This is a genomic window from Gilvimarinus gilvus, assembly GCF_030518155.1.
Lineage (GTDB): Bacteria > Pseudomonadota > Gammaproteobacteria > Pseudomonadales > Cellvibrionaceae > Gilvimarinus > Gilvimarinus gilvus.
Genome location: NZ_JAULRU010000569.1, coordinates 1 through 115343 on the forward strand (window position 1 = coordinate 1; position 115343 = coordinate 115343).

Genomic DNA, 115343 nt, shown 5'->3' on the forward strand with positions numbered 1-115343 from the left:
TGTCAGAGCTTAGAGCCGGAGTCGGCAGCCTGTTTTTAGAAAGGCGTTCGAGACCAACAACGCCTCGAACGGTTAAGATATCAAAGACTCGCTATCCGGTGGATCGCAATGCTGCTCCTCTTAAGTGAACAGCATTGCGCCGATTGGCGGGCTTGGTCATTAAGGCATCTGGTCGACTTCTTCGCCTTCTTTTTCCGGGGGCATCAGATCCTCTTTGTCCACGCTGAGCCACATCAGAGTATTCGCTGAAACATACACAGATGAATAGGTACCAACAATAACACCGACTATCAGCGCCAAGGCGAACCCGCTGATCAATTCGCCGCCAAAAACATACAGCATAACCAGTACCAGCAGTGTGGTTAACGATGTAATAAAGGTACGCTCCAGGGTTTGAGTTAGGGATGCATTGATAATGTCAGCCGGAGCACCTTTGCGCATTTTGCGAAAGTTCTCCCGAATCCGGTCAAATACAACAATTGTGTCGTTGAGTGAGTAACCAATCACGGCAAGTACCGCAGCAAGAACGGTCAAGTCGAAATCCAGTTGAAACAGAGCAAAAAATCCCAGCACTATTATGACATCGTGCACCAATGCCAGCACCGCGCCGACTGAGAACTTATACTGAAAGCGAACCGCCACATACAGCATGACCACGATCAGAGCCACCAGCATCCCGATACCGCCCTCGTCACGCAGCTCGGCGCCGATTTGCGGCCCGACATACTCGCTTCTACGCAACTCAACTTCGCTGGAAGTATCCTGCGCCAACACCTCTAGCAATTCTTGGGTGTAGGCCGCGTCCAGATTGTTTTCGATTAAAACGCGCAACCCCTGCTCGGAATCGCTCACCTGAACCTGGCCGAAAAGATGTTCTGGTAACAACTGAGCCCGATCAAAATCACTTTCCTGCAAGCCGGCAATAACCAACTCTTGGGAAAATCCACCGACATCGCGAGGCGCTCGGTTTACGGCCACCAATTCAGTGCCAGTCGCGGTCTCAGCCAACCGCTTGCGTAAAGCGCTTTCACCGCCGTCGGCCATTGCCCCCTGGGTGCGAATCAGCACTTCGGTATCGGAGCCAAACAGCACGGCTACAGGGTTCTGTAGCCCCTGCTCATTTAGAATACTCCGAATCCTGGGAATATCCGCAGGCTTCGAGAAACTCACCTCAACCTGAGCGCCGCCGGTAAAATCCAGCCCCAACTTAAGCCCATTTACAGCCAAAGCGCCAATGGCCACCACAAGTAAAATGACCGAGAGGGCTGTCGCCGGAATCCGGGCGCCCATAAAATTTAGAACTTTCTGTGAAGACATGGCCTCGCCCCTTAAATCCAGATTTTGTTCAGGTTTTTACGACGACCGTAGACCAAATTGGTCAACGCACGAGTGCCCATAATCGCGGTAAACATGGAGGTTAAAATACCGATCGACAGGGTGACAGCAAAACCTTTTACCGGCCCAGAGCCAATGGCGTACAAGATAACGGCAACAATCAAGGTGGTAACGTTGGCATCCAGAATAGTGACGTAAGCGCGATCGTAACCCGCTGATATCGCCGCCTGCGGGCTTGCCCCCCCCTTCAGCTCCTCGCGTATTCGCGCGAAGATCAACACATTGGCGTCTACCGCCATACCAACGGTCAGTACGATACCCGCAATACCTGGCAGTGTCAGTGTCGCTCCCATAAGTGACATCACAGACACAAGCATTAAAACATTCACAAACAGCGCGACATTGGCAAAAATTCCAAACACTTTGTAGTACACGAGCATAAACAGCAGCACCAGTGCCATGCCCCACTGCAAGGACTTCACGCCGAGCTGAATATTTTCAGCCCCAAGCGACGGCCCAATCGTACGCTCTTCGACAAAGTACATGGGAGCCGCCAGTGCACCGGAGCGCAACATCAAAGCTAATTCTGAGGCAACCGTAGGGGACGCGAGCCCGGTAATGCGAAATTGCACACCCAACGCGCCCTGAACGGTGGCTAGGTTGATGAGATTCTTTTCTACGTACTGCTCGGCAACCTGTACCTCTTCGCCCTGCTCATTAACTTCGGTGTGCATACGGGATTTGTACTCAATAAAGAGCACGCCCATACTGCGCCCCACGTTGGAGCGCGTGGCGTGGTTCATTTTGGTACCACCCAAACTGTCCAAAGTAATATTTACTTGCGGCAGACTGGTTTCCGGATCAAGCGAAGCGTTGGCATTAGCTACATGATCACCGGTCAGAATAACCTTTGATTCAAGGTTCACGGGGCGGCCGCGATATTCAAATTGCTCCGTAGTGGAAACCAGCGCGTCGCGCTCAGCCTCCAGGCGAAACTCCAAATTGGCCGTTTTACCAATAACCCGCTTTGCCTCAGCGGTGTCTTGCACGCCGGGCAATTGAACAATTATACGATTGCGCCCCTGGCTTTGAACAATCGGCTCAGACACACCCAGCTCATTAACCCGCTTGCGCAAAGTGGTTAAGTTTTGACTGAGCGCGTACTGCTCAATCTCACGCTGCGCCGTTTCATTAAGCGACGCTTCAAACAAGAATCGTCCGTTAGCTTCGGGCAGGTCGGTATTGAACAGCATTTGCCGGAAATCGCGGCGCAGCTCTCTTATTGCCTGATCACGCAACTCTTCATCGCGGAACTCCCCACGAATAACCAGGCCATCTAACTCAAAGCGGGAGTAGCGGATACGCGCATCGCGCAGTTTGTCTTTCATTTCATCCGCACTGGTTTCCTGACGCTTGGCGATCGCCGAATCGATATCGACTTCAAGCAAGAAATGCACACCACCACGCAAGTCGAGGCCGAGCTTCATCGGCTCACCACCAAGCCCAGCCAACCACTCAGGCGTCGTCGGAGCTTGATTCAGGGCCACAATGTAATCGCCACCTAAAGCCTGCTGGACAACTTTTTTCCCATGCAGCTGATCTTCACCCGTAGCAAAACGTAATTGTGCACTGCGTTCACTGTGAACGGGTTGAAAATATTCAACCCCGGCCGCATCGAGCGCAGCCTCGGCCTTGCTCAGCACGGGCTGGCCAATAGACATATCACCCGAGCTGCCGGAAATCTGGATAGCATCATCCGGTGGATAAAGGTTGGGCGCTGCGTAAACAAAGCCAAGTATTGCAACAGCAACAATCAGCAGATACTTCCAGGCTGGATAGCGGTTTGACATACGAAAGTCCATCGTGGGCACTGAAACGAGCAAAAGACAAGCATCAGGCAAATTATTTTCATCTATTCGAGCCTATATGGGACTGATTGCCGTATTCTCAAGTCCCAAGGCTCACTTGGAGGCGGATTATACCGAAACTGCCAGTAACAACAATGAATGCGCTTAAGGCGCTGGCGGCACCGCCAGCCCTTGCTTGCCATAAAAGTCGCTCAAAAACTGATCCATTGCTCCCTGCTCTATGGCGCTGCGTAGGCGACTCATTAAATTCTGGTAGTAGCGCAGGTTATGAATTGTATTCAACTGAGCCCCGAGAATTTCCCCACATTTGTCGAGATGGTGCAGATAGCTTCGACTGAAGTGGGTGCAGGTGTGACAATCACACTCGGCATCCAACGGACCGGTGTCATGTCGATGTTTGGCGTTGCGAATTTTAATAACTCCCTCTGCCGTAAACAGGTGACCATTTCGCGCATTGCGGGTAGGCATAACACAATCAAACATATCTACGCCGCGCCTAACCGCCTCCACAATATCAGCCGGCTTACCAACCCCCATTAGGTATCGGGGTCGCTCTGCGGGCATCTCCGGCGTCATATGCTCTAACACTCGCAGCATATCTTCTTTTGGCTCTCCCACCGACAAACCACCAATGGCGTAACCGTCGAAACCAATTTCGGCCAACCCTTGCAGAGACTCGGTGCGCAGATGCTCATACATCCCACCTTGCACAATGCCAAACAGTGCTGCGGGATTATCACCGTGAGCGTCTTTTGATCGCTTGGCCCAGCGCAGCGACAGTTCCATGGATTGACGCGCCTCATCCGGGGTTGCCGGGTACGGTGTGCACTCGTCGAATATCATCACAATATCGGAACCCAAGTCTGCCTGAACCTGCATAGAAAGCTCAGGATCCATAAACACCTTACTGCCGTCTATGGGCGAGCGAAACGAAACCCCCGCTTCGGTAATCTTGCGCAACTTACCTAAGCTAAACACCTGGAAACCGCCGGAATCGGTCAAAATCGGGCCATCCCACTGCATAAAATCATGCAAGTCACCGTGGGCCTTAACCACCTCCGTGCCGGGGCGCAGCATTAGGTGAAATGTATTGCCGAGAATAATCTCAGCGCCGATTTCGCGAATCTCACGCGGCGCCATCCCCTTCACCGTCCCGTAGGTTCCCACCGGCATAAAAGCGGGGGTTTGCACCTTGCCGCGTGGAAACGTTAACTCACCGCGGCGGGCACGCCCTTCGGTGGCATTTAAGGAAAAGCTCATATGGCATTGACGGGTCATAATCGGCTCGCTCTTACTCTGATCCTGGGGTTAAGTGCTCGGGCACCGGCTATTCTTGTGGCGGCGGCAAATCAGGTGTGTCACTGCGCTGTATAAACATTGCATCGCCGTAGCTGAAAAAACGGTATTGTTGCTCAACCGCGTGCCGATAAGCCCGCATTGTATTGCGGTAACCTGCAAATGCTGACACCAGCATAAGCAGCGTCGACTCTGGCAAATGGAAATTGGTGATCAAACAGTCAATGACCTTAAAACGGTAACCCGGATAGATAAAAATGTCAGTCTCCCCCTGATACGGCGCCAATTGCCCACCATGGGCACGAGCCGCAGATTCGAGACTGCGTACAGAGGTCGTCCCCACAGCTATGACACGACCGCCCCGGGCTCTGGCCGCCGCAACCTTTTGGCAAACCTCATCGCCTACCTCTACCACCTCGGTGTGCATTGCGTGGTCTTGTATATCGTCGACTTTGACGGGCTGGAACGTTCCCGCACCTACGTGCAGGGTAACAAACGCTTGATCCACGCCAGCGGCCTCTAGATCTTTGAGCATAGCCTCGTCAAAGTGTAAGCCGGCCGTAGGGGCCGCAACAGCACCCGCTCTATTGCCGTAAACCGTTTGGTAGCGCTCCTTATCTTGCTCTTCATCGGCGCGCTCAATATACGGTGGCAGAGGCATGTGGCCTACACGATCAAGCAATGGCAAAACAGGCTCGGCGAACTCCAACACAAACAGCGCCCCTTCCCGGCCGGTCACCGCAACGAGACTGCCATCATCCAGTACTAAATTGCTGCCGGGCCTGGGCGAGCGACTGGATCGGGTATGGGCCAAAACACGGTGCTCCGTTAGCACCCGTTCTACTAATATTTCGACCTGCCCGCCGGTTTCCTTTTTGCCAAATAAACGCGCCGGAATGACACGTGTATCGTTAAATATCATCAAATCACCAGGCTTTACCAAGCGCAGTAAATCGGCAAAAGTCTCATCTTTGAGCTCCCCGTCATTGCCGTTGAGACACAGCATCCGACTGCCTCTGCGCTGTGCTGTTGGGTGATTGGCGATCAATTGATCGGGTAAAGAGTAGTGAAACTGCTGGCGCTGCATAATAAATGTGCGGTTGGTTTGATTGAGGCGCGCAAGATTAGCTCAAAAGCCGCTTAGTTGCCAGTATTGTGCAAATTGCTGGTTGACGGCGCAAAACTCGCTGATATAATCACGCCCACTTTGCCAGAGTGGTGAAATTGGTAGACACAGGGGATTCAAAATCCCCCGCCCTTAAAAGCGTGCCGGTTCGAGTCCGGCCTCTGGTACCATCAACACCTAAAAAAAGCCCTTAAGGGGCTTTTTTTATGCCTGCCGTATAAGTTTCCCTGTCATTCCGCCTTAACTTTCAATCGGCACGATTGTAGCCTATGCTGACTTTTCACGCCTACTGGGGGAGCCGGGATGTTACGTGACAGCACAGCGACCGATAATGGTCAGCTGTTAAGGAATTATCAGGCGGTGCGCGCCCGCACGTTAGCCTTAACCAAGGGGCTGAGCGCGGAGGATTTGATGCTACAGTCCATGCCGGATGCGAGCCCCGGTAAATGGCACCTGGCACATACGACCTGGTTCTTCGAAGAATTCATACTCAAACCCTGGGCGCCTGAATACCCCGTATTTAACCGTCAGTTTAGCTATCTATTTAACTCTTACTACAACGCTGTTGGTAATCGCCACCCTAGGCCCCGGCGCGGCATACTTTCGCGGCCCGACCTCAGTCAAATCCTTGAGTACCGCGCACATGTCGATCAACACGTTGGCCGTTTACTGGCAAACGACACAATAGCTGAGTACGCAACACTGGTAGTGACCGGGCTGCACCATGAAATGCAACACCAAGAGCTGTTCTTAACCGACATCAAGCACGCACTGTTCCAAAATACGTTCGCTTTTGCGCAACACCTGCATACCACACCCATAAAACACCAACCGCTCGACAGTAAATTTGCGGAGTTTAGCGAGACACTCACAACGATTGGCGCATCCAATGAGTCTTTTCGATACGACTGTGAAGCACCTGAGCATAAAGCGTACATCAACGCTTTCTCCTTGCGAACTCAACCTATAACTAACGCTGAGTGGCTAGCCTTTATCGAGGATCGCGGCTATCGAACACCGGGCCCTTGGTTAAGTGACGGCTGGGATCATGCGCAAACAGAACAATGGCAGGCCCCTCTGTATTGGCGTAAGCACGACGATCAATGGCAGGAGTTCACATTAAGCGGCTGGCAAACCCTAGACCCCAATGCACCGGTATGTCATATCAGTTTCTACGAGGCTGACGCGTTTTGTCGTTGGGCAAGCTATCGCTTGCCAACCGAAGTTGAATGGGAACACGCAGCCCGCACCATGAGCCCAAATATTGAGGGGCAGTTGGCCGACAGCGGTCACTGGCAGCCGACAAGTGTCCCGGTAGCGACAGGTCTACAGGCGATGCACGGCAGCGTGTGGGAGTGGACTGCTAGCGCCTTCGCCCCCTACCCGGGATTTCGCGCTGAGCAAGGTGCTCTGGGCGAGTACAACGGCAAATTTATGGCTAATCAGTTTGTTCTTAAAGGGGGCTCGTGTGCAACCCCCAGGGCGCAACTGCGCCATAGCTACCGCAACTTCTTCTACCCACATCAGCGCTGGCAGTTCAGTGGCGTTCGACCCGCCACTAACACTTGACCATTCATACAGAACCTTTAGGGAAATCGTTATGCACAAAGCTGCTGTACAAAACCTTGACCGCCCCCAGGACGATGAGTTTTTGGCCGATGTTCTCTATGGCCTCAGTCAAACGCAAAAGCAGTTGCCACCAAAGTATTTCTATGACCAAAAAGGCTCGGAGTACTTTGATGAAATTTGCGAGCTCAGCGAATATTACCCCTACCGCACCGAGCTAACCATGCTGCGCGATGTAGCGCGAGACTTAGGCAACCACTTCGCCGGTCTAGCCCCACAGGGACTGGAAATTGTAGAGTTTGGAGCGGGCTCGTTGCGTAAAGTTGGTGCACTGTTAACTTCACTGGGAAATGTTCGCAGTTTCACGGCCATTGACATAAGCGAGGAGCATTTAATAAATTCATGCCGATTGCTAGAATCTCAATATCGCGAGCTCAGCATTCACCCCTGTGTCCATGACTTCACCAAGCCACTAACTATTCACACCAGCGATCGCACACGCCTAGGATTTTTCCCCGGATCCACTATAGGAAACTTTAATCCAGGCGAAGCAAGTGAATTCCTCCACAATGCCGGGGCCACATTGGGCACTAACAGCTATTTGTTAATTGGCGTGGATACGAAAAAACCCGAACCCATATTACGGCAAGCCTACAACGACAACAAAGGCATTACTGCCAAGTTCAACAAAAATGTACTGGAAAGAATCAATCGCGAGCTGGATGGAAATTTTAACCCTATACACTTCGCACACCACGCGTTTTACAACGAGCCCGAAGGGCGAATAGAAATGCACCTACGAAGCCTTAAAGAGCAAACCATTAAAATTGCCGGGCATAATTTCGAATTTCATCGTGGCGAAAGCATTCACACGGAAAATTCTTATAAATACTCACCGGATGAATTCACCAGCTTGGCACAAGAGTCAGGCTGGAGCAAGCAGCATTTATGGTTGGACAGCGACGAGTTGTTCGCCGTTTACTTACTACAATATGTTCACTGACAGTATTGAACTGCAGGTATTCGGTAGCGAGCTAAACCTAGGCGGCAATCGTCATCGGGTTGCTTTTAGTCAAAACGCCTTACCGCGAAACTGGGACAAGCCAGGAAAATGGGTACTTGCCCGTCAAGAAGCAAGCCAATTGCAGGTTCGGCATTTTGATAACGGTCAGCTTGTCAGGCGCTGCGGCTCTGGCAGCTTGGCACTGGCCGCGGCATTGTATCTTGCCAGCGCACATTATTATGAGCGCAGAGTACTCAGTGACAGCGGCAGCATCCTGATCGGCTTTGACCGACAAGGCCCTTACTACAAAGAGCGCCCGTTGCATCAGCGGCCCACTAAGCAGCATTTACTGTGGAGCCATCTTTGTTCTGAGCCGCTGCAAGCCTGCACTTTCATCGGCAGCCAACGAGAGTATTGTCTAGCTCACCTAGAGACTTACTCTGACATCAACGCCGTGCGATTGCGCGCGCGCGCATTAACCTTACTGAGCCAGCGCGCCCTTATTCTTCTTGCGGGCAGCCCTCCCTCTCTACAAATGCGATACTTTGCGCCGCAATACGGCATCACCGAAGACTCGGCTACGGGCTCGGCGGCGGTACAAGTCGCTCGTTATTTTTGGCAACATTTGGGCAGCCGAAGACTTTCGATTCTACAGGGAACCCGCGACAGCTCGATCATCTACACGGAAATTAATCCTAACCGCCTGATCACCATTCGCGGACACTGGCACTTAAATCCCTAAATTCGGCCACCATTTTCTGATGTTATACTGAACAGCTAAGGTAACAGGCAATTCAACAGGGACACCATCGATGACCGCAAAACGTACCACACAAACTGTGATGTTTGCCGACGTATCCGGTAGTAGTCGCCTGTACAAAGAACAAGGCAACACCCAAGCAAAAAATCAGATCGACTCTACATTGGACGCCACCCGGGCCGTCATCGAAACCCATCAAGGTGTGGTCATTAAAACGCTGGGCGACGAAATAATGGCACGCTTTACAACCCCAGAAACAGCTTGCCAGGCTGCTATCGAGCTGCAACGAAAAGCTCACATCAGCAGTAACCTTTCTCTCAGAATCGGCATAGCCTTTGGTGACACACTTATGGACAGTAGCGGCGATGTTTTTGGCCAAGTGGTTAACGATGCTGCAGATGTTTCCCATATTGCCCGAGGCAGCCAGGTGGTTATCACCGAAGCCCTTAAACAACAACTACCTGACTTTTTGGCCCATCAATGTGAGGCCTTTGATCGGGTTCGGCTTAAAGGTGCCGAACAAACAAGCACTGTTTTTCGTTTGCACTGGGAAACGACTACGCAACCACACAACGCCACAGCCGTTATGGATGTGTTAAGTTACGCCGATGTAAAAACGGGGCTTGCCATTGAGCTATCCCACGCAGAAGACTCTAAGACCTTTAATATTGCCGAGCTACCCATTACCTTCGGGCGGGATGAAAGCCGGGTAAAGTGGCACGCCGACAACACCAAAGTGTCGCGTGAACACTGCGAACTACTTTATCGTCGAGGCAAATTCGTCCTCATAGACCACAGCACCAACGGCACATACATCAGTACACCGGAAAATGACCCAGTCTATATTCGCCGGGAAGAGACACCTCTCACCGGTTCTGGCATAATCACCCTCGGCCAACGACCTGACCGCCCAGGCGGTTATCAAATTAACTTTGCTATAGAAAACTAACGATCGATAAGCCCTTTGCGTTGCTACCCTATGCCCGACAATCACACTCTGCCAAATTCAACCCCAGTTAGCGCTGGCGTGCTTAAACGCTTCTCCGCTATGGTTTACGATAGCTTGCTTTTACTTGCCATCAGTATCGCCTATGGCGCACTTGCGTTGACGATAAAAGTAATTGTACTGGGAGAAGTGCTGCAAGAGGGTGAAAAAGCCAGCCTTGGCCCTGCAGGCTTTGTTGGGTGGGTACTGGTGCTGATGGCCTTCTACGGCTTGTTTTGGAGTAAGTTCGGCCAGACACTGGGAATGAGAGCCTGGCGTCTGCAGGTTACCGATACCGAAGGCAAATTTCCAAGTTTTAGTCGCGGGTTACTCCGATGCCTATGTGCTTGCTTATCCCTAGCCACATGCGGGCTAGGCTACTTCTGGCTATGGTTCGACAAAGATCGTTTAACCTTACACGATAGATTGAGTGGCACACGAGTATGGCAGCGACCGAAAGAAAAGTAACGCCATTGTATGCCGCTTTTAGCGCGTATTAACCTGAGCGTTTCAATAGATAGACACCCAACCCAGCGCACACAGCAATCGGAACTATCACCGCAATCAACGGTGCAAAGCCAAATACAATACTGGATGGTCCCAGCAAACTCTGTAGCAGCCTAAAGCCGATGCCAAACACCACCCCAGTGAATATTCGCTGCCCCATACTGACCTCTCGCAAAGGCCCAAACACAAAGGAAATCGCGATAAGAACCAAACTGGCGGTTGCTACAGGCTGAAAAACTTTTTGCCAAAAGGCTAATTTGTACTCACTGGCATACAAGTTTTGCTCCGTTAAATATTCCACGTACTGATGCAAACTGGCGATGGACAAAGTTTCCGGAGCGACGGCAACAATATTGAGCAACGCAGGGGTCAACTCTGTTTCCCAGCGCCTTTCTGGCAGTTTCTCTGCAGTGGTACCCGTTGCAGTGAATTCGGTAACGGAAACCCCCTCCTCCAGCCAATACTCGCCATTAAAGCTTGCTTTACGCGTGAAACTCGCCTGAGTGAGCTCACCCTTGTCATTGAATGTATAGCGGCGAAAGCCAAACAATTGTCCGTCTGGCTGCACGACGTTGAAGTAAAAATACTGATTGCCTTCGCGGTGCCATACTCCGCGCTTCGACTGATCCTCAACGGTATACCCCAAAGCCAGCGAGCGACGGCTTTCGGCAACCTGATCGGCGTACGGAATAACATACTCGCCCAAAGCAATAGCACAGACAATAAACAACAGCACCGGCTGCAATACAATCCAAACAATGCGGGCGACCGATACCCCTGCGGCACGCACTATCACCAATTCACTGGAGCTGGCTAACGCCCCCAACCCAATGAGACAGCCAACCAGAACGGCATAGGGCAAATACTGATAGACGCTGGTGGGGAGACGCCAGAGTATGTACACCAACATTTCATAGAAAGTGTAGTTGGCTCGCAAGCTGTTGAGCTGATCCATTACCTGGCCGATAAAATCGAGACACAACACTAAAACCAGCACGGCTAATATGGAAAAAAAGACGTGTTTGGCAATGTAGAACCTGAGTTTAGTCATTGCCCGCTCCGATTTAATTTTCTCAGCAGTCGCTCTGGGCCCCAAAAGACAACCGCTGCGATCAGCAAGAACAAACTGTGGACCAGCCACAATCCGGGCATTAGCGGAAATTCACCGCCCTCAATGGAGCTGCGCACGGAGCTCAATGCCGCCACATACACTAAATATAAAATAATGGCCGGCAACATTTTTAAATACCGCCCCTGGCGTGGGTTTGTCCGACTCAGCGGCACTGCAATTAACGCGACCACCAGCACCATGATTGGCATCGATATACGCCACTGCAGTGCGGCTCTACTCTCCAGGCCGGCTGCTGCAAATAGCGACAAAGTCGTCTTGGCATCGGCCGCATTGGGCTGCGCCGCCGACACTTCAGGTTCAGGGAGGTGCTGGCCCAGTCGCGCAAACTCCGTGATTTGGAATTCAGCCGAGCCAGGACGGCCTTGATAGCGAACACCATTGTGCAATTCAAGATAACGTTGGTTGTATTGAGGGTGATTAATCTGTTTACCACTTTCTGCCACCGCAACTGTCGAGCCGCCGGGGCCCAACTGGGCTAAAAATAGCTTATTCAGTTGCCGTCGATCGGCACTAACATTTTGCACATAGGCGAAACTGGTATCTCCAATACGCTGAAAATGACCTGGCCGCAGCATAGTAAATTCATTGCGAGAACGTTGCTCGGCGAACAGCTGCTCGGTCTTGGCAGCCCCCCACGGGCTCACCCACAGGCTCATACTGCCGACCAAGACCGCTACCACCGCTGCGGGTACCATCGTCATAGCAATTAAGCGTGTGGGACTCATGCCACAGGCCGAAAGCACCACCATCTCACTGTCCATGTACATACGCCCGTAGGCAAGCAAAATAGCAATAAGGAAACCCAGCGGAATCACCAACTCCAAAAAGCCAGGCAGGCGATAAAACATAATCGCGAAGAGCACATCGACGGCGAGTTTGCCAGTCGCGGCTTCGGCCAGATATTTTACAAACCGGCCGCTCATGATAATCAGCAGCAAAGTACCGCTGACCGCCACCATTGTCAGGAGGATTTCCCGTGCGAGATAACGGTATATGATCAAACTATGAACACCTCAAATATCGTGTCTCAGGCTGTGACACCAGAAGCGGTTTGGCCTGCGTAGCGAGCGTGGTAAACTCTACTGAGACTGTAACTGTGCGCGGTATTATCCCGCAATGCGGTGATTTTGTCTCGCCGCTTACATAATCGACCATACCGCTACCGTAACATTAATTGAACGCTGAGGATTATTATGCAAATTCAAGCCAAATCCAGTGAGGCCGTCAAACTCAAAGCCGACGCAATCGTTGTTGGCGTATTTGAGGGTAGGCAGTTGTCTTCTGCCGCCAAAGCTATTAATACCGCTGGTAAGGGCGCCCTCGCAACAATCCTCAGTCAGGAAAATTTCACCGGCAGCGCAGGTGCCACCCTCACCTTAGTCCAAAGTGTCGGACAAGCGGCCACCCGATTGGTTCTGCTGGGTATGGGCAAATCAGACAAAGGTGAGATCAGCTGCGACAGCTTTAAGTCTGCCATTCGACAACTACCTGCGCTCGGCAAGTCGTATCGTCACATCGGAATCGACCTGACAGGCGTCACTGTACACAATACGGGCACTAAATCTGTCAGTAAGCAGATTGCAAAATCTGTACAGACCAGCCTCTGGCAATTTTCCCAGTTTAAAAGTGAGAAACCGCACAAGCCAGCGCTGCAAAAAATTACCCTGCTGAGCGATAAAAAACTCACCACGGCGCTCAACTCGGGCGCCAAGGAAGGCCTTGCTCTGGCGCTCGGCATTAACTACGCCCGCGAACTCAGCAACCTTCCAGGCAACGTATGCACGCCAAGCTATCTCGCCAAGCAAGCACGCGCAATGGTACGAGGGCGCCAGGATTCATCCGTCAAAGTGCTATCAGAGAAACAGATGAAGGAGCTGGGAATGGGTGCGTTCCTCTCGGTATCTGCAGGTAGCGAAGAACCCGGCCACATGATCATACTGGAGTACCGGGGGGCCGCCAAAAGCCAGGCTCCTGCGGCGTTAGTGGGAAAAGGTATTACATTTGATACCGGCGGTATTAGTATTAAGCCCGGCGCAGGCATGGACGAAATGAAGTTTGATATGTGTGGCGCCGCCAGTGTGCTGGGTACATTTAAAGCTCTGCTCGAAATTAAACCGAAAATCAACGTGGTGGCCGTTATTGCCGCGGCAGAGAACATGCCCTCGGGTAAAGCCACCAAACCTGGCGATATCGTCACCACCATGTCTGGCCAAACCGTTGAAATCCTCAATACAGACGCCGAAGGCCGACTGGTATTGTGCGATGCCCTCACCTACGTACAACGCTATAAGCCAAGTTCAATTGTCGATGTCGCCACCTTAACCGGGGCATGCGTAATCGCTTTAGGCAGTCATGCCCACGGTTTATACAGCAACGATGAAGAGCTCGCTGAAGCTCTTTTGGATGCGGGTAAAGCGGCTGACGATAGAGCTTGGCATATGCCTTTGTGGGACGAGTATCAAAAACAGCTAGACAGCAACTTTGCAGATATGGCGAATATTGGTGGTCGCGAAGCCGGAAGCGTAACCGCCGCATGTTACCTGTCCCGCTTTGTTAAAGGTTGTAAGTGGGCTCACCTGGATATAGCAGGTACCGCATGGAAATCTGGCGGAGCTAAAGGAGCGACAGGTCGCCCGGTTAGCCTGTTACTGGAATACCTGACACGTTAGCGCTTTCATACAGATGACCCGCATCGATTTTTACGTACTACAAGCAAGCGAGCCTCAGGCTCGCTACCCCCTCGCTTGCCGCTTGCTCGACAAAGCAATCAAAGGCGGCCATCAGGTGGTGGTTGCCCTTAACTCCGACGAGCAGCAATCTGCGCTAGAGCACGCTTTGCTCAATCATCGTCCAGAGTCCTTTTTGCCTTTCCGGTCAAGCGACCAAGAGGACTGCGCTGAGCCCATTATTCTGGATTGTAAAAATTTAAGCCAGCAACACGACCTTTTGCTATGTCTTGGGCATGAGCTACCGGAGAACTTCAGTCAATATCAACGGCTGATCGAAATCGTAACCCAGGATGAAGCCACGTTAGGCAGTACGCGTCATCATTGGGCGTTTTTCAAAGAGCGAGGTTATCCGGTTCACCATCACACTCTGTAAATTTTCAGCAGCACTTGTCATAGGTAAACGCTACAGGTATTCGCAATGACCAAAGATCGGGAAAAAACCAAAACTGAGTTACTGCAGGAGCTGGAATCTATTCAGGGTTTACTCGATGACGATGATATTCCAATGCTGAGCGAGGTAATAGAAAAGTTAGAGCCTGCAAGCAGTGACATACATAATAGTATGAATGACCGCCCCCTAAGTGTTGACGAGTACCAAAGTTTACGCAGTGCCTACGACGACCTAAAACAAGAATTTGCGCAAAGGGAAAACACACTTGCCGACCTGCAATCAAATTCTGACAACAGCACGACTCAACCTGAAGGCACAGCAAATTTTTTGCAAACGTCATTTGACAGACCGAGCGAGGAAGAAAACCTCGAGCTTGATTTAGGAGGTCCTACCACACCAAACGAACAAAGCGAAAGTTTCACTGTTCAAGTCAGTGAGCTTGCCAATGAACAAACAGCAGCCTCCTCTACGCTGCCGTTACCAGGTCAGCAGGCGCTGTTTAATCCGCTATCGGACGCCAGCACCAGTGAGGCATCCCAACAGGCCCCAGAAAATTCCGATACTGATCTGAACAACGGCCGTAACACCGCACCGACCGATGATAGCCCCCCCGCTATTGACGAGAATGAAATTAAAACTGCAACGCCCGCGGTCGCGCCGAGTACGGATGACACTGACAGCGCCTCCGATGCAGATAATATTAGTGAAACAAGCAAGCATAACGAGGAGGCGGCAGAAGCGGTTAAATCAAGCGCTAAAGCCACCGGCGAGAATCCCTTTCTTCCACAGCATATCCGCGCGCGTTTGCGCGGCAATCGGGCAGGCGACTTTGCGTTACAGGATACCATCCAACCTCGCGAATACACGCGCGGTCAACTGGTAAACGAGTTGATAGACAGTGTAATGCCCGACATAGAGGATACTTTACGCTTAAAGCTCGCCGCTATGAGTGATGAGCAAATTAAAAAATTACTCGATACTTAACGCTCAGTAGTCACCGCAGCAAACAGCAACAAAGCCAATACGACCAAAAATATATTCGCCACAAACACACTTTGATATCCAAAAAGCTCCGCCACCCCACCAACCAACGCACTACTCAACAAGGTGCCCACATGGGTGGTATTGGTATAAAGTGCCGACGCACTACCCGCCCGCCCCGGCAGCATTGTCTGCACTACAGACACCCCAATGCCCGCTAAAACTCCGATAAAAATGGCGTTTGCAAACTGCAGCGCAAATAGTTGCCACAAAGAAGTGGCGAAATAAACCCCAACATACAAAATTAAAGCAGCAATACCACTGGCGCGAACCAAAACCAGCGGATTGATTCGACTTGCCAGCACTCCTGCTAGCAACATAACAGGCACTTCGAGCCCGGCCGCCGCCCCCATTATCCAACCAATCCAACCAGTCTCTATACCCAAATTACGTGTTAAATGCAGAGGCAGACTTATCAGGTAAGCATTGTTTACACACCAAAAAACCGAGAAGGCTAAACTGCAATACAGCAGCGACACTCGCGCCTTGCGATCAAGCCCTGTGAGCAAGCGAACTTTGGTTTTCGGTTGTTCTGTCTGCAATGGATCTAACTTCAAGGCAGGCAGCAACTTCGGACTAATAACAGCGACTGCGGCAAATAAACCCGCCGCGACCAGATATAAGCGAGTGAAACCAAAGTGGCTGACAATCAAAAACCCAGCCGGTGGGCCCGCAACCCAGGCAAAGGCAATTTGCGCTCGTACAGCGGCATTGAAAAGCGCAATACGTTCAAGCGGCAGATGACTTTCAGCGTACTCAAGACTGTAGGCCAAAATTTGTGAAAACGACACCATCGCCAGACTCAACAAAAAAATGGCCGACAATGAGGTTAACCAGTAGTGGCGAGAGTACGCAAACACCAGTGCTCCAACAATGCCAACAGCACATAACCCAACCACTAAGGCGCGCCGATCACGCAAAGAGTCGGACCACTCTCCAATTAGGTGATTATAAATAATGCTGCCAACAGCAATGCCAGCATAGGGAACGCCTACCCAAAACGGACTAACACCAACCTCTTCAGCAAAAAAAATACTTAAGGTTGGCAGCAGCAATGCACCCACAACACCCGTGGCAAACGTTAGAAAGTAAATACCCAGAGCTACCGGCTGTAACAATGCCTTGACCACAATCACCTCGATGTAGTGATACAAATTTAAATGGAAAACTCCCGAGCAAACAGTCGCTATTCACTAGTCGGCTGAAGTAATCGAACAGCTCAGGCGAAAATCTTCAGTAAGGAGCGAGAGCCCAATTGCGACGGTTAACCTTTGGAGCCTGTCAATAGCAAGCCAAATTAAAGATCCCCGCAGACCGAAAGTCCTTTAATTTGTACAAACGACTGCGAAAATAATCGAAAACAAAAACAGGCAGAACCAAAACTTGATCTCTCATCATATACCCGACAACAATCAAGTCGCACGCAACAAAAAAGCCCAGCGGGACAAGTCCACGCTGGGCTTCTCTTTTTTGACGCTCTGGCTATTACAGCAGTAGACGACGCACGTCAGCGATAACGGCCGTCAGATAAGTAAAGAAGCGACCGGCGTCAGCACCGTTAATGGCACGGTGATCATAAGACAGAGCCAGCGGCAACATATTGCGCGGCTCAAATTCTTTACCGTTCCATACAGGTTTCATTTGCGCTTTAGAAACCCCCAGAATAGCCACTTCAGGAGCATTAACAATAGGCGTAAAGCCGTTGCCACCCATAGCGCCCAAGCTAGAGATAGTAAAGCAACCGCCCTGCATATCGGCAGCGGTTAATTTTCCATCACGCGCCTTTTTCACCAAAGCGGTGAAATCATCGGCCAACTCCCACAAACCTTTCTTATCGACATCGCGAATCACTGGCACCATCAAGCCATTTGGCGTATCCACTGCAACACCAATGTGCACATACTTCTTCTGGACAATATGCTCACCATCGTGGTGTATGGACACATTAAAGCTTGGCTCAGCAACTAATGCCGCAGCAGCAGCCTTCAACAGAAATGGCAATGGTGTTAACTTGCTTCCGCGCTTCTCAGCTTCAGCCTTCAGACCTTTGCGGAAAGCTTCCAGCTCGGTAATGTCTGCATCATCCCATTGTGTAACGTGTGGAATGTTCAGCCAATTACGAACCATGTTGTCCGCGGTAAGCTTTTTGATTTTGCTCATTTTCACGGTGTCAATTTCACCAAATTTGGCAAAATCGACCGCCGGGATTGCAGGTATACCACTACCGCCTGTTGCAACACCGCCACCAGATTGCGTTGTCGTAACAATATTTTTCACATAATTACGCAAATCATCTTTGGTAATTCGCGAACGCGGCCCTGTGCCTTTAACCTTGCTCAAATCAGCACCCAACTGACGCGCCAACTTGCGAACCGAAGGTCCGGCATATACATCGGCACTATTGTTGGCAACGGCTTCGTTATCTGCCGTCACAGGTGAGCCCGCGGATGTGGTTTTAGCAGGAGCCGCCGGAGCAGATACTGCCGGAGCGGCTTCGGATTTTGGTGCCGATGCCGCCGGGGCCGGAGCTGAACCTTCCAGCTGACAAATCAAGTCACCCTGAGAAACTTTATCGCCTTCTTTAATGGCTAGTTTCACAACTTTGCCGGCCGCGGGAGCTGGAATTTCCATTGAAGCCTTGTCAGTCTCAAGAACAATCAAGGTATCACCTTCACCAACCTCATCGCCTTCTGCAACGGACAGCTCAATAACATCTACGCCTTCAGCACCGCCAATATCAGGAACCGGTACGTCCTGTATCGCAACGCCACCGTCGGCTGGAGCTGGTGCCGGCGCAGAAGCGGACTCGGCCACTGCGGCTGGTGCTGCTGACTCGCTGGTCATTACGCCCAGCGTGTCGCCCTGCGATACTTTATCGCCTTCCTTCAAAGCGATGCTGACAATAGTGCCGGCAGCCGGGGCTGGAATTTCCATTGAGGCTTTATCAGTTTCTAGCACAACAAGTGAGTCGCCTTCGGCCACTGTGTCGCCTGCTGCAACGCACACTTCAATGACGTCGACATTATCCGAGCCGCCTAAGTCTGGCACAATAATTGGCTGCTCTGTGGCGGCCGCCGGTTCAGCAGCCGGGGCTGATTCAGCGGGTGCTGGCGCCTGCGGCGCATCTGCGGCAGATGTTTCCACCTCAACAATCAGATCACCTTCGGAAACCTTATCGCCCTCTTTTACTTTAATCGCCTTGACGACACCGGCAACGGTGCTTGGCACTTCCATCGATGCTTTATCGGTTTCCAGTACCACCAAAGAATCGTCCAACTCGACGGTATCGCCTACAGCAACCGAAATTTCGATAACGTCTACGTTCTCAGAGCCACCAATATCCGGGACCTTTACTGATTCAATTGCCACTTTAAATCCTCGCTACTTTATTCAGTCCGCCCAAGCTTTTGGCCCGGGCGCAAATTATCCAGTGATCTTGCAGCCGCACCATGGCGGCTACTGGGTCGCGGTAGCGACTATACGGTCAATGGATCGGCTTTTTCTGGATCGATACCAAACTGCTTAATGGCTTTGGCGACTACATCCATTTTGATATTGCCTTGATCGGCCAGCGACTTAAGCGCTGCGATCACAACAAACTCACGGCTCACCTCGAAGAAGTGACGTAGTTTTTGTCGTGAATCACTGCGACCAAAACCATCGGTACCCAGTACGCGATACTCACCCGGTACAAACGCACGCAATTGCTCTGCGTAGTTCTTCATGTAATCCGTGGCGATAATAAATGGACCTTCACTGCCTTCGAGCTGCTCGGTAATGTACGGCTTGCGGGGCTCAGCTGTTGGGTTCAGCAGGTTCCAGCGCTCGGCGGCCTGACCGTCACGGGTCAGCTCGTTGACACTGGTCACGCTCCATACATCGGCCTCAACACTGAAATCGTTGCGCAGAATTTCTGCCGCAGCGCGCACTTCGTTAAGAATAGTCCCCGAGCCCAAGAGCTGCACTCGATTTTTCTTCTTACTGGTACCCTTCTCAAGCTTGTAGATACCCTTAATGATGCCTTCCTCGGCACCTTCCGGCATATCCGGATGCACGTAATTCTCGTTCATCAAGGTGATGTAGTAGTAACAATTCTCTTTGTCCTGATACATGCGCTTCAGGCCGTCCTGAACCAATACCGCCACTTCGTAAGAGTAAGTCGGATCGTAGCTGCGACAGTTAGGGATGGTGTTCGCCATAATGTGGCTGTGGCCATCCTGATGCTGCAAACCTTCGCCGTTCAACGTTGTGCGACCGGCGGTACCACCAAGCATAAAGCCGCGAGCTTGCGCATCGCCGGCCAACCAGGCCAAATCACCAATACGCTGGAAGCCAAACATTGAATAGTAAATGTAGAAAGGCAGCAGCGGCTTATCGTGGTTGCTGTATGAAGTAGCCGCAGCAACCCAAGCAGCCATAGCGCCGGCTTCGTTAATACCCTCTTCAAGAATCTGGCCTTTTTCATCTTCTTTATAGAACATGATTTGACCGGCATCTTGCGGAGTGTATTTCTGACCGAACGCCGAATAGATACCCACCTGACGGAACATACCTTCCATACCGAAAGTACGCGCTTCGTCTGGCACGATGGGCACGACCTGCTCACCAATCTTCTTGTCTTTCAGTAGCGTATTCAAAACGCGTACGAACGCCATCGTGGTCGAAATTTCGCGCTCTCCGGTCCCTTTGAGCTGCGCCTTAAACGCTTCCAGAGACGGAATTTCCAGCGCTTCGAAGTCGGCCTTACGCGCAGGCAAGTAACCGTTGAGTTCTTTGCGACGCTGCTGCAGATACTGCATCTCTGCACTGTCTTCTGGCGGACGGTAGTATGGAATGCTTTCCAGATCTTTATCTTCGATTGGAATATTGAAACGGTCGCGGAAAGTTTTCAGCGCGTCCATGTCTAATTTTTTCACCTGGTGAGCGTTGTTTACCGCTTCACCGGTGGGGCCCATGCCGTAACCTTTCACGGTTTGCGCCAGAATAACGGTTGGTTGACCCTTGGTGTTTACCGCCTGATGATATGCGTTGTACACCTTGTGAGAATCGTGGCCACCGCGAGCCAGACGTAGAATCTCGTCATCCGACATATCTTTAACGAGTTCAAGCAGTTCAGGGTACTTGCCAAAGAAGTTCTCACGCGTGTAAGCACCACCATTGGCTTTGTAGTTTTGCATTTCGCCGTCACAGACTTCGTCCATGCGCTTTTGCAACAGGCCGGTTTTATCTTTCTCCAGCAATGCGTCCCAGCCGCCGCCCCAAAGAACTTTAATCACGTTCCAGCCGGCACCGCGGAATACGCCCTCTAGTTCCTGCACGATCTTGGCGTTACCACGTACCGGGCCATCGAGGCGCTGCAAGTTACAGTTGATAACGAAAATTAGGTTTTCGAGTTTTTCACGGCCAGCCAGCGAAATGGCACCTAAACTTTCTGGTTCATCACACTCACCGTCACCGAGGAAGGCCCAAATCTTGCGATCGCCTTTCTCAATTAATTCGCGGGCGTCCATATAGCGCATAACGTGCGCCTGGTAAATAGCGCCGATCGGACCAAGCCCCATCGATACAGTTGGGAACTGCCAGTAGTCTGGCATCAGCCAGGGGTGCGGGTAAGACGACAGACCTTTGCCGTCAACTTCGCGGCGGAAGTTATCAAGTTGATCTTCGCTCAGGCGGCCTTCAACGAAGGAGCGCGCGTACATACCGGGCGAGCTGTGGCCCTGAAAATACACCAAATCACCGGGGCCGTTTTCATTACCGCGGAAAAAGTGGTTAAAACCCACTTCATACAAGGTGGCAGCCGATGAGAAAGAGGCGATATGGCCACCCAGCTCATCATCGTTTTTGTTGGCACGAACCACCATGGCAATAGCGTTCCAGCGAATGATTGAGCGTATTTTCTGCTCAATGTAAGAGTCGCCCGGGCTTTGAATTTCTTTCGATGTGGGGATGGTATTGCGGTAGGGGGTAGTAATGGCTGAGGGCTGGTCAATACCGTGATCGGCAGCGGCCTCTGACAGACTTTTCAGAAGAAATGCAGCTCGCTCCATACCTCCGTGACGAACAACAGATTCCAAGGCATCACGCCACTCTCGGGTTTCCAGAGCATCAATATCTTCTATCATATAATCTCCTCAGTCATGCGCCTTTTGAGCACATTTAGACAAAGCGTTAGCACTAACGCGGACCTAGCCTGGCAGGATAAACCAGTGGCCTCGCCCCCATTAAGCACTCACAATCGCTGGGTTTTACCCCCAATGCAGGGGCCGAAAAATGCGCGAATTTTTACATATTTAGCGGGTATTTACCAGTCCTGCGGACTTTTAACCAAGTTAAAGCAACGACTTAGCCTATCCTCGGTATGATATTTGCTCAGCAGGTCTATTTTTTACTCAATCACCAATGGCGGGAACTCAAGGGGCAGCCGCACCCCGACCTTCGCCGTCGTGAAGGATCGACTGTAGTGCTCTCGAGCACCATCACCATCGCTCATCAGATAAATATTGGCCGCAAACAGGCGCTCGACATAGCGCTCTACCGACGCACTGTTAAGGGCTGCCACGCTAGCCCGGTCATTATCGGGAACCGGGTTGACCAGAGTGCGCCATAAATGCCGCTGATGCCAGTGTGCTTCCACCTTGTCGGGCGCCTCAGCGCGCCACTGGCGTTTTAACTCAGCCAATCTCGGCCCAATATCCGGCTCTGCAAGTCGGCGCTGTAGCGCTTCGAGCAAGGGGCCCGTTAGAACATCACCAGAAGTCGCCAAGGACAAGGCCGCCACTCCAGCCATGTTATTGCGTTGCGCGCGGATGGCCACCGCCACGCCTTCTGCTTCACCGGGCTCATCTGACACATTTATTAACTCGCCATTAAGCAAAGCGGCAACGGCCCGAATAAAGACAAAATCCTTAGCGTCACTAGAGCCACTTTGCAGGTAGAGCTCCAGCTCTCCTGCCCTGCGCTCTAAGCCGTGTGGCTGCCCCTGATCCGCAACCACCAGGCGTGCAGGCGCTGGCGGCGCACTGTCATTGTCGAGTAAAGCCAACTCTGCCAGAGCAGCCAGCCTCTGCGCCTCCTGCCGATAGAGGCTGCCGGCCGCCAACATCTGCAAAGACTTGACCTGCATATTATAACGCCAGGTTTCGGGCTCTAGCGAGTTGAGCGCCTCTAGCAACTCCCAGCGCGACCAATAAGGCTCATACTGCCAAAGAATAAAGGGGTCGGTGAATGTTCGCCCCAATGGCCCATTATCGTTTAGTTCTGCTTTTAGCCACGCTATGGCGCGTGTCAAGTTGTCACCAACCTTCATAGGCTCGTCGTACACGCGACCAAACTGGGTCAGAAAAAGCCCTAACTGAGAGTTATAGCCGGATATTTCAACATCTACACCGAGCACAGTAGGCCGCAATAGGTATTCCATTCCAGCCCGCTGTGCATGGTCTAATGCGGGCGCTAATTTTTCGGCCAACAAATAAACGCTGAGCAACGTATCAACCGCCTGACGCGCCGATGCATCGGCGCCCTGAGTGACCAGCCGCAAAAACAGACTCGCATCAGGGGATGCCTGTAACCCAGTGGTTTGATACCACGCTGTCAATTGAGGACGATCAATCAGCTCAACCGGCTTTGCGCCGGCTGCGATTTGATGACTTGGCAACAGTTGTGACGACTTGGCCGTCAGTTTTTGCGGTATAAATTTGTTTGCATCCGGCAAAAATAAGCGGCGTTTAATCTCGGGCTTAATATCCGGGTGCTCATCATTAGCCTCGACTACCCGATACGGTGTATGGCTGTGGCCTGCAAATCGATCGGTTTCGGCAGATTCATCGACCAATAGAGTGATGACATTGTCGGGGCGCAATGCAGCCATCGCCCGCTGAACACTCAGAGGTTCAAACTTGCCGTAATCAAACGATTGAGAGAGCGCCTTGCCGGGAGCGGCTGACTGCAAACGGTTCGCCAGGGCAATCAGAGAGTGCTCGGCAAATGCATCGCGATATAAGAATTCATATCGCTCTGCTCGCGCCAACTCCTGAAAACGCCAGGCATCTAAACCCTGTCGCTTAATGTTGTCAATGACATAGTACAGTAGCGCTTCGACTTGGTTACTAGCCCTTACCCCTAATCGTGTGAGTTCAATATTCACAACAGCAAAACCGTCACTGCCGGGCTTATGTTTAAAATCCAGCGTGATTTGCTTCGCCCAACCTAACGACCTCAAAAGTGCGACCAGACTGCCCGGCCCACGACGGGTCAACAAATACTCAAATATTGAAAATGACTTATTTCGCTCTATGTCGGTCAAATTGGCGACGGGAAAATAGAAGTAAAGCGCGGGAGACTCGGCCTCACTGGCGACTTGCGCCTTGATAGGCAGCTGGTCTTGCTCGAAGTTAAAATTGTCATAACCGCTTACAGCCTGCTCGATGGGCAACTCCACTTGCAATAGCGATTTGACCCGCGCCTCCATATCATCCAGCGATGCCGCCGAGCGCACCGCCAGTGCAGCGCGGTCGGCGCGGTAATAGGTCCGATAGTAGTCTTTCAGCGCAGGGCTTAAACTGGCCATAGGCGCGATACTGACGGATTGACCGTGCAGCTGTTTAGAGGCCAGCGCCGCCACCACTTCCAATCGCTGCTCCTGCGCCGTAACCGTGCTCGCAGCCCGAATGGTGTCGGCCAACCCCTGTTGTGCCCGGGCAACGCTCACCTCACTTGCAACCACGGGGCTCAGCAAAGGCACCACGTGTTCCAAAGAGCGTTCCCGGGCATAGCTTGGAAGACTAAACACGACGTAGCGTGGCGACAGACTAATGTCGATAGAGGCCTGCGATTGCTCCTGCAAGACAATAGCGGCCAGCCTGTGTATATCAGGAAATGCCAGCGGGTCGGTTGCTCTGCCCGCCTGAATGCTAAGCGCCCAATCTAAACCATCTGCGTCAAGATCCTGTATTAACAAAACCTTTAAACCGTTAGCCAGAGTCAAATTGCGATAGCCGCGAGCGTCTAGTGGGCTATGCTCGACTTCGACACCCTGAGCCGCCCCCACCGAGGAGCAGCACACGAGCACCAGCAGAACAATACCCCTGACGCCAGCAAAGAGGGGCAACCTCATGGCTCCTCGCCTGTTACCTGCGCAGAATCGGTATGCGCATTATTAACACCTATCGGCCACGCGTGCAGGATCGCCTTGACTAATGTAGCGAGAGGTATAGCAAAGAACACTCCCCAAAAACCCCACAGCCCGCCAAATACCAAGACGGCCATTATGATGGCAACTGGGTGCAGATTGACGGCCTCAGAAAACAGTAGCGGAACCAGTACATTTCCGTCCAGCCCCTGAATAATGCCGTAGACCAACAGCAAATAGAAAAACTCGGAACTCCAGCCCCACTGGAAGAAACCGATCATGGCAACCGGTAAAGTCACAACGGCCGCCCCAATATACGGAATCAAGACCGACAGCCCGACAGCGATCGCGAGCAGGGCCGCATAATTTACACCTAAAAGAGCAAAGGAAATAAAAGTCACGGCCCCAACAATCAGAATCTCAATAGCCTTACCGCGCACATAATTGGCTATTTGCTGGTTCATCTCGTGCCAAATCTTACTCATTACCGGGCGTTTACGTGGCAAAAAGCTCGCCACCCAATCCACGATCAGCGCACTGTCTTTTAGGAAGAAGAAAACCAGAATCGGCACCAATACAAAATAAACCAACACGGCCATTAACATGGGTAAACTGCTCACCGAGAAACTCACAATACCCTGACCAATGCGCCCCAGTTCAGCGGTCGTTACCGCCATCAGCTCCTCGACTTGCGCTTGACTGACCAAATTAGGGTAGTTTTCAGGCAGCAACAGCAATACATCTTGCCACTCACCGATCATACGCGGCATTTCCGCAATAAAGCGCGCCGACTGCTGCCAGATAACAGGCAACAATATAAACAACACCGACACCAGCATGGCCACCAGCAATACAAATGCCACCGAGACCGCAAGCCAGTGTGGAGCCCCCCAGGTACGCAGTCGCACCACCACGCCCTGCATTAAAAAAGCGATGATGATACTGGCGATCATAGGCGCCAAAACCATACCCATAGTCACGAGTACCGCTAAGCTGGCAATGATAAGGACCACCAGCAACACAGCCTCCTCGTCAGAGAAGTATCGGTCTATCCAGCTGCGAAAAATCCTAAACATCTATTTTTGCTCCTGCCCGGCGGCTTTGGCTTCCGCACCTTTACGAATAATATGAATGTACACACCCTCCTCTTCTCTTTGTTCGAGCAATGTGTGTACCGACAATTCACAATAAGCCGCCAAATCGCGGACCGAACCGGCATCGGTAGCGATCACCTCCAGCACATCACCCGCAACCATTTTATTCAGGGCCTGTTTTGCCCGCAGCAACGGCATAGGACAGCGCAAATCTCGCGCATCTAACAACTCAGGATTATATTCAGTGGAACTACCGTTTTTACACTCGGTCATAGGGTTTACTACTCATGGTCAATACCTCCGAGCATTGAGGCGAGCGAACATGCTATTGAAGTCTGCGTTTTTAAACAAGTCTTTCCCGTCGCTGTTGAACAGCGCGAATGCGGGTGAGTTCTGATCCCAATCAGCCAAAATAAAGTGAACAACCGGCTGCCACGGGCGAAAACAAAGCCACGAGCCTGCGCCCAGACATGCCAGCGATACCAGCCCAGAGCGACGAGAGCCATAAAACCTGTGAACATTTTGCCTGCTTATGAGCATCGCACAGGTGTTAAGATAGCACCCGCAATACGTAGCCGCGCCAGTAACAAGATGATCGGAGTCGTTGTTTAACGTGAGAAAAGTACTACTAGCCACCCTGCTGTTTAGCTTTAGCCTGACGTCACACGCAGCGGACGGGCTCAATTTGCCCGACTTTGGCGACACCACATCAGGCATTGTCTCCTTCCAGGAGGAACGCCGCCTCGGGCAAATGTTTTTGCGTAGCTATCGCAGCCAGGTACCTACTTCCAGTGACCCCTTGCTCATCTCTTATCTGGAACACCTGATTGCCAAACTTGCCCTGTACAGCCCATTAAACAATCGCAATTTTGACCTGATTGTCGCCGAAAATTCCACCATGAACGCCTTTGCCGCCCCCGGCAACATTATTGGTGTGCATACCGGGCTACTGGTTCACTCGCAAAGTGAAGCGCAGCTAGCATCCGTACTGACCCACGAACTGGCTCACTTGAGTCAAAGGCACTACGCGCGGCGACTGGAACAGCAGAGCAATATGGCGCTGCCTTTTTACACCGCATTGCTGGCCAGTCTCGTGCTGGCAGCCAGTGGTGACGCCGACGGTGGTATCGCTGCGATTAGCGCTACCCAGGCAGCGGCCGCCGATGCCCAATTAAAATTTAGCCGCCAAAACGAACAAGAAGCCGACCGCTTAGGCATACAAACGTTAATCGACGCCGGCTACGATCCCTACGCGGCATCCGACATGTTTGAGCAAATGCTGCGGGCATCGCGCTACTCTCGCCGCCCCCCGGACTTTTTACTGACTCACCCGGTAACAGAAAGTCGGATTTCCGACGCCCGGGCCCGAGCCATGCGCTACCCACGGCGCCTTCAGGCCGACAATCTGGAGTTCCACCTAATGCGCTCGCGTGTGCGCGCCGGCCAGGCTGAAACACCGCAGCGGGCTATCGACATGTTTCGCGGTGAACTCGAGGGCAACTCTCTATCGATGGATTCCAGTCAATATGGCCTTGCCCTGGCTTATGCCGAAGCGGGCAACCCCACCAAAGCGCGCGAAACGCTCACGCCACTGCTGGAGAAAGAGCCCGACCGACTCACCTATCAAGTGATGGATATCGATATCGACATAGCGGCCGAACGCTACAGCGAAGCCTTGGACAAACTCAAAACCGGCCTGCATGATTTGCCCAACTACTACCCTTTTAACGTGCGCTACGCCGAAGTGCTGATGAATTCAGGTCGCTATCAGTCGGGAGCGCATTTTTTGTCCCAGTACGTACGCAACCGCAAAGACGATCCCTACTTGTGGTATCTGCTGGCAGAGGTCAATGGCTTGGCGGGCGATGTACTGGGCGTACACGAGGCCCGCGCAGAATACTTCATTTTAATTGGCATTTACGACAAGGCCATCTTACAACTTCGCAACGCCTTAAAGCTCACCAAAACGGATTACAAAACCGCGCTGCTCAATGAACGCCTGCGTTATGTGGAAAAACTACGAGCGGACCTAGACAGACGGTAGAGGGTACGGATTACGGGGTACGGGGTACGGGGTATGCTCTGTGACCTTGGGCGCCCCTCTAGTCTGGCGACTCTTCTTTGCTATGGCGCAAGTGCTCACACCAAGAAGACTCATTGATCCAGTCCGCCAATGCCTCTGCATTCATAGGCCGGCCAATAAAATAGCCCTGCGCATCATCACAGCCCATGGCCATTAAGCGATCCAACAAAACCTGATCCTCTACACCTTCGGCCACCACGTTAATTTCAAGGTTGTGTGCAAGCTGAATCGTGGACTTAACGATAATGTCATCACGGTGCGACTCCAGCATTTGCCGCACAAACGAATTATCAATTTTCAACGTGTGAATGGGCAGGCGTTTCAAATACGCCAGAGAGGAATAGCCAGTACCAAAATCGTCGACCGATAAACCCACACCCAACTCATGCAGCTCGTCCAAATTGCGCAATGCCCGAGCCGGATCGGTCATAATTGCACTTTCAGTAATTTCCAAATCCAGTGCGTTGCCGGGCAAATTGTGCTGGTACAACATACGTCGCACCAAAGATGGCAAGTTATCGTCCAGCAAGTTTCGCGCCGAGAGGTTAACGGCAACCGAAAAATCCAAACCCTCATTTTTCCAAACACGGGCCTGGGTAATTGCCTCATCCAACACCCAGCTGGTAAGAGGGTGCACCAAGCTCGTCAGCTCAACGATCGGTATAAATTCGGCGGGTGATACAAACCCCATCGTCGGGTGAAACCAGCGTATTAACGCTTCAACCCCGTAGCACTGGCCCGTTTTCAAATTGACCTTAGGCTGATAAAACAAGGTCAACTGTTGTTCACGGATGGCCTTGCCCAAATCGCTCATCATAGCCAAACGTTTTGGCGAGTGCGGGTCATACTCGGCGTTGTACAACGAGAGCCCGCACATATCTTTTTTCGCACGGTACATAGCAACATCAGCGTAACGCATCAAGGTACTAACGTCTTCAGCCTGACTGGGTGCCAGAGAAACACCAATACTGGCACTGATCTCGGTAGAGAACCCATCCAGAACAAATTCTTGTCGCAGGGCATCGAGGGTACGATGAGCAATAATAATGGCCTGTTGCGGATTGCGAATGTGCTGTAAAAAAATGGCGAACTCATCACCACCTAAACGCGCAACAATGCCCGGCACTTCGGCCAGTTCCGCCTCAATCCTTGGTCCCACCAATTGCAACAACTGATCGCCCACTTGATGCCCCAAGGTGTCATTAATTTCTTTGAATCGATCAAGATCAATCAGTAGCAATGCCCCCTGCTGATTTGGTTTTCGCTCAGCAAGCCAGCGCTCCATTTGTTTATACAAACTGACCCGATTGGGTAACTCAGTAAGAGAATCATGATTGGCTTGATAAGCTAACCGTTCTTCATAGCGCTTGCGGGCGGTAATATCTTTTGTGGTACCCCAAACTCTCACCAGGTGGCCACTTTCAATAACGCCCACACAAGAAATTTGGCGGTAAACTTTATCTCCGCGCCGATTATTCTGGGCAATTTCATGGTCGCCCAACTGATAGTGGTTACGGATGAACGTATGAATATCAAAAAAGTAATTGTGTGATCCGATTTGGGCCAGTCCACTGCCGAGAATTTCGCGCTTGTCAGACAGCCCCATCATGCTCAATAGCAAATCGTTGCACTGAGACAGTCGGGCATTGTCGGCAATCGCTTTAGCCTGACTGTCCACCGATAGTTGCAGCGACACAGCAGGCTCTATGTCATAGCACCAAATGGCATCGGTACTGTTGGCTCTGTACGCCTTATAACGTGCCTCGATGTCGCGCAGGCTTTGTGCCTGTTGTACCTGCTCGGTCACCTCACTCATGGTGAGCAACACGCCGGTAATCGAACCTCGCTCATCGCGCGTTGGCACCTTATCGACACTGTACCAACGGGTCCGACCGTGCGTTGTTACCGATTCAAGAGAGTCGGTTTGTGCAATGCCGGTACGAATAACATGCATAATTTCGCGCTGACGTTCAGCAGGGTCATCCCAGCCGCTGGCATACTCTGCGAAATATTTATTGCTGAAAGATTGCGAGCCAAACGCTTGACGCGCCGCTTGGTTCACCTCGCGAACAATACCCCACCTATCCAAATAGCAAATCGCCGCGCGCACGGCATTGAGCAGCCGTTGCACATCGTGCCCTTTGGGCGACGTAAAAGAATGCAACGGAATGGGGCTGAGAAACTGAACATACAAACCTGACTTTTGCTCGCCTAAACGAAGCGGCAAATCCAGTACAGTAAAACGCCGTTCAGGGTCCTTTTCATTGAGTGACAATGGCAGAATTTCGGCCAGTGCCGACTGCCCTAATAGAGATTCTTTACCTAAGCGGCGCAACGCCATGGCGGTATGAGCGGAGTAACGGTCCAAATCTGTCAGCCCGCTTGTCGCCGCAATAGACTCTTCGACCAGAGTAAGCTCACCCAGCGAATGCAAATCTGAGAGGTAAAAACCCTTTTGGTTTTTAATCGCTACCAACGCCTCTCCGCTTAACGCTAAACTGTCGACGTTGGCTAACGGGTCGTGCTGACCCGCCTTTTGCTGGTGCATAAAAAACGCGCCCTGGGCGCTGTCAGTCTCTACCGGTATAAAGCGAATACGAAACTGTCCAAAGCTTAGTTGGGCGCCGACTTGCCGAATAGGATAACGCACCACATAAGTACTGCCCTGCCCCTCGCGCCCGGCGCGCTCAACCACTCGCGCCATCGACACCTGGTCAGTTAAGTGGCCATCCAAGCTCAAGTTATAACGCCCTATTGCCCTCTCCTGCTGGCGTAAACTCAACCCCAACAATTCGCGGCTGGCGCTGTTTTGCCAGCGCAAAGTGCCTTTGGAATCAAACAGAGCCATACCATCGCAGGACAGCTCCAGCACGGAGAGAACGTGCAGGCTGACACCCAGACGGTTTACTTGACGCCCCAGCGGTATGGCAATGCCTTCAATAAGCTTTTGGGGCTTGCCCGCGGGCGAGGAGAATGTCAGCAATAGCTTGAGCGGGTCGCCATTGTGTTCGAGGGTTATAGAGCAAAAGCAGTCGTCGGGACTAGCGCGCTCTAAGTGAGCGAGCGCACTGACAAAAGAAGAGTAATCGTCTTGTGAAAGCTCATTAGACAGGTTCTCATAACACAGGGTCTGAGACACACCGGTATTAGTGAGCAGTAGGCGCGCGTTGTCAGCATCATAGCACCAGTGCCAGCAACCGTGGCCCGGGCCTAATCTCTCTGCATTGTGAGGACCTGGCAAACGGACCTCGTTCCTGTCGTCTATTCCCTGCATAGTCCTTGCGGGTTACCTAAAGGCTTTAACAGTACAAGTGTAGACACTTAAAGCCACTTTTTACAATTATATGTGAGCAATCATTGGCGTCAAAATCCCACCAATAATCAATCACTTATAAGACGAATCTAGTAATGCGGTGGCTTTTCGTCAACAACACCCTGAGACTGCTCGCGCTCAAACATTAAATCATCGTATTTTTGGGCCACCGACTTTAGCGCAGCAACCAGCTCCTGAATCTGTCGGTCCTGCCGCGCCACCATGGTATTTAACTGCGCCAAGGTATCTTCCTGATAAGCCAGACGGCTTTGCAGTTCTTGTATTTCTGAATTACTCATACGCACTCCGAAAGGGCTTGCACAAGGCGTTGAGCCCTGGCATCAATCAGTAAACTTTGACCCAAACGGGCCGTAACATAGGCAAAACCAATACCGGTTGCCGGGTCGGCAAAGCCCACGCTGCCGCCAGCGCCCGGGTGGCCAAAGCCTTGTAAACTGCCATAGCGGCAATCATCCACATCCTGCGACAGCATAAATCCCAAACCAAAGCGCAAATGTACACCCAACACTCTGTCCTGTGCGGCTGAGGATTCGCGTGTAAATTCACTCAGGCAACTGACACGGGGCTGCGAAGCGGACACCAGGTCACCGTAAAATTGGGCCAGGGAAAGCGCATTGGTATGCAGGTTCGCCGCCGGAATACAGGCTCCCCGCCAAGCCTCACTATTGGTACTATTCATCAGTGACATTGGGTTAGCAAAAGCGCGATTGGTCACCCCGCGCGGGTCGGCTTTCATTAATTGCCCCAACGCGGCGCTGTTCGCCCCTTTACTCGCGCTCCCCGTGGAGCCCAGTGGCTTTTTCAAAGGGGCAACATCCGCCAAATTACCTTGTGCAGAAGTTGGAACACCCAAATAAGCCTGCATTCCCAGCGGCTGCGTTAACGTCCTGGAAAATAAGGTTGGATAATCCACCTCACCACTGACCCGACGCGCGATTTCAGCCAAAATCCAACCATAGATAAAAGGCGAATAGCCCTGTGCTGTTCCCGGCTCCCACCAGGGTGTTTCGTACTCAAGCAAGCCGTTTACAGAGGCGATGTCAAAAATGACAGGCTCCTTCACTCGCGGGTGGAAAGCGCTCAAACCGCTGGTGTGGTTGAGCACCTGACGGGTAGTTACCGCTTCTTTGCCACGACTGCCAAATTCCGGCCAGTAACGGGCAACCGGCACATCCAAATCCAGCCGGCCAGTGTCCACCAAATGCATAACCACCGCGGCACACAGAGGCTTACCGGCAGAAAACACATTGACGCAGGTGTCCTCCAACCATGGCAAATTACCCGCCCGATCGCGCGTGCCCGCCCACAGACTGGCGAGAACCTTACCGTCTTTAACAACCGCAAGCGCCGCACCTTCTTCGCTAAAATCCCGAAAATTAGACGCGAAGGCCTCCTTCAACGGTTGCAGCGACTGACCGGCAGAGCCCTTGATGTCAATCACTCGCTCACCCCCGGCATACTCTGCGCGGCGAAATACGCCGCCAAGTGTGTAATGTCTTCCTCATTGAGGTTGATGGCGATTGAACTCATCATCGGATTTTCTCGAGTACCGTGTTTAAATGCGTGCAATTGCTCGGCAAGGTAGGCCTCACCTTTGCCGGCAAGCGATGGATAGGACGCGATCCGGGATACACCCTTAGGGCCGTGACAGCCCATGCACACACGCGCCTTTTTCGCACCCAATGCGACCGGGTCCACAGGCGCGAACGCCGCTTGGGTGGCGCCCTCCTGGCCACAGGCCGCCAACAACAAAAGCATTACAAAACCATAAATGAACCGCACTTACACTCCTTATCGAACTTAGCAAACGCTTAATTGGGCGCATTATACAGGTTATACTCTCGCACCTAGTTGCCGATTGAGCAGGAGGTAAAGTGAGTAAGAATTCGCGCTTGGTGTACTCCACCGACCAGGGACGCATTAAAGAATCAGATAACGCCCCCGAACCCACCGCCCCCAGCGATGGTGTTGTTCGGATTTGGAAAGAGAGCAAAGGCCGTGGCGGCAAAGTCGTCAGTGTCGTTAAAGGCTTGCCACTGTCAGGTAGCGAACTCAAAACTCTAGCCAAAAAACTGAAACAAGCCTGCGGTACCGGCGGGGCAGTAAAAGACGGCAACGTTGAAATCCAGGGTGACCATCGCGAGACATTAAAGGCTACGCTGGAAAAGGCGGGCTATACAACGAAGCTGGCCGGAGGCTAAACAGACTCGGGCTTTTACCTTTGACCTGCATGTACGGCTACAGCCAACCGATGTGAAGGTAAATTTGCCGATCAGACGCCAAATAATGGCGTAATTTTTGCTCTAGTGGGGTATGAATAAGCAAAACGACGTTTTTATGACGTTACTGCGTGAAGCACTACTGTGTGAGGAACCCCATGGACACCAGCCTAACCTTCGCCATTATTGACAGCACTTTTAAAGTAGCCGCCGGAGCCGGTATCGCCTTCGCCAGCGCCTGGTGGTGGAGCCGACAAAATCACGTCATCGGCCCGCGCTCACTGCGCGAGCAAAAGCGCCTCGACATATTTGAGGAAATTTCCGGTTTCGTCGGCGATGTGACGCATATATTCAGTAAATACGCTTCTCTCGCTGCCGAGTCTGTTGAATTTGGCGAGCGCTGGCCCGCCACCCGCAAAGCAGAGCTGGAAAAAGTGAATGAGGAGCTGGTCGCTACCTTTCAGAAAATGGCCGCTGCCGAAGCCAAACTTTTGATACTGGGCGAAAAGAATTTGGAGAAAAGCCTAAAAATATACGCCGGGCAAATCGTCGGCTATCGCCGCCAGGTATACGCCGGGCGCAAAGACATCACCCCAGAGCAAGCAGCCGCCCTGCGTCAGGGCGTGCTGCAAGCGCGGGAAAGCTTCTACGATATGTTGAGCCGGAAGTACGATAAGGTTTTATCGGGGGCGATTTAGAGGTACCCCACAGGAAAACGGCATAAGATCAATAATCAACCAAAACTTGTTATGCCCAGTGTATGCCCGGCGGTAAAAGGTAACTGCAAAACTCTAAATGCAGCACCCGACGCCGGTCTGGGCTCTTAGCTTTACTTGACGCATGCAACAAATGTGGCCGCATTATTAGCGTAGAACCTTTCGGAGCCTCAATAAATTTAGCCTCACTGGCCCGAGCTATCTCATCAATTTTTCGCTGTGGCAACAAGCCCTCACAATGACTGTTCGGTATTACCTTTAAACAGCCATTTGCTACGGTAGCGTCATCCAAATGTATTCGTAGCGACACCATTTGCTCAAGAACAGCAATGGGTGGCTGTACATGGTGGACGCCGTCTTTAACGCTCCACGGGCCCCAGCCTTCGCACTCGAACCTTTGCGTCACGGCCACGGTTTTATCCTGATGCCAGGCAACTAACCAATTTTTCTCCGGTGTTTTATCAAACACGATTGCCCGAACAAATTTCGGCTTACCCGCTAAGTATTGCGAGACACATTGCAACAAGGGCGCGCTTGCCACCAGCGCGCGTACAGATTCAAGCTTACGCTCGGCAGTGCGAATACCGCCGCCCTTGTTGTTTTTAAGCGCGACATCCGTCTCCCCTCTTAGAGCCTGAATATCCTCGGCGCTCACCAGGTTAGTAATCAATTCGAAACCAGTGTTATTGAACGCTCTAAGCATTAATCATCCAAATGACGCCGATACGGGTTGCGCGGTAACACCTTAACTCCAGCCACATAAGTACCGTGCTTGCCAAATATTTTTCGGGCTGCCTTCTTCTCACCGTGTGTAGGGACTGCCCATAGCTGGCGAGGCCTTATAAGCTTTATCACCCGAACAAAAACAACCATGCCGCACACTCCAAACAGCAATGGCGCAACCAGTGCCGGAAACGTAGCTTTAGACAAAAAGTCGATTTGATAGAAGGTAAGCCAACCCAACGCAGCGAACAATAAAAGAGCTTTCATTCACACTCCATGTCATTGACTCTATCAAAAAGTATCGCGTCTCTCGGCTACGGAAGAGCTGTATCTAACGCACGATCAAAACACTCGCCATCAAAGGGAACCACCAACACTTTACTGCCGTGATTATCACCGCCTTTATCATCCCACTTATTAACGTCTAATGCGCTAAAGGTAAAATGCGTTACATGACCATTCTCAACCAATACGCCCGGACGCTCCAACAGGCTCCACTCGTTGCGTGAGCCGTCTTCGTACTCAAAACCTAACCGCGGGTCGTAGGCAATGCCGGTATCGACCCAATTATTGATCCCGTCACGGGACACCAAATGTCGCGCTTTTTTAATATCCCACCAATTGAGTGTGATGTGATACAAACCGCCACTGTACCAAACAATAGGGTCTTCGGCTTTGAGGTTGTCATAGCCCTCAATATTTGGCCATACACTCGGCCCCTGCGCCACGTAAGGCCCCATAATATCGTCACTGATCATCACAATACCCGGGCGCGATACCAGCATAAATTTGCCGTCCGGCCGCACAATAATACTGACATTGGCGCGGGCCCGATCTAAGTTTTGACCATTCGCCTGCATGGTCACCTGCCCTTGCAGCGCGAATTCGCCGTCAATTGTATCGGAGATAAACACGTCACCTGCGCGTCCGGCATCGCTCGCTACCACATAGTAGCGGCCATCTGGCATCACGCCACCGGTAATGTTATGGCCTAGGCCATCCTGATCACTAAAGAATAACTCAGGGTTACGATAAGGCCCCACCGGCGAATCACTCACGGCCCGCACGGCCACCGACTTTGACCAATCGTAATGGGTTAACTCCCCCGACCAGCGGCTGGCAAACAAATGATACCGCCCTACAGGCCCTTTAATAATCTTGCCATCCCAATAATTCCAATCAGGCTGCACGCCAACGCTTTCCAGACCATTGGCAACATCCCTCGGTATAACGCCCTCAGCGCCCCACACAGCGTCACTCATCTGCCCCACCGGCATTGGCAAGAAGTAATCCACCATCCGTAGCGAATCCCTACCCAAACAAGCATCAACAGCACCAGGGCCCGCAGAATCCCCCACAGGCGCCGCAGAACAAGCCACCATACCGCTAAAGGCCAGCACACCACCCACAAACTTAACCAACTTCATCACGACACCACCGCCTATTTTATATATGAAATATATTTTATATAATATACTGGCGGATTGTAGCCAAAATATCAGCAGTCGTGTACATACAGAGGTTGAAAGCCGATACGCCTGCCCATTACGTGCGCCTCGGTTAACCAAGTTAAAAAGATGCGCCTTCTGTGCTTCACTAATCCGTCAATTCGAGTCATTCCAGTTTGACCCCATTGATCGAACCCCATAGATCGCACATTGGTTTCAATGGCATCGATTCGATGCATCTTAGCGAAAGCGCCTAATGAGCGGCTGAGGCATTCAACTTCTCTCGCGCAACATCAATACTTTGTAAGCAAGCACGGCGCATGGAGGGGTAGTTCTTATCGATCACCTGCATCTGAGGAGCATTTAAGAGTTGTTCAAACTCAGCTTCCCTTTCCAGCCCTTGAGCCATAACATCGGCCGCCTCGTCGGCTGAGAAAAACGCTTCTAAACGCTGCAGTAACTGCTCTCCGGTTTCGCGGTCGGGATCGGGAACGGAGGGTAAATCGCCCCTAGCGCGTATGGCCTCTTCGGCCTCGCTCGCAAGGAGGTCGCGTGCCTCGGCGAGGGTTTTAAACAATTCGCTGGCGAGCTCACAGGTTACGAACTCGGCGGCGTAACGGTAGTGATCGGCGCTTTCCAGTAATGCCACATGCAAATCGTTAAGTGCGACTTGTACATCATTGCGCAATACACTCATGGGCGGGCTTCCTTCTTTGAACAAGTAACATTTAGTCGGGTATTTCATTATCGGCAAGCGCTGGCGCCAGAACCTCTATCGCTTGCCGGATTACGCTAAAGTGCGCGGGCGTTTGAGTTACCGGCTCGCCATCGGCATGGATCTTCATTGTTTTGCGCCCGGTGGTAATGTCTATACGTTCGGCCTGTGCGTTAAAAACACGCTTGTTGTCATGTTGTCTACCATCGCGCAACAAGGGCGCCAGGGTTAGTAATTCCCACACAGTTTGTGGGCGTAAACTGTAAAGTGACAACTTACCATCATCAATACGGGTCTTTTCATCCACGACATTTCCGCCGCCATAGTATCGGCCGTTACCAATTGCCATCTGAATGGATCGCAGGCGATAGTGCACACCATCAACTGACATATTAGCCTTTAACTGTTTAACACGGGTCAGCGCGGCAAAAAAAGCCTTTAAATAGCTCAATACGCCCCAATACTTTTTAACCTCGTCTGTGAGTTCCTCCGAAACTTTCACACCAAGACCGAGGTGGGCAACATTAAAAAAGTAATGCTCATTCACCACACCTAAATCAATACACTGACGCTCGCCTGCAATAATCACCTCAAAAGCCTCATTAAGATCCCCACTCAAGCCAAGTGATCGAGCCAGGTCATTGGCCGTGCCTAGCGGTAAAACGGCCAGCGGCAGGTCGCATTCATACAACACTCCAGCCATTGAGCTGATAGTACCGTCACCACCACCGACAATCACCAGATCCAATTCGTCCTTGCGATCACGTACCGCTTGACGACTCTCATCGGGGCCTTTTGACGCTAACCGTTCGACCGTAATACCAGCTTCCGATAACCGCGCCAAGCCATCATCCAATTGTGCCTCGGCCCCCTGACGCGACTTCGGATTAATCACAAGCAGGGCTTTACATTTTTTTGTATTTCGCATACGGCTGTTACTCATCATTATTAATGCGACGGAATATTGCCTCAAACAAACTATAACAGCCAAACGCTATTAAACCGGCGGCCGCGACGCCTAATAACCAAGCGCCGAACGGGCCATCGCGCAGTGTATTTAAAGCGTCGGCAATCCCTTTAACGTCAGAGCTACGGGCAACAACCGCCGAGCGCGCAAGAATTACACCGATCAAGATTAACACCGCACCGCGAGCCAGCAGACCAAAGCGGCATAGCGGCCGCATCCAAAATCGCTGTGAGCTCGGTAGGCGCATAAACTTCTCGTAGCCAACCTTCCAGCCTTTTACCATATGCGCCACACCCGCTCCTACCATGCCCACGCCAATAACGGCCAGCAACCAAAGGCCAGCATCGGAGGAAAGCCAAGTGGGCTGACCACCGCCGCCCCCGGATCCAAACCACGCCAATTTTGCCGCGAATATTGCCAACGTGGTGTGTGTGGCGGCACTGATAAGCAGACCTACACGCACACCCAAGCCATGCACTGAAGTGCCATGATCGTCAGTATCAAGCAGTGCTTGTGTGCTGCGCCAGATCACATAGCCCGCCAGCCCCACCACTAGTAGCAGTAACAACACTTGACCAAAGGGCTGCTCCGCTATCGCGCGCACAGCCCCTTTACTGTTAGTGGTTTCGCCACCGACACCGGTAGCCGTCATAATGGCTAACATGCCGACAATCAAATAAACCAAACCGCGTGCGGCATACCCCATTCGCGCCAAAACACCAATGGCGGTGACGTTTGTGCGACTCACTAAAGATTCGCTCATTTAAAATCCTATGCGTTATATCAATGGTAGGTTCATCGTTCGGCTAGGGCGCTATTTGCCTTGTCGGTTAGGCGATGAAAGCGTATTAGGGCCTCTCGACACACTATGGTATGGCACGTGGTCAACGGATTCTGGCTCGACTTGACCGCGTCGCTGCAACCAGCCCGCCAACAGCCAACACGCCAGCGCCCAACCCGCACCGCCTGTCCAGCCGGCAAGCACATCGGTGGGCCAATGTACCCCAAGGTACAGTCGGCTCATGCCAACTAACAGCGTAATAGTTAAGGCCGAGATCAAATAATAGGCCCTCAAACGTCGACGCTTTTCGGCTCTGGCCAGCAACACAGCTAAGGTTAAATAGGTGGCAGCCGCTACCATCGAATGACCACTGGGAAAACTCGCGGTATACACTTCTGTGCCGTGGGGCACTAAATCCGGCCGGTCACGCTCATAAGCATCTTTAAGCAAACTGTTCGCACAAAGTGACCCCAAAGAGGATACCAACACAACCACCGCGAGCCGACGGCGTTGGCACAACACTAAGTACCCCATAACGATCAGCGTTAACAACGTCAATATCACATTGCTACCCAAGGCGGTAACATCGCGCCCCACCTCCTCCGCCCAGTCTGGGCCAATAGGGTCTGACACATCGCCTGCGCTACGCATCATCAGCAATACACGGCGATCAAACTCGTGAGTGTCACCCTCGGTGACAGCATCGGCGATCTCAGCAAATGCCCAAACAGAGCCTGCCAAGGCAAGCACCACACACATAACGGTTAACTCGCGACCGCCTAACCAAATAAAAAATCGACTGAATCCCATTATCCCCACAAACCTGTTTATGCCTTTAATGCAAAAGTTAACGTGTCAGAGTAGAGATGAATGCAAAAGCAACGCCATCGACGCGAGCGCACAAGTTCAGGCTCTGAACTGATGGTGACCGCAACCACTGTGTAAATTACGGCACGCTAGAGTAGAATTTGCAAAACTGACAAGCATAAAGTGACGGAGCCAATAATATTGGGGCGTGCCAACTAAGGATGTTCCGTTGTGCCTTAACGATTTTTGTACGAGTGTGTGAAGGGAGGTTAAGACAAATGCAATTGCGCCTTTAAAGTCGCCTCTGACCTTAAAATGAACAGCGTCTTTTTAAATCAGCCATTCTTCCTATCTATTGCATAAAACAGCTTTGACCCAATTAAATATTCACGGTTTAGAACCGTTATTTTTAGTAATGGACGTTGCACTCAACAGCCTGCTAACTTCCATGAAGACTCTGTGCGGCTAACCCGCCACGTTGCAAATGACGGCATTAGTTTCCAGCACTAAACACATACCTTCCATTTTTCGCATTAACATCCGGGGGAACCTTATGTTTGGCAAAAAGGTCGTACCCTTCCTTTAAATTCTGCCAGAAAGAGTACCACCTATTAGATTTGTACTTTTCCAATACGCCCCTTTCCAGGCGAAAAGGAAATGCATGCACTCTAAAAAATGGCTGCCCTGACTCGAACGCACCCTGCGCCATTGCGTATATTTCGTTTATAAATCGGTCGGTCATCGCATAGCAGCCAATAGACAGACATCTTCCGTGAACCATCAGCGCGCTTCCCGTATAGCCATGCTGGCGTTCATAGTGATTTGGGTAACCCAGGTTGAATGACAAATGATATGAACTCCATGGATTTAGGTTTCCAGGTTTAACAAAATAGAAGCCTTCAGGTGCTTGATTATCCCCTTCCTTTGTCTTTGGCCCCAAACTCCCAGAATAAGCACAAATCTCATAAGTTTTAAACAGTTCGTACGCTTCCCTACGCTTCACCCACAACTCAAGTTCCGAAGATTTTTTAAATATGCGTATGTAGATGGGGCTACCATATTCAAGACCAACCCGCTTAAGCTGAGCAACTAATTCAGCCTTAACAGTGCGAATTGCCTTTTCCGATCTTGCACTCGTCGGTATTTCCGCCGAAATACAGATATTTGCGAGCAGTAGTAGAAGCACAATTTTAATATGTTTATCCATGCCTACTCTTTGTATGCTAATGCCCAGTACATGCGAAACTGGGTTGGCGTGAGTTTGGTTTTTAAAGCAGCGCCAGCGAACTGAAAACAGAAAGTGCGACGGCCACAGTTTTGACCGTGGCGCTGCTTTTTAGGCACTTGCGCACTGATACTTTTTTTGCATATCTTTTACCGATGCTTTAACTAACTTGCGCAGTACCGTTAAGTCTATATCTGCCAGCTTATTGATGTATAAACAGGATTTGCCGACTTTGTGTTTACCTAGATTTTCCAGCATCGTCTCATAACTCGAAAATCCAGGCATTATATAGACTGCCAGATGTTGCTTTCTGGGGGAAAATCCCGTAACAAAGAAGTCCCCTTCTCGCCCACTCTCGTACTTGTAATGGTACCTACCATAACCAATCATGCTGCCATGTATATATGGCTCATATCCAGACTCTTCCTCGATGAGATCGACTAAAGCCTCGGAATCACTCCTCCTGCGCTCATTCTCAAGATTAGATATGAATTCAAGAACCTGCTTTTTCATCGCCACCCTCCTCATTGTTGGTGTTCCCCCCAAGAAGTAGACGCTCTACCCTTCGCCGTACACACGGACACGAGTTTACGAGCGCACCACTACCCTTTTGTCGCGGTGAATAATGTGCTTTTTAGTGTATGGCCAAGCTTACTTCTCAGTCAGAGTCTCCCAGTAAGGCAGCCCATTTTTAGAGCTGCACCGTTGCACAATTTCAGGATCAGAACCAGGAACGACATTGAGCGTCCCATAGGCGAACTCCTCGTCAGCGAACAGACAAACAATATCGTTAGTGTCCTCAGGCTGATTCATCTTTCGCCTCCAGAATAGACCTCACCTACATTGCTACCGTTATCCACCACTTCAAATCGACCAAACCCGTCAATTATGTACCTTCGGGACATATAGTTCTGAAAATGATAAGCCCCGTCCCAGTTTAGAAGAGTTCCCTTTACTAGAACGGTTTCTCTTCCGTCTGAACCCGTAACCGTTACATCCTCGGTAAGCCTCACCACTTTATTCTCTTTCTTAGTAGGAAAATCAACCTTTCCCCAGACTGTGTTTTGTTCTGCTACGTAAAACCCTAGCGAGAACGAAGTTGCTGCTATTCCGAGACCAATTAGCTTTATTGCGTTTTTCTTCATGGGATGCCTAACGCAGAGTGGAGCGGCAGTTTGTGGATTGGCGTTTTGTGCCAGTGTCGCAACCAGCACAAAAAAGCCGCGAAACAAACTGATTGACACGTATTGTTAGGCTTAGAACATTTCATCATGATTGTATTTTGCCGCCTGTGAAACATATGAAACATGGTCACCAAAAAGCTCTTTAAGATCCTGACGAAGATCACTAATACATTCATCCCCCACTATGTCGCACACTTGCTCACGTATTCGAGGGTTACTGTTGTGCATATTCGATTTTAGTAGCCGGATTCTTTCTTGATTCGATAATTGATAGGCGTTATACGCAAACACCCAGCCAGATACTTTTTCATCGCTAAATTTTGATTCGATACCAGCCAGCTGATCTTTGCTTAAAAAGAAATCCTTTTTATTAATTGCAAAGGAAAATGCTTCGATTACTTTGCTTTCCTCTTCACTAAATATATTTTCGTGATAATCAGCCATTTGGGAGCCTAACGCAGAGGGCAACGACGCGAGCTTGCAAGCATCCGGCACACGAAGTGTGCGAATTGACACGCTTTAATACACATGCTTTTTGGCGCCGATTCTATTAACAACATACAACTTTGCCGAGTATCTTTGCGACACGAGGCTAAGTGTGCTTACCAAAGCCAAAAGTTGGGCATAGCCATTCAGCGGCGCGATAATGAAGCCTGAGACTGCAATTAGCGAAACTGCAAGCAGTACACCTGTTAGTAGGCTTGCTCTCTGACTATGTCCAAGACGAACCCGGCACTCACGGCATTGATGAAGCGAAACTTGATTGAAAAGCAATTTTTGCCATATGCCGATAGATACTTTGCAATTAGGCCAGCGGATCATGTTCATTCTCGCGTAGCGCCTTGCTAACGGAACGGAGCTCCGCTTAAGCAACTTATTAAATGATTTACCCTGCACTAATACTGTCCTTTTTTCCAGCGCTTAGCTGTGACTTTCTCCAACTTTCGTCTATACAGACTTGTAGAAAACTCTGAAGTTTCTCCGCGGTATATTTTGAATATTTCTTCACTTAAAATCGCTCCGATAGCGTGGATTGCTTCATGGCGATCTAGCCCCTGACGCTTTAACTTTGATAGAGTTTCCGGCAAATGTTCGACTTTTAAGGCTAGTTGATTTTCGACAACGACATGTATGGCACAGTGAATAGATAACGCCTGATCATCTTCAAAATCAGAGCCATCGGAATGCTCATGGAAGGATCGTACCGAATCAATTCGATCACCCTCTGAGAGCCCAAGCCATTCCTCAGAATCTGGCGCCACAAGAGGATTATACTGATACATGTTTCTCCTAAGCTCCCTGATGGTTGACCACTTAACGTCGCAAGCGCCCCCAGCCCGAAGGGCGATTTTGCCTTGTTATAAGTTTTTCTCGTTTTCTTTGTTGTGCCAAACTCGCAAAATATAAACGGTGCCGTCGGTAATTAAATACCGCACGGTGTAATCGCCAATATATAAATCTCGGATCCTTTCTGGATCAGGCGCTTTAATTACTGGCAAACCAATTTCGGGAAATTGCTTTAGTCTGGAAGCTCCCTCTTGAAGGTCAATTGCGACTCTTCGAGCAGCGTAAGAATTTTTGACTTCAACAAACTCGACAACTCGCTGAAGATCTTCAAGCGATTCTGGGGAATATTTAACCTCGATCACTTTGGTGGCTCTTTGCGCTCACCAGTGCCCCAGCTGTTTAGCCAGGCATTCACATCCGCTTCAGCAATGGATTTGCCTGACTTAATAGACTCCAGAGCCTCAAGTGTGTCTGACCACCTAGAATCCTCGAGAGACTGCCTTGCCAAAAACTCTTTAATTGCTTGATTTATAAGATAGTTTTTACTTCTATCTAGCTTGCTCGCTAACGATTCAAGTGGCTTATCTATGTCATCGGCTAGCCTGATACTTGTAACACTCATCGAAATACACCTCTGTATTCATATGTATTACATCTTAGTACATGTTTACGCTCAGTACTAGATTGATTTATAGCGCCTTTGTCAGTTGCGTTTTGGTTGTAGTGGAGTTTTGGGGTAAAGTGGAATAGCCACCCCAAAACGAAGCGTAGACCAAAACGTCAACTGGACAAACTTGTTATGTGATTGGCACATTTTCATTCGTAGATTTTTCCACAATACAGAAATACAGCCATCTTTTTCCACATATTCGCTTCTGCGAGATCTTGAGATGCGCCAAAATCCGAATCTATAGCCCATGCGTGCGCAGCTTCTAAGAATGACTCGATTGCTCCATTCTCCCAACCATTTGCTCCGCTACTGTACGGACTGCTAGGATTAATTTTTCCTTTTTGTACCGAATCTTCACGATCATTTTTGAGTGCCTCTACGAAAGCCAAAAATGAATTTTGATCATCTACTATTTCAACCAACTCGTGTAATTCCATAATAATATTTCTATTTTCGTCGCGGCACTGTGAGCACATAACGCTCAAATCAAGCGACCGAATTGATGCGTGGATTTTAGTGATATCTTAGCGCGAAGCGCCAGCACTAAAAGCCGCGCAGCGATTTGGGTCGCTTGGATTTTTTTGTTAGGAGGCATCCTTGATTGTATTCGAGCTTAGTATTTTGATCCTTTCCAACGATTTCGAAAAGAACTTTTCACATAGTTGGTAGGGTATCGTATAGTAAAAATCTTGAGAGGTAACGATGCTATCAAACACTGAATTACTTGAATTTGGCTTCATTTCATATTTGTAATCCATTACAACCTCTTTATTAGTAACTAATGCGCTTTCAAGATCGGCATAAGTTATGTTCAGGTCGGATTTACCTTTTGCATCCTTCAATGTCGACTCAACTTCATTTTTCAGTGTTATGTATTGGTTCTCCAAAAATGCTCTGGACCAATCAGACAACTCTGGATAGAGCTTATCTAGTAAATGAGTGTGGCGACATTCTCTACCGTTATCTATTTCCCAGAATATTTTGACAATGAGTTCAAACACTACCGCATTTAAAAAATAGCATGTAGCATTAATTTGGAAAAAATCATCTCGAATAAACTTTTCATGATGAGATTGATCTGCCGGCTTAATTGAAAGTTGAATTTTTGTGCTTTTAATAAAGCTTTCTGCTGCTCTGATTTTCTCTTCCGTGCAAATCAACATGGACACCTCCTAACGCCTTTGTAACGAAAAGCCTTGTGGCGAAGCCACGCTTAAGGCTGTCCAGCCCGAAGGGCGATCATTGACAAACTTGTTAGGCCTAGCCGCTGAACTTGACAATATACATCCTTGCATTTGTTGTAATCTCAGAAAATGCCTGCTCCATAATTCTCTGTGACCATGCTTCACCACGATTGCCAGAACCTGCCCCAATCAAAGGAAAGGCAACGCTTTCGAAGCCGAGTTCGTTCACCAAAGCCATTGCATTTTTAACGCTCTCACGGACTGAATATTCTGTGGCGAACCAGAACATATTTATACCTGCGACATGTATTATGCCCTTAAACTTAAGATTGCCTGAGCCTGTAACCCTCGCCTGGCCTAACGGTATTGGACCAAACTTGGCAACTTCTTTAAAAGGCTTAGTTCCTCCACGTTTTTTAATTGCACCGGACACTCCTTGAGGCAGAAGTAACCACCACGGGATAATATTCCGGTTCCAGCTATTAACGATCACCTCGACATCTTGCTCGAGCAAATCTCCGTCTATGATAGTAACTTTCATTTTATCTGACCTAACGCCGTTGTAACCGGACCGAATTGCGGAGCGGTTTTTGTGTTAGAAGCGCAGCGAATACAAAACTGCGCAGCAATTTGGTTCCGGTTTACAACCTTGTTATACGCTTACTTCTTCTTTTTGTCGGAGCTATTGTTAACTTGGCTTTTCTTGACGTACTCAGTAGTTGGAGGCTTTTGCTCGGTATTGTTTTGCGGCTTTTTCTGGTCTTTGTCACTCATATTACTAGCTCCTTAATAGCTATTAAAATTACAAGAAGCCCAGAAATCCACGCAGCTATAGCCATTTCATTGTATGCATACTCAAGATTCTGTGCTTTCCTATCTATTACAACACTAAGTTTTTCGGTAGTATCCACATAGCAGTCAATCATATGTGCTAGTGATTTTTCATCGGATGTGCCAAGTATGTAATCAGCATTTGCTCGGCTTTTGGGAGCGACTGGACATTCCCCCAACTTCAATGCAAGTAGGGCATGCCCCCAAGAGCACGCTAAAACTAAAGATATTGCTCCACAAGCCACCAGAATTAGCCATTCTATCTCGCTGACTGGCGAGAATATTACCTTAGATTTGAATCCCACAAGGGCGGTAAAGATACCGATCACTATTGTCATGAGAGTTACGAGTTTCCCGCACTTCTCTTCAAAATGTTTGAAGCGCGACTGCTCCTCTATGTAGCGGTCTTTTATATAATTGAGAGCTTCCGTTTTAATATCCATACTTGCTCTTACGTATAACAGTTAATTAAAAAGCATGGGCATATCTAGACACCATGTCTACATCTAGGAACAAGTGTCCACATCTAACCACCTGAGTCTAAATCTGCACACCGTCAACCTGTGTCGCTCGAACATTAAAATTGAAGTAACCAAAGAAAGGAAAGTGCGCCGCATCACTCCCGACGTGCTTAGATACCTTCCAGTTGGTTGAATCTACAGGCATCGCCAAATTTAAGACAAGTCAGATCAACCTGTAAAACACTTGAGGAAAAGAGTGCCATGGTTTCGACAACTTGGCAAGTTGTCGAAGTCGGACGTCCGACGCCTGATGGGAATAGAAAGTCTGATGTCCGACGTCTGAGGTCGGATGCAAAAAACTAATCTAGCTACGAAGTGCCCTGCCCCTCCCGTCGTATCCAGCCGAAGACGAGCTAATTTTGTGGGTCAATTGCACATAGGAAGTGTGAATGCCTGAAGTCCGACGTCTGACGCTTAAGAGCATTGAGCTACGGAGTACCCCTCCCCCATGCCACTGAGCCGAGTGGAGATTGAATTTGGTGGGTAAGCTCGCATGGACGCGAGTGCAAGTATCGTCAGGCCAGGGAAGGCCTGTCGATACGACCCTCCAAATTCAATCGTAGCGAGGGAACCCGAAGGGCCAGTTGCGGGGCGCGTCTTTTGGTTACTTTTCGTCGCGTCACGAAAAGTTACTCGCCCGCCCGGGCGAAATCCGGGCAAATGACTAGAAAAGAAAAGTCTGATGTCTGACAGGAATAGAAAGTCTGAGGTCTGATGTCTGAAGTCGGACGTAAAACAAGGCCATGCTACGAAGTATCCCTACTCCTCCCATCGTATCCAGCTGAACGTAGGCCAATTTGGGTGGTTAATCGCGCATGGAGAAGGTGAATATTGCGGAGCAATAGAGAAGCCAGCCTGGGCTGCGTGCAAGAGCGACGGGTTACTTTTCGTCGCGTCACGAAAAGTTACTCGCCCGCCCGGGCGAAATCCGGGCAAAAAAACCCCCTTGAATCCCCACCCCAAAACACTATACTGTACATACATACAGCATAGATGCCATGCAACCATGACCAATATCGAACAACTACTGCAACAGCGCCGTATTTACCGTGGGGGGCAACTGGCCCCTCCGGCGGCCGTGCACCCCAGTGGTTTTACCGAGTTGGATAACGCTTTGGGCGGTGGCCTGCCCGGTAGCGGCGTGTGCCGCATACAATCGGACACCGGTATTGGCGAGCTGCGCCTGCTGGCACCTTATTTACGTTCGGCCGATGGCGAATTACTGGTACTAATTAACCCACCGGGCGCGCTGTGCCCGGACTTTTGGGCCGAGGCGGGTTTTAGCTGTGAGCAGCTCTACGCTGTGTACGGCGACAACAAGCAAGCCCTCTGGAGCGCTAAGCAGTGTCTGCAAAGTGGTTGTTGTGTGTCGGTGCTTTTGTGGCAAAGGGACATCAGTGTGGCGGATATAAAACGCCTACAGCTGGCAAGTACTGAGGGGCGGTGCGCACTGTGGTTACTGCAAAGCGCCGGGCGGGCCAATCAATCCCTACCGCTGACACTCAGCCTCGCCCTGGCCCCCACTCACAACGGGCTTGAGGTGCGTGTCACCAAGCGCAAAGGCGGTTGGCCCACCGGCCCCATTCAGTTGGATTGGCGTGCCGACTGGCCAGCGCTGGTACTGCAACCGCTGCCGGCCAATGTGCACCCGCTGTCGCAACCGGGGCGGCGCCAACGCGCCTGAACTCAACACCATGCTCTGGCTCTATATCCACTTTCCGGCCTTGCAGCTGGACAGCCTACCCACCGCCCCCAATGAGACACCCTGCCCACGGGCGATTGTCTGCGAACGCCACTTTACGGTGCTGCAGCTCAACACCGAGGCCGAAGCCTCAGGCTTACATCTGGGCATGGGCATGGCGCTGGCTTGCTCGCTGAACCGCGAACTGCAGGTGTTGCCCTTTCAATCGAATTTTGGCCCCGAGCGCCTGCGTGAAATTGCTCACCTACTCTACCCGCTCAGCGCTGACATCAGTATTTTTGAGCCCGACGGATTACTGCTTAAGGCCAGTTCCATGCTGCGTTACCACGGCGGCTTAACCCCCTACTGGCAAGCCATTACAGCACACCTTAATAATGAAGGGCTGCGCCACTCGGCCGCCACCGGTTTGCGCCCACTGAGTGCCCGGGTGGTGGCCAGACACGGCGACACCTGCATTGAAGACGACAACCACTGGCTGCAACACCACTGGCAAATTTTGCCGTTACACGCCGCGGACTTTGCATCCCGCCCGCTGAATGATTTGCAGCGCCTCGGCTTAAAAAGTTTAGCCAAGCTGTGTGCTCTGCCACGCTCGGAGCTGGCCGACCGGCTCGACAACACGAGCTTAACGTACCTGCAAAAACTCACCGGAGAAAAACCACACCCAGTGCGTTTTTTTACCCCCCCTGAACGCTTTGGCCACTACCGCGAGCTGCCCTGTGAAATTGAAACCACCGATGCCTTGCTGCCACCTTTAACCGTCACTGTGCAAAGCCTGCAGCGGTTTTTACAAAGCCGCGCTCAGGTCACGGACGCACTGCAGCTGACGTTACACCTGCGTGCGCAAGAGTCCATTGTGCTGAACATTCACGCCGGTGGCGGCGAAGACTCGGCCAAGCTGTGGCAAGGTTTGATTGAGCTTAAATTGGAAAGCCTCGCCCTGAATGCGGCCATTTACGCCTACACACTGAGCGCTAACCGCAGCTTTAACCGGGAGCAGAAAAACCAAGATTTATTCTGTAACCAAAACGCTGAACTCACCCCAGCGCAGCTACTTGCGCGCCTACAGGCAAAGCTTGGCAGCGAGGCCATTAAGCAAACCTTGCTCTGCAATGATTTTCGCCCGGGCGTTCACCCCGGCCACATAAAACCCACGCAAAAATTAACAGCACTTACGCCACATTCACTGCGGCCCAGCGTGTTACTGCGCCACCCTAAGGCCACCGCCGAGCCCTTGGTGCTGGTGCACGGGCCCGAGCGCATAGTGACCGGCTGGTGGGATCAGCAAACCCTATCGCGCGATTATTTTGTTGCCCGCAACCGCGCCGGGCGCTGGCTGTGGGTATACAAACCACTGAGCCCGCCCGATAAAAACTGGTACATACACGGGTATTTTTGTTAATGCACCATAACCACGGAGCCACCATGTCCCCTTCTACCATTTGTGAGTTTTTACTCGCCCACTACTCAGGCTTAGTGCAACTGAACAAGTGGGGAGAAACCTCTTTTTTTTACAATCCCGGCAAGGTGTTACCCCACGGTATTTATTTTGCGACGATCAAAGAAAAAGACGGCGCCAACGACAAAGGCTCCAACCTTGACCGTACCGAGATATTTCGTTTTAACTTCGCGGTAGCACCCGCCACCTTCGGGCAACACCTGGGCCCCAAACCCAAGCGCCCCGCCGCCGGCGAAGTCATAAACACCCGTTATGATTTACAACAACTGAACACCCTAATGCCCCACCCGGTATACGGCTGGATGAACTGGGTGTGTGTTTTAAACCCAGACGACGCATGCTTTGCCGCACTCAAACCCTTACTGGATGAGTCGTATCAGCTGGCCCAGAAAAAATTTGCCAAACGCTGTAAAAACTAGCGCTGCGAATCATGCATTACGCCGAGCTGTTTTGTCAGAGCAACTACTCATTTTTAACCGGCGCCTCACACCCCGAGGAGCTGATCGTGCGCGCTTGCGAATTGGGCTACCGTGCCATTGCCATTACCGATGAATGCTCGGTGGCCGGTGTGGTAAAAGCTTACAGCGCCATTAAAGAGTACAAGCTGCCCATCAAATTAATTGTCGGCAGTTTGTTGCGTATGCCGGGCGACATGCGGCTGGTTGCCCTGTGCCCGAACCGCCAAGGCTACGCCGAGCTGTGCCGCATTATTACCAATGCCCGGCGCCGGGCCCCTAAAAACCACTATGAGTTGTCCCGCTGGGATATCGCCTCACTCAGACACTGCCTGCTTATTTGGTTACCGGAAGGCAACACCGAGCAAACCGACAGCGCGCAATGGCTAAAAAAATACCACAGCGGCCGGTTATGGATTGGAGTGCAGCGTCACCTAACCAACAATGAAGAAGCCCACAACCGGCAGCTCGAACAACTGGCCATGACCGAGCAAATACCACTGGTGGCCTGCGGCGGTGTATTAATGCATCACAGCCAGCGCTTAACCCTGCAACATGTACTCAGCGCCCGCAAACTTGGTTTAACCGTCAGCGAGGCCGGTCGTGAACTGCTCAGCAACGCCGAGTACAGCCTGCGCAGCATAAGCAAGTTGCAACGTTTATTTAACACCCGCTGGCTGCAGCAAAGCCTGCACATTGCCGAGCAGTGCCAGTTTGATATGGGAGAGCTTAAATACGAATACCCCGCCGAGGTTATACCCAGTGGCTTCACCGCTATGGCGTATTTGCGCCAGCGCGTCGCCGAGGGTTGCCGAAAACGCTTCCCACAGGGCGTACCTACGTCCATTGCTGCCACCATTGACAAAGAGCTCACGCTGATTGAAGAAATGGAGTACGCCCATTTCTTTTTAACCATTGACGACATTGTGCGCTTTGCCCGCGAGCAACATATTTTGTATCAGGGCCGCGGCTCATCAGCCAACTCGGTGGTGTGTTATTGCCTGGAAATTACCGCCGTAGACCCGCGCCATATTAATGTGTTGTTCGAGCGCTTTATTTCTAAAGAGCGCAACGAGCCACCCGATATTGACGTGGACTTTGAGCACGAAAGGCGTGAAGAAATTATTCAGTACATCTATCAAAAGTACGGCCGCGAGCGCGCCGCCCTGGCGGCCACCGTCATTGGCTACCGCTTTAAAAGCGCCCTGCGCGATGTCGGTAAAGCCCTTGGCTTTAACGACACGCAACTGGATTTTTATATTAAAAACATTAACCGGCGCGATGCCAGCCAGCCCTGGCAGCAACAACTAGGCGAGCTCGGTATTGATGCCCAAACCCACACCGGCGCACAGCTGATCCAGCTGACCGAAACCCTACTCGGCTTTCCCCGCCATTTATCCCAGCATGTGGGTGGCTTTGTTATTTCGAGCGGCCCCCTGTACGAACTGGTGCCGGTAGAAAACGCCGCGATGCCCGACCGAACCGTTATTCAGTGGGACAAGGACGACTTAGAAAGCCTCGGCTTGTTAAAAGTGGATGTGCTGGCGCTCGGCATGTTGACCGCCATTCGCAAGGCGCTGGATTTAATTGAACGGCACGAACACAAGCGCTATGAACTGTACCAAATTACTCGCAGTATGGATGATCAGGCCGTATACGCCGACTTGCAAAAAGCCGACTCCGTGGGCGTATTTCAGGTGGAGTCCCGCGCACAAATGTCGATACTACCGCGCTTAAAACCGGCCAGTTACTATGACTTAGTTATTCAAATTGCTATTGTGCGGCCCGGCCCGATTCAGGGCGGTATGGTGCACCCGTATTTAAAACGCCGCAACGGCACTGAGTCGGTCAGCTACCCTTCTGAAGATGTGCGCTCGGTGCTAGAACGCACCCTAGGCGTACCTATTTTCCAGGAGCAAGTGATTCAACTGGCGATGGTCGCGGCGGGCTTTTCCGGCGGCGAAGCCGACCAACTGCGCCGCGCCATGGCGAGCTGGAAAAAAACCGGCAAGCTCATGCAGTTTAAAAGTAAGTTGATCAACGGCATGCAGGAGCGCGGCTACCCAAAGACGTTTGCCGAACAATTGTTTGAACAAATACGGGGCTTTGGTGAATACGGCTTTCCCGAGTCGCACTCGGCAAGCTTTGCGCTACTTGCCTACGCCTCGGCCTGGTTAAAACACTACTACCCACAAATCTTTTACTGCGCCTTGCTCAACAGTTTGCCCATGGGGTTTTACTCCGCCTCCCAGCTGGTGCAGGATGCAATACGCCACGGCCACACCGTACTGCCAGTCTGTGTTAACCACTCGCGTTATGATCACACCCTGGAACAACACTCAGGCGAGTGGGCACTCAGGCTTGGGTTTAGGCAAGTCAAGGGCCTGCCCCAGCAAGCGGCAAACACCCTGATTGCAAACCGCGGCCAGGGCTTTAACAGCCTGGAGCAAGTAAAAGCCAGCGGCATTGGCGCCCCCGCATTGCAGGCGCTGGCCAGTGCCGATGCGCTGGCCACGCTAGCCGGCAACCGTTACCAGAGCCGCTGGCAACTGATGGGGCATTCATCCAAGTTAAGCACCCACGCATTATCTCCCACGAGCCACGAGCCAACTCTGGCCATTGCCGAACCATCGGCGGTTACACTGCCGGCGCCCAGCGCTGAAGAAAATATGATTGAGGATTACGTTAATTTAGGGTTAAGTTTAGAGCACCACCCGGTGTCACTGCTATTGGCCGACAACCGCTTACCGCCCTTTACGTTTGCCTGCGACTTAAACCAAAAACAACATCAATCACTGGTGACCGTTGTGGGTGTGGTCACCGGTAGGCAAAGTCCCGGTACGGCTTCCGGGGTTACCTTTGTCACACTGGAAGATCACACCGGCAACGTCAATGTAGTGGTCTGGTCCGCCACCGCACGCGCGCAAAAGGCACCCTTTCTTGCCGCTAAAATGTTGCGAATTAAAGGCATTTTAGAACGGGAGGGAGAAGTCATTCATGTGATTGCCGGCAAGCTGGAAAGCCTTGACGCTTTATTGGATGGATTGGCGCTGTCTTCGCGGGATTTTCACTAATAGGGCAGCACTAGCAAACCAGATTGATGAAGTTAGGGCGAAACCAATACTAACAATGAACACTAAACCGGCTCCACCAGCATTTCTTTTAGGTAACTGACCATGACTTGTGTTTTCGCAGGTTGATAGCGGCGCGAGGGGTAAAGCAACCAGGCAGCAGACTGAAAATCGGTGGCGGAAACCCGGTACTGCGGGCACAACCGAATCAGGCGCCCCGCGCGAACGTCTTCCCTTACCATCCAACTGGCCAGCAGTGAACAACCCAAACCGCGCAAGGTTAACTCTCGCAGCGCCATGGCGTTCGACACGAGCATGCGAGGTGAAAACGCAACCCTATGCTCTTCGCCGTACTCCCCCTGAAACATCCACGCCTCTCGATAACCCGGCAGATTGATGGCCAACAGCTCAAGCTCCCGCAATTGCCTGGGGCTCTCTGGTGTGCCTTTTTGCTGTAAATAACCGGGGGAAGCACAGGCCCAAAACTCGGTATCAAATAGCTTTTGCGCTACCAGATTGGGATCGGGTGAGGAGGCAAAGCGACAAGCGAGATCAACCTGTTCAGACAATATATCGACCACCGCATCGGTAAAGCGCAAATCGAGTATAAGCTTGGGGTAACGCTGGCAAAACTCAGGCACTAGGGGCAACAAACATCGCTGACCAAAAGCGGTTGATGCCGTTATCACAAGTTTACCCTCGGGCTCGCTGTGTTGCTTTAGCGCGCATTCACGGGCTTGCTCAAGCTCTTCAATCAATGGCGTCGTCTGCTGCAAGTAAACCGCACCGGCGGAGGTGAGCGAAACCTTGCGGGTACTGCGGTGAAACAACTTAAACCCCAACTGTTGTTCAAGCGTGGCTATTTGCCGCGAGACCAGCGACGGATCAATACCATCCTCCCGCGCCACAGCCGCAAAGCCCTTGCGCATCGCTACCCGGTGAAACAACTTTAAATGCTCGGTATCCATTATTGCATTATATGCACCAATGAAATGTTTACAAGGCTATTTATTGGCACTCAAAACATCAATAGTCTGGCACCTCTACCTCAACACACTCAGGAGCAACATATGAATCTCAACAACAAAACCGTATTGGTAACAGGAGCCAACCGAGGCTTAGGTCAGGCATTGGTACAGGAGCTACTGACGTGCGGCGTGAGTAAAGTGTATGCAGCAGCCCGAACCCCTGCCAGCATCACCACTCATGACGCACGCGTCACCGCAGTGGCGCTGGATGTCACTGACTCCGCAAGCATCCGTCAATTGGCCAATGAGCTGACTGACCTCGACTTGGTTATTAATAACGCAGGCGTGATCCGCTTTGGCGATTTGCTTAATGCCAGCGATGACGACTTTGACCACTGCTTCGAGGTGAACCTCAAAGGCTTATGGCACGTTAGCCAGGCCTTTACGGCGGCGCTGAGCCGCGGCAACGGCGGCGCTATCTGTAATATTTTATCGTTGCTATCACTGGCAAGCATGCCGGGGCTCGCGGCTTACAATGCCTCAAAGGCTGCCGCATGGTCAGTGACGCAGTCGCTGCGCGGCACTCTAAAAGCGCACAAGATTGAAGTGCATGCGGCCTACCCTGGCGCCATAGACACCGACATGGTTGCCGGTATTGAAATGGACAAAGGCAACCCGGCCGATATTGCCAAGGACATTGTGAGCGGTATAAGCCAAAACCAAGAGGATATTTACCCAGGCTATGCTCAGCAGGTGTATGACGTATGGAAAACGGATCACAAAGCGGTAGAGCGTGAGTTCGCCGCCACCTGAAACAAAAAGCCGGCGAACAGCCGGCTTTTCTAATTAACGCTCCTGTTTATTTCCTGCGTTTTTTTGTTCTCTGGGCAATGACCCCATCGGGTGTATGGGGGGCGCGTTACCTTCTGCCAGGTCCTTCATTGAATAACCGAGGTAATCGGCGTGCAGCGCTCGCATCAGCGATACACCCATAAATACCAGCAGCACACAAAAGGGAAAACCAAGTGCGGTAATCACGTTCTGCAGCGCCGTAAGCCCACCACCGAGCAATAAGGTAGCGGAGGTTGAGCCTAACAACAGCGTCCAGAAAATACGCTGAATAGTTTTTGATGGCTGCTTATCCTTGCGTGACAACAAGTCGATAACCAGAGCCGCCGAATCCGCGCTGGTGGTGATAAACACCACAATCACAATCAACGCCAGAGCCGAGATAACTTGTGGCAGAGGAAAGTTTTCAAGAAAAGAAAACAAGGCTACAGAGACATCCGCCTGCACCTCTTTAGCAATCGACACCCCTTGATTCAACTCAAGATCAATCGCCGCCAAACCAAACACAGAAAACCACACCAGGGTAAACAGTAAGGGCGCGCCCAAAGCACCGATAATAAACTGACGAATGGTGCGCCCCTTAGAGATCCGCGCAATAAAAATACCCACGTACGGCGCCCAGGAAATCGTCCAGGCGAAATAGAAAACCGTCCAGCTGCGCTGCCAGTCAGAATCACCATAAGCTTCTGTCCAGAACGAGAACCAGAGGATTTTATCCAGATACATACCGACGTTCTGCACCAACCCTTCGGTCATAAAGAGCGTGGGACCACAAATCCAAATAAACAGCAAAATCGCAATAGCGATTAAAATATTAAATTCCGACAGACGTTTAATACCCCGGTCCAGCCCCAAGGCGACTGAGACTGTTGCAACGCAGGTTATCACCGCAACAATAGTCATTTTTGCCCAGGTGGTATCGGGCAAACCCACTAAATAGTTAAGGCCGCTATTGATTTGCAATGTACCCAAGCCCACGGATACCGCTACGCCGAATAACGTGCCTAACACAGCGATAATGTCGATGGCCCAACCGATAGGGCCGTAAATTCGATCACCCAGCCCCGAGTAGAAAACACTACTGATACGCATCGGCAAGCCCTGGCGGTAGGCGAAATAACCAATAGCCAGTGCCGGCAAGGTAAAAATCGTCCAGGTATGCAAACCGTAGTGGAACATCGAGATTTGCATGGCAAGTTTGGCCGAGGCTATCGACTCTGGCTCAACGCCTGCGAACGGCGGACTGGCGTAGTGGTACATAGGTTCGGCCACGCCCCAAAACATCAAGATAGTGCCGATACCGGCAGCGAATAGCATACAGAACCAGGTAACTGTGTTGTACTCCGGGCCTTCATCTTCCGGGCCCAAGCGAATGCTGCCGTAGCGACTGGCACTCAACCAAATCAAAAACACCAGCAAACCACTGACACTGGCAATATAAAACCAACCAAATTTGGTAAACGTAAACTGACCGACTATGTCGAAAAACTGGGCAAACTCATCGTGAAATGGCACCGCAAAGCCAACAAACAATACAACCACCGCTACCGAGAAAAAAAAGATTTGCGGTATCGCACTTAACCCCATGCGTTTTGCCAGGTCATCCAACATAATCACTCCTTATCATTTTTGTATTGCTTTGGGTATTCATCCCTGGGCCGAACTCGCGACCTGCGCTTAGCTCGTACTGGTCAGCTCCTTAAACTCGTCTAGCTCCATCAGTGGCTTCAAGGCGGGATCTTCCGTCATAAACTCGCGATAGCTACTGGAGCGCTCCAGTGCCTCTTTGAGGTAACTCAGCGCTTGCTCGTAATTACCAAGATTGGTTTTTGCGCAAGCCAACTGATAGAACGCGTGAGCATTGTCGGGGTCCATGGCCAGCGCCTGCTGACACAAGTTAATGGCCCACTGCACCTCGCCCTGTTCCAGTACTTCGTCAGCTTTATAGGTTAAAGCCTCGCAGTTATCCGGATCTAATTCAAGGATTTGGTCGTAAACAGCTAACTTATTGGCCGGTTGCGTCTCCTGCCCCGCTCTGAGCCAAAGGGCATGCAGTTCTTGTGTGCGTTCAATTTCTTCGCGGTTGGCGTCGATATGACGGGTTTTTTGCGTCAATTGCTTCTCAATAGCTTCAAGGCGCTGCTCGTAGGTTTCGATCAACTTGCCCACTTCTTCATCGGCAATTTTATTCATCCGCTCCTTCATGTCACGAATAGAAGACCAACCGACCAACACCAACAGCGAAGTCACACCGGCAATAAGATAGAAAAAATTGTTAATGGTGCTAGTGGCGTAGCTTACCCCGCGATCGATGGACTCGGCCTGACGATCTACAATTCGCTCGGTTAGCTCAACGCGCTGGTTCGCCATATCGGCACGCAACTGCTTTAACTCGTCGAGCACGTAACGCTCCACAAAGGGGTTATAAAGCGGTTGTTCGAGGTTGTTAACCCGGCTCCGCGCATCAGCATCAGTAACTGCCGGTTTTGTCTCGTCAGATGCAGCATCGGCGCTGGCTTGCGCCAACGCCGATTGCGATACCAACAATGCCAGAATCCATGGCAGGGCGAACGTCAAGCTGCGCATATAGCGTCACCGTGATTATGTACTTCAATCAGGCAACGGTGCAGACTTTGTACCGCCGTATCGTAATCATCTTCGTCGATAACAAACTGCATATCGACCTGGCGAATAGATTGATGCATGGCAAGAATACTGATATTCACCTCCGACAGAGCCGATACCGTTTTTGCCAACATACCTGGCACTTTCATATCACTGCCAATGGCCGATACAACCGCCACTTTACGAGTGTTGATTTCGGCATCAGGGTAAGCCTGCTCCAACACGCGACGAATACGATTGACCGTTTTTAAATTCGCGCCAACGTAATGGGTAATGGTGTTCGCATTTAAATCTTTGCTCACTACATGCGCTTTAAAGCGAGTGATCGCATTCAAAATCGCACTGTCGTAAGCCTCGATGTTGCCCATCATGTCCTGATCGAACAATTCAATCGCGTACACGCGCTTGCGACCTGCAATAATTTCTACGCGCGGTGTCTCACTGACGTAGTCACCGGTAATTAAGGTACCGGCATGATCGGGCTCAAAGGTATTCATAACGCGCAGCGGGATATCCGCCTGACGCAAACCTTTCGCGGCGCGCGGGTGAATCGCTTCCATACCCAAATTGGCCAGCTGATCAGCCACGTCGTAGTTAGTGCGGCCAATAGGCACCACTTTGTCAGCCCCAACCAAACGTGGGTCGGCACTACTCAGGTGATACTCTTTGTGGATAATCGCTTCGCGCGCTTCGGTTAGTACCGCAATACGGCTAAAGGTCATTTCGCTGTAGCCACGGTCGAAACTTGCCATTAGGCCCTTATCACAGTGCGTGTAACCGGTGGCAATTAACAACTCGTTTTCGTAATCGGCATCGGCAAAGGATTGCTTAATCATATTATCCAGAGACTCGGCACCATCGGCCTGCCAACCGGACAAATCAATAAAGCGAGCATTGATACCGTCTCGCTGCAACAAGTGAGTCATATTCCAGGCGCTGTGCGCCTCACCCAGACTCGCCAGCATTTCTCGCACTGTAAACAAGTGCGCCTCGAGCTCAAAGTGACCGTGTTGACAAAGACGCTCCAGATCAACCAGTACTCGCTCGGCATCGTCCAGGCGCTTGGTCAAAAAGGCGTCGGCCTTTTCACCCAAATCGGTGGTACCAAACAACGTTTTGTTCATGGCAAACATTTCAACACGCAGTTTTTCGAAGGCTTTTTGCCACTCGTCATCGCTGTCAGTGTTGGCAAACATTCCGTAAACCCCGGGGTTGCCGTTCTTTTTATTTTCCAATAAAAGATCGGTCATACCGCCGTAAGCAGATACCACGAACACGCGATTGTAAATGTCCGTGCTGTTGTTGCCTTTCAAAATAACGTTGTCGCGAACCGCCTCATATTCACTCATGGACGTGCCGCCGATTTTCTCTACTGTATGATTCATAGCTATGCCTTTAACGTTGAGGTTGGGTTGGGTGCGGTGAGTGTTGCTCTACCGTCCAAGTCCTCAGTCGGTAACCTCCTCTGCGTCCAACTCATAAGCGCCTTCGGCGTTATGAACTTCTTTTCCGTGTAGCGGTGGATTAAACACACACGCCATTTTCATTTCTTCATCCGCTCGTAAAATGTGCTTATCGTTCTTATCGAGAATATAAATGGTGCCTGGTTCAATAGGGTAAACCTTACCCTCTGCCAAGTCTTCTACCGAACCGTAACCGCTCATGCAGTACACCGACTCCAGATGGTTTTGATAGTGAAGGTGCAATTCAGCGCCACGATAAATAGTGGTGACGTGGAATGAAAAGCCCATATTGTCGTTTTTCAACAAAAGACGGGTGCTGTCCCATCCTTCGGAGACAATTTTTCTGTCGGACTTTTCGGCATCTTTCAAGTTGCGAACGATCATGAAGTTTCCTCTACATCTCAATTCATTAAAAATGGCGGCAAATGCCGCCATATTACCAAGCCTGGCGGGTGGATTAAGAAGCTTTTTTCAGCGCTTCTTCTGCAAATACTTCGGCAAAGCTCTGCTCAAGCAGGTCTAAACCTTTAGTTAGAGCGTCAACCTCAATCGTCAGCGGACAAAAGCACTTCACTATTTGACTGTGGTTGCCTGAAGTTTCAATAATGACACCTTTTTCGAACGCGCGTTGGCAGATTTTACTCGCCAACTCACCGGTTTTACAGTCTATGCCCTGCATCAGTCCGCGACCTTTCAAACGCAAGGTCATTGCACCGTGGGTGTCAATAACTTTCTTGAAACAACGGGTGACGATTGCCGCCTTTTCAACGACAGCTTTTTCCAGCGAGTTGTCACTCCAGTAGTGCTCAATGGCGGCTGTTGCGGTCACGAATGCGTGGTTGTTGCCACGGAATGTGCCATTGTGCTCACCGGGCAGCCACTTATCCAGCTCAGGCTTGATCATCACGACCGCAAACGGCAAGCCGTAGGCACTCAGTGATTTAGACAGGGTTACGATGTCCGGTGAAATATCAGCCTTCTCAAAACTGAAGAAAGTACCGGTACGACCACAACCGGCCTGAATATCATCCAATATCAGCAATATACCGTGCTTCTTGCATACTTTTTCCAGCGCCTTTAACCAGGCATTAGAGGCAACGTTCAAGCCGCCCTCGCCCTGCACCGCCTCTACAATCGCAGCGGCAGGCTTGTCGATACCACTGGACGGGTCAGACAATAATTTGTCGATCATTTTGACAGTGTCAACATCGTGACCGTAGTAGCCGCAAAACGGCATGCGGTCTACGTCATTGAGCGCCACTTGCGCACCACCGCGATGGTGCTGGTTGCCCGTCACCGCAGCCGCGCCCAGTGAGCAGCCGTGAAAACCGTTGGTAAAAGAAATAACGTTGGTACGACCTGTCACCTTGCGCGCGATTTTTAGCGCAGCTTCAACCGCATTGGTACCCGTTGGCCCGCAAAACTGCAGGACATATTCCATATCGCGAGGTTGCAGGATATTGTCGCGAAACACTTCAAGGAACTTAGCCTTGGCCGCACTGTGCATATCCAGGCCGTGGGTAATACCGTCGGCACTGATGTACTCGATCAATGCTTTTTTCAAATGCTCGTTGTTGTGGCCGTAGTTCAAAGAGCCGGCGCCGGCCAAAAAGTCAATGTACTGCTTGCCATCTTCACCGTACAGGTAGCAGTCTTTCGCCTTGTTAAAGACAACAGGGAAAGAGCGGGCGTACGACTGAACTTCCGATTCCATTTCATTAAAAATATTCATTACTGACCTCGTTGTAAACAGTATCTAGTTGCATTCGCACGGCGCTATGACCGCTTGATGGGACCAATTTCTAAAAGATGCTCCGAGTCGTGCTCACCACCAAAGTGAGTCTCTTTATCGAAGTAGACGCCACTGCTAAGCGGGGCGTCCCACTCTTTCGCCAAAGACTTAAACACGCCCCAGGAGGCGTCGTTATCTGGCGTGATCGTGGTGTGAATATGGGTTACGACCTTGCAGGCCTCGCCGCCAAGCTGCGCTTTCACCAGGCGCTTGGCTAACCCCTTGCCGCGACCGGCCTTATCGACCAGCAGCTGCCATACAAACAGTACGTGCGGTTGCTCGGGCGGAATATAGCCGGAGACAAAGCCCACCATTTGCTCGCCGTCTTCCGTCACCTTAAAAGCGGCCATGGCCGTTTTGGCAAAATGGGAACACTGCAATAGATTGCAGTAGAGCGAATTGGGGTCCAGGGGAGGATTCGCCGCGACCAGTGCGTGCACAAATCGACCGTCTTCGGCTGTGGGGTGTCGAAAGGTAATCTCGTCAGTGTCTGACATACCTAATATTTCTTTCTCTATATAGTTAAGTTAAGAACATAAACCAGTTTTGTGACAAGAAAACGACCTTGTCGCTTAAATAGCCCCTTAAAACCGGCATACCTGCTCAGAAAACACTCAAATCACATCAAAACAATACTTAGTGATCTAAGCTTTAATCTATAGTACACTATGGATATTACGATGTCCAGAAGCACCAATACCACCCACCAATCGCCCATATTTGGTGCATTTATGATAAACAGGGCGATATGAGACTGTTGAAAACAACATGGCACAAGCAATAGATATGCAACTCGACCAAGAAACATTAGGCCTCGAAGTAAAAGCTGAATATAATCTCGATCTTTCTCACCAGAGAACCGCCATGGACAAGATTGAAGAAGTGCTGGTAGCGCTCAGGCGCGTCATTCGCGCCACCGATTTACACTCGAAGAAGCTGGTGAAAACCGCGAGTGTCACGGGCCCACAGCTGCTGTTAATGCAGATTCTAAACAACAAGGGCGACATGACGATTAGTGAGCTGGCACGCGATATGAGTCTGTCGCAAGCGACGGTCACAACGGTTCTGGATCGCCTGGAAAAGCGAGAGCTGATTACCCGGGTGCGTTCGCAGCAAGACAAACGCAAGGTTTACCCCCAACTGACACATAAAGGCGCCAAAATTCTGGAAAACGCCCCCACTGCCCTACAGGACGATTTTGTGCGCAGGTTTAAGCACCTGGAAGATTGGGAGCAAGGCATGATTATCGCCTCGTTGCAGCGCGTGGCGAAAATGATGGACGCTCATACTCTGGACGCTTCACCCTTCTTGGACGTGGGCGCGCTGGACCGCGGCGAGCTGATCGACCGAGCTAATTAACTCGGGTTGGGGCACTGGCCTGCGCAACTGTGCGACAGGCCTGATGATTACTGTCTCACGCGCGCGCGCTTAGCATCATTGCCAGCAGAGCCACACCAACACCCAGAACCACCCCCACCACGACAATAAACACCGATCTAGGGCTCTGCCCCGGCGCGGCAGACTCTGGCGCTCGCATTTGATCCCACTGGCGCAAGATCGCTTGCGCTTTGGCGGCATCATCTGGCACAACCAATATTCGGATAATACCGAGCGCCTGCAACTCCCCGATACCGCCCTGCAAATATTCGCCGTCCATACGTGCGTCAATGCCCACCCCCTTTAGCAGGGCCAGCGCCAGCTGTCCCTCCAATGTATTCGCCGCGTTATAGACACACTCCATAGCTGTACCTCGCTCGATGATTGCACCGGCATTAAAACCAAGGCGAATTAAAGCTCACCACATCCGCCAGTAAGCTGTCTCGTAACTTATGCGCCTGCTCTACGGGCACACAGGGGATACTAATGCGCCCATCAGCGCTCCATACATGCACGGTCGCCAGACGCAATTTACGCGCTACGGGAGACTGGCTGAGGGTAATTTTCTGCAGCTTACCCGTGGGCAGCCAATGCTCGCTAAAACCAATAAAGCCTGATCTCAGCGCCAACCACTGTGGATCGCGGTAAAACCCAAACCAACGCCAACGCCGTCTTGTGACCCAGAGCGAAACAGGTAACAGCAACAAGATAAGCAGCGACAGCAACCCCGCCACCGCATAGACAATGGCGGTAACGCTCAAACAAAAAGGCACCCAAAGAATAAGCGGTTTCACCCAGTAGAAACCGTGCACCGAATGCCATGTAGGCACCGGTAAAGCTAACTCTCGCTTTAACCCACTCAACGTGGCCGCGGTTAATACAGGTATTAGAAACTTCTGTTGGTTGACCGCTCCCGTTTGCGCTATACCACCAGCCTTACTGATTTGTACTGTAAATCGACTGAGCAGGCGGGCAATAATGCCCTGATAAACGGTGACCTTTTGCAGTTTTTGAATTTTGAAGCCGCGGGTACGAATAGTGGTTAGGCCAGCCCGGTACTGATAGCGCTCACCAACCCGCGTTAGGTGGTAATTCCAATAACGCACCAAAGCGAGAATAACCGACAAACCAAACAATAAACTGGTACCCGCCAGCACGGCAAATACAGCCAGAATTAAACCCACCGACACCGCTAAGTTACCACTCGCCCACTCAAACCAGTGAAACAGCTGAGAGTGCTCTATTGAAGCCAGCGCCGATTCCATTAAGGGGCCAGCCTGCTGGCCCAAAGGCGCCGCTAATGGTGCCAAATACAGCAATGAATTTTGCATTAAACCATAGCGGGCGACATCGGCGGGCGTCAGCTTCAGCTCGAAGTCCGCGGCAGCCTCATCCGACGCTATGAATTGCTCCGACGGAGCACTCTCTGATTGCTGAAACTCCAACACTTGCTGACGCAACGTCTCGGCAAGGGATGTGGGAATTCCCGGAATATCCACCTCTTGCTGAGCGGAGCCCGCACTCTCCAGGCCCAGGGTCGCCAGCTGAAAAGGCCGGAAATAGAACGGATGAGCAATATCGGCTTGCTGAACCCGTTCGAAATCCAGGGTTAGACGTTTGCGATTAAGTATGCCCGAGCGCAAATTAATGCGGCCCTGCTCCAAGCGAAAAGTAAAAAACCAATACTGCAGCACCACCCCCAACAACATCAACACAGCCATTAGTGGCAGACCGTATTGCCAAAAGAGTTGCTGCACGAATTCACCGCCGGCGAAGGCGGGAATTAAAATAGGCCAGAGATTAACCAGATGCGGGATACTTTTAAACGCAAAATACACAGTCGCAACCGGAGAGACCCGTTGCCACTCAGTATTCAGCGGCATCGATAGACTCCTCGGCGGTAATTCTTTCGGTGAGGTAATTCTTCAGTCGGTGCGCCGTCTCCGAGGGGAGACCGGGAATTTTAATATCCGACTGGCCTCCGCCGGCCGTGTAGAGCACCAGCTTGCTCAGACCATACAGACGTTCCAGTGGCCCCTGAGTGACTTCTATGTGCTGGATTCGATTGTTACCTGCCGAGGAGGTTGCATGCCACCAGTAGCCTGTGCGCTTATGCACATCCAGCTCGCGCAGCAAGTACTCGGTGCGCTTAACCCGGCGCGGAATCCAAATACCGCAAAGCACCAACACCAAACTGACGCACAAGGCGAGCACTATTTTGACGATAAGCAGCAAGGGCTCAATATTGAGCAGCAAGACAACAATGCAACCGACAATGGGTATCAGCAGGTTGAGTGTCACTGTTATACGCAATACCGATTTATAGCTTGGATCTATAGGAAGCCACGGCTCGCTCTGCAGCGGTGGCAACTGTTCCGTAGTAATGGGGGCATCGTCCATTATCCGCACCTATTGTTGTTATAAAGTGGGCTCGACGATGAGTCACCAGGGGGCATATACCCCACCGCAGACTTTGTGTTGTGTGGCGCTTAGAAATCGTCGAACATCTGGATATGATAACCGCCATCAAGCGCTTCGGCCATGGCTTTATCTGCGGCAATAACACGCTCATCGGCCAGTAGTGATGGCGCCACTCCTTTGCGCTTGTGGATGTTAATCTCGGTAAAACCCGCGCGCATCAGGTATATCTTGCACAACTGCTCGGCCCCGAACAAATCGACAAAATCGATATACACAATGAACGGAACCTGTTGCCCCGCTTTTACATCTTCGTCAATGTCCTTACGCGCCGTCGCATCGGCAGAAAATATATACATAAAAGCCTCATAAAATAAAGTCTGACGCCGGAAGTCTGATGACTAACGGGTCGAGTAATCCAATCTCCAGATCAGACGTCCGACCTCAAGCGTCTGACCAACAATCACACCGCCACAATCACTCGCGCCGCATCTAGTTTAAGACTGGCGTTGTCCAGGTACTCTAAGCTTTGTGCCAGGCGATCACTTAAATAATCAATCTCTTCGCTGCGGATATTCGGGTTAACTTTTGCCAGATCCTGCAATCGTTCAATTTCACGACCAATGTCTTCGCTGACCTTGTGCTTAGCCTCTGCTACCTGCCCCGCACGCAAAGGCGCTACCGCCAACTCGGTGTTATCCAGTACAGCGCCAATTTGCTCCCGGCTGTGTCGAACCAGCTCCTGCGCCGTGGGCCGCGCAACCTTTTGCAGTATTTGGTTCAGCTTGTCCGCTCCCAGCACCTGCGCAAAGTCTTTGCCGTTGGTGTCCATCAATACGCGCATAACCGGCTGACTGATATAGCGGCTTAACTGTAAACTCGCAGGCGCCGGCGTGTACAAGCAGTACACCGCCTCTACTAACATAGTGCCCGGCTTGAGCGGCGGCAGCTTTAAAGTGGCCACGGCTGTGTTGCCAAATTCAGTATCGGCAATCAACTCTAAGGTGCCGCGCACCAGCGGGTGCTCCCAGCTGAGAAAACTCATATCGTCACGCGATAGCGCGACATCGCGATCAAAAGTCACCGTAAGCCCTGACTCTGGTAACCCGGGGTAAGGGTCTACCCGCATATGTTCACCCGGGTGCAGCACCCAACTGATATCACTGTGACGCTCATAGTCGACATTGAAACTATCCAGTGCCCGCATCAGATATTCCGGCAGGGTATCGTCCTCATCTAACGCTTCTAACGCATCAACCATGGCCTGCGCGGGGCCGGGCCGACAAGAGTTTAACTCCAACAATTTATCGCGGCCGGCTTGCAGTTCATCGTTAAGGGTTTGGGCGTAATCAGCGGTTTCCTTCAGGAGCGGGTTAATATCCGCCCCGCAATCTGCCAACAAAGGCACCAGCTTGTCGGCAAACGCCGTAAAGGCCGACTGACCAATAGCGCAGGTATGCTCAAAGGCGTTGATGCCATGGTGGTACCAATCCGCCAGCTTGGCCTGAGCCTGAGGCGCCGCAGCGTTGTGGTAAACCGGTAAATGAATATTGACCGAGCCCGCCTGACCAATACGATCGAGACGGCCGATACGCTGTTCCAATAGATCCGGGTTAAGGGGCAAGTCAAACAACACCAAGTCCTGGGAGAACTGAAAGTTACGCCCCTCGCTGCCGATTTCCGAGGCAATCAGTACTTGCGCCCCCTCTTCCATATCGGCGAAGTAAGCCGCAGCGCGATCGCGGTTTATAAGGTTCATGCCTTCGTGGAAAACCGTAGAGGCAATACCGTGACGCAGGCGCAGGTACAACTCGAGCGACTGGGCGGTATCGCCGTCGGCGCAGATCACCAGTATTTTGTGGCCACGCTTGGCTTTTATCAGGCTTTTAAGCCACTCCACCCGCGGGTCAAACAACCACCAATCGCCCTGCTCTGCCCAGTAGCCCTCTGGCTTTAGCTGAACCTCGAGCGGGTATTGCCCCAAAGCCTTGGCATCATCATCCGCCAGTTCGATAGGGTTTAGGTGCAGTATGCGCTCGGGAAACCCACTGATGCCGTGGCGAGTATTGCGCAACAGTACCCGACCGGTGCCATGGCGATCCAGCAGCACCTCAACCAATTGGTCGATAGCCAACTGTAGAGACTGGGTTTTCGCTTGCGCCAAGGCGCGGTCGATGCTGGCTTGATCCAGGTACTCAGCGAGCTCATTAATTTGCGCATCAAACAAATCACCGGTTACCTCGGCATCTTCCGGGCGAACGCTATTGAGATGTTCAACCAACTCACTCAATGGCTGATAACTTTTTTGTTCGGCGATAAAGGCTTCAAGATCGTAATAGCGATCCGGATCGAGTAGGCGCAGACGGGCAAAGTGGCTCTCCACACCCAGCTGCTCTGGTGTTGCAGTTAACAAAAGCAGCCCACGGGCAACCCGCGCCAGCTGTTCAATGGCTTGATACTCAAGGCTCGCTTGCTCGCGGTTCCACTCTAAGTGGTGCGCCTCATCCACCAACAGTAGATCCCAATCGGCGGCAGACGCCTGCTCCAGGCGCTCGGGGTTATCGGTAATAAAGCTTAATGAACACAGCACCAGTTGCGCCGATTCAAATGGATTAATGATATCTTCGGGATTGAAATCTTCCGGCTCATCGAATTCGTCAACGAAGTCGTCACAGTCTTTCCCCTCCAAAGACTGGCAGCGCGCCTCATCGAGAAGGGTAAATGACAGGTTGAAGCGACGCAGCATCTCCACCAGCCATTGATGCATCAAGGTGTCTGGCACAATAACCAGAGCCCGGTGGGCGCGCCCGGTTAATAGTTGGCGATGCAATATTAGGCCCGCCTCAATGGTTTTACCCAAACCGACTTCATCGGCCAACAGCACGCGCGGCGCGTAGCGACTAGCCACCTGACTCGCAATATAAAGTTGGTGCGGCAACAGCGATACCCGGGCGCCCCCTAAGCCAAACCCTGAGCGCTGCTCACTGTGATGGCGCAGCACGCGGCTGCGATAGCGCAGAGAAAAGTGGTTACTCTTATCAATTTGCCCAGAGAACAAGCGCTCGCGCGGCTTGCTGAACTGTACGAAACTGTCGAGTTCAAACTCGGGAACGGCGCGGGTCTGGTCGTCGGCGTCTACCGCTTCGTACAAAAGGCAGCCACTTTGTTCCATCACATGGGTGATCGTCAGCGCCTGACCATCCTGGTGTTTGATCTTTTCCCCAATGTTGTAGCGCACCCGGCTCAAAGGGGCCTGTTTTATCGAGTAGGTTCGTCGCTCGCCAGCCGCGGGAAAGCCAATTTCCGCCGTTGTCGTACTGACCTGTAAAACCACACCCAAACCCAGTTCGGGTTCGGTATCACTGACGTAACGCTGCCCTAAGGTGAAATCTTGTTGCGACACACTAACCTCATGCTATTCGATCCGGGCGCGCATGATACTTTGCCTAAGCATTAAACGAAAGCGGCCCTAGATAGGCGACAACCCTTACCCGTAAACAATTTTTTGCTAAAATATGCGCCTTTTGCCCGGAATTATTATGAGCCAGAGCCTTGATGAACTGCAGCGCTTGGTAAGCGAACAGCCATTTCTTACCCTAACCGACAGCCAAACCCTGTACCCAAACCACCCGGGAACAGGCATTGACATGCTATCGGTTAAAACCGAGCTGTGTGAGGCCAGCATCGCTTTAAACGGCGCCCAACTGATGAGCTTTACGCCCGCAGGTGGTGAAGAGCTGCTTTGGGTAAGCCCTAATTGTCAGTTTAGTCCGGGGGCGAGCTTGCGTGGCGGCATTCCACTTTGCCTGCCCTGGTTTGGACCTCACCCCTCCGACAGCAACCGACCCAATCACGGCATTGCGCGCACCGCCACCTGGCAGCTGAGCAGCGCCAGCCAAAATGACGCGGGCGTCTGCACCCTGGTTCTGCGCTTTGAGCACCAGGCCGACGAGCACTTTGAGCACAACTTCAGTGCTCAGCTCTCTCTTATACTAGGTCATGTGCCGCATCTGACACTGGCCCTGTCTAACCACAGCGCCGACAGCTTTGCCGCCAGCTGGGTAATGCACAGCTATTTCGCCACTGGCGACATCGCCACTACCCGCGTGGAGGGCCTGGACGGCCGGGCATACTCAGACAAGGTGGCCGGCGGTAAATACTTTACCCAAAGTGGCCCAGTGACCTTTGCCGGCGAAGTTGATCGCGTTTATGAAGATATCCAGCTACCAATCACCATTGAAGGCACACGCCGTACTCGCGTGGAAGGCGATAACTGCCCTAGCGTGGTGGTTTGGAACACGGGCAGCGCGCTGGCGGCTGACATTGAAGATATCGGCCCCAATAATCACGCCGGCTATGTGTGCGTTGAGCGCGGCGCCTGCCTAGGCGACACCTGGCGCCTGACTGCGGGCGAAACCCGCCAGGCCACCATGACCCTAATCCCCGAATAGCCCGGTTATCAGGCGTACCATAAGCCGCCGCACAAACCCGCGCGTTTGCTGTTAAAATGCGCGGGCCGCAAATCCCCAATATTCGCAAGACAATAGGTTTTCTTGATGAGCGCTTCAGATCGCGACCAACGCATTGCCCAACTTAAACAAATCATTCACGAGCGCATTCTCGTGCTCGATGGCGGTATGGGCACCCAAATTCAGAGCTTAAAACTCTCTGAAGCGGACTATCGCGGCAAGCGCTTTGCCGACTACCCCAGCGATGTAAAAGGCAACAACGACCTGCTCAACCTCACTCAGCCCGAGATGATGAAGCAGATCCACCGGGAGTACCTAGAAGCTGGCGCCGATATTATCGAGACCAACACCTTTAACTCGACTCAGGTTTCCATGGCCGACTACGGCATGGAAGACCTCGCCTACGAGTTAAACCTGGTGGGCGCGCGCATCGCCCGCGAAGTGGCCGACGAGCTTACCGAGGCCGAGCCGCACAAACCACGCTACGTGACCGGAGTGCTTGGGCCCACCTCGCGCACCTGTTCGATCTCGCCCGATGTAAACGACCCCGGTGCGCGCAACGTCACCTTTGATCAGTTAGTCGAGAACTACATCGAGGCCACCAAAGCCCTAATTGAAGGCGGCTCGGATTTAATCTTAATCGAAACCATCTTTGACACCTTGAATGCCAAGGCCGCTATTTTTGCGGTGCAAGAAGTCTTTGCCGAGCTTGGCTTTGAACTGCCCATTATGATTTCCGGCACCATTACCGACGCCTCGGGTCGCACGTTATCGGGCCAGACGACCGAAGCGTTTTATAACTCGCTGGCTCACGCCAAACCAATTTCCATTGGGTTGAACTGCGCACTGGGCGCGCAAGAGCTGCGTCAGTATGTGGCTGAGCTTTCCCGTATTGCCAACTGCTATGTATCGGCGCACCCCAACGCGGGCCTGCCCAACGAATTTGGCGAGTACGACCAAGAACCAGACGAAATGGCGGTGATTGTCGAAGAGTTTGCCAGTGCGGGCTTTTTAAACATTATCGGCGGTTGCTGCGGTACCCGCCCCGATCATATCCAGGCCATTGCCGAGGCCGTCGCCAAGCACCCGCCGCGCCAGATTCCGGATATCGAACCGGCCTGTCGTTTATCGGGGCTTGAGCCTTTTAACATCACCCAGGATTCTCTGTTTGTAAACGTTGGTGAGCGCTGTAACGTCACCGGCTCCGCGCGTTTTAAGCGGTTGATTGTCGAGGAGGACTACGACACCGCACTGGAAGTGGCGCTGGAGCAAGTCGAAGGCGGCGCGCAGGTGATCGACATCAACATGGACGAAGGCATGCTCGATGCCGAAGCGGCCATGGTGCGCTTTTTAAACCTAATCGCTGGCGAGCCGGATATATCCCGCGTGCCCATCATGGTGGACTCCTCTAAGTGGGAGGTCATCGAGGCCGGCCTTAAGTGTATTCAGGGCAAAGGCATTGTTAACTCCATCAGCATGAAAGAAGGCGAACAGGAGTTTTTAGACAAGGCCCGCCTGTGCATGCGCTATGGCGCCGCCGTGGTTGTTATGGCCTTTGACGAAGACGGCCAGGCCGACACCGCCGCGCGCAAAAAAGAAATCTGCGAGCGCTCCTACCGTTTGCTGGTGGATAAAATTGGCTTCCCACCACAAGACATTATTTTTGACCCGAATATTTTCGCGGTCGCCACTGGTATTGAAGAGCACAACAACTACGCGGTGGATTTTATCGAAGCCACAAAGTGGATTCGCGAAAACCTACCCCACGCCGGTGTGTCGGGCGGCGTGTCGAACGTGTCTTTCTCGTTCCGTGGCAACAACCCGGTGCGCGAGGCCATCCACTCGGTGTTTTTGTACCACGCCATTAAAGTCGGTATGAACATGGGCATCGTTAACGCCAGCCAGCTGGCCGTATACGACGACCTACCCGACGAGCTGCGCAACAAAGTCGAGGATGTCATTTTAAATCGCACCGACGAGGGCACCGAGGCGCTGCTGGACATTGCCGAAAAATACCGCGAAGGCGGCAGCGGCGTGGCCAAAAAAGAAGATTTAGAGTGGCGCAGCTGGGACGTTAAAAAGCGCATGGAGCACTCGCTGGTTAAAGGCATCTCCACCTACATTATTGAAGACACCGAAGAGGCCCGCCAGCAAGCCGAGCGCCCGCTGGATGTAATCGAAGGCCCGCTGATGGACGGCATGAACGTGGTGGGTGATTTATTCGGCGCCGGTAAAATGTTTTTGCCGCAAGTGGTGAAGTCAGCTCGGGTGATGAAACAATCTGTCGCCTATTTGCAACCCTACATTGAAGCCGAAAAAGTCGAAGGTGCCCGCCCCAACGGTAAAATCTTAATGGCCACCGTAAAAGGTGACGTACACGATATCGGTAAAAACATTGTCGGCGTGGTGTTGCAGTGCAACAACTTCGAAGTGGTCGACATGGGCGTTATGGTGCCCGGCGAAAAAATCATCCAAACCGCGATTGAAGAGAACTGCGACATTATTGGATTGTCTGGGCTTATTACCCCGTCGCTGGATGAAATGGTCAGCGTCGGCCGCGAGATGCAGCGCCAGGGCGTGGATAAACCATTGCTAATCGGCGGCGCCACCACCTCCAAAGCCCACACCGCGGTTAAAATTGACCCGGCGTTTGATTTAAACCAGGTGGTGTACGTGGCCGATGCTTCGCGCGCCGTCGGCGTGTGCAGCACCTTGTTATCGGATACCGCACGCGACCCGTTTGTCGCCAAACTCAAAGACGAATACGAGGCGGTACGCGTGCGCAACGCCAACCGCAAACCACGCGGCACGCTGCGCACCTACCCCGGCGCCATCGAACACGGCTTTAAAGCCGACTGGGACAACTACACGCCACCCAAACCCGCCTTTACCGGCCTTAAAGTGTTTGACGACTACCCGCTGACCGACCTGCTCGATACCATCGACTGGACGCCGTTTTTTATTAGCTGGGATTTGGCCGGCAAGTACCCCAAAATTCTAACCGACGAAGTCGTCGGCGAAGCCGCCACCAACTTGTTTGCTGACGCCCAGGCCATGCTGACAAAACTCATCGACGAAAAATTATTAAAAGCGCGCGCTGTTATCGGCTTTTGGCCCGCCAATACCGTCGACCACGACGACATAGCCGTGCACGACGATGCAGGCAACGAACTGGCACGCCTGCACCATATTCGCCAGCAACAACAAAAGCCCGGCAACAAAAAGCCCAACTTCTCACTGGCCGACTTTATCGCCCCTAAAGAATCCGGCAAGCAAGACTACATCGGCGGCTTTGCCGTCACCGCCGGCATCGGCGCCGAAGAGCTGGCCCAACAGTACAAAGACGCCGGCGACGACTACAACAGCATTATGGTGAAAGCCCTGGCCGACCGCCTAGCTGAAGCGCTGGCCGAGCACATGCACAAACGCGTGCGTACCGAGTTTTGGGGCTACGTACAAGACGAGCAGCTCGACAACGACGACTTAATTCGCGAACGCTATCAGGGCATACGCCCCGCCCCCGGCTACCCCGCCTGCCCCGACCACACCGAAAAAGGCACGCTGTTTAAACTGCTCGACGCCGAAAAGAACACCGGCCTGGAGCTAACCGAACACTACGCCATGTTCCCGACGGCAGCGGTGTCGGGATGGTACTTCTCACACCCAGAATCCGAGTACTTTGCCATCGGTAAAATCGAGAAAGATCAGGTGGAGTCGCTAGCGGAACGTAAAGGGATGAGCATCGTGGATATGGAGCGGTGGTTGAGTCCGGTGTTGGGGTATGAGCCAGGGAAATAGTGGTTCCGCGCTAGCGCGGGACTTTGTTTATATGCCCGTGTCGCCGGGCGTGGCGAGTTACTTTTCTTTGTTTGGGCAAAGCAAACTAACGAAAAGAAAGCCCACCCCGGCATCTCAGCCCTAGCGGGTGCCCTCGCTCCGGCCGATTTTAGAGGGCCGCATCGACACACCGTCCTTGGCGTGGCGATGCTTGCGCAAACTTCCTGTTTGCTTACCCCCTAAAATAGGCCTCCGCTCGGCTGGCTGCAGGGGGGGGGGAGTTAAAGCGGTGCTTCGTAGTCATTAACAAATGAAATTCACGATTCAAGACTTGACCCCAGCCACGATGAAGGTGCCACTCCACCTCTATTTCTTCGCAGACTCAAATTGATGAGAGGTTTGGGCGCTGTTCATACTGATCTATTAGATCGCCCAACTCTTCGTTTAACCCTTCTAGCGCGTCGACCTCTTTCTCATTTATTAAATATTGAGTTAAATTTTTGAGAGAATATAACTGTGATGAAAAAATTTTTCCATCACGAAATTGCACCAAATATTCATCTAGCCTCGAAATAGCCTCTGCATCAAAATCTTTAAAACCCACCGCAAACGACCAAAGTTCAAACTCCCAATCATCTATGCCCTTTGTTTTGGATTGAGAGATGACAACCTTAATGAACGCCTTAATAATGTTTCGAACGCTCTCGTCCGAAATTTTAAAGATGCTGTAAAGCAGAGATTTCGAAAACTTACGTTGCTCTTCTGACTTGTAAGATTCCAGCTCAAAGACCAGCCGGCGAGCTCGGACCTTATCAGTGTATTCGCCCTTAACCACCCCAATATAACCGTATAAATTGCCAATAGATCCATTCAGTATCGCATGCTGATCCCAACCGTGAGCTGTTTTTGAGATAATTTTATCAATAACGGTGTTTAATATATTTATCAAAATGTCAGTTTCAATATCCCGATCAAACAATTCGTATTGATGTGCTAAAAACTCGTTTATTGCCTCATAAGTACCGACAGCGGTTGAATCACTAGCAATTAACCGGGAAAACTCTCTCATAACATTTGAAACCTGAGCGTCACTCAAGTTAAGTACAGCCAGTAATCGCACGCAGTTTTCAAACTTAGATTCATAACCATCAAATAAACTTAGGCTTCCCACCAACTGACCTGTCAATTTTGGCAAAACAGTAAAAACAACCCACTCCAAACACCCGCCACTAGCACTTAGGCGAAGCTGATTGGAATCTTCGCTTTTAAAAAACACCCTAAGCTCTGACTGCAACTCTTTTGACGGATAGAACTGGATCGCCGAGTAAATCTCATATTGATTCAACTTTACTATTTTTTTGACTGATTGACGAAGTATGGAAATATTAACGAAGTCTCTCATAACCGCCTTATATGGGGCATACTGATCAATCATTATGTGATTTTTCAACGAAAACATTAACAGGTTAATGTGTGTACAAGTTGGTTCATCTGCATAGTTGTTAAAACTTATCCCTCCAGCCTTTATGCTTTCAACAGCTCTTGTGAGATCAAGTATCTTTTTTGTACAATCATTCGCTTTTTGATGAACAGAGTGCAAAGCCAAGAAATCATACAAGGCTTGATTCCTTTTTATCTCTGATCTTGGAAATTTAAAAAACTCATCTTGAAGCTTTACTTCCACTTCCTTTTCAAAATCGCTTCTATTTTTATTAGAAAAGGAGTATTTTAGCCTCCATAAAATGGAATTTTTATTAAATAGCGCTATCAAAAGAATCGAGTATATTTTGTGCCTTTTGCAAGCAAGAATGAGCTCAGAATTTTTCTTGAATGCAACCTCATACTCTCCAAGCTTATAGCTCTCATAAGACCCTGAAGACAGATATTTTATATAATCATTACTTTTGCATTCACTTTCTGAAAAAGATATGTATTTCCGGTCGCTCTCCTCTAGATTTTTAGCTGAATCTATTTTCTCATTAAGAAAGTACACAATCCTCCCATTGTCATTAGCTTCGGGCAAAACGACACCTTTGATATGAGCTAGGGCCAAGATAGAAAGGATCTCCGTAAGTTTTGAGTTTCTTCGATAGAAACTGTCTTTTTCATCTTCACCAAATGAGTCTATGCGAGCTAGAATCTCCAGGAATTTTTCGTGAATCGACCTAGTGGAATCACTACAATCCGTAGTCAGGACGCCTTTAGGCTTGAACAATTCCAATACATTTAGACCATCGGAATCGTAACGAAAGCCACAGTTTGTTATCGCCCCCCGTATTTGATTATGAGTTATTGAGTTTAGCTTTTTTAGATGCTTTATACGCTCATATATGAAACCGATAACATCTTGCTCATCGTTCACATCTACCTCACCATCATCTTTGATGATAGATGTTAGGAAAGACTGAGTTAGCGCCGATCTTTTATCTAGATTCTTAACATCATCAATTGAATAGTTTTCGCCATCCAGCACTAATGTGGTGATCCCATGATTACTCAAGTAGCTCTCTTGAGGCTTGTCTGATTTGAAATTTACCAAATACATGGGAGGAGCCGAATTGGAATGACTTTGCATCCATTTCATTATGTGCTTAAGGTTAATATCGTTATAGGAATACCCTAAAAAAAGAACTGTATGTGTTGAGAATATAGACTTTATGTAGTTTTCTATTAGCGGGAAATTTCTTGAATAGTTGAGATAATCATCCTCTTTGAAAACCACATTATGATTTTTGAAATCACCATGAATTTTTATAATTTTATTCGGACTAGCCGAGCTTACCAAATCCTTATCCGTGCAAATCTTATCGTACAGATAACCTTCCTGTTCTATTGCATTTTCAATGATACAGTCCCAGTTCGTAGTTAATATTACGCGAGGGTTTACCTCCAAAATTGTGCGATGCAAGCTCGACGGGGTGATATCTTCAGGGAAATATTTCCTCAACACTTGATTGTATGTCTGCTCCCCAAACTCAAGATAATATAGTTGAGCTAGTTTTAAATAATCTAGATCTTCTGTTATAGCTAAATCTGATTTGAGCTCACTCATTAGATCACTCCACAAAGGAAGGCTTCTATAATCAGAATCTGAGCTTTTTGATACACCCGCACCGACAAATATAGCTAACCTATCATTTTCATTAGCTTGCTTGATGTTTTTAATATAAACACTGTGCAGGTGCATTCTAAAACTCCTTAGCTTCTTGATGATTGATGAAAACCACAGAGGTCAGGCCTTACAATTTACACGTGCGAAAAACTCAATATTTTAAACGGTAAGGCCTGCCACCAATAACCGCGGCAAACTATCCTCGGTGAAAATTGGTTTAAGGAGTTGCGAAATGTATTTGATCGAAAAGGGAAGAACGGCATTTCTGACAGCTCCTTGTCCGAGATTAATTGACCACTGAAATGTACGCTAGGCGCTTATGTTTACCGTAGAATATTACGCCATAGCGAAAAAGGCAACCAACAACCCAAGGCTGCTACGAAGCACCTTTTTGGGCCCCTGCGACTGAGCCGAACGGAGGTTCATTTTAGGGGGTAAGCAAATAGGACATTTGCGCAAGTATCGTCAGGGCATCGACGCCCTGTCGATACGGCCCCCTAAAATGGGCTGGAGTGAGGAAACCCGCAGGGCCAGACGCCGGGGTGGCCTCTTTTGGTTACTTTTCTGGCCAATCAGAAAAGTGACTCACCCGCCCGGCGACTGAGGGCACACAAGCCTGTATATAACCAATGTAATCGTATGGCACCTGTGGCACACAGCAAATAACAATTCTACGCTCGGCGATACCGGCAAGTGATCAGCCTGCGTCCATCAAAGACTCTGTAATAACTTCCGGGTGCCTAAAAGCAATTTGAATTAGCGCTTGGGCAGCGCCCGAGGGTTTGCGGCGGCCTTGCTCCCACTCCTGCAGGGTGCGAGGAGATATCTGCAGAGCCTTCGCAAACTGTGACTGAGAAAGCCCGGTTTTAATGCGAGCCGCCGCTACTTCGTTGGGTGAAACCTCGGTCGTTCGTGCCGCCTTGCCCGCCTTCATTTCATTCACAGATTGCAGAAGCTTCTTGCCTAACGCCTCGCCGGACATTGTATTTCGCTTAGCCATGTTCAATTACCTCTCGGATGGATTTCAGCAAATGAGCCGGGATATTGCCGCGAACACTCTTTGCGTAAATCACCAACAACCACAACTCACCATTTTTAAGGCGAGTAAAATAAATAACCCGTACACCGCCACTTTTTCCTGAGCCTTGTCTACGCCAACAAACCTTTCGACAACCGCCACTGCCGGGAATGACATCCCCTGCTTCAGGATTTGCCGCCAACCAAGCACAGAATGCGCCTCGGTCTTGCTCAGACCACAGCTCTTTTGCATCTTCCGTAAAGGTGGGTGTTTCTATAACGGTGTACATCGGTCAAATATACGTCAATGACGTACACACATCAAGACAAGGCCAACAGCCAACTTAGGCAAGCTACGAAGTACCGCTCTGGGGGCCCCTGCAGCCAGCCGAGTGGATGCTTATTTTAGTGGGTAAGCACGCATGGACAAGGTGAATGGCGCGGAGCGACAGAGAGGCCAGCCTGGGCTGCGCGCAGGTGTACGTGCCGATTCATAGGTTACACATTTGTCTACATACATAGGTAACAGTTTTTAAACTGATAGGCACTGCCATTTGGAGGTGCCTATGCCTTGGAAAGAGACAACACCTATGAACCAGAAGCTTTCATTTATTGCAGATTATCTGCACCGCCGGTACAACTTCACGCAACTCTGCCGGCAGTATGGCATTAGCCGTAAAACGGGTTATAAATGGGTTGATCGCTATAATGAACAAGGTATCAGTGGCTTATGGAACCAGAGCCGACGACCTTATTCTCATCCTTGTGTTATTCCCCGTGCTATAAGGCAAGCTATCATCGACTTAAGGCAAGACACTCGGCTTACACTGGGGGCGAAGAAGATTCAGGCTCGCCTAAGAACGGAATTCCCAGATATTGCACCACCAGCCATATCTACCATCAACAAGGTCTTGGCCTCTGAAGGCCTCACCAAGAAGCGCCATGTCCCACACCGAGTTCCTCGAGACTGCTCTCCCTTGGATGAGGCAACCGAGCCCAACCAGCTGTGGACAACGGATTTTAAGGGGCAGTTTCGGCTCGCTAGTGGACAGTGGTGTTACCCCTTAACACTGATGGATCAATTTAGTCGATTCCTTCTGGGGTGTGAGTCGCAAGAGGATGTTACAACCGCCAATACAATAGAAAGCTTTAAGCGTTTATTTCGAGAACATGGCTTACCCGAGCGTATTCGCAGCGACAACGGCACTCCTTTTGCCAGTAAAGCTACCGCGGGCCTTTCTAAGCTGTCGGTCTGGTGGATCAAGTTAGGTATTATCCCTGAGCGCATACAACCAGGTCGACCGCAACAAAATGGTAAGCATGAACGCATGCATCGCACTCTGAAACAGGATGCTACTCAACCGCCTTCCGGCGACTTCACTGACCAACAAGAACGATTCAATGGCTTTAAGCACTTATACAACGAACAGCGGCCTCATGAGTCCCTAGAAATGAAAACACCTGCGGAGGTATACACCCCGGCTCAGAGAGAGTACCCAGAAGTCATAGATACTGTTGAGTATCCCAGCTACTTTGACGTGCGAGAGGTTCGAGGACCGGGAATTGTGTACTGGAATGGTGGGCAGCTCTATATTTCGCACTTGCTCAATGGGGAGCCCATTGGCATTAACGAAGTTGACGACGGCATCTTCGATGTCTATTTTAGTTTTTATCGACTCGGGCAGTTTGACATAAGAGACGTTACCAACGGCAGCGTCTCTTACTGGAGCCTAAAAGTGTAACCTATGTATTTAGACATAAGTGTTACCCATGTATGCGGACTATACAAGGAACGGCCTTTTGGTTACTTTGCTTTGCCCAAGCAAAGAAAAGTAACTCGCCACGCCCGGCGAGACGGGCATATAAAAGGCTTCTACCTCTGGCGGCGCTATTGCCTGAAGACCAGTTTAAGACCTGCAAACCAACAAACACTCCCGAGCTACCGCTCACAATACTTGAGAAACCCAGATTTTGGCCGATAATTGTGTAAACACCCATAAAAGGTTAAATCGCCATGTTTGGAAGGACGCGCGAGCTGGAAGCTGAGATCGAGACGCTTGAGTCAGAAAAGAGCGAACTTTTGTCTTATCTTGACGCGATTAGAGCTCATACAGGCTACATAGAGTTCACCCCTCAGGGGGACATATTGGATGCCAACAACCTATTTTTAAAGGTCGTTGGTTACTCCATGGATGAGATCAAAGGCAAACACCATCGAATATTCTGCGAACCTGAGTATATCCATTCCAGTGAATACCAAGAATTCTGGCGGGATTTAGCCTCAGGTAACAGCAAAAGCGGTACCTTCAAGCGACGCAGCGCCAGTGGCGAAACCCTTTGGCTGGAGGCAAATTACTTTCCTGTAAGTGAACACGGAGCGGTCACCAAAATAATCAAAATTGCTTCGGATGTCACACAGCATCATGAAGATTTGCTCGACCGTAACGCAATGTTTGAGGCCATTAATCGCTCGCTTGCGGTCATCGAGTTCACACCGGACGGTACAATTCTAAACGCCAATGACAATTTTCTAGCGGCGACTGGCTATCCGCTCAAAGACGTTGTAGGCAAGCACCATCGCATGTTTTGCTACGATAATTTTTATCGAAACAACCCTGATTTCTGGGCGAACTTAGCGCGCGGCCAATTCGATTCCGGAAAATTCGAGCGCAAAAACGCTGCAGGAGAGAGCATTTGGCTTGAGGCGACCTATAACCCTATCACTAACGCCAAGGGCGAAGTCTACAAGGTGATTAAATTTGCCACCGACATTACGGCCCGCATTCAAACAGCAATGGCTGCGGTCGAAGCCGCTTCCAGTACATCGGAAGAAACCTCGCAAATTACCACCCACGCTAAAGAGTTACTGAGCGATGCGGTGGCCACAGCAAGCCAGGTAGCGGTGCAAATTCACGACGCAGCAAAGCTTACCGATAAGCTCAGCAGTCAATCTGAAAGTATTACGGAAATTGTTACAACCATTCGTGCCATTGCCGAACAAACCAACTTGTTAGCGCTAAATGCTGCTATTGAAGCAGCCCGTGCAGGCGATCAAGGCCGGGGGTTTGCCGTGGTGGCCGACGAGGTAAGACAGCTCGCTGCCCGCACCAGTGAGGCGACCGAAGAAATATCCAATGTGGTGGGCGATAACCATGAGCTAACCCAGGGAATAAAACAGCAAATGGAGGATGTAAGCGGAATTTCAACTCAGGGGCAGGATAAAATTAAACAGGCCTCAGAAGGCGTTGACCAAATCTCCGAAGGCGTGACCAACTTTGCTGAAGTCGTCGGTCGCTTAGGGCAACAATAACCGGCTACAGCTAAAAGGTTCTGACCGAAACGGCCAGAACCTATCGTGTTACTGAGTTATCAATTCGATAAGATCTGGGTACACTTGCTCCGCGGTGGTACGGTTAAACAGTCCGAAACCAGTATCACCGGTAAAACCATTGTCCCAGTACATTGGTACCATTTGATTGGCCAGCGCCGCCTGAGTGATATAGTCGTTCCAGGCATTGCGAAATATTTCGTGGCCGTCAACACCCTCTCGATGAAAGGCACCGTACTCACCCAAAATAACGCCGATCCCATTATCGACGAATTTGCTTTTCATGCGTCCAAACTGGGTGTCCACATAGCTTTCATTGGCCCAGGTTTCGGTGGCACCGGCATCCGTGGCGCCTGCCCCCCACTGGGTAATTTGGCTATCGCCATTCAGCGTGAAATTAAACGGATCGTAATAATGCACTTCTACCAATAACTTATCCGTAGCACTGTCATCAGGCAGCTCAAAAAAGTTTATGGTGTGATCAATGTTGGTGTTAAAACCCTGTACAGCCAAAAAGCGTTCGCTGTTATTGCCGCCAGTTGCTCGCACCGTATCAACACATATCTGATTGAACCCGTTTTGTACGGTGTAATATTCTTCGATTGGCGTGCCGTAATCGCCCTCTACCATCACTTCATTGGTACAGGCAAACACTAGATTCTGATCGAACTCGCTGAAATGTGTTGCGATCTGCTGCCACATGATTTCCATACGATTATTGACGTAGGCTTGCTCGGCGTAGGTAGGCTGCATCCAACCTCCATCCCAGTGCATATTGATCATGACCATTAGCTCGGCATCCAGGGCATAAGTAACAACCTCCTCAACACGCGCAAGCCAGGTGGGGTCAATGACGAAATTAGGCTCGTCGGAAAATTGACTCCAGGCCACGGGTAAGCGCACGTTATCGAAACCGGCCGCTTTTACCGCTTGCATTAACTCCGGCGTCGCCTTTGGGTTACCCCAAGCAGTTTCGCCCCCCACGGCCTCTAGGGTATTCCCCAGGTTCCAGCCGACGCCCATGCTGGCACTAAACTCGACACTGGTGATGCCGGTACTGCTCTGACTCGACTCACTGCTACTGGAGCTTGCAGAAGACTCAGAGGACGAAGATTCTGACGACTCTTCTGAAGACTCAGAAGAGCTACTTTCAATACTTGAACTTGATGATGACTGCACAGGGGTGCTGCTGGCACCACCGGTACTGCCACCACTGCCGCATGCACCGAGTAATAAGAGTGCGGCAATAGCCGCAAAAAAGTTTAGTATCCTCACAAAATCTCCACTTTATTGTTTATTATCATTAACTTAGCGAGGCTTGCATTAAAATCTAACCACGTACCTGCCAAGCGGTGACACGGCTGTCAGCGAAAGCTGGAGATTATTTTATATTTAAACCATTTTTTATACAATAAAATATGTGCTAATGGCGGCTATACTAGTTAAGGCATCTGGGCGTCGCGCTTGGCGGCGGCTTCTTGTATGTCTTTCTCCAAATCCTGAGCGGTTTGATGGGCTTGGATTTGATCATCAAAAATCGTACTGGAGCTCTGAGCCGAGCTATCACTTTTACCGACATCACAGCCTGTACCTACGATAGCGCTCAACAAAAGAGTTATTGTCATTGCGATGTGATTTTTCATAAATATCCCAGTAATTGCGAATTAATCATTGTGCCAGATCTGAGAATAGCAGATAAATAGGGCCGGCCTACTCTTTGGGCGGCATCCAGTTTGCCAAGTCATTTAGCCCCTGTGCGCGCAAGTATTGTCTAACCCCTTCGCGATTTTCCAGAGGTTGATTCTGGCTCGCCTTATTTTTGCCTTCAATTGTGTCGATACATACCTCTAAGCCAACGATACTTTGGGTGAGCTTTTCGATAAAGGGCTCGGGCGCATCAGCTACACGCCATGGCTGCACTAATCCAGCTTCTTGCTCATCGGTAAGCTGACTGATTTGACGCAACAGCCACTCCCCTTCATGAATAACACTGACCACTCCCCTAACGTGAACGGCACTGTAATTCCAAGTCGGGACCACCATGCCATGCTCTGCTTTGGTTGGGTAGGCGCTGGGTGAGATATACCCATCGGGGCCGTTAAAAACAACCAAGGCATTGCACCCTGCCAGACTTTTCCATATGGGGTTGGCTTTGGCTATGTGGCCTTCTAGCTTTAACACACCATCGCGCTCGGTAAGTATAAAGGGCGAGTGCTGAGCGACAATTTCGCCATCAACATCGGCACAAAGCGTAGCAAAGCTCCGCTTTCGGATAAAGCTGAGTAACGTTTGTTGATCGGTCAGTGCAAATGGCTTAGGTGTATACATGCTGCTCCTTAATGAATGTTTTCTATAAGCATTAAACGAAAAAAAGCCCCAGACAGCAAACGCTGCGGGGCTTTTTATAAATAGTAAAACTACATTAGGAACTCAGCTCAGCGGTTTCGACGGAGGAGTCACCTCCTTTACCCAGGCGCCTGGCAACCATGGCTTTGGTTCGATCGCCAATGTAATAGACACAAGGCACCAAAAACAGGGTCACTACCGATGAAAACAACACACCAAAAGACAGGGATATCACCATAGGTTTCAAGAACTGCGCCTGTAAACTGCGTTCAAACAGAATGGGCATCAAACCAATAAAAGTGGTTAAGGAGGTCAAAACAATCGGCCTAAACCGATCAACACCCGCCTTTAACACCGCATTCAGTGATGTTTCACCACGACTGCGCAAGGTATTAATACGCTCCAGTAACACCAGATTGTCATTGACGACCACACCTGAGCACGCCAGGAAGCCAAAACCCGAAAACAAGCTAAAGTCCACGCCTACAATAAGATGCCCCAATACTGCACCCACAAAACCAAAGGGTACGGCCAACATAACCAAGAGCGGTTGGAACAGTGAGCGGAATGCAATGGCGAATATTGCCATCACGGCAACGAACACCTTGAGGAAGTTCAACGCGAAGTTATCACCAAACTGCGCTTGCGAGCGCAATGCGCCATCCAGCGACAAATTAAACCCAAGGTAGTCCCGACGCCACTGATCTAGATTAGCATTTAACAACTCCTGAGCAATTTGATTAGCATCATGCCCATCTTCCACTTCTGCCGTGATGGATATATTACGCTTGCGATCAACCCGGCGAATGGTGCTGGTACCGGGCACCAGGTTAATTTCCGCCACCGCGGCTATAGGCAGCTCTCGACCGTCACTGGTTCTAATACGAATATTATCCAGAGTATCCAGAGTACTTCGCTCCTCAAAGGTATAGCGCAACATAACCCGAACATCTTCTTTAGCGCGCGGTATTCGCTGAATTTCAACACCGTAAAAACCTTGGCGAACCTGTGTCGCGACATCACTCAAAGTAATGCCCAGTGATTGCGCGTACGGCTTAAGCTCAACCTCTACCTCAGTGCGTTCGGTATCGAGATTATTACGCACATTATAAACGCCCGGATAAGCTTCTAACGCGGTGGCAATTTTTGAGATGGCACCTTCTTGTAGCTCGCGCCGGTTATCCAACATGCTCATGTTAAGCGTAATATCAGCGCCACCACCTGCCAAAGTAGAGCTCAATGAATAGCTTTTCGCCTCTGGTAGTGGCCCGATTTTCTCACGCAGCTTATCGGATATTTGTTGAGCCGAAACATGACGCACTTCTTCCTCGGTCAAGCCAATAAAAATCGATGCATTGGTAGCGTTCAATGTTCGATTGACTTCGCGAATAAATTCATCGCCGCGGTTGGCTTCGAGCAGCTCCTCATCCTGGCTAACCAACTCTATCTGATCACGAACATACTGAGCTGTGCGTTCGGTTTGCGAAAACGGCGCACCTTCCGAGAACTCGATATTGACCTGAATCGCAGCATTGGGCACTTGCGGAAAGAAGGATGTGTTTACCCAACCTGCCACAACAATAGTCACTGCAATAGCGAAGATGAACGTGAACCCCAAAAAGGTGCTGCCTTTACGCTGCAGCATTTTGCCTAGCGCAGGCTGGTAGCGATCGTTAGCAAAGCGCTCCATACCGTCGGAGAACATATGACGAACCCGGCTCATTGCGCGCCCGACACTGAACCGACTAGGCGTTTCTGGCTTCAGATGCGACAGGTGCGACGGAAGTACAAGTAACGACTCGATTAAAGAAAAAACCAAACACAGAAACACAACCCAAAATATAGAACGGGTGTACACCACAATATCCGAGGGCACATCGATCATGGGCAAGAAAAACACTATTGTACTCACCACCGCTAAAAACACAGGACGAAGCACGGTACGGGTACCTGACACTGAAGCCAACTCACCGGTTTCTCCTCGCTGCTGATGACGATAAATACTTTCACCAACAATAATCGCATCATCCACCACAATCCCCAGTACCATCAAAAATGCAAACATAGATAGCATATTGATGGACACACCGAGGTACGGTAACAGCCAAATAGAACCGGCAAATGTGGTAGCGATACCCGCGACGACCCAAAGTGCCAACATCGGCCGCAAGAACAGCATAAGAATGATGAACACTAAAAATAAACCGCTCACGGCGTTATCGGTCAGCATGTTAAAGCGGCTGTCGAATATATCTTTAGCTTCGTAGTTAATTTTAAGCTCCACGCCCGGAGGCAAAAGCTCACGGAATTCTTTTATGTATTGACGAGCATTCTCCGTTCCTTCAAACAGTAAAGGATCATCACTCATTTTTACTTCTAAGTTGACACCGGGCTTACCATTCATAAAGAAGGATACGTTTTGCTCGGTAAAGCCATCGTCGATATGCGCAATATCCGTCAACATTAAACGGCTGCCGTCGCGACCGCTGCGCACGACAATGTCGGCGAAATCTCGGTAATCGTAAGCTTGCGCACGGGTTTGAATCTGAATATCGCCGTCTTTGGAGCGAATTAGCCCGGCAGGCACATTCAATGAAGCGCCACGTATAGCGTTGGCTACCTCGTCAAAGCTCAGGTTATAACGGCGCAAGGTATCTTCAGATACTTCTATGCTGACTTCGTCATTTTTTACACCATTAATACTGACTTCCGACACACCTTCAAGCAGCGACATTTCATCGCGAATTTGATAAGCCCAGTTCTTTAGCTGGCGCCGGTCAGCATCACCGTACAGCGCCACCCACATCAGTGTTTCGCGAAACACAAACTGGCTAACTACAGGTCTCTCCGCTGAAGGCGGAAACGTATTAATCGCATCCACACGGCCTTTAATATCATTTAACAGTTCACGCAGGTCCGAGCCTTCATTGACTTGCACCGTCACATTACCAAAGCCCTCACGGGACTCAGATGTGATTTGGTAAATGCCGGGCAAGTCGGCAATGGCCTCTTCAATACGCACAACAATTTGCTGCTCTACCTCTGCCGGCGCGGCGCTTGGATAAGGCATACCAATATTGATGATATTGGCTTCGTAGCGTGGAAAAGCTTCTTTTTCAACAGCTGAATAACTTACAAAACCGCCCACTAACATGGCCAGCATCAACAGATTTGCCGCTATTGGGTTGCCCACAAACCATTTAACTAATCCTCTCATGGCTTAGTCCTCCGCCTTCGCCGCGGCACCAGGTTGCTCACTTACCACGGCTACCTGAGCCGGCGCGGCGCTGTCAGTCGGTTTATCATCAACCAGTGGGTCAACGACAGAGCCAATTGGTGTCAGGCTTTGCTTCTCCAAACTCACCAGAGTGTCGGCAGCCAAGTCGCCTTTTACCCAGACGTAGTCCGCATTTTTACGCAGCACACGTACTTGTGTTTGCTCAATTTCATTATCACCGTTTAGTGTTAATAACTGGTTGCGTTTAAACAATGCACTGCGTGGCAGCTTCACAACGTTGTCAATGGCTTTACCATTGATCAATACTTCAACGAACAAACCCGGAAGCAAGGGAGTTTCTGCCGCAAATGGATCAACCACCTCTACCACAGCGTTGTACATGCGCGACTGGGTATCGACGAAAGCGTCGGTGCGCACCAAGTGACCTAACCACTGTGTTTCATGCCCGGCAACGACACCCCGCACGATAACCTCTGGGCGCTGATCTACACTGATTGACTGGATCAGGGGCAAATCAATCAAAGCGGCCTGCTGTTCCGTCAAAGGCACCCGAACTTCAACCACCGATGAATCGTAAACCGTTGCCAACTGCGTACCGACCGACACATACTGCCCCAAATCAACCATGGTTTCTTTCACCCGACCAGCAAACGGTACGGTAATACGGGTACGTTCCAGATTCAGACTCGCAACCTCTAAATCAGCCTTCGCTGCCGCCAATGCGGCACTGGCTGCCGCCAGCTGTGGTTTGCGCATAAACAAATCATTAGCGCTTTCATCACCTAAATCACGCCACTCGCGTTTGGCTTGTCTGCTGACCCCTTCTTCCTGCGCCAACCGCTGCTCCGCTTCAGCCAAGCGTGACTGTGCACTCAACAGTGCTGCGCGGTAATCGCGATCATCGATTTGTATCAGCAGCTCTTGTGTGTCAAAGAACCCACCATCCGTAAAACTGTTTTCAACCTTGACCACTTGCCCTGACACTTGAGCCACGAGATTGATCTCTCGTTTTGGTGTGACGGTACCTTGAGCGGTAACCGCTAAATTTTCCGTATTAGGGGTTGCTGGTGTTACATCCACCTGGACGTTAGCAGGCTCCCCGGGAGCGGGTCTTGGCGTCGGCTTTGGCTTAGCGACAACCAACATAGAAATGGTGACCACGCCAACGACAGCAATAACAATTGGCAATACAAACTTTTTCATGGTGAACTCCCGTGGAGTGGCTCTAATACGGTTTTATAGGGTTTGATTAGGTATGTAAGCACTATAACGGGAACACATGGTTCCCTACCTCTTCTTTCACGTTAAAGACGCACTTTAGGACAAAAAAGTTGCAAATAATGACAAAAAAGATGGCAAAACACTTTTATCTGTTAAATCCTACAAATAATCGAACAATATACAGAGACTTGCTAGAATCAGATTGTTATATAAAGATGTGGCTGCCCACGCATTAGCCGTACCGAGTACAATTACCACCGACGCTGTTAACTCACAAATCAAACATGGACTTTCTATGTATATTGCTCTTAAACATTCCCACATGCTCCTTGTAGCCATTTCCGTTTTGTTGTTTTTCACCCGTTACATCAGCAGCGAAGTGGGAGCACAATTTGTTAAAGCAAAGTTCTTTAAAATCGCTCCTCACATTGTCGACACACTGCTTCTGGCAACTGGAATTGCGCTTATATTTACAGTGGGCTATTCCCTCTGGCCAATCAATTGGCTCACGGTAAAAATCGCGCTTGTGGTGGCCTACATAATTGCCGGCACCGTGGCAATGAAAGGAGCGGGTAAAGGTAAACGCAGGGTTGCGGCTTTGGTGGCTCTTATATGCATTATGGGAATTTTACATCTGGCCCTGAGTAAGAGCTTTTAATTGACGCCAAGTTTAGAAAGAGCAGTTGGCAGCCAGATAGCATGACCCTATTTGGCTGCCATAAATACCTTCTTAGCCCCTGAGCTCGCGCTACTCAACACAATACGTTACAACCCCTACCCCACGCTTGATTGCAGTGCGAACCCATTGCTCCGACAAATGCTCCTGCAATGTCGGCATACCGTATATCCATATACATAACCGGTTCCTTTCTGGCCCACACTACAGGGTACCCAGTTATGATCGAGATATTAGGGAACTACAAGGGAATAAATGGTGCCCGGAGCCGGAGAAATTTGCCGGGAGCAAATTTAGGCAGCTTTGCTGGCCCAAAGGGCTGAGCACACGGACAAGATGAATATCGCGCAGCGATAGAGAATGTGGCCCGGGCCATGTGCGACCCCATTGAAGCGGGGACCGGTTCAATTCTGGCCCACACTACAGGGTACCCAGTTAAGATCTAGATGCTAAAGGACTACAAGGGGAAATAAATGGTGCCCGGAGCCGGAATTGAACCGGCACGACCAGCAAAGGTCGGCAGATTTTAAGTCTGCTGTGTCTACCAATTCCACCACCCGGGCTATTCGGCATCTCTTTAAAAACAGAGAACTAACTGATTGTGTTGCAACGCTCCGCGTTGACTGCAGTGGCCGCTTCCGACGTCCTGTCTCTCGCGACACTTGTGCTTCCTGCACATCGATCGCTACCGACTCCTGTCTCTCGCGACACTTGTGCGTCCTGCACATCGTTTACCCTATCCCTGCTTGGGTTCGGGTACAGCTTTAAAAGCTGACGTTTCTCTGCCAGAAAACCTGGACAAGGAAATTGGAGGCGCGACCCGGAGTCGAACCGGGCTACGTGGATTTGCAATCCAGTGCATAACCGCTTTGCTATCGCGCCGTAAAGAGGGCGGCATTCTAGCCCATAATGGAACCTGTGCCTACCTCTATTTGTGAAAAAATACTGATCTTCAAGGGCTAACTGCCTGATTATTAAGCAATTAGGTGTTTACCCCCCAAGGCCGTTAGGGGCCCGGCGGGTTTTCGTCAGTCTTAATGGGTTGCTCTTGCACTGCACCCTCGTCTTGAGGTGCACCCTGGCTATCTGCGGCTCCCATTTCGGCAAGCAAAAATGGCGCTGCCGCCTTCAAATAAAGCACCATAGACCACAGCGTAAGCGCCGTTGCCGCCACCAAAGCAATAAATCCGGCCCAGTTCAACCAGGTAAAATCTGCCAGCAGCACAATCAACGCCACCATTTGCAATGTGGTTTTGATCTTGCCGATATAGGAAACGGCAACACTTGCGCGCTGCCCCAGCTCGGCCATCCATTCCCGCAAGGCTGAAATAACAATTTCGCGCCCCACAATCACCACGGCGCAAACGGCAAACCAAGCCTTGGGGTGCAGAGTCACTAACAGTACGAGCGCTATAACCACCATCAGCTTATCAGCCACCGGATCGAGGAATGCGCCAAGCTTGGTGCTTTGATTGTACTTACGTGCAACATAGCCATCAGCCCAGTCCGTGATTGCGGCGGCACTGAATATCAAAGCAGCTAAAAAGTGCGCACCTTGGAACGGCAGGAAAAATACCAATACAAACAGGGGGATAAGTGCAATTCGAAGTAATGTCAGTCGGTTGGCCAGAGTCATACAGCGGGCTTCTAGTTAAAACTGAATGGGGCGACTAGTGTAAATCACCGTTTGATGGCCGAATGATACACCAGTTAGAGCGGCTTTGATCAAGTATATCAAAGTAAAATCGTTGGGCGAGTATTACTACATTAAAGCTACCCGACGGACACATTCAGTTCGATGGGGGCCACAGAAGGCCTACTCTTTATGGCCACACAACTGCCAACGGTTTACTGCAAGTGTAGGCAAAGGTGTCAAAAGCCAGAAAATATAGATATTTCAATGGGTTACAAAAACACTTCTGTATTTTAAGCGGCGTTCAGCCAACCTGTGAATTTAGCCAGCCACTACTTTATCAAGCCTACATATGGGCTATGGTCGGGAGATAACGACTCAAATGACGCTTAATCATCCTGTTTTAGCTTCAGAGCCTCCAACGCCATTTTCTTGAGTGACTTTTTGTTTTCGAGATACATAAGAAACATTACAAAACTCGTACCAAAAATCACACAAACACTCAAAAAACCCCACAGATTAAAACACATAGCTTTTCCTCGGCACCTTCGCGGCACATTGCATTCACATTATGATCCAGCAGAAAATTGATCATATTTTAGCCGCAAAACGCGCAGCATCCAGCTTGTTATAATTTATTCGTATTTGCCTGAACGTCCTCTTCGGAGTCAGCGTAAGTCTCAGCTATCTTCCGGCACTCTTCCGATATTTCCAAAAAGGCATCAAGCATATCCGGATCAAAGTGGGAGCCCCGCCCTTCTCGCATAATGCCAATAGACTTTTCATGGGAAAATGGCGGCTTGTATACACGCCGGCTAATAAGCGCGTCATACACATCCGCTATCGCCATTAATCGTGCCGACATGGGAATATCATCACCGGACAACCCTTCCGGATAACCAGATCCGTCCCACTTTTCTTGGTGAGAGTAGGCAATCTCTTTGGCAATGGTGAGAAAACCACTGGGTTCAGACAGTTTTTTCTCTGCCGCCGCCAATGCATCCCGGCCATAAACCGTATGCAACTTCATAATCTCAAACTCTTCGTCGGTAAGCTTGCCGGGCTTAAGCAAAATAGCATCTGGGACGCCCACCTTACCAATATCGTGCAGCGGGGCCGATTTAAACAGTAACGTGATTTTTTCAGGCGATAAGTCATCTTTAAAACGCGGATGATCGCTCAGCTTCTCGGCCAGCAATTTTACATACCACTGTGTACGCCGGATGTGGTTTCCAGTCTCTGGGTCACGCGATTCAGCAAGTGCGCCCATCGCCTCCATCGCGACATCCTGAAGCTCCCCCATTTTTTTGGTGCGGTCCTGCACCTTGTCTTCGAGGATATGATTCTGATACTGAAGGACATCTCTGGCTTCTTTTAAAGTCAGATGATTTTTCACACGCTCCAATACAATGGGCGGACTAATAGGTTTGGTAATATAGTCCACGGCACCGATGGCTAAGCCTCGGGTTTCATCTTCTACCGTGACTTTTGCGGTCAAGAACATCACCGGAATATCAACCGTTGCGGAATCGGCCTTCAGCCTTTCACAAACTTCGTAGCCATCCATGCCGGGCATCATAATATCGAGCAGGATTAAATCTGGCGGTGGGTCCGCCTTGGCAAGCTTGAGCGCCTTCTCTCCATTGGTGGCAATTTTAACTTGATAGCGATCCTTCAGTACGCCATTCAACAGCGAGACGTTAGCTGGGGTATCATCGACAATAAGTACTGTTTTTTTCGAACTCATGACAATAACCTTTACGTCGTTTTAGTCCGAACTCGACTGAATGCTTTTGAGGTGTTCTGTCACCCAGATGCACACCATGGTGACATCAATTGGCTTATCGATAAAATCTATGGCTCCTAACGCCAAACCTTTAGAGCGAGAGTCCTGATTATTTTTTCCACTCAAGAATATAACGGGAATATGCTGTGTCTCCGGATCTGCCTTTAAACGCTCACACACCTCAAAGCCATCCATTTCAGGCATCATAATATCGAGCAGGATTAAATCGGGCTTGGGCTCTCGCGCTGCAATTTCCAATGCCTTGGCACCGCTGGTAGCAACCTTAGTTTGGTACTTTTCCTTTAAGGCACTGTTCAACAGTTTAATATTGGCAGGTGCGTCGTCAACCAGCAATAACGTCTTTTGTTTACTCTCAGTCATTCTTCATTCCTCAACCAAAGGTGACGCGCGAACAATTATTGCCGCCTGCTCGAAGTCAAAGTTTTCAATAGCGTCTACAAGCGCATCAAAAGTGGGCTGGTCAAGCGCGTTCGCCAAGCCCACCTTTGATTCGTCAAAAAAGTCGGCGGCCTCGCCATCGTCACTGTCCAACAATGCCAGCAGTTTTGCAATATCGGGGGATGACACCGCGGGTAGCTCCGCCTGCATCAGGGCCACCACCTCTAATGCAGCCTCGTAGTCAAAACTTTCAATACAATCGGCCAGATCAGACACATGTGCCGACGTGGTACAACTTTGCAATGCGAAGCGATTGTCAATAAAACAATCTTCGGCCTCCCCGTCATCATCTTCAAGTAATTGTCTCAATCTAGTCAGTATAGCGCCTACCTCTGCCACCGAAACAGTGTCGGCGCTTGCTTCGGCACTGGACTCAAGAGCACTCTCCTCGAAAGCCTGTAAATCCCGCAGCATAGTGTCAAGCTTTGCGGCAAGCTCAGGTAACAACGCCTGCGCCTGAGTCGAATTTTCTTGCTCCAGCGCCTGCTCCAGGTCTTGCGCGGCCCTCTGAATATCGATGGCCCCCAAACTGGCCGAAACACCTTTTGTTGTATGCGCTACCCTTTCTGCCGTTTTATAGTCTCCGCTGGCGAGTGCAGCGCCTATTTCGTTCGTCGCGCCCGACTGGTCCTTAATAAAACGGCGAATAAGATCGCGATAGAGCTTTCTGTTACCCGCAAGATGGCTTAACCCTTCTACCGTATCGAGCCCTTCCACCTCCGGTAGAGCGATCATTTCTTGATCTGGGCTGGGCTGTTGCGCCGAATCAACCTGCCCTAACCCGGGCCGGGGTTTGATCCACTGTGCCAATGCCTTATACAATTCTGCAGGGTTAATTGGCTTGGCGACGTGATCTTGCATCCCCGCCTCAAGACACCTCTCTTTGTCTCCGGCCATTGCATTTGCCGTCATAGCAACAATAGGCAGCGACTCAAAACGCTCATCTCGCCTAATACATCTGGACGCCTCAATCCCATCCATTACCGGCATTTGTAAATCCATAAGGACAATGTCGTAATGGTTCTCAGCGATTTTCTCGACCGCGATCTTGCCGTTATCGGCCACTTCGACTGTCATGCCGGCGCGCTCAAGCAGCTCGGTCGCCACTTGTTGATTAATTTCGTTATCTTCAACCAATAAAATGCTGGCGCCGGATACAGCTGCGGCAACAGATTGCTCACTGGCATCGGCTTTGCCAGCGCCTGACGTTGCCGATTCTATACCGAGCGCTAGCATCACCGAATCAAGTACTGATGAAACTGAGGCAGGTTTACTTAATATACCCGCCACTGAATTGCCTACTCTGCGCAACATATCGTTGGTGTCGTAGGAAGTCACCATAATAACTTTCGGTGGCGATTTTAGTTGCAAAGAGTGTGTCAGTGCATGGTTGACTTCAATACCATCCATACCTGGCATTTTCCAGTCTAGAAATACAACCCGGAACGGCTCCCCCAGATCATCGCGTTGCTGCACCAGAGCCAAAGCCTCTTTACCGGATGAGGCAACAGTTGGCTCAAAGGTAAGCGATTCGGCTGCATGTTGCATAACCTGCCTTGCCGCTGGGCTGTCATCTACGACTAAAACTGGAAGACCAAGCAATACTGAGTCTGGCAGTTCCCGTTGTGTTTCGGCCTCACTATTAATAACAAACTGTGCTGTAAACGCAAAAGTACTGCCTTTACCCTGTTCACTTTCGACCCATATTTCGCCGCCCATAAGCTGCGTAAGCTGTTTGCTAATACTCAACCCCAATCCGGTGCCGCCGTACTTGCGCGTGGTTGAAGCATCGGCCTGGCTGAACGACTGGAACAAATTCGCCACTTGTGCGGGTGTCATCCCAATGCCGGTATCAGACACGGAAAATTGCAATACAACGGAATCCTCAAGCCATTCTTTCACACCAATGCCAATGACGATTTCACCACTTTCAGTAAATTTCACCGCATTGTTTACCAGGTTAATTAAAATTTGCCCCAGCCTCAGCGGATCACCTTCTAGCCCCGATGGCACCTCCGGGTCAAGATCAATCAAAAATTCAAGATCTTTCTCCTGAACCTTTACTTGCATCAAGCTGGCAAGATTACTGATGGTCTCTTCTAAGCTGAAAGGAATGGTTTCAAGCTCTAACTTTCCTGCTTCAATTTTCGAAAAGTCGAGAATGTCATTAATAATACCCAGCAAGGCATTTGCAGCAGAATTTATTTTGTTGACGTAATCTTCTTGTCGCGGCGACAGCTCAGTTTGCAGAGCGAGATAGCTCATCCCAATAATGGCGTTCATCGGAGTGCGAATTTCATGGGACATATTTGCCAGGAAATCACTTTTCGCCCGATTAGCGTCGTTGGCCTGTTCGCGAGCTTTTACCAACTCCGTAATATCTGTTGATACTCCTCCCAAAGCCAAAAATTCACCGTCCACATCGTACACCGGAAATTTATAAGTGATGTAGGTGCTTACGCTGCCGTCGGTGTTATGTAGAGTTTCTTCTAGCTGAATCGTCTCACCTTGCTCGATAGCTTCTAAGTCGGCCATTCTAAAGCGCTCAGCGTCTTCCTTAGGCTGCAAATCAAAATCTGTTTTGTTGAGCGCAAAGTCATGGTCAAGCTGCATCACTTGTTCCCACACCTTGTTCACCAACATATAACGTCCCTCACGGTCTTTGAGGTATATTAACGCTGGAGAATTATCCAATACCGACTGCAACAACTTTCTTGATTCGGCCAGCGCCTTTTCTGCTTTCTTGCGGGCTGTAATATCGCGCAGTGACGTAATGATCATTGCGCCAGTTTCAGCTTCGATCAAGCTTATACTGATTTCGACAGGCACTCGATTTTCAAACTTTGTCAGCGCGAGTAATTCTCGCCCTTCACCGGCCACTGCATTGCCTTGTGCGTTGACATAGGCATTGCAATAATCTTGGTATGGCTTTTTACTTTGCGGGCAAAACAACACTTCAATAGAGCGCTGCGTGAGCTCGCTCCATTCATAGCCAAATAGCTCTTGGGCACGCTTGTTGATCATCAATATAGTGCCTTCAGAATCTGTCGCTACGATTGGGTCCGGTGTAGACTCCAAAAGGTTCTTAAACTGGTCTTTGCTTTTGCTGAGTTCAAGTGTTCGCTCTTCAACTTTATCTTCCAGCTCATCGCGCGCTTTCACCAAGGAGCGTGTAGCGCGATCGCCTATCCAGTTATTAATTCCCATTAGACTTAAGGACAGGAACAAAGTCGCGCCAAGCAATGCATACAGCGTATTGCGGGAAATAATGTAAGCCTCTAGCGCCTCTGACTCGTCCACCTCTGAGATGAGCCCCAAACCAAGCTCCGGCGCCCAGTGCCAGGCACTTAACACGGTTTCGCCGCGGTAGTCGAAAAAACCTTGAGTGCTCAGGCCAGTTTCGCCACGCGTTAATGCCGCTGCGGCGTGCGTTAAAGCGTTGTCATCACTGCCTATATCTGAAAAAGGTTTAACCTGAGCCGGATAAGACACCAGTAGCGACAGTGCCGTTCCGGCATCACTGGAGATAATATTTTGCTCCGCGAGTGTATTGATAAAACGACTTTCACTGAGCATCACACCGTGAGCGTTAACCGCATAAACCTCACCGGTTCGCCCTGTTCTGCCTCGAGCTAATATGGCCTCGAATGTATCTTTAGGTTCAACACTGGCAACAACTGCCCCTACGGCTCTGCCCGCATAGTCCAGTACCGGAGCGGCAAAGTATATTTCGACCTCTTGTGTGTTGGGATTAAGCATCGGTGGGATAAAAGCAACCTGCCCCATAAACACTTTGTCTTGCAAAATATCCATTAGGTGACTCACTGACGGGGCGGCTGGAAATACCGCCGTACCATCCGTTAACACCATAGATAAACGCCAGTCGTTATTATCCAGATTATGCTGGCTCAATAGAGCCTGCATTCCTAGCGTGGATGGGTTTCCTATGGAATGATCATTGGGCTGTTGCGAGGCAATCAGTGTTTGCAGGCCTTCCTCTCGAGCAATTAGGGTTACCAGTTGGAGCTGAGCTTTAATCCAATGCTGGAGCATTTCATGGGTAGCCTGAAGCACCGTCACCAAAGCCTGTCCCGCTCGATCGCGGGCAATCTTTTCTTCTCGCTCCAGGGAGTACCAAGTTAAACTGAGTATCACAATCAAAATCGTCATTAACGCCAGAATGCCAAATAGGCGCAAGTGACGAGACTTGTTTACGGTTAGAAATTTTTCGGCTCTGCGCGCCAAAAACCACACGACACCAAGAAATATCAACGCCAACCCTATCGTCAGCACCACAAATTTAACGATGGGTATTTCGTGAATTCCCGCAACGCCCTGGGCTGAGACTGAATCGCCTAATTCAATACTGATCCAGTGATTGCGAATGGCATCGCGTTGGGCAGGTGTAATATTTTCGATTACCTTATTAAGAATGCTAACCCATGTAGCCCAGTCGTCCCTTACCCCCATGCTTAATTCATATTGATACGCTGTGCGAAATGCCACCTGCAAATCAGTAAGGCCAAACTCATTAACGAGACTTAACGCCGAAAACTGATTTCCCAATATTGCATCGAGGTCACCGTCAGCAACATTCATTAGGCCGCTTTTGAGGCTATCGACAACAACAAAATCAATATCCGGAAAGTTACGTTGCGCCCACTCGGTGCTGGAATAACCATCGACAACGCCAAGTTTGCGTCCCAGCAAATCTTGCATACTTGTCATAGATTCGGCATGGTCCTCATGTGCAATAACCACGGACGGAATGCTTAAATAGCTATCGGTAAACAGCAGAAACTCTCGCCTGTTGTCTGTTGCAGCCATACCGGGCAGCATATCGATTGCTTTTTGCCGGGCTTTAGTCACCGTATCCGCCCAGGTATCCGCAGACGCGAGCTCGAACTTAATGCCCAACTGATCGCTGATTAAGCTGACGTAATCGGCTACAATTCCCGAGTACTGACCGTTGTCGTCGATAAACTCGAATGGGGCCCAGTCGGGGTCCGCCCCCACTTTAATAACCGGGTGCTGCAACAACCAGCTTTGCTCCTCCACACTAAGCTCTAGCGTCGATAGCGCTTTTGCTTTTACCAGCTCCTGACTCGGCCTTAACCAATTCGACAGTATTGCCAGCCGCTCTTCTGCGCTAACAGATGCTATCGCCTTGGTAATGATGCTATGCAACACCGGCTTGTGACCTGCGACCAACATTCTTAAAGGGTTCTGCCCCAAGTTACCCGGAAAAGACACCAAGCCAGAAAGCGCATTCTCTCGCAGGTAATATTCCACAACACTCTGAGAATCCATTGTCGCATCGGCGTCACCCGACAAAACCATTTCTATGGCATCCTGTATCGAATCGGTTTCGACAATCTTGATATCAGGCATTTTTGCTTTGACGATATCAATCGATGAGTAGCCAGCTGGTAGTGCAAGGGTTCTACCGGTCAAGGCCTCCATATTCGTAATGTCAGAGCCACGCTTAACAAACACATGCTCTTGTAGAATAAGATAGCTGGGCGTGTGCAAAGCATATTGACTTCTATCGGCAGAGAAATAAGCGGCCATCACCATATCAATGTCATGGTTGCGCAGCTTGGCATGTAACTCGGAGTAACTGGCGGGCTCGGAGTATTCGAACCCTAGCCCTGTTTTTTCTGCGATTAGATTAATAAAATCAACCGAAACACCAACGTAGGCTCCCTCCTTATCGGTGAAGTTAAACGGCGGCCAATCGAGCTCTTTACCCACAATAACTCGTGGATTCTCTTCTACCCAGGCAAGCTCTTCTTCGGTTAAACGCAGCTCGTTTGCGCCCGACGCCGTTGTGGAAAACGTACTGACAATCTGTGTTTGGTTGTAGGTGGCAAACTCCTCCCCCAATCGATCAATCGCCTCAACCAAAGCCCGCTTATTCTGCCTATAATCAGGTGATTCAAGAACGCTACGTGCGGCACTGATTTCTCGTTGTGCCATAAGCGCTTCAGCGCGGCTTTCCAACTTAACCAACGACTCGTTAATGGCCGCAATCAGTTCAATCTGCTTCTCCGAAGCGACCGGCGCCTTGACCAGCAACTCACTCAACGTATCTTCATAGCGTGTAGCCGCTACACGATAGCGCTCCAGCCAACGTTCATCCTCAGAATAGAGGTAAGTGGTTATGGCACTGGTAAGGATTTCATCTTGCAACTTAAGCGATTCGGTAAGCTGTATGAGGCCAGCCTGGCTCACGGGCTCTTCAGCTGACGCTACGCTGTCAGCCAGGCTGGCAACAGGCACAAGGCAAACTGACAACGTCAGCAACCATAAAATAACCGGCCGGGCCAACATCCGCTGAATCATTGCGCCACCTCCGCACCCGGTTTTGCCAGATTGAACTGGGTCATAATTTGCGCGTATTCTTCGCTGCTAACAAACCGGGCCAGCTCACGGTCCAGGTCATTGCGCAACTCAATCGCACCCGGGTACTTGCGGGAAACAGCCATATTAACAGGAAGCACATAGACCGACGGGGGGAGTACTTTAAATACATTCCCAATACCCAGCTGCTTTGCCTCAGCCATAAAATACTGTTGATTATTAAGCGCCACATCAAACTGGCCGGACAGCAGACCTTCCAGTTGCGCTTTAGAGTCCAAAACCGGTTCTTTGGTGAGAAAATCTGCAGCGTCGAATTCAGCCCCGTAAGTCCAGCCAAAAATGACACCGATTCGATAGCTGGCAAGATCTAATAGGTTGCCATCAAAATTGATTCGTGCGTCGGCGCGAACAATAATATCCTGAGTTTCATAGACGTGAGGTGTTGTGGTAAAAAGCGCAATTTTTGCCCGTTCTGATGTTTCAGTAAGGTTTATCATCACATCCTGACGGCCCGTTGCTATGGCTTCCAGGGCGGAGCGCATATCGCGATACTGGGTAATGCGCAGGTTGTAACCAAGACTGGCGAAAACCGATTTGGCAACCTCTACAGAGGCGCCAGAGAAGCTAGCATCGGCTTCTTTGCGGTAGAAGGGGTAAAAGTCATCGGCCACCGCAATGCGTATTACCGTATCTTCAGCGGTGGCTGTTTGCACTGAGCACACAGCGAGCACGCAAAAAATAACCATCCTAAACAATACGCGTTCCATGAGAAGCCCTGTGAATCGATTCACTCTCCATTATGCGGTAGTACGTCAGGCCGCTAATTCCGCGGCATAGGTCGACTGGCCAAGATTCTCTAGCTTACTCTCCTTTGATCAGCTGTGCAGAATAAGACCGCCTTTTACCTATACCAAAATCATATATGACAAAAGGCACTCTAGAAACAAAAATGAGCGAGATTTTCATAAATAAATGTGGAGATAGACGACAACTCACAGCTGGCGCATAAAATTAACAGCCGAGCCCACTCCTTGGCGTATTAGTCTGCATTCAGGGACTTATGTCCGAACGCATTAGATTAAAATAGACCGACCGTAAATCAAGCAAAACTTCTATCGCTTGTACTCACCCTACCGTTAAGTCAGTTTCCTACAATCAGTAAAAAAACAACAGGCCATTAAATGATTACGAGCCAGCCTGAAAGCCCGAGTACGCTTGAGGTTTTTCAATAGCCTGCTAACGACTAATACACTGATCACGATCTAAAACCCAACACCGCGGGTTCGATTGATACCCGACATGCGGGTAGTAATCATTGGCGGCCGGCGCTGCGATTAGGATGAGCTTACAATGGGCGCCTAACTGACGCTGCGTAAGCACCTGTAGCTGCCTGCCAACACCGCATTTCTGATAATCCGCATGCACCGCTAAATCCGACAAATAACACGCATAGTGAAAATCCGTCACACTGCGCGCAATACCCACCAACTTACCACCCCACCAGGCTGTTACCGTAAGATTGCTATTGGCCAACATTCCGGCCATGCAAACTCTATCGTCCACCGGGCGCCGCTCAGCAAGATTAGACGCCTTAAGAAGCTCAACAAATTGATCGGTCGATACCGGCGCATTTACTTTATATTCAATTTTCATATTGCTTAATGCATTTTCCTTTATGCTAATTACACAGATATGTCTATATCTGTAGGCACCTGCCACCACTCACAAACGCAAGGAGCAATCTGCGCCCGACACCGCAACGCCCTAACCACCCCTAATGAAAGTAGCGATATCGCACTTCTCGGGAACGCGTTCCACCCGTCCATGCAGGTTTTTATCTTCGGCCACAAGCTCACCGCGAGAAGGCAAATCCTTGGGCAGCTTGATATTGTTAACCAAACCGAGATTAAGCAATGCGTTTAGCACCCACCACCCTGGGTCTGGCTCGTCTTTATACAAGCCAAGCATAGCGGACCCAGGATAAGCATGGTGGTTGTTATGCCACGCCTCGCCCATGGATAAAAGACCTACAATTCGAATATTGTGCCCTTGAACAGCCGCCCCTTCAACGCGCCAGGTCCGCTGCCCATGATTATGGGCAAAGTAACCCACAAGCCAATGACCGCCAACGGAAACTACGACTCGAACACAAACGCCCCATACCAACCAAGACAAACCGCCGAACACATAAAGAGGTAATGCAACAGTCAGCTGTTGCATCAACCAATATTTTTCCAGAAAAAGATAGAATCTATTGTTCAAGACTTCTGCTTCAACAGTAAACTCCGGCGGGTCCGCCAGCTCAAGGTCACAGTTAAGCTGCCACCATCCATCTTTGATTATATTTGAGCCATGCAGCAGGAAGTCGTGACACTTTGTCTGCCTCTGAGCCCAATCTCGCAGGTCGTGTTGCTTCATCATACCGATAGGGCCTGCCATTCCCACCAACACACCAAGATAAACAAAAATGTACTCCATCCATATCGGGCACTCATAAGACCTGTGAATCAGCAGTCTGTGCATTCCCAATGAATGGCCAAAACAAAGGGTAACGGCAGTAAGCAGAAGGAAAATCAAAAAACCAAGGAGACTAAAAACCAATGGTGCGATCAACAAAGTAGCGGCGAGATTGGCAAGAAACCATACAGATTTCAGCGGGCTCCACACAACTGTTCCTTCAAACGCGCTTTCCGCCCTACACGAACTTACTCTCCCTGTATCTTTCATGCTACCCCTATGTAGTTAACCTTGCGTGTATTATAGCTTCCCATGGGCCACTCTAACGATTAGAACGTATGCCCAAGGCAGAAAAAGGCATTGAAAGCAGCCTGTAATCAACTTCGGCTTCATACATCATAGCTTTTCATTCAATGTGCTTAATTTGATTATCTTTGTAAAACAAATTTCACTTGCTGTTAGCTCAACAACCTCAAAGTGCCTAAGATATTCAATTTCATAGTTATCAAATGCGCCTTCGGGAACGCATGCTTTAGTCGCTGATATAAGATCATCGCGATCGTACCTAGATGCATAGGGGTACGGAGCGATAAAACGTAGATTATTACTAGTATTTGGCAATGGATAGACTTCATCTAGAAACCAATAACCATTCCACTCAATTAATTTCGTATAATACTTATCATGGCCATCATACGTTTTATGATCACACCATTCACCGAGACTAAAGTACAACCAGCCATCGAATGAACTGACATCAGCGCCCTTATCGTGAGAAACTATTGAAGCGTTAAATCTACCAAACCCACAGTTATTTGAAAAAACAAATGACTCGAGACCTTGCTCATCCAACTGGTTTACGTTATGCCGCTGCCAAGGTCGTAAATTTCCAGTTCTAGCACTACTGATACTCTTTCCACGACTTGTTTTTTCAATTACCGCGTGAAACTCTCGAGCTAGGCCATCACTTGAGAATTGATCAAATGGCTCAACCCTAGCGCAGCCTGCGATCAAGATTGTTAAAATTATGGGGAATTTCAGAATTATGCTCACTGTTCGTCAACGCCGCAATGTGCGATCTTCAAAAGTGAAGGCGAAGCCGGAGATTACAAAATTCCGAACCAGGCTTGCTAGGGTACACTGGTTAACTTTTGCCATATATTCAAATCTTCTACTTCGTCGGTAAATTCGGCTAAAGAAAACAAACCAACGCATGCTTTTGCACCTTTTTCTTCAAGAGTTCCTTCAGCAAGCTTTTTAGCGAGAATTATCGAGGGAATTGTCGGAATTTTAGGGCCATCTCCGTCTTCAGCAACTAAGTCCCAGCGCAATACCTTTGGATTACCATTGACGTCCGTGCCGCTCATCTGAATATACATACCACCAATATCTGTACCTAGCGTTTGAACCCAGCAACTCATTTTAGTAATAATACGGGAATAACGAGATAAATTACTGACCAGTCTAAATCTAGCAGACCATGACAACAGCCATAAACCAATATGCAATGCACCTATTTCTAGGCCAGCGTAAAATTTAATTGTTCTTAACCCTGGGTAACGACTGTGGAAAAGCTCTAAGTCTGGAATGTCGCAATTAGCCAACCACCTTTTCCCGATCGGGCAAGGGAATGTTTGTTTATGCACCTCTTGCCATCCATATACATCATCCCACGAACCACCTTGCCATCGTTTAAATGGACGGCCAGTATAGCTCAAAATTGCTTTTACAGTAGCTTCTCCTCTATCCGCTTGGTTCCCTGGCGCAATACCATACTCAATTTCTTTTAGTTCGCGGAAAGCTGAAAGAAACTCATCAACCACTGAGGACGAGAGCCCTGGAACGCTACTTGCGCCAGTTACAGCAAGGACATTATTTTGCTTAGCTTTAATATTCAACTTTTCAAACCCATTAACAAAGCTTCGTCCGTCAGCAAGATCAATATAGTTGATTCCAGATTCAATACATGCTTCGGCCACACTATAACTCTGCCCTTGGAATGGTCCGCACGAATGAATAACTAATTTTTCGCCAGTATCTGCAATATTCTTGCATAGATTACTTTCGGATATGTCTAGTTTGACAGCATCAATCGTAGATCCAGTTTCGTGTGACATTATTCTAGCGAAGTCTTCTGCTTTTTGTTTATCTCGCCCTGCTACTATCACCCTAATTCCAGAATGTTTAGCTAGTTTCTCACTGATTTTACCTCCAAAATTACCGTAACCTCCCAGCACCAATATTGGATATTTCACGAATTAAGTCCTTTTCTAGCACAAGGGTACGTCATAATTCTTCACCTAATGTTCAGCTCATGGGTGCGAGTTTACGAGCGTCCCGCCGACGCTTTCGAAGGTGTAACTGTGCAGTTTGTTAGCTCTAAATGTTACACCCACCAATAATTTTCACAAAAACAAACAAAGTGCTGGCAGCTATGGCTATTATCGCAATCACCACAAGTGAACGATTTTCAAACTTATTATTGACACGCTCTAATAGATTTTCACCTAGAAAGCTTTGGTATTCTTGGTGAATTTTTCTAGTAGCTATTGAGAGTTCTTTTAGTTGTGATTTGAGAAAGTATGCTCCTAGCCATTTCAATATACTTACTATCGACAACTCCCTTATTGCTAGGAAAGTAGATTTCCAGCTCCTCTCCGTTCACTTCAACTGACTTGAAGCAACCCCCCTGAACCTCTTGAATTTCAGCCGCTTCAAATATCTTTGAGAGCTCTACCGAATTGTATCTATCCCTTGGAAAATTGTTCATGCTATTTGGTAGTAAAGTTAAGCCGCCAGCAGGGCCCGAGAAACCAAAGCGAAGCAGCGGTTTTTGGTCCCTCTGGTTGGACGTGCTATCTTTGACTATCAAATTTCTCCATTGAGCGTATCAAAGCCCAATGCCCCCAGTCTTCGGCCACACCATTGAAACTAGTATCGACCTCACCACCCCACTCAGGATGGGTTTCTACAGCTGTGACTAGTTCTCTATATTCTTCATTGCTCAACTTGAAGGGAGACCAAAGCAAGTTAAAGTTTCTGTTACTGACAATACTGCCCTCATTGAACATTTCATTGAGAATTTCAATCGGGGGTAGGACTCCAAAATAGCAAGCTTTTTCTACAAAAAGCACATACCCCAATGGCTCTAGAAATGGGCCTTCTTCAGGGCCAAGCCCATCTTCAGTTAAAGGTACTCTGCGGTATTCAATATTCATGACGGTAGATAACGCCCCAAGCCGGGGCATATTTTGCGTTTTGAGCGCAGCGAAGCAAATATGTCCCACTACCTTGGATTGTTAACTGTTTGGCCACAAATACCCTCGCGCCAAGTACAAGAAGTGAACCGTAACCAATACAGGTGGCAAAAAAATTAAGCTAAAACCTTTTGGCTCGAAGCCTAGAAGCACTGTAGCGATAGACACCGCCAGTAACCCACAAACAACAAAGCCAGTTAGCCTGCGCGGTGTAGTGACCCGAGAGTGTGGCTCGATAACTTTAACTGCTAATTGAAGCATACCCCATAAACCAATTCCGCCCAAGGCAACAGCCAGGACAGAAACTGCCATTTCAATTTCCCCGCCTGTAACGAAACCGAGGAAGAGAAACGGGCTCATGATCAGACCGAGAACCCACATATAGATAGGAAGTCCAAAGCCAATTATGGTCTCAATAATCAACGCAATTTTGCGAATTACTCTCATACGGGGATACAAGTTAGCATTTTTAAATAGAGCTCGCGCGTTATCCATCCCCGAAACGACAAGAAGACAATGGCGCAAGGCATTGATTTGTTATAACTTTAGTTGTTTATTTTCGTTCCGGAAGGGAGAAACAAAGCGTCTATGCGCGTTATCATGCATACAAAGGTCTCGCTATCTAACCTTCCGAGCTGGTTAAGTATTTGATACTAAAGTAATTTCAATGTATTGAAAACAGCAAAGCGTGCGTGAATTTGTGGAATAGCGTGCGTAGCCAGTACCAGCGCTTCAATATACCTGTATATCCATGTTCTTCAAAATAGCATTTTCGCGCCATTATTTTCAGATGAATAGGCACAACCGAAATTGAATCGCTTTGCGCTCGGCGCTTGATAGCTGACTGGAAAAGAAAGTCTTACGTCCGACGCCTGATGGAAATAGAAAGTCTGAGGTCAGACGCCTGATGTCTGACGTTTAAGAGCATTGAGCTACGGAGTGCCCTCACCCCATGCCACTGAGCCGAGTGGAGATTGAATTTGGTGGGTAAGCTCGCATGGACGCGAGCGCAAGTATCGTCAGGCCAGGGAGGGCCTGTCGATACGACCCTCCAAATTCAATAGGAGCGAGGGAACCCGAAGGGCCAGTTGCGGGGCGCGCCTTTTGGTTACTTTTCGTCGCGTCACGAAAAGTCACTCGCCTGCTGGGCGAAATCCGGTAAAAAGGTTGAAACACAGCCTGATGTCAGACGTCTGAGGACGGACGAACGGCCCCAAAGGGGCCGCCACAAAACAGATTACCGACGATTAATCCGATTCGTCCCATCCAACGCCGCCAGGCGATACGCCTCTGCCATGGTCGGGTAGTTAAACGTGGTATTCAAAAAGAAATTAATATTATTGGCCTCTCCGGGTTGCGACATAATCGCCTGACCGATATGGACAATCTCCGCCGCCTCGGCGCCAAAACAGTGAACACCCAGTAGTTGACCGGTGTCGACATGGAACAACAGTTTCAGCATACCTACATCTTCACTGCTGATTTGACCACGCGCTGTGTTCTTAAACAGACAGCGACCCACTTCGTAGGGCACCTTGGCCTCGGTCAGCTCGCTTTCGGTTTTACCCACAGAGCTGATTTCGGGCAAGGTATAAATACCGGTAGGTACTTCGGAGACTTCCGCACACTCTTTGCCGAGAATAATCGCCGCTAATGCCCTGCCCTGATCGAATGACGCACTCGCCAGACTGGGCCAACCCACCACATCACCCACGGCGTAAATGTTTTCCACGTCCGTTTGATACTGACTGTTAACCTTTAGGTTACCGCGATGGTCTGGTTCTAAGCCAATGGCTTCAAGATTTAACTTGTCGGTGTTGCCGCTGCGGCCGTTGCACCAAAGCACAGCATCGGCAGTAATACGCTTGCCAGACTCCAAATATACGGTGACGCCGTGGTCATTAGCTTCAATTTTTGTGTATGTTTCGCTGTGGCGCACCCGAACACCGTTATCGCGCAGGTGATAACTCAAAGCGTCGGAGATTTCATCGTCGAGAAACGATAGCAGTCGGTCGCGACTGTTGATTAGATCAACCTTTACCCCAAGCCCAGAGAAGATAGAGGCGTACTCACAGCCAATCACACCGGCACCGTAAATAATCAGGTGGCGCGGAGTGTGCTGCATATCCAACACCGAGTCGGAATCGTAAATACGCGGATGGTTAAAATCGATATCGGTTGGCTGATACGGTCGCGAACCGGTCGCGATAATGACTTTATCCGCGGTAACGATTTCTTCGCGCGCGCCTTCGAGCAAATCAATGGCAACGGTATGCGCGTCCAAAAAGCGGGCAAACCCTGAATAGAGCTTAACCCGATTGCGAATGTAAAAATCGGTATGCAATTCAACTTGCTTAGGAATAACCGCATTGGCCGAGGCCAACACCCGGGGGTAGGTTAAGCGCCAGGTTTCGCCGATCTCGCGAAACAGGGTGCTGGTTTTAAATTGTATGATTTGCTTAACCATATGGCGCAGCGACTTGGACGGAATCGTACCCTTGTGAGCGCAGTTGCCACCCACCAAAGAACGCCCCTCAATAACCGCAACACGTTTGCCGGCCTTGGCCGATGCCATGGCTGCACTCTCGCCCGCAGGCCCTGATCCAATAATCAGTACATCAAAGGTATATTGTGACACTCGCTATCCCCTTCCTGAAATGCGTTGTTAAACGCGGTGAGCTCTCGTCTCTTTGTGCGCAGTGGTTGTTGCACCGAGCTGCCCCCAGCCTTCGGTTCACTGCTTTTTATTGGCCATAGCATCCACAGCCAAGTTGCTGTCCCCAGACGCTTCGCCGTTTTTGATTTCTTCGCATTTTTTCTCGTCGCCACCGCACAACTCGCAGGTGTAATCTTTCTCACCCAGAGCGTCACCAACACCACCGCAGGAGCCGGCCAGGGGTTTGCGACCAAATATTACGCCAATAGCCATGGCGGTAATCACCAATAGCATGGCAAAGAATGCAACTAAAAATGTACCCATATGAGCACCTCTACTGAACGCTCGTCCGGAGTCGACTAATCCGTGAACTGAGCAAAGTGAGTGGTTTGCTTTTCGCTAAAGCCGTCACCGTCTTTGACAATCATATACACCGCAAGTTTTTCCGCCTCGGCCACTTGCAGACCCTTTTCCGGGCCTAATACGTTGAGTGCGGTCGCCCATGCATCAGCTTTCGCCGCCGAGTCCGCAACCACGGTAACCGATGCCAATGTGTGAGTAATCGGCTTGCCGCTGGCGGGGTCGATGGTGTGAGAATAGCGCACACCGTCAACTTCAAAATAATTGCGGTAGTCGCCCGACGTGGCCACAGCATGATCGCTCAGACTGAGAGCCTTGGCCGCATCCCTGACTAAGATGGCGGGCTGCTCAACCGCGATACGCCAGTTATTGCCGCGCGGGCTGTGGCCTTTAACGCGCACTTCACCGCCAATTTCAACCATGTAATGAACGATGCCAAGCTGCTCTAAAGTCTGCGCTACCCAGTCTACACCATAGCCCTTGGCAACCGCGGACAAATCGACAAATATGGGCGCGGTACGCCGCGCCTGCCCGTCCCTTAATTCAAGCTTGTGGTAGCCTATCAGCGCTTTAGCGGCCGCCAGATCTTGATCAGAGGGCACGATATCTGGCTGCATTTGCGGGCCAAACCCCCAAAGATTCACCAACGGCCCCACCGTTATATCAAACGCGCCCGCCGTCGCCTCGCTAATTTGGCGGCTGAGGCTAAGCACTTCGAGCAATGGCGCAGACAATTCACGCCACTGCCCTACTTCGGATTCATTAAATACCATCAACTCCGAATCGGCGATGTAAGTCGACATCAGTTGATTGATCAGCTGCAGTTCCTGATCAACGTTCTGCTGCACGGTACTGGCGTCCACGCCCAGTGGTGTATCCGCCGCCGAAACCAATGTAATGTGGTAACTGGTGCCCATGGTACGCCCCGACATTTTAGCCGTTTCGTACTCGGGTGCCTTAGCACAGCCAGAAATCCACACACCCATAAACAAAAACGAGGCCAGTAACACCAGCCTCGTTTTTATTATTGCTTGGTAGGCAATCATCATTGCTTGATCAATCACTCGCAATTAACCACCAAAGTCATCAAGCATAATGTTTTCTTCTTCTACACCGAGATCTTGCAGCAGTTTAATCACCGCCGCGTTCATCATCGGTGGCCCACACATATAGAACTCACAGTCTTCCGGAGCCGGGTGGTCTTTCAGGTATTCATCGTAAAGTACGTTATGAATAAAACCGGTTAAACCTTCCCAGTTATCCTCGGGCTGCGGGTCAGACATTGCCACGTGCCAGGTGAAGTTTTCGTTTTCATCGGCCAGCATGTCGTATTCGTCTTGATAGAACAGCTCTTTCAATGAGCGGGCACCGTACCAGAACGACATCTTACGCTTGGAGTTCAAACGCTTGAGCTGATCGAAAATATGCGAGCGCATTGGCGCCATACCAGCACCACCGCCGACAAATACCATTTCTGCATCGGTGTCTTTCGCGAAGAACTCACCAAATGGTCCGAATACGGTGATTTTATCGCCCGGCTTCAGGTTAAACACGTAGGTCGACATAACACCCGGCTGAATGCCCGTTGAGCCAGGAGGTGGCGTGGCAATACGAATGTTGAACTTAACCAGACCTTTCTCTTCCGGGTAGTTCGCCATTGAGTAGGCGCGCTGCACGGTCTCGGTGCTTTTGGCTTTTAAGTTAAAGAAACCAAAGCGCTCCCAATCACCGCGGAATTGCTCTTCGATATCAAAATCTGAGAAATTGATTTCGTAAGGAGGACACTCCAGCTGCACGTAACCACCAGCGCGGAAGTCGACGTTCTCGCCTTCTGGCAACTTCAGGGTCAGCTCTTTAATAAAGGTGGCCACATTGGGGTTAGACTCAACGGTACACTCCCACTGCTTCACGCCGAATACTTCTTCCGGCACTTCCACTTTCATATCTTGCTTAACCGGGGTCTGGCAAGACAAGCGCCAGCCTTCTACCGCTTCGCGCTTGGTAAAGTGACTTTCTTCGGTGGGCAACATAGACCCGCCACCTTCACTTACCACACAGCGACACTGGGCACAGGTACCACCGCCGCCACAGGCAGACGGCAGAAACAATCCAGCACTGGACAGAGTTTGCAGCAGCTTGCCACCGGCCGGTACGGTCAGGGTTTGTTCGCCGTTAATATCAATTGTTACGTCGCCCGATGCTACCAACTTCGCACGTGCGCTCAGGATCACAAACACCAGAGCCAGTACGATGACGGTGAACATCACAACGCCAAGAATAATCTCGTTCATGTGAATCCTCGCTGATTACAGATCAATACCGCCGAAGGACATAAAGCCCAGCGACATCAGACCAACGGTAATGAATGTAATACCCAGGCCGCGAAGACCTTCAGGTACATCGGAGTACTTCATTTTTTCGCGAATACCGGCCAGAGCGGTAATGGCCAAAGCCCAGCCCACGCCGGAGCCTGCACCAAACACCACACTTTCACCGAAGTCGTAGTCGCGTTGCACCATCAACAGTGAACCACCCAAAATGGCGCAGTTCACGGTAATCAGCGGCAAGAACACACCCAGCGCGTTGTAGAGCGCGGGAACATACTTATCCAGAATCATTTCCAGAATCTGCACCAAAGCGGCAATAACACCAATGTAGGTAATCAAACCCAAAAAGCTCAGGTCAACATCAGGTAAACCGGCCCAGGCCAGAGCACCGTCTGCCAGCACATAGGTGTACAACAAGTTGTTCACCGGCACGGTGATAACCTGAACTACCACTACGGCGATACCCAAACCAAAAGCCGCGCCGATTTTCTTCGAAATGGCAAGGAAGGTACACATACCTAAGAAAAACGCCAGAGCGATGTTGTCGATAAAGATCGACCGGACAAATAAGCTTAAATACGCTTCCACGATCAGGCCTCCTTCGCTTGTGGCTTAGTGTTGGGCGCCATTTTGTAATCTGGTTCTTCAATTTGGTCTTTTTTCCAGGCACGAATACCCCAGATAAACAAACCAATCAGGAAGAACGCACTTGGCGGCATCAACAACAGGCCGTTTGGCGTATACCAGCCACCTTCAGTAGCCAGTGGCAGAATTTGATAACCCAGCAAGGTGCCGGAACCAAACAGTTCGCGAATCACAGCCAGAGCAATCAAGATCGCGCTGTAGCCCAGTCCGTTACCAACACCGTCAAAGAAGCTGGCCAGCGGTGGGTTTTTCATGGCGAATGCTTCGGCGCGGCCCATAACGATACAGTTGGTAATAATCAAACCAACGAATACCGACAGCTGCTTACTGATTTCGTAAGCGTAGGCCTTCAACACTTCATCCACCACGATTACCAACGAGGCAATGATGGTCATCTGCACGATGATACGAATGTTGCCCGGCGCGTGGTTGCGCACCAAAGACACAAACAAGTTAGAAAAGGCTGTTACCGAGGTCAGTGCAATACACATTACCAAGGTCACAGACAATTTACTGGTAACCGCCAAGGCAGAACAGATACCGAGAATCTGCAACGCGATGGGGTTGTTGGAAAATACCGGTGCAAATAAAAGCTCTTTCACTTTCATGGTATTAGGCCTCCCCTTTTTTCAGGTTGGTGAGGAAAGACTTGTAGCCATCTTCGCCCAACCAAAACTGAACCAGATTCCCGACGCCGCGGCTGGTCAGGGTAGCACCTGACAAACCATCGACCTTGTGCTCGGCGTTTTTGGTGCCGGCATCAACCATACCTTTAATCACGTTGAGCTCGGCTTCACCATTTTCGCCATAGGCTTTTTTGCCTTCCCACAACGCTTTCCAGGCCGGGTTGTCCACTTCACCACCAAGCCCCGGTGTTTCGCCGTGCTCGTAGAAGCCTAAACCCACCACGGTGTTTAAGTCGGAATCCAGTGCCATAAAGCCGTATAGTGTCGACCAAAGACCGTAACCGCGAATAGGCAATACGATGGTATCGAGGCCACTGTCGCCCTCAATCATGTACACCAAACCGTACTCTTCACGACTGCCAATTTTGGCGAGGTCCTGATCGGCACTTAGATCTTCAGAACGCGCAGGGTCTTTCGACGCTTTGCGCTGATCGTATTTAGCCACGGCCACTGCATCGGTGAATTTACCGGTACTGAAATCAATCGCGCGAGTGTTTACACGATCGTTAAAGACCACCTCTACACCTTTACTGGCCGCTTCGTCCGACAATCCGGCCGCAGCCAAAATGTTGCGTTTGAAGTCCAGTGACTTATTCACTTCCTGCACAGGGCGCAGGAGTACGGCAGCGGTAGAGACCACCACCGAGCAGACGATACACAGCAAAATCGTTACTGTGAGCGTCTTTTTGATGGAATCGTTATTAGCCACGCGCCAACCTCCGCTTAATATTTGCCTGAACAACAAAGTAATCAATCAGTGGCGCAAACAAGTTGGCAAACAAAATCGCCAACATCATGCCTTCGGGGAAGGCTGGGTTTACCACACGAATAATGATCACCATGAAACCAATCAGGGCACCAAACCAATATTTACCGGTGTTTGTCATAGCCGCAGACACAGGGTCAGTGGCCATAAAAATCATACCGAAGGCGAAACCGCCAATCACCAGGTGCCAGTACCACGGCAAAGCCATTGCAGCATTTGAGGCCGGGTCACCGAACATATTGCAAACTAACGCCGTCGCAATCATGCCCAGCATTACGCCCATCACAATGCGCCATGAAGCAATGCCCATTACCAACAGCACAGCGCCGCCGATAAAAATGGCCAAAGTTGAGGTTTCACCAATGCTGCCCTGAATGTTACCCAAGAAGGCGTCCATCCAAGTCATTTGACTGGCGATGGCATCCACACCACCTTGTGCCGCCAGCGACAAGGCCGTGGCACCGGTGTAACCGTCTACTGTTGTCCACACCGCATCACCCGACATGGCAGGCGCGTAGGCGAAAAACAAGAAGGCACGACCCGTCAGTGCGGGGTTTAAGAAGTTTTTACCGGTACCGCCAAAAACTTCCTTACCCAAAACCACACCAAAACTGATACCCAGGGCGGCGTAAATCAGCGGTAGGTCGGGCGGACAGATCAAGGCAAACAGTACCGAGGTAACGAAGAAACCTTCGTTAACTTCGTGGCCGCGAATGGAGGCGAACAACACTTCCCAAAAACCACCGACGATAAACACAACGGCGTAAATGGGCAGGAAGTAAGCGGCACCGTGAATCAGACAATCCCAGATACTGTTGGGGTCAAATCCGGCAAAAGCGCTGATCAGCGCAATGCGCCAACCTTCACCGGCGCCAGCGCCCATTTCGGCCAGAATCATGTTGGCCTGATGACCGACATTGTACATACCGAAAAACATTGCAGGGAACGTACACAACCACACGGTGATCATGATGCGCTTAAGGTCGATACCGTCGCGCACATGGCTGGTGGTTTTGGTCACGTTGGCGGGGCGATAAAAAACGGTATCAACCGCTTCGTACAGCGCATACCACTTTTCGTGCTTACCACCTTTGTGAAAGTTGGGTTCGATTTTATCGAGGAAATTACGTAATGCTTTCATACCTTAACCCTCCAGCTCTATTCGGGTGAGGTTGTCGCGCAAGATCGGGCCGTACTCGTACTTACCCGGGCAGACAAACGTACACAGAGCCAGATCTTCTTCATCCAGTTCCAAACAACCCAACTTCTGAGCGGTGTCAGTATCGCCAACAATCAGCGCACGCAGCAGTTGCGTAGGCAGAATATCAAGCGGCATAATCTTCTCGTAAGAGCCCACGGGAACCATGGCACGCTCACTACCCATGGTAGTGGTGGTGAAATTAAACAGCTTCGATGGCATCAGCTTAGACAGGTAAATGCCCATGACTGAGAAGTAGTTGGTGCCGGGGCGCAGGTAGTGCAGCATGGGGCGATCGTCACCCTCGGTGAGCACACTTACCTGAGTGTGATAACGGCCCAAGTAGTTGTAGGCACCGCGCGCGGTGCGGCCACCAAACACTGAACCGGAAATCAAGCGGTTATGATCTCCTTTCAGGCCGCCGGCGGTCAGCTCGTCGAGGTTGGCGCCAACGCGGGTGCGAACCAGAGCGGGCGCTTCAACTTGTGGGCCCGCCACTGCGACAACGCGAGACGTCTCAATGCGGCCTTCAGAGAAAAGTACGCCAAACGCTACGACGTCTTGATAGCCGATGGTCCAGACGGACTTTTGCGCGCTTACCGGGTCCAGATGGTGAATGTGCGTACCCGCGTTACCCGCCGGATGCACGCCACCAAACTCGGCAACCTGAAATTGATCACCCGCAGCAACCGGAATGTCAGCGCCCTGAGCTTTACAGACAAACACCTTGCCGTCGGTCAATTTGGTCAGTACTTGCAGGCCTTGTTTAAAAGCCTCTTCCTGACCCTTGAGCACAACTTCAGGGTTGGCTGCCAGAGGATTAGTATCAATCGCTGTGACAAAGATGGAATTTGCTTTGGCGTCCAACGCTGGCACCTTGCTGTAAGGACGTGAACGCAAAGCTAGCCAGAGGCCGGCCTCGTTCAGCTGATCGCGAACGGCCTGACCGTCGGCTTGTTTCAGCTCGTCTTCGCTGTACGCCTTGAAAGATTCAGCTTCCTCACCTTCTACATCAATCACTACAGATTGCAGCATACGCCGCTCACCACGGTTAATCGCGGCAACGGTACCTGATGCAGGAGCGGTATAGCGAACCCCTTCGGTTTTTTTATCGGTAAACAGTAACTGTCCAAGCTTGACCTTGTCACCCACGGATACCGCCATAGTCGGCTTCATACCGTGATAGTCTGGGCCGATGACTGCCACAGAGCGGGCAGATGGCCCGTCCTTGATAGTCTGCTCGGGCGCACCGGATATAGGTAAATCCAATCCCCGACGAATCTTTATCATACGTCTGACCTAATCACTCGTTGGATTAATGTGTAGCACGACTCTTACTAAAGTGAGCAAGGAGCCGCAGTGTGCTGCGCTGACACCACGCCAGCTGCTTCTATTTGACTGAAGCTTTATCAATGTCTGGTATGCGACCTACATTTTGCAGATCATTTGATCACTTTGCTAATTTTTTCAGGCATTTAGCCTAAATTCCCCGCACCAGGCGCTGAATTTCAGGCGCAAGTCGATTCACCAGCTAAAAAATCGCGGCAATTATAAAGATCGGCGCCCACAAAGGCCAGCGCATCGGCACATTTTTACTCGCACCACTTAGCTCAGATACTCACGGCCAACTTTTAGTAGCGGTAAGCGACTACAGACCAATGCCAAACACAGGTACAATCGCGGCCTGATTTTTCGCAATTGACACTGACTATGACCGAGCTCGACCCCAAGCATCCAATAATCTCCCTGCAAGCCGGCGACCGACGCCATTGGGGCAAGTTACCCGGCAGCGCTACAGCGCTGGCACTGGCCAACGCAGCTGGCGAGCACCAAGGGTTAAGTTTAGTCATTACCAGCGACACTGCCAGCGCCCAGCGCCTGGAAGCGGAACTTTCGTTTTTTAGTGGTGGCAAGCTCGATATCTTACACCTGGCCGATTGGGAAACTCTGCCCTACGACAGCATATCGCCCCACCAGGATATTATTTCCGAGCGACTGAGAACGCTGTTTAAACTGCCATCCGTGCAGCAAGGCATTCTGGTCGTACCCGTGACCAGCTTATTGCAGCGACTGATGCCGACGGATTATCTGCTCGCCGGCAGCCTGGTGCTCAAGGTGGGCGACCAGCTGGACATAGATACACTGCGCAGCAATCTCACCAAAGCCGGTTACCGCACTGTCGATACCGTATACGAGCACGGGGAATACGCCGTCAGAGGCTCGCTGATCGACCTCTACCCCATGGGCAGCGACTGGCCCCTGCGCATTGACCTGTTTGACGATGAGGTTGACAGTCTGCGCACGTTTGACCCGGACACTCAGCTCACTGAAGACAAGATCGACGATATAGAGCTTTTGCCCGCCCGCGAGTACCCGCTCGACAAACAGGGCATAAGCGCCTTTAAACAGCGCTGGCATCAGCGCTTCGATGTTGACCCAACCGCCTGCTCGATCTATCGGGATGTGGGCGACGGTATTGCCCCTCCGGGTATAGAGTACTATTTGCCGCTGTTTTTCGATCACACCAGCACGCTATTCGACTATTTACCCAAGAGCACCATAACCTACACCACCGGCGACATTAACGCTGCAATTAAGCACTTTTGGGGTGAGCTCAGCGCACGTTACGAATCGCGGCGGGTGGATAATACCCGCCCGCTGCTCGCCCCTGATGAAATTTATCTGCGCGACGAGGAGCTGTTTGGCGCGCTCAAAACCATGAGCCGCAC

At 50.5% G+C, this 115343-nt stretch carries 98 protein-coding genes and 3 tRNA genes (1 of these 101 running past the window's edge); 24 read left to right on the forward strand and 77 right to left on the reverse strand.

All coding sequences use genetic code 11. From position 1 onward, the window contains the following. Positions 1-159 precede the first annotated feature (159 nt). From secF to queA, 4 genes are all read right to left on the reverse strand, one after another. Positions 160-1317 carry a protein translocase subunit SecF gene (gene secF, locus QWI17_RS10620; protein WP_302722481.1) on the reverse strand — a complete coding sequence of 386 codons (1158 nt, stop codon included), beginning with the start codon at positions 1315-1317 and terminating at the stop codon, positions 160-162. Between the two features lie 11 nt (positions 1318-1328). Further along, on the reverse strand, positions 1329-3185 hold the full coding sequence (gene secD / locus QWI17_RS10625) for a protein translocase subunit SecD (protein ID WP_302722482.1): 1857 nt from the start codon (positions 3183-3185) through the stop codon (positions 1329-1331). Positions 3186-3347: 162 nt separating this feature from the next. Further along, positions 3348-4463: a tRNA guanosine(34) transglycosylase Tgt gene (tgt, locus tag QWI17_RS10630; RefSeq protein WP_441294590.1), complete on the reverse strand. Its 1116-nt coding sequence runs from the start codon at positions 4461-4463 to the stop codon at positions 3348-3350. A 67-nt stretch (positions 4464-4530) separates the two neighbouring features. Beyond that, entirely contained in the window at positions 4531-5586 is a 1056-nt protein-coding gene (gene queA, locus QWI17_RS10635; RefSeq protein WP_302722484.1) for a tRNA preQ1(34) S-adenosylmethionine ribosyltransferase-isomerase QueA, read from the reverse strand. A 122-nt stretch (positions 5587-5708) separates the two neighbouring features. Between queA and QWI17_RS10640 the strand changes: the two genes are divergently transcribed. From QWI17_RS10640 to QWI17_RS10665, 6 genes are all read left to right on the forward strand, one after another. After that, positions 5709-5795 (forward strand) — tRNA-Leu (locus tag QWI17_RS10640). A 133-nt stretch (positions 5796-5928) separates the two neighbouring features. Then, the gene (gene egtB, locus QWI17_RS10645; protein ID WP_302722485.1) at positions 5929-7194 is read left to right on the forward strand and encodes an ergothioneine biosynthesis protein EgtB; all 1266 of its coding nucleotides are present in this window, start codon (positions 5929-5931) and stop codon (positions 7192-7194) included. Between the two features lie 31 nt (positions 7195-7225). Next, the gene (gene egtD, locus QWI17_RS10650; protein WP_302722486.1) at positions 7226-8194 is read left to right on the forward strand and encodes an L-histidine N(alpha)-methyltransferase; all 969 of its coding nucleotides are present in this window, start codon (positions 7226-7228) and stop codon (positions 8192-8194) included. Beyond that, positions 8184-8936: a PhzF family phenazine biosynthesis protein gene (locus QWI17_RS10655; protein WP_302722487.1), complete on the forward strand. Its 753-nt coding sequence runs from the start codon at positions 8184-8186 to the stop codon at positions 8934-8936. Before egtD ends, QWI17_RS10655 begins: the two co-directional genes overlap by 11 nt. Positions 8937-9006: 70 nt before the next feature. Next, the gene (locus tag QWI17_RS10660; protein WP_302722488.1) at positions 9007-9903 is read left to right on the forward strand and encodes an adenylate/guanylate cyclase domain-containing protein; all 897 of its coding nucleotides are present in this window, start codon (positions 9007-9009) and stop codon (positions 9901-9903) included. Between the two features lie 30 nt (positions 9904-9933). Further along, on the forward strand, positions 9934-10407 hold the full coding sequence (locus QWI17_RS10665; RefSeq protein ID WP_302722489.1) for an RDD family protein: 474 nt from the start codon (positions 9934-9936) through the stop codon (positions 10405-10407). Between the two features lie 28 nt (positions 10408-10435). Here the strand turns inward: QWI17_RS10665 and lptG are convergent, their stop codons facing one another. Together lptG and lptF are read right to left on the reverse strand one after the other, a co-directional pair. Continuing rightward, complete coding sequence (lptG, locus tag QWI17_RS10670) at positions 10436-11497, reverse strand: LPS export ABC transporter permease LptG (protein ID WP_302722490.1); 1062 nt, start codon at positions 11495-11497, stop codon at positions 10436-10438. Further along, on the reverse strand, positions 11494-12579 hold the full coding sequence (lptF, locus tag QWI17_RS10675) for an LPS export ABC transporter permease LptF (protein ID WP_302722491.1): 1086 nt from the start codon (positions 12577-12579) through the stop codon (positions 11494-11496). Before lptF ends, lptG begins: the two co-directional genes overlap by 4 nt. Positions 12580-12771: 192 nt before the next feature. On the opposite strand from lptF, the gene QWI17_RS10680 reads away from it, so the two are divergent. From QWI17_RS10680 to QWI17_RS10690, 3 genes are read left to right on the forward strand one after another with little or no spacing between them, the layout of a single operon-like run. Beyond that, positions 12772-14247, forward strand: a complete 1476-nt coding sequence (locus QWI17_RS10680) for a leucyl aminopeptidase (protein WP_302722492.1) — start codon at positions 12772-12774, stop codon at positions 14245-14247. A 13-nt stretch (positions 14248-14260) separates the two neighbouring features. Beyond that, positions 14261-14680 (forward strand): DNA polymerase III subunit chi, encoded by a 420-nt coding sequence (locus QWI17_RS10685; protein WP_302722493.1) that lies wholly within the window; start codon positions 14261-14263, stop codon positions 14678-14680. 45 nt (positions 14681-14725) lie between these two features. Then, positions 14726-15682, forward strand: a complete 957-nt coding sequence (locus QWI17_RS10690) for a RodZ family helix-turn-helix domain-containing protein (RefSeq protein WP_302722494.1) — start codon at positions 14726-14728, stop codon at positions 15680-15682. On the opposite strand, the gene QWI17_RS10695 is transcribed toward QWI17_RS10690, so the two are convergent. The 6 genes from QWI17_RS10695 to QWI17_RS10720 all read right to left on the reverse strand — a co-directional run bounded on the left by QWI17_RS10695 (position 15679) and on the right by QWI17_RS10720 (position 26236). Beyond that, positions 15679-16893 (reverse strand): sugar efflux transporter, encoded by a 1215-nt coding sequence (locus QWI17_RS10695; protein ID WP_302722495.1) that lies wholly within the window; start codon positions 16891-16893, stop codon positions 15679-15681. The two genes, QWI17_RS10690 and QWI17_RS10695, sit on opposite strands and share 4 nt — an antisense overlap. 331 nt (positions 16894-17224) lie before the next feature. Beyond that, positions 17225-19108, reverse strand: a complete 1884-nt coding sequence (aceF, locus tag QWI17_RS10700) for a pyruvate dehydrogenase complex dihydrolipoyllysine-residue acetyltransferase (RefSeq protein WP_302722496.1) — start codon at positions 19106-19108, stop codon at positions 17225-17227. Positions 19109-19215: 107 nt separating this feature from the next. Next, complete coding sequence (gene aceE / locus QWI17_RS10705; protein WP_302722497.1) at positions 19216-21864, reverse strand: pyruvate dehydrogenase (acetyl-transferring), homodimeric type; 2649 nt, start codon at positions 21862-21864, stop codon at positions 19216-19218. Between the two features lie 263 nt (positions 21865-22127). After that, the gene (locus QWI17_RS10710) at positions 22128-24854 is read right to left on the reverse strand and encodes an insulinase family protein (protein ID WP_302722498.1); all 2727 of its coding nucleotides are present in this window, start codon (positions 24852-24854) and stop codon (positions 22128-22130) included. After that, positions 24851-25945 carry an AI-2E family transporter gene (locus QWI17_RS10715; RefSeq protein ID WP_302722499.1) on the reverse strand — a complete coding sequence of 365 codons (1095 nt, stop codon included), beginning with the start codon at positions 25943-25945 and terminating at the stop codon, positions 24851-24853. The genes QWI17_RS10710 and QWI17_RS10715 overlap by 4 nt, the downstream gene beginning before the upstream one ends. Beyond that, positions 25946-26236, reverse strand: a complete 291-nt coding sequence (locus QWI17_RS10720) for a sulfurtransferase TusA family protein (protein WP_302722500.1) — start codon at positions 26234-26236, stop codon at positions 25946-25948. A gap of 340 nt (positions 26237-26576) precedes the next feature. Here QWI17_RS10720 and QWI17_RS10725 point away from each other — a divergent pair, with 340 nt between their 5' ends. Next, positions 26577-28007, forward strand: a complete 1431-nt coding sequence (locus QWI17_RS10725) for a M48 family metalloprotease (RefSeq protein WP_302722501.1) — start codon at positions 26577-26579, stop codon at positions 28005-28007. A 58-nt stretch (positions 28008-28065) separates the two neighbouring features. On the opposite strand, the gene QWI17_RS10730 is transcribed toward QWI17_RS10725, so the two are convergent. The 4 genes from QWI17_RS10730 to QWI17_RS10745 form a co-directional block, all read right to left on the reverse strand. Continuing rightward, positions 28066-31287: an EAL domain-containing protein gene (locus tag QWI17_RS10730; RefSeq protein WP_302722502.1), complete on the reverse strand. Its 3222-nt coding sequence runs from the start codon at positions 31285-31287 to the stop codon at positions 28066-28068. Positions 31288-31448: 161 nt separating this feature from the next. After that, positions 31449-31658, reverse strand: a complete 210-nt coding sequence (locus QWI17_RS10735) for a SlyX family protein (protein ID WP_302722503.1) — start codon at positions 31656-31658, stop codon at positions 31449-31451. Beyond that, positions 31655-32821, reverse strand: a complete 1167-nt coding sequence (locus QWI17_RS10740; RefSeq protein ID WP_302722504.1) for a serine hydrolase domain-containing protein — start codon at positions 32819-32821, stop codon at positions 31655-31657. The genes QWI17_RS10735 and QWI17_RS10740 overlap by 4 nt, the downstream gene beginning before the upstream one ends. After that, positions 32818-33162: a c-type cytochrome gene (locus QWI17_RS10745; RefSeq protein WP_302722505.1), complete on the reverse strand. Its 345-nt coding sequence runs from the start codon at positions 33160-33162 to the stop codon at positions 32818-32820. The genes QWI17_RS10740 and QWI17_RS10745 overlap by 4 nt, the downstream gene beginning before the upstream one ends. A 92-nt stretch (positions 33163-33254) precedes the next feature. Here QWI17_RS10745 and yciH point away from each other — a divergent pair, with 92 nt between their 5' ends. After that, complete coding sequence (gene yciH, locus QWI17_RS10750; RefSeq protein WP_302722506.1) at positions 33255-33581, forward strand: stress response translation initiation inhibitor YciH; 327 nt, start codon at positions 33255-33257, stop codon at positions 33579-33581. A 176-nt stretch (positions 33582-33757) separates the two neighbouring features. After that, the gene (locus QWI17_RS10755; protein ID WP_302722507.1) at positions 33758-34297 is read left to right on the forward strand and encodes an energy transducer TonB; all 540 of its coding nucleotides are present in this window, start codon (positions 33758-33760) and stop codon (positions 34295-34297) included. 49 nt (positions 34298-34346) lie between these two features. Here the strand turns inward: QWI17_RS10755 and QWI17_RS10760 are convergent, their stop codons facing one another. From QWI17_RS10760 to QWI17_RS10850, 19 genes are all read right to left on the reverse strand, one after another. Further along, complete coding sequence (locus QWI17_RS10760; RefSeq protein WP_302722508.1) at positions 34347-35018, reverse strand: phytanoyl-CoA dioxygenase family protein; 672 nt, start codon at positions 35016-35018, stop codon at positions 34347-34349. Then, entirely contained in the window at positions 35018-35305 is a 288-nt protein-coding gene (locus tag QWI17_RS10765) for a hypothetical protein (protein WP_302722509.1), read from the reverse strand. The genes QWI17_RS10760 and QWI17_RS10765 overlap by 1 nt, the downstream gene beginning before the upstream one ends. 47 nt (positions 35306-35352) lie before the next feature. Continuing rightward, entirely contained in the window at positions 35353-36465 is a 1113-nt protein-coding gene (locus tag QWI17_RS10770) for a glycoside hydrolase family protein (RefSeq protein ID WP_302722510.1), read from the reverse strand. A 274-nt stretch (positions 36466-36739) separates the two neighbouring features. After that, complete coding sequence (locus tag QWI17_RS10775; RefSeq protein ID WP_302722511.1) at positions 36740-37183, reverse strand: hypothetical protein; 444 nt, start codon at positions 37181-37183, stop codon at positions 36740-36742. 31 nt (positions 37184-37214) lie between these two features. Then, the gene (locus tag QWI17_RS10780) at positions 37215-38129 is read right to left on the reverse strand and encodes a lipid kinase (RefSeq protein WP_302722512.1); all 915 of its coding nucleotides are present in this window, start codon (positions 38127-38129) and stop codon (positions 37215-37217) included. Positions 38130-38136: 7 nt separating this feature from the next. Beyond that, positions 38137-38931, reverse strand: coding sequence for a DUF1206 domain-containing protein (locus QWI17_RS10785; RefSeq protein ID WP_302722513.1), 795 nt, complete (start codon positions 38929-38931; stop codon positions 38137-38139). Between the two features lie 51 nt (positions 38932-38982). After that, entirely contained in the window at positions 38983-39759 is a 777-nt protein-coding gene (locus tag QWI17_RS10790) for a phosphatase PAP2 family protein (protein ID WP_302722514.1), read from the reverse strand. 490 nt (positions 39760-40249) lie between these two features. After that, positions 40250-40963, reverse strand: a complete 714-nt coding sequence (locus QWI17_RS10795; protein WP_302722515.1) for a L,D-transpeptidase family protein — start codon at positions 40961-40963, stop codon at positions 40250-40252. A gap of 129 nt (positions 40964-41092) precedes the next feature. Beyond that, on the reverse strand, positions 41093-41494 hold the full coding sequence (locus QWI17_RS10800) for a DUF1801 domain-containing protein (RefSeq protein WP_302722516.1): 402 nt from the start codon (positions 41492-41494) through the stop codon (positions 41093-41095). A 138-nt stretch (positions 41495-41632) separates the two neighbouring features. Then, a complete protein-coding gene (locus QWI17_RS10805; protein WP_302722517.1) occupies positions 41633-41794 on the reverse strand; it encodes a hypothetical protein in 162 nt (53 codons plus the stop codon). Next, complete coding sequence (locus QWI17_RS10810) at positions 41791-42126, reverse strand: hypothetical protein (protein ID WP_302722518.1); 336 nt, start codon at positions 42124-42126, stop codon at positions 41791-41793. Before QWI17_RS10810 ends, QWI17_RS10805 begins: the two co-directional genes overlap by 4 nt. A 111-nt stretch (positions 42127-42237) precedes the next feature. Next, positions 42238-42609, reverse strand: coding sequence for a hypothetical protein (locus tag QWI17_RS10815; protein WP_302722519.1), 372 nt, complete (start codon positions 42607-42609; stop codon positions 42238-42240). A gap of 452 nt (positions 42610-43061) precedes the next feature. Further along, positions 43062-43448 (reverse strand): hypothetical protein, encoded by a 387-nt coding sequence (locus QWI17_RS10820; RefSeq protein ID WP_302722520.1) that lies wholly within the window; start codon positions 43446-43448, stop codon positions 43062-43064. A gap of 75 nt (positions 43449-43523) precedes the next feature. Continuing rightward, positions 43524-43814 carry a type II toxin-antitoxin system RelE/ParE family toxin gene (locus QWI17_RS10825; protein ID WP_302722521.1) on the reverse strand — a complete coding sequence of 97 codons (291 nt, stop codon included), beginning with the start codon at positions 43812-43814 and terminating at the stop codon, positions 43524-43526. Continuing rightward, complete coding sequence (locus QWI17_RS10830) at positions 43811-44074, reverse strand: CopG family ribbon-helix-helix protein (protein ID WP_302722522.1); 264 nt, start codon at positions 44072-44074, stop codon at positions 43811-43813. The genes QWI17_RS10825 and QWI17_RS10830 overlap by 4 nt, the downstream gene beginning before the upstream one ends. A gap of 194 nt (positions 44075-44268) precedes the next feature. After that, positions 44269-44559 carry a DUF7660 family protein gene (locus QWI17_RS10835; RefSeq protein ID WP_302722523.1) on the reverse strand — a complete coding sequence of 97 codons (291 nt, stop codon included), beginning with the start codon at positions 44557-44559 and terminating at the stop codon, positions 44269-44271. 147 nt (positions 44560-44706) lie between these two features. Then, positions 44707-45285, reverse strand: coding sequence for a hypothetical protein (locus QWI17_RS10840; RefSeq protein WP_302722524.1), 579 nt, complete (start codon positions 45283-45285; stop codon positions 44707-44709). 97 nt (positions 45286-45382) lie between these two features. Next, positions 45383-45847 (reverse strand): macro domain-containing protein, encoded by a 465-nt coding sequence (locus QWI17_RS10845; RefSeq protein ID WP_302722525.1) that lies wholly within the window; start codon positions 45845-45847, stop codon positions 45383-45385. A gap of 229 nt (positions 45848-46076) precedes the next feature. Continuing rightward, positions 46077-46580 (reverse strand): hypothetical protein, encoded by a 504-nt coding sequence (locus tag QWI17_RS10850; protein WP_302722526.1) that lies wholly within the window; start codon positions 46578-46580, stop codon positions 46077-46079. A gap of 1084 nt (positions 46581-47664) precedes the next feature. On the opposite strand from QWI17_RS10850, the gene imuA reads away from it, so the two are divergent. Genes imuA through QWI17_RS10870 form a run of 4 tightly spaced genes read left to right on the forward strand, consistent with a single transcriptional unit; the run spans position 47665 to position 53348 of the window. Beyond that, complete coding sequence (gene imuA / locus QWI17_RS10855) at positions 47665-48342, forward strand: translesion DNA synthesis-associated protein ImuA (protein WP_302722527.1); 678 nt, start codon at positions 47665-47667, stop codon at positions 48340-48342. Then, positions 48299-49762: a Y-family DNA polymerase gene (locus QWI17_RS10860; RefSeq protein ID WP_302722528.1), complete on the forward strand. Its 1464-nt coding sequence runs from the start codon at positions 48299-48301 to the stop codon at positions 49760-49762. The genes imuA and QWI17_RS10860 overlap by 44 nt, the downstream gene beginning before the upstream one ends. A gap of 23 nt (positions 49763-49785) precedes the next feature. After that, positions 49786-50238 (forward strand): DUF6194 family protein, encoded by a 453-nt coding sequence (locus QWI17_RS10865; RefSeq protein ID WP_302722529.1) that lies wholly within the window; start codon positions 49786-49788, stop codon positions 50236-50238. An 11-nt stretch (positions 50239-50249) separates the two neighbouring features. Beyond that, the gene (locus QWI17_RS10870) at positions 50250-53348 is read left to right on the forward strand and encodes an error-prone DNA polymerase (RefSeq protein ID WP_302722530.1); all 3099 of its coding nucleotides are present in this window, start codon (positions 50250-50252) and stop codon (positions 53346-53348) included. 62 nt (positions 53349-53410) lie between these two features. On the opposite strand, the gene QWI17_RS10875 is transcribed toward QWI17_RS10870, so the two are convergent. Beyond that, positions 53411-54313: a LysR family transcriptional regulator gene (locus tag QWI17_RS10875; protein ID WP_302722531.1), complete on the reverse strand. Its 903-nt coding sequence runs from the start codon at positions 54311-54313 to the stop codon at positions 53411-53413. 102 nt (positions 54314-54415) lie between these two features. Here QWI17_RS10875 and QWI17_RS10880 point away from each other — a divergent pair, with 102 nt between their 5' ends. Further along, a complete protein-coding gene (locus QWI17_RS10880) occupies positions 54416-55126 on the forward strand; it encodes an SDR family NAD(P)-dependent oxidoreductase (RefSeq protein ID WP_302722532.1) in 711 nt (236 codons plus the stop codon). Between the two features lie 33 nt (positions 55127-55159). Here the strand turns inward: QWI17_RS10880 and QWI17_RS10885 are convergent, their stop codons facing one another. The 6 genes from QWI17_RS10885 to ectA all read right to left on the reverse strand — a co-directional run bounded on the left by QWI17_RS10885 (position 55160) and on the right by ectA (position 61539). Beyond that, positions 55160-56773, reverse strand: a complete 1614-nt coding sequence (locus tag QWI17_RS10885; protein WP_302722533.1) for a BCCT family transporter — start codon at positions 56771-56773, stop codon at positions 55160-55162. A gap of 66 nt (positions 56774-56839) precedes the next feature. Beyond that, entirely contained in the window at positions 56840-57748 is a 909-nt protein-coding gene (locus QWI17_RS10890) for a TPR end-of-group domain-containing protein (RefSeq protein WP_302722534.1), read from the reverse strand. Then, entirely contained in the window at positions 57736-59172 is a 1437-nt protein-coding gene (locus QWI17_RS10895) for an aspartate kinase (RefSeq protein ID WP_302722535.1), read from the reverse strand. The genes QWI17_RS10890 and QWI17_RS10895 overlap by 13 nt, the downstream gene beginning before the upstream one ends. Positions 59173-59235: 63 nt before the next feature. After that, entirely contained in the window at positions 59236-59634 is a 399-nt protein-coding gene (locus QWI17_RS10900; RefSeq protein WP_302722536.1) for an ectoine synthase, read from the reverse strand. A 73-nt stretch (positions 59635-59707) separates the two neighbouring features. Then, a complete protein-coding gene (gene ectB, locus QWI17_RS10905) occupies positions 59708-60982 on the reverse strand; it encodes a diaminobutyrate--2-oxoglutarate transaminase (RefSeq protein ID WP_302722537.1) in 1275 nt (424 codons plus the stop codon). A 44-nt stretch (positions 60983-61026) separates the two neighbouring features. Next, on the reverse strand, positions 61027-61539 hold the full coding sequence (gene ectA / locus QWI17_RS10910) for a diaminobutyrate acetyltransferase (protein ID WP_302722538.1): 513 nt from the start codon (positions 61537-61539) through the stop codon (positions 61027-61029). Positions 61540-61906: 367 nt separating this feature from the next. Here ectA and QWI17_RS10915 point away from each other — a divergent pair, with 367 nt between their 5' ends. Further along, positions 61907-62401: a MarR family winged helix-turn-helix transcriptional regulator gene (locus QWI17_RS10915; RefSeq protein ID WP_302722791.1), complete on the forward strand. Its 495-nt coding sequence runs from the start codon at positions 61907-61909 to the stop codon at positions 62399-62401. 55 nt (positions 62402-62456) lie between these two features. Here the strand turns inward: QWI17_RS10915 and QWI17_RS10920 are convergent, their stop codons facing one another. From QWI17_RS10920 to rapA, 5 genes are all read right to left on the reverse strand, one after another. Then, complete coding sequence (locus QWI17_RS10920) at positions 62457-62783, reverse strand: putative signal transducing protein (RefSeq protein WP_302722539.1); 327 nt, start codon at positions 62781-62783, stop codon at positions 62457-62459. Positions 62784-62814: 31 nt separating this feature from the next. Then, on the reverse strand, positions 62815-64302 hold the full coding sequence (locus QWI17_RS10925) for a PH domain-containing protein (protein WP_302722540.1): 1488 nt from the start codon (positions 64300-64302) through the stop codon (positions 62815-62817). Next, positions 64286-64819 carry a PH domain-containing protein gene (locus QWI17_RS10930; RefSeq protein ID WP_302722541.1) on the reverse strand — a complete coding sequence of 178 codons (534 nt, stop codon included), beginning with the start codon at positions 64817-64819 and terminating at the stop codon, positions 64286-64288. Before QWI17_RS10930 ends, QWI17_RS10925 begins: the two co-directional genes overlap by 17 nt. A gap of 89 nt (positions 64820-64908) precedes the next feature. Beyond that, entirely contained in the window at positions 64909-65196 is a 288-nt protein-coding gene (locus QWI17_RS10935) for a hypothetical protein (RefSeq protein WP_302722542.1), read from the reverse strand. 104 nt (positions 65197-65300) lie between these two features. Beyond that, a complete protein-coding gene (rapA, locus tag QWI17_RS10940) occupies positions 65301-68240 on the reverse strand; it encodes an RNA polymerase-associated protein RapA (protein ID WP_302722543.1) in 2940 nt (979 codons plus the stop codon). A 136-nt stretch (positions 68241-68376) separates the two neighbouring features. Between rapA and QWI17_RS10945 the strand changes: the two genes are divergently transcribed. Beyond that, positions 68377-69288, forward strand: a complete 912-nt coding sequence (locus QWI17_RS10945) for a D-hexose-6-phosphate mutarotase (protein ID WP_302722544.1) — start codon at positions 68377-68379, stop codon at positions 69286-69288. Positions 69289-69393: 105 nt separating this feature from the next. Continuing rightward, entirely contained in the window at positions 69394-73104 is a 3711-nt protein-coding gene (metH, locus tag QWI17_RS10950; RefSeq protein WP_302722545.1) for a methionine synthase, read from the forward strand. A gap of 361 nt (positions 73105-73465) precedes the next feature. On the opposite strand, the gene QWI17_RS10955 is transcribed toward metH, so the two are convergent. From QWI17_RS10955 to QWI17_RS10965, 3 genes are all read right to left on the reverse strand, one after another. Continuing rightward, positions 73466-76270 (reverse strand): SIR2 family protein, encoded by a 2805-nt coding sequence (locus QWI17_RS10955; protein ID WP_302722546.1) that lies wholly within the window; start codon positions 76268-76270, stop codon positions 73466-73468. A 622-nt stretch (positions 76271-76892) separates the two neighbouring features. Then, a complete protein-coding gene (locus tag QWI17_RS10960) occupies positions 76893-77195 on the reverse strand; it encodes a helix-turn-helix domain-containing protein (RefSeq protein ID WP_302722547.1) in 303 nt (100 codons plus the stop codon). After that, a complete protein-coding gene (locus QWI17_RS10965) occupies positions 77188-77502 on the reverse strand; it encodes a type II toxin-antitoxin system RelE/ParE family toxin (protein ID WP_302722548.1) in 315 nt (104 codons plus the stop codon). The genes QWI17_RS10960 and QWI17_RS10965 overlap by 8 nt, the downstream gene beginning before the upstream one ends. A 276-nt stretch (positions 77503-77778) precedes the next feature. Between QWI17_RS10965 and QWI17_RS10970 the strand changes: the two genes are divergently transcribed. Both QWI17_RS10970 and QWI17_RS10975 read left to right on the forward strand, forming a co-directional pair. Further along, a complete protein-coding gene (locus QWI17_RS10970; RefSeq protein WP_302722549.1) occupies positions 77779-78954 on the forward strand; it encodes an IS481 family transposase in 1176 nt (391 codons plus the stop codon). A gap of 272 nt (positions 78955-79226) precedes the next feature. After that, complete coding sequence (locus tag QWI17_RS10975; RefSeq protein ID WP_302722550.1) at positions 79227-80522, forward strand: methyl-accepting chemotaxis protein; 1296 nt, start codon at positions 79227-79229, stop codon at positions 80520-80522. A 48-nt stretch (positions 80523-80570) separates the two neighbouring features. Here QWI17_RS10975 and QWI17_RS10980 read toward each other — a convergent pair whose 3' ends face one another. The 5 genes from QWI17_RS10980 to QWI17_RS11000 form a co-directional block, all read right to left on the reverse strand. Then, a complete protein-coding gene (locus QWI17_RS10980) occupies positions 80571-81815 on the reverse strand; it encodes a glycoside hydrolase family 5 protein (RefSeq protein WP_302722551.1) in 1245 nt (414 codons plus the stop codon). Between the two features lie 167 nt (positions 81816-81982). Beyond that, on the reverse strand, positions 81983-82183 hold the full coding sequence (locus QWI17_RS10985) for a hypothetical protein (RefSeq protein WP_302722552.1): 201 nt from the start codon (positions 82181-82183) through the stop codon (positions 81983-81985). A gap of 67 nt (positions 82184-82250) precedes the next feature. Beyond that, the gene (locus QWI17_RS10990) at positions 82251-82868 is read right to left on the reverse strand and encodes an FMN-binding negative transcriptional regulator (protein WP_302722553.1); all 618 of its coding nucleotides are present in this window, start codon (positions 82866-82868) and stop codon (positions 82251-82253) included. Between the two features lie 94 nt (positions 82869-82962). Next, on the reverse strand, positions 82963-86103 hold the full coding sequence (locus QWI17_RS10995; protein WP_302722554.1) for an efflux RND transporter permease subunit: 3141 nt from the start codon (positions 86101-86103) through the stop codon (positions 82963-82965). Between the two features lie 3 nt (positions 86104-86106). Next, positions 86107-87327 carry an efflux RND transporter periplasmic adaptor subunit gene (locus QWI17_RS11000; RefSeq protein ID WP_302722555.1) on the reverse strand — a complete coding sequence of 407 codons (1221 nt, stop codon included), beginning with the start codon at positions 87325-87327 and terminating at the stop codon, positions 86107-86109. A 220-nt stretch (positions 87328-87547) separates the two neighbouring features. On the opposite strand from QWI17_RS11000, the gene QWI17_RS11005 reads away from it, so the two are divergent. After that, on the forward strand, positions 87548-88003 hold the full coding sequence (locus QWI17_RS11005) for a SirB2 family protein (protein ID WP_302722556.1): 456 nt from the start codon (positions 87548-87550) through the stop codon (positions 88001-88003). A gap of 492 nt (positions 88004-88495) precedes the next feature. Here QWI17_RS11005 and QWI17_RS11010 read toward each other — a convergent pair. The 22 genes from QWI17_RS11010 to QWI17_RS11115 all read right to left on the reverse strand — a co-directional run bounded on the left by QWI17_RS11010 (position 88496) and on the right by QWI17_RS11115 (position 113904). Further along, a tRNA-Leu gene (locus QWI17_RS11010) sits at positions 88496-88584 on the reverse strand. A 245-nt stretch (positions 88585-88829) separates the two neighbouring features. Then, positions 88830-88903, reverse strand: a tRNA-Cys gene (locus tag QWI17_RS11015). 124 nt (positions 88904-89027) lie between these two features. After that, positions 89028-89657: a CDP-diacylglycerol--glycerol-3-phosphate 3-phosphatidyltransferase gene (gene pgsA, locus QWI17_RS11020; RefSeq protein WP_302722557.1), complete on the reverse strand. Its 630-nt coding sequence runs from the start codon at positions 89655-89657 to the stop codon at positions 89028-89030. A gap of 625 nt (positions 89658-90282) precedes the next feature. Further along, entirely contained in the window at positions 90283-91401 is a 1119-nt protein-coding gene (locus QWI17_RS11025) for a response regulator (protein WP_302722558.1), read from the reverse strand. A gap of 21 nt (positions 91402-91422) precedes the next feature. Then, a complete protein-coding gene (locus QWI17_RS11030; protein WP_302722559.1) occupies positions 91423-91821 on the reverse strand; it encodes a response regulator in 399 nt (132 codons plus the stop codon). A gap of 3 nt (positions 91822-91824) precedes the next feature. Continuing rightward, positions 91825-98244, reverse strand: a complete 6420-nt coding sequence (locus tag QWI17_RS11035; protein WP_302722560.1) for a response regulator — start codon at positions 98242-98244, stop codon at positions 91825-91827. After that, positions 98241-99029 (reverse strand): substrate-binding periplasmic protein, encoded by a 789-nt coding sequence (locus QWI17_RS11040; protein WP_302722561.1) that lies wholly within the window; start codon positions 99027-99029, stop codon positions 98241-98243. Before QWI17_RS11040 ends, QWI17_RS11035 begins: the two co-directional genes overlap by 4 nt. Before the next feature lie 469 nt (positions 99030-99498). Continuing rightward, positions 99499-99915, reverse strand: coding sequence for a GNAT family N-acetyltransferase (locus QWI17_RS11045; RefSeq protein WP_302722562.1), 417 nt, complete (start codon positions 99913-99915; stop codon positions 99499-99501). A 111-nt stretch (positions 99916-100026) separates the two neighbouring features. After that, positions 100027-100989 (reverse strand): acyl-CoA desaturase, encoded by a 963-nt coding sequence (locus QWI17_RS11050; protein WP_302722563.1) that lies wholly within the window; start codon positions 100987-100989, stop codon positions 100027-100029. A 126-nt stretch (positions 100990-101115) separates the two neighbouring features. Beyond that, on the reverse strand, positions 101116-101772 hold the full coding sequence (locus tag QWI17_RS11055) for a hypothetical protein (protein ID WP_302722564.1): 657 nt from the start codon (positions 101770-101772) through the stop codon (positions 101116-101118). A gap of 77 nt (positions 101773-101849) precedes the next feature. Next, complete coding sequence (locus QWI17_RS11060; protein WP_302722565.1) at positions 101850-102974, reverse strand: saccharopine dehydrogenase family protein; 1125 nt, start codon at positions 102972-102974, stop codon at positions 101850-101852. 600 nt (positions 102975-103574) lie between these two features. Beyond that, positions 103575-103937: a hypothetical protein gene (locus QWI17_RS11065; protein ID WP_302722566.1), complete on the reverse strand. Its 363-nt coding sequence runs from the start codon at positions 103935-103937 to the stop codon at positions 103575-103577. An 81-nt stretch (positions 103938-104018) separates the two neighbouring features. Continuing rightward, positions 104019-104423, reverse strand: coding sequence for a hypothetical protein (locus QWI17_RS11070; RefSeq protein WP_302722567.1), 405 nt, complete (start codon positions 104421-104423; stop codon positions 104019-104021). A gap of 790 nt (positions 104424-105213) precedes the next feature. Then, on the reverse strand, positions 105214-106614 hold the full coding sequence (sthA, locus tag QWI17_RS11075; protein ID WP_302722568.1) for a Si-specific NAD(P)(+) transhydrogenase: 1401 nt from the start codon (positions 106612-106614) through the stop codon (positions 105214-105216). Positions 106615-106710: 96 nt separating this feature from the next. Then, positions 106711-106956 (reverse strand): (Na+)-NQR maturation NqrM, encoded by a 246-nt coding sequence (nqrM, locus tag QWI17_RS11080; protein WP_302722569.1) that lies wholly within the window; start codon positions 106954-106956, stop codon positions 106711-106713. Positions 106957-106991: 35 nt separating this feature from the next. Then, positions 106992-108056, reverse strand: a complete 1065-nt coding sequence (locus QWI17_RS11085; RefSeq protein ID WP_302722570.1) for an FAD:protein FMN transferase — start codon at positions 108054-108056, stop codon at positions 106992-106994. A 6-nt stretch (positions 108057-108062) separates the two neighbouring features. After that, positions 108063-109283 (reverse strand): NADH:ubiquinone reductase (Na(+)-transporting) subunit F, encoded by a 1221-nt coding sequence (gene nqrF, locus QWI17_RS11090; protein WP_302722571.1) that lies wholly within the window; start codon positions 109281-109283, stop codon positions 108063-108065. Positions 109284-109298: 15 nt separating this feature from the next. Then, a complete protein-coding gene (gene nqrE, locus QWI17_RS11095) occupies positions 109299-109907 on the reverse strand; it encodes an NADH:ubiquinone reductase (Na(+)-transporting) subunit E (RefSeq protein ID WP_302722572.1) in 609 nt (202 codons plus the stop codon). Between the two features lie 2 nt (positions 109908-109909). Next, positions 109910-110572, reverse strand: coding sequence for an NADH:ubiquinone reductase (Na(+)-transporting) subunit D (locus tag QWI17_RS11100; RefSeq protein ID WP_302722573.1), 663 nt, complete (start codon positions 110570-110572; stop codon positions 109910-109912). 4 nt (positions 110573-110576) lie between these two features. Then, positions 110577-111359: a Na(+)-translocating NADH-quinone reductase subunit C gene (locus QWI17_RS11105; protein WP_302722574.1), complete on the reverse strand. Its 783-nt coding sequence runs from the start codon at positions 111357-111359 to the stop codon at positions 110577-110579. Further along, on the reverse strand, positions 111352-112557 hold the full coding sequence (locus QWI17_RS11110; RefSeq protein WP_302722575.1) for an NADH:ubiquinone reductase (Na(+)-transporting) subunit B: 1206 nt from the start codon (positions 112555-112557) through the stop codon (positions 111352-111354). The genes QWI17_RS11105 and QWI17_RS11110 overlap by 8 nt, the downstream gene beginning before the upstream one ends. Before the next feature lie 3 nt (positions 112558-112560). Next, positions 112561-113904 carry a Na(+)-translocating NADH-quinone reductase subunit A gene (locus tag QWI17_RS11115; RefSeq protein WP_302722576.1) on the reverse strand — a complete coding sequence of 448 codons (1344 nt, stop codon included), beginning with the start codon at positions 113902-113904 and terminating at the stop codon, positions 112561-112563. Positions 113905-114324: 420 nt separating this feature from the next. Here QWI17_RS11115 and mfd point away from each other — a divergent pair, with 420 nt between their 5' ends. Next, positions 114325-115343, forward strand: the start of a protein-coding gene (gene mfd, locus QWI17_RS11120; protein WP_302722577.1) for a transcription-repair coupling factor. It continues 2434 nt past the right edge of the window; the window shows 1019 of its 3453 coding nt (coding positions 1-1019); its start codon is at positions 114325-114327; the stop codon falls past the right edge of the window.

Excerpts from the sequence above, each read along its gene's own strand:
- QWI17_RS10835 (WP_302722523.1), bottom strand. The coding sequence starts at position 44,559 with ATGGAATTACACGAGTTGGTTGAAATAGTAGATGATCAAAATTCATTT.
- QWI17_RS11050 (WP_302722563.1), bottom strand. The coding sequence starts at position 100,989 with ATGAAAGATACAGGGAGAGTAAGTTCGTGTAGGGCGGAAAGCGCGTTT.
- QWI17_RS11100 (WP_302722573.1), bottom strand. The coding sequence starts at position 110,572 with ATGAAAGTGAAAGAGCTTTTATTTGCACCGGTATTTTCCAACAACCCC.
- QWI17_RS10870 (WP_302722530.1), top strand. The coding sequence starts at position 50,250 with ATGCATTACGCCGAGCTGTTTTGTCAGAGCAACTACTCATTTTTAACC.
- pgsA (WP_302722557.1), bottom strand. The coding sequence starts at position 89,657 with ATGACTCTGGCCAACCGACTGACATTACTTCGAATTGCACTTATCCCC.
- QWI17_RS10655 (WP_302722487.1), top strand. The coding sequence starts at position 8,184 with ATGTTCACTGACAGTATTGAACTGCAGGTATTCGGTAGCGAGCTAAAC.
- QWI17_RS10810 (WP_302722518.1), bottom strand. The coding sequence starts at position 42,126 with ATGAAGAAAAACGCAATAAAGCTAATTGGTCTCGGAATAGCAGCAACT.
- QWI17_RS10990 (WP_302722553.1), bottom strand. The coding sequence starts at position 82,868 with ATGTATACACCTAAGCCATTTGCACTGACCGATCAACAAACGTTACTC.
- tgt (WP_441294590.1), bottom strand. The coding sequence starts at position 4,463 with ATGAGCTTTTCCTTAAATGCCACCGAAGGGCGTGCCCGCCGCGGTGAG.
- QWI17_RS10945 (WP_302722544.1), top strand. The coding sequence starts at position 68,377 with ATGAGCCAGAGCCTTGATGAACTGCAGCGCTTGGTAAGCGAACAGCCA.
- QWI17_RS10735 (WP_302722503.1), bottom strand. The coding sequence starts at position 31,658 with ATGAGTAATTCAGAAATACAAGAACTGCAAAGCCGTCTGGCTTATCAG.
- imuA (WP_302722527.1), top strand. The coding sequence starts at position 47,665 with ATGACCAATATCGAACAACTACTGCAACAGCGCCGTATTTACCGTGGG.
- QWI17_RS11110 (WP_302722575.1), bottom strand. The coding sequence starts at position 112,557 with ATGAAAGCATTACGTAATTTCCTCGATAAAATCGAACCCAACTTTCAC.
- QWI17_RS10805 (WP_302722517.1), bottom strand. The coding sequence starts at position 41,794 with ATGAATCAGCCTGAGGACACTAACGATATTGTTTGTCTGTTCGCTGAC.
- QWI17_RS10885 (WP_302722533.1), bottom strand. The coding sequence starts at position 56,773 with ATGTTGGATGACCTGGCAAAACGCATGGGGTTAAGTGCGATACCGCAA.
- QWI17_RS10890 (WP_302722534.1), bottom strand. The coding sequence starts at position 57,748 with ATGCGCAGCTTGACGTTCGCCCTGCCATGGATTCTGGCATTGTTGGTA.
- QWI17_RS10915 (WP_302722791.1), top strand. The coding sequence starts at position 61,907 with ATGGACAAGATTGAAGAAGTGCTGGTAGCGCTCAGGCGCGTCATTCGC.
- QWI17_RS11115 (WP_302722576.1), bottom strand. The coding sequence starts at position 113,904 with ATGATAAAGATTCGTCGGGGATTGGATTTACCTATATCCGGTGCGCCC.
- QWI17_RS10795 (WP_302722515.1), bottom strand. The coding sequence starts at position 40,963 with ATGGATAAACATATTAAAATTGTGCTTCTACTACTGCTCGCAAATATC.
- QWI17_RS10800 (WP_302722516.1), bottom strand. The coding sequence starts at position 41,494 with ATGAAAAAGCAGGTTCTTGAATTCATATCTAATCTTGAGAATGAGCGC.
- secD (WP_302722482.1), bottom strand. The coding sequence starts at position 3,185 with ATGTCAAACCGCTATCCAGCCTGGAAGTATCTGCTGATTGTTGCTGTT.
- QWI17_RS10985 (WP_302722552.1), bottom strand. The coding sequence starts at position 82,183 with ATGAAAAATCACATCGCAATGACAATAACTCTTTTGTTGAGCGCTATC.
- QWI17_RS10930 (WP_302722541.1), bottom strand. The coding sequence starts at position 64,819 with ATGGACGATGCCCCCATTACTACGGAACAGTTGCCACCGCTGCAGAGC.
- QWI17_RS10770 (WP_302722510.1), bottom strand. The coding sequence starts at position 36,465 with ATGAAGTTGGTTAAGTTTGTGGGTGGTGTGCTGGCCTTTAGCGGTATG.
- QWI17_RS10785 (WP_302722513.1), bottom strand. The coding sequence starts at position 38,931 with ATGAGCGAATCTTTAGTGAGTCGCACAAACGTCACCGCCATTGGTGTT.
- QWI17_RS10780 (WP_302722512.1), bottom strand. The coding sequence starts at position 38,129 with ATGCGAAATACAAAAAAATGTAAAGCCCTGCTTGTGATTAATCCGAAG.
- QWI17_RS11040 (WP_302722561.1), bottom strand. The coding sequence starts at position 99,029 with ATGGAACGCGTATTGTTTAGGATGGTTATTTTTTGCGTGCTCGCTGTG.
- QWI17_RS10790 (WP_302722514.1), bottom strand. The coding sequence starts at position 39,759 with ATGGGATTCAGTCGATTTTTTATTTGGTTAGGCGGTCGCGAGTTAACC.
- QWI17_RS11000 (WP_302722555.1), bottom strand. The coding sequence starts at position 87,327 with ATGAAAAAGTTTGTATTGCCAATTGTTATTGCTGTCGTTGGCGTGGTC.
- QWI17_RS10775 (WP_302722511.1), bottom strand. The coding sequence starts at position 37,183 with ATGAGTGTATTGCGCAATGATGTACAAGTCGCACTTAACGATTTGCAT.
- QWI17_RS10960 (WP_302722547.1), bottom strand. The coding sequence starts at position 77,195 with ATGGCTAAGCGAAATACAATGTCCGGCGAGGCGTTAGGCAAGAAGCTT.
- QWI17_RS10715 (WP_302722499.1), bottom strand. The coding sequence starts at position 25,945 with ATGTTTAGGATTTTTCGCAGCTGGATAGACCGATACTTCTCTGACGAG.
- QWI17_RS10920 (WP_302722539.1), bottom strand. The coding sequence starts at position 62,783 with ATGGAGTGTGTCTATAACGCGGCGAATACATTGGAGGGACAGCTGGCG.
- QWI17_RS11030 (WP_302722559.1), bottom strand. The coding sequence starts at position 91,821 with ATGACTGAGAGTAAACAAAAGACGTTATTGCTGGTTGACGACGCACCT.
- QWI17_RS10935 (WP_302722542.1), bottom strand. The coding sequence starts at position 65,196 with ATGTATATATTTTCTGCCGATGCGACGGCGCGTAAGGACATTGACGAA.
- lptG (WP_302722490.1), bottom strand. The coding sequence starts at position 11,497 with ATGACTAAACTCAGGTTCTACATTGCCAAACACGTCTTTTTTTCCATA.
- QWI17_RS10685 (WP_302722493.1), top strand. The coding sequence starts at position 14,261 with ATGACCCGCATCGATTTTTACGTACTACAAGCAAGCGAGCCTCAGGCT.
- QWI17_RS10860 (WP_302722528.1), top strand. The coding sequence starts at position 48,299 with ATGTGCACCCGCTGTCGCAACCGGGGCGGCGCCAACGCGCCTGAACTC.
- QWI17_RS10845 (WP_302722525.1), bottom strand. The coding sequence starts at position 45,847 with ATGAAAGTTACTATCATAGACGGAGATTTGCTCGAGCAAGATGTCGAG.
- QWI17_RS10895 (WP_302722535.1), bottom strand. The coding sequence starts at position 59,172 with ATGAATCATACAGTAGAGAAAATCGGCGGCACGTCCATGAGTGAATAT.
- QWI17_RS10815 (WP_302722519.1), bottom strand. The coding sequence starts at position 42,609 with ATGGCTGATTATCACGAAAATATATTTAGTGAAGAGGAAAGCAAAGTA.
- QWI17_RS10975 (WP_302722550.1), top strand. The coding sequence starts at position 79,227 with ATGTTTGGAAGGACGCGCGAGCTGGAAGCTGAGATCGAGACGCTTGAG.
- QWI17_RS10955 (WP_302722546.1), bottom strand. The coding sequence starts at position 76,270 with ATGCACCTGCACAGTGTTTATATTAAAAACATCAAGCAAGCTAATGAA.
- QWI17_RS10720 (WP_302722500.1), bottom strand. The coding sequence starts at position 26,236 with ATGACCGAGTGTAAAAACGGTAGTTCCACTGAATATAATCCTGAGTTG.
- metH (WP_302722545.1), top strand. The coding sequence starts at position 69,394 with ATGAGCGCTTCAGATCGCGACCAACGCATTGCCCAACTTAAACAAATC.
- QWI17_RS10660 (WP_302722488.1), top strand. The coding sequence starts at position 9,007 with ATGACCGCAAAACGTACCACACAAACTGTGATGTTTGCCGACGTATCC.
- QWI17_RS10760 (WP_302722508.1), bottom strand. The coding sequence starts at position 35,018 with ATGCTTAGAGCGTTCAATAACACTGGTTTCGAATTGATTACTAACCTG.
- QWI17_RS10755 (WP_302722507.1), top strand. The coding sequence starts at position 33,758 with ATGGACACCAGCCTAACCTTCGCCATTATTGACAGCACTTTTAAAGTA.
- QWI17_RS11035 (WP_302722560.1), bottom strand. The coding sequence starts at position 98,244 with ATGATTCAGCGGATGTTGGCCCGGCCGGTTATTTTATGGTTGCTGACG.
- nqrF (WP_302722571.1), bottom strand. The coding sequence starts at position 109,283 with ATGAACGAGATTATTCTTGGCGTTGTGATGTTCACCGTCATCGTACTG.
- QWI17_RS10925 (WP_302722540.1), bottom strand. The coding sequence starts at position 64,302 with ATGCCGCTGAATACTGAGTGGCAACGGGTCTCTCCGGTTGCGACTGTG.
- QWI17_RS10880 (WP_302722532.1), top strand. The coding sequence starts at position 54,416 with ATGAATCTCAACAACAAAACCGTATTGGTAACAGGAGCCAACCGAGGC.
- QWI17_RS11025 (WP_302722558.1), bottom strand. The coding sequence starts at position 91,401 with ATGAGTTCGAAAAAAACAGTACTTATTGTCGATGATACCCCAGCTAAC.
- QWI17_RS11045 (WP_302722562.1), bottom strand. The coding sequence starts at position 99,915 with ATGAAAATTGAATATAAAGTAAATGCGCCGGTATCGACCGATCAATTT.
- QWI17_RS10875 (WP_302722531.1), bottom strand. The coding sequence starts at position 54,313 with ATGGATACCGAGCATTTAAAGTTGTTTCACCGGGTAGCGATGCGCAAG.
- ectA (WP_302722538.1), bottom strand. The coding sequence starts at position 61,539 with ATGTCAGACACTGACGAGATTACCTTTCGACACCCCACAGCCGAAGAC.
- QWI17_RS10680 (WP_302722492.1), top strand. The coding sequence starts at position 12,772 with ATGCAAATTCAAGCCAAATCCAGTGAGGCCGTCAAACTCAAAGCCGAC.
- QWI17_RS10850 (WP_302722526.1), bottom strand. The coding sequence starts at position 46,580 with ATGGATATTAAAACGGAAGCTCTCAATTATATAAAAGACCGCTACATA.
- QWI17_RS10820 (WP_302722520.1), bottom strand. The coding sequence starts at position 43,448 with ATGTATCAGTATAATCCTCTTGTGGCGCCAGATTCTGAGGAATGGCTT.
- queA (WP_302722484.1), bottom strand. The coding sequence starts at position 5,586 with ATGCAGCGCCAGCAGTTTCACTACTCTTTACCCGATCAATTGATCGCC.
- QWI17_RS10665 (WP_302722489.1), top strand. The coding sequence starts at position 9,934 with ATGCCCGACAATCACACTCTGCCAAATTCAACCCCAGTTAGCGCTGGC.
- QWI17_RS10765 (WP_302722509.1), bottom strand. The coding sequence starts at position 35,305 with ATGAAAGCTCTTTTATTGTTCGCTGCGTTGGGTTGGCTTACCTTCTAT.
- egtD (WP_302722486.1), top strand. The coding sequence starts at position 7,226 with ATGCACAAAGCTGCTGTACAAAACCTTGACCGCCCCCAGGACGATGAG.
- egtB (WP_302722485.1), top strand. The coding sequence starts at position 5,929 with ATGTTACGTGACAGCACAGCGACCGATAATGGTCAGCTGTTAAGGAAT.
- QWI17_RS10900 (WP_302722536.1), bottom strand. The coding sequence starts at position 59,634 with ATGATCGTTCGCAACTTGAAAGATGCCGAAAAGTCCGACAGAAAAATT.
- QWI17_RS10830 (WP_302722522.1), bottom strand. The coding sequence starts at position 44,074 with ATGAGTGTTACAAGTATCAGGCTAGCCGATGACATAGATAAGCCACTT.
- QWI17_RS10865 (WP_302722529.1), top strand. The coding sequence starts at position 49,786 with ATGTCCCCTTCTACCATTTGTGAGTTTTTACTCGCCCACTACTCAGGC.
- aceE (WP_302722497.1), bottom strand. The coding sequence starts at position 21,864 with ATGATAGAAGATATTGATGCTCTGGAAACCCGAGAGTGGCGTGATGCC.
- nqrM (WP_302722569.1), bottom strand. The coding sequence starts at position 106,956 with ATGGGTACATTTTTAGTTGCATTCTTTGCCATGCTATTGGTGATTACC.
- QWI17_RS11065 (WP_302722566.1), bottom strand. The coding sequence starts at position 103,937 with ATGAATATTGAATACCGCAGAGTACCTTTAACTGAAGATGGGCTTGGC.
- QWI17_RS10970 (WP_302722549.1), top strand. The coding sequence starts at position 77,779 with ATGCCTTGGAAAGAGACAACACCTATGAACCAGAAGCTTTCATTTATT.
- QWI17_RS10690 (WP_302722494.1), top strand. The coding sequence starts at position 14,726 with ATGACCAAAGATCGGGAAAAAACCAAAACTGAGTTACTGCAGGAGCTG.
- QWI17_RS10965 (WP_302722548.1), bottom strand. The coding sequence starts at position 77,502 with ATGTACACCGTTATAGAAACACCCACCTTTACGGAAGATGCAAAAGAG.
- QWI17_RS10840 (WP_302722524.1), bottom strand. The coding sequence starts at position 45,285 with ATGTTGATTTGCACGGAAGAGAAAATCAGAGCAGCAGAAAGCTTTATT.
- ectB (WP_302722537.1), bottom strand. The coding sequence starts at position 60,982 with ATGAATATTTTTAATGAAATGGAATCGGAAGTTCAGTCGTACGCCCGC.
- QWI17_RS11070 (WP_302722567.1), bottom strand. The coding sequence starts at position 104,423 with ATGAGAGTAATTCGCAAAATTGCGTTGATTATTGAGACCATAATTGGC.
- QWI17_RS10710 (WP_302722498.1), bottom strand. The coding sequence starts at position 24,854 with ATGAGGTTGCCCCTCTTTGCTGGCGTCAGGGGTATTGTTCTGCTGGTG.
- QWI17_RS10995 (WP_302722554.1), bottom strand. The coding sequence starts at position 86,103 with ATGAGAGGATTAGTTAAATGGTTTGTGGGCAACCCAATAGCGGCAAAT.
- secF (WP_302722481.1), bottom strand. The coding sequence starts at position 1,317 with ATGTCTTCACAGAAAGTTCTAAATTTTATGGGCGCCCGGATTCCGGCG.